This window comes from Bacillus sp. F9_6S_D1_P_5, from assembly GCF_054823925.1.
Genome location: NZ_JBTREW010000009.1, coordinates 56,861 through 172,203, shown reverse-complemented (window position 1 = coordinate 172,203; position 115,343 = coordinate 56,861). Strand labels below are relative to the sequence as shown.

Sequence of the window (115,343 nt, the reverse complement as noted above, 5' to 3'; positions counted from 1 at the left end):
CAATCCGATGTTGTGACGGCTGTCTCGCATTCATTAATTAACGAAACGCATGAGCTTGTCAAACCAAATAAAGATATTCAAACAGTATATAATTTTATAGACGAACGTGTATATTTCAAGCGTGATATGACTCAATTAAAGAAAGAATACGGTATAAGTGAGAGTGAAAAGATACTCATTCATATTTCAAATTTCCGTAAAGTGAAACGTGTCCAAGATGTAGTGCAAGCATTTGCTAAAATTGTTACAGAAGTAGATGCAAAGTTGCTTCTTGTTGGAGATGGACCAGAATTTTGCACGATTTTACAGTTAGTGAAAAATCTACATATTGAAGATCGCGTCTTATTCTTAGGGAAGCAAGATAATGTTGCAGAGCTACTTGCGATGAGTGATTTAATGTTGCTTTTATCAGAGAAGGAGAGTTTTGGTCTTGTTTTATTAGAAGCGATGGCGTGTGGTGTACCTTGTATCGGAACAAGGGTTGGGGGTATTCCAGAAGTCATTCAACATGGCGAAACAGGATATTTATGTGAAGTTGGTGATCCAACAGGAGTGGCCAATCAAGCCATTCAGCTATTAAAGGATGAAGAACTTCACCGTAATATGGGAGAGCGAGCAAGAGCAAGTGTTTACGAGCAGTTCCGCTCTGAAAAAATCGTCTCACAATATGAAACGATTTACTATGATGTACTAAGGGATGACAAAAATGGAAAGATTTAAAAAAGCTAGTTCTATTATTGAGACTTTAAAGCAACAAGGACATGATGCCTACTTTGTCGGTGGAAGCGTACGAGATCTTATTATCGATAGGCCGATTGGAGATATTGATATTGCGACATCTGCTTTACCAGAAGAGGTGATGGCTATATTTCCAAGACATGTTCCTGTTGGTCTTGAGCATGGAACTGTAATTGTAGTAGAAAATGGTGAACCTTATGAGGTAACCACTTTTCGAACAGAGAGCGAATATGAAGATTTTCGAAGACCTAGCAGTGTTCAGTTTGTTCGTTCATTAGAAGAGGATTTGAAACGTCGTGATTTCACAATGAATGCAATTGCTATGACAGAAGAAGGCGAAATGGTTGATTTATTTGCTGGACAGGAAGCGATTCAAAAGAGTGAGATTGTGACAGTTGGAAATGCTGCGGATCGTTTTCAAGAAGACGCCCTGCGAATGATGCGTGGTATTCGGTTCGTAAGTACGTTAGGGTTTTCTTTAGAAAATAACACGAAACAAGCAATTGAAACATATGGGCATTTGCTGGAACATATAGCAATTGAGAGAATTACAGTGGAGTTTGAGAAACTGTTAACTGGCACATATTGTGTGAAGGGTTTGCAAGAATTAGTAGAAACGAAGCTGTTCTCTCATCTGCCATATTTACAAATGTCAGAAGAGAGATTGGTAAAAGCTACGCAGTATAAATGGGATTCTTTTGAAACAGACATTGAGGCATGGGCATTTTTCTTATATTGTATCGGGGAAGAACATCCATCTGTCTTTTTACGTCAATGGAAGTTTTCGAATAAAAAAATAAAAGATATTGTCGCAGTTTTATTAACAATCCGTACGAGAAAGGAGAAGGATTGGGATACAGTCCTTCTTTATAAAACGGGAATTCATATCGCTGAAATGGCAGAAAGAGTATATGAGGCGATGATTGAAAGCTATGACAATACATCTGTGAAACGAGTACAAACGTTGTTTGAAGCATTACCAATCAAGAGTCGACAAGAAATGAATGTGACTGGGAATGATTTATTAAACTGGGCAAATAAAAAGCCAGGTCCGTGGGTTGCTGAAATGATTCAAAACATTGAGGAAGCAATCGTACAAGGAAACGTAGTTAATGAGAAAGAGTGTATAAGGGAGTGGCTGCAAGAATGCAATCTACTATAAGAAAGCAGTTATTACAAGTTTTTTCAGAAGCGGATGGCGAGTTTGTATCTGGCCAAACGATTAGTGATAAACTTGGTTGTTCAAGAACCGCTGTGTGGAAACATATGGAGGACCTTCGGAATGAGGGATATGAACTTGAAGCTGTGCGTCGATTAGGTTATCGAATTGCGGGTAAGCCAGACAAAGTAACTGCTAATGAAATTCAGTTAGGGTTACAAACGAAACATATTGGTAGAACGGTATATTTTGAAGAGTCTGTTGAATCTACGCAGCATATTGCAGCAAAACTTGCTTATGAAGGTGCAGAAGAAGGAACGATTGTTGTGGCAGAAGAACAAACATCGGGCAGAGGGCGTTTAAGCAGGAAATGGCATTCGCCAAAAGGAACAGGAATTTGGATGAGTATTATTTTACGTCCATCAATCCCAGTTCATCATGCACCACAACTTACTTTGTTAGCAGCTGTTAGCGTTGCACAAGCAATTGAAAAGTGTACGGGTGTAAATGTAGGAATAAAATGGCCAAATGATATTTTAATTCAAGGGAAAAAGGCTGTAGGTATATTAACAGAAATGCAGGCTGATCCTGATAAAATTAATGCTGTTATTATGGGGATTGGTATTAATGCGAATCAAAAGCAAGAACATTTTGATGAGGAAATTCAGCATATTGCTACTTCTTTAGTGATTGAATCCGGTAAGCCAATTGTTCGTGCAGAGCTTATGCAACAAATCTTTTTACAACTAGAAAAATTATATGAAGAGTATTTACAAAATGGTTTCTCTGTCATTAAAATTCTTTGGGAAAGTTACGCTGTGAGCATCGGGAAAGAAATTACCGCTCGAACGATGAGAGAGACAATTACAGGGGTAGCAAAAGGAATTACAGAGGATGGTGTATTACTTCTGAAGGACCATGAAGGGAAAGTACATCACATTCATTCTGCGGATATCGAAATTAAGTAAAAGAAGTTCCTTTTTGGAACTTCTTTTTATTTGACTATTACTTTGCCTTCCATTCCTTTAAGAAGATGGTACCGGCATATTAATTCATATGTACCAGTATTTTTAGGTTTTACGGTAATGTTTTTTTCTTTTCCTGACTCGACTACGACGTCAATGCCGAGTTTTTTTACTGTAAAGGTGTGTTCATTCTTACCTTTGTTTTTTAATAACAATGTTGTTGACTCTTCAATTGGAATCGTGATGACGTTTGGATGAAAGTAATCATCATTCAGTTCGACCTCAATTACTTTCGTTGAATCGATAGGTTGTGTTACGACGTTAACTGAGGCAAATGCATGGAAGGAGCTAAAAGTTATCATCCCTACAATTATCACAAGTAGACCGGTGAATCGAAATAACCATTTGTTCATAGACATTCGCAATTCTCCTTTTGTAAGTACTTTCCTCAATTAACCTGCATCATTAGTTCACGAGTTATACAATGCATGTAAAAAAGCTGTTTATCCTTTCTATAAGTGCGTTAGTTATAAAAATTTCACATACCGTAATGGAAATAAAAATTATTTTTTCAAAAAAATGTAGTAATTCCTTTTTGGAGTTTGCTATAATTAGTTCGAATGTGGGCAGTATCAGATCGAACTGCACCATCATTCGAAGCAATACGAAAAATAATAACTTGGATTCTGCCTTGATCCAATAACGGACTGGGACAGAGGGATGAATAATGCCGACTAACACACAACCCTTCTGCCCTTTTATGGCCAGAGGGGTTTTTTATATGATTTCGGCCATCTCCTCTCTCCTGCATAAAGGAGGAGTAGTTTTTGAAAACAAAAACAGATTTTTTGAAAATGAAAGAGCAAGGTGAGCCAATTACAATGCTAACGGCGTATGATTACCCATCTGCTAAGTTAGCAGAAGAAGCTGAAGTTGATATGATTCTAGTTGGAGATTCCCTTGGGATGGTTGTGCTAGGCTACGATTCAACAGTACCTGTAACAGTAGAGGATATGATTCATCATACGAAAGCTGTACGCCGAGGAGCGAAAGAGACTTTTATTGTAACTGATATGCCATTTATGTCGTACCATGTGTCGCTGCAAGATACGATGGTGAATGCACGCCGCATCGTTCAAGAAAGTGGTGCTCATGCACTGAAGGTAGAAGGTGCAGGGGAAGTGGTATCAACGATTCATTACTTGACAAACGCGGGAATTCCTGTCGTGGCGCACTTAGGCTTAACTCCTCAATCTGTAGGAGTACTAGGTGGGTATAAAGTACAAGGAAAAGATGCTGAAAGTGCAAAAAAATTAATAGAAGATGCGAAGAGATGTGAGGAAGCTGGTGCAATTGCGCTTGTGTTAGAATGTGTGCCAATGCAATTAGCGGAATTAATTTCGAAGCAATTAACAATTCCGACGATTGGGATTGGAGCAGGGAAGAAAGTAGATGGGCAAGTACTTGTTTATCATGATCTTATCTCATACGGCGTAAATCGTGTTCCGAAATTCGTGAAGCAATATACGTCTGTTCAAGAGGAGATTGTGCGAGGGATTTCACAATACGTTACTGAAGTAAAGACAGGGCAATTTCCAGAAGAAAAACATTCATTCACAATGAAAGAGGAAGAGTGCTTAGCGTTATACGGAGGAAAACAATAATGAAAATCGTAACTACAGTGCAAGAGATGCAGCAAATTACAAACGAACTGCGTACAAGTGGAAAAAGTATTGGTTTTGTCCCAACGATGGGTTATTTACATGAAGGTCATGCGACTTTATTACGTCAGGCAAGAAAAGAAAATGAAATTGTAGTGTTAAGCGTGTTTGTTAATCCGCTACAGTTTGGACCGAATGAAGATTTAGATCGATACCCTCGTGATATTGATAGAGATGAAAATGTAGCAAAAGAAAACGGTGTAGATTATTTATTTTATCCGAGCGTAGAAGAAATGTATCCAGTAGAACAAACGACAACAGTAGAAGTTGTGAAGCGTACCGATGTATTATGTGGCAAACAAAGACCTGGTCATTTCGCTGGTGTTGCGACTGTACTAATGAAACTATTTAATATTACATTACCAACGCGTGCTTATTTCGGTATGAAAGATGCGCAGCAAGTTGCTGTTATTGAAGGATTTGTCGCTGATTTTAATATTCCGGTTACGATCGTACCAGTAGATATTGTAAGGGAAGAAGACGGATTAGCGAAGAGTTCTCGTAACGTGTATTTATCACAAGAAGAGCGTGAAGAGGCCCCTCAATTATACCGCAGTTTATGTGTAGCGAAGGAGAGAATTGAGGCAGGCGAACGTAATGCAGAAATCATTACAACTCTTGTGAAAGAGTATATTGAGACGTATACGAAAGGTACTGTAGATTATGCTGATTTATATGCTTATCCTTCACTACAAGAAATGGATGAAATTGAAGGACGAATTATTTTAGCGATCGCAGTTAAATTTGAGAATGTACGATTAATTGACAATATAACATTAACGGTTGAATAAGGGGGAGCATCTATGTTTCGCACAATGATGAGAGCGAAGTTACACCGTGCAACAGTAACAGAAGCAAATTTAAATTATGTAGGTAGTATTACAATTGATGAAGATTTAATGGATGCAGTAAATATTGTAGAAAATGAAAAAGTACAAATTGTAAATAACAATAATGGTGCTCGCTTAGAGACATATGTTATAAAGGGAGAACGCGGTAGCGGTGTTGTTTGTTTAAATGGTGCAGCTGCAAGGCTTGTACAGCCTGGAGATAAAGTTATTATTATTTGCTACGGTTTAGTGGCAGAAGAAAATATTCATAAACAAGAGCCGAAAATTGCAGTATTAGATGACGAGAATAAAATTATTGAAATGCTAGGTGCTGAAAAAGCGGGTACGATATTATAAATAAGAAGGCTATCTCTATTACGGAGATAGCTTTTTTGTGCATCTTTTCATTAAGATGAGATAAAACGTGGTATAGTAACAATATATAATTTTGTGTTTGATAGGTAAGAAATTGAGGTGTTACATATATGAGTAAGCGTTATGTCGTTGTGGATTTAGAGACGACAGGGAACTCCTGGAAGGATGGGAAGGATAAAATTACCCAAATTGCAGCTGTTGTAGTGGAAGATGGAGAGATATTAGAGATTTTTTCATCTTTTATTAATCCGAAGAGAGAGATTCCGCCATTTATTACAGAACTAACAGGGATTGATGAAAGTATGGTTAAGCAAGCCCCGTTATTTCAAGATGTAGCCCCGATGGTTGTTGAGCTATTACAAGGTGCAGCTTTCGTTGCACATAACGTTCACTTTGATTGGAATTTTTTAACGGAAGAATTAAGGCAGGCTGGATATACAGAAGTACATTGTCCTAAAGTTGATACAGTCGAGTTGGCGCAAATTCTTTTGCCGACGGCTGATAGTTATAAATTACGTGATTTAGCTAAACAACATGAATTAGAGCACGATCAACCGCATCGTGCGGATAGCGATGCTCTTGCAACAGCGGAATTGTTTTTACAATTTTTAAATGAAATTGAAGAGTTACCACTTGTCACCTTACAATCGCTTTATGAATTGAGCGATGTTTTTCAAAGTGATATAGCGGATGTACTTTCTGAAAATATTTTAAATAAAATGATGCATGGTAAAAAAGGGGCAGAGGGGTATGAAGTGTATCGAAACATTGCGCTTCGAAAACGGAATTATTCTTTAAACCTCAGTGAAACGTGTTCATTAAAATTTGATGCTTTCTTGCATAAGACAGTTGAGAAACTTGAATTGAATATGCCAAAGTTTGAAAAAAGAGAAAGCCAACAGATTATGATGAAGGAAATATATACAGCGCTAAGAGATTCTAGATTTTCATTAATTGAAGCAGGAACAGGAACAGGGAAGACTCTTGCATATTTACTTCCGAGTATTTATTTTGCAAAGAAAAAAGAAGAACCTGTCATCATAAGTACCCAAACTGTGCAACTGCAACAACAAATACTAGAAAAAGAAATTCCATTATTACAGAAAATAATGCCATTTTCATTTGAAGCAGCTCTTTTGAAAGGAAGAAAGCATTATCTTTGTCTACATAAATTTGAATATGCTTTGCAAGAGGAAGAGAAAAATTATGATATGGCGCTCACAAAGGCAAAAATTTTAGTGTGGTTATTGCAAACGGAAACGGGCGATCGGGATGAATTAAATATTCCTGAGGGCGGAAAGTTACTTTGGAACCGTATTTGTAGTGATGTACATAGTCCGGGCGGGATGCAAAGCAACTGGTATAGCCGTTGTTTTTATCAACGAGCAAAGAATAGAGCGTTATTTGCAGATATCGTTATTACAAATCATGCGTTATTATTTCAAGATTTTTCAAGTGAAGAACCGCTATTTGCTTCATGTGAACATATTATTTTTGATGAGGCTCATCATATTGAGGAAGCGGCGAGTAGAACGTTAGGTGAACAGTTCTCCTGTATGTATTTCCAGCTAGTTTTATCTCGTCTTGGTACGCTAGAAACCGATGATGTACTTTCTAAAGTATATAAAATGATGAAAAAATCAGAGCAAGCCTCTCGTTCGACTTTCCGTATGGTGAGTCATAGTTTGAAGGAATTGAAATTTGATGCGGATGAGCTATTCCAAATGTTACGTGCTTTCATATTTAAACAAACAAAGCAGGAACAAGGGATAAGTAATATGCCACTCATTTATCGATATAACACGGAAGTAGAGAAAGGTAAGTTATGGGATAGCATTACCGAGTTAACAAATCGTTTTGTATACGATGTAAGAAAATTATTGACTACACTTGAGAAGCAAGTTGATATATTGCAAAGTAAATTAGAATGGGAGATGCATGTTGTTACAGGTGAATTTATGCATTTAATTGAGTTGTTGAGAAAGATGGCACAATCTTTGCAATTACTCATTTTAGAAAAAAATTCATATGTGACATGGATGGAGACGGAAACGAAGGGAACCATTCATTCAACCGTTTTATATGGACAGCCTGTTCATATTGGTGAAAGATTTGCGGATGAATTTTTAACAGAGAAAAAGAGTGTTATTTTCACATCAGCAACGTTAACAGTAAATGATTCGTTTGACTATATAAAAGAAGAGCTAGGTTTATATGATTTTGCTCCAAATACATTACAAGTCCCGTCACCATTCCGTTTTGAAGAACAGATGAAATTAATGGTTTCAACGGATGTGCCTTTTATTAAGCAAGCAAGTAATGAAGAATATATTGAATCTGTATCGGCACATATTGCAAAAATAGCGAAAGCTACAAAAGGGAGAATGCTCGTTTTATTCACTTCATATGAAATGTTGAAAGAAGCGTATACGAATTTGAAAAATGATGATGAATTAGAAGGGTATTTATTATTAACGCAAAGTGTGAATAATAAGAGCCGAAGTCGTCTCATTCGTAAATTTCAAGAGTTCGACAAATCAATTTTATTAGGAACAAGTAGTTTTTGGGAAGGGATAGATATACCTGGAGATGCGCTTAGTTGTCTTGTTATCGTCCGGCTGCCTTTTACGCCTCCTCATCAACCGATGATGGAAGCGAAAGGAGAGTGGTTAAAAAATCAAGGAGAGGACGTATTCGCTAAGTTAGCACTCCCGCAAGCAATACTGCGTTTCAAGCAAGGATTTGGTCGTCTTATTAGAACAAGTACAGATACCGGAACAGTATTTGTATTAGATCGTCGTTTGACGAGCGCTTCCTATGGAAAACGATTTTTACAATCAATCCCAACTGTCCCGCTCTATGAAGGCCCTCTAGAAGAATTGTTAGAACAATTAAAGGAATAGCCAACTGAATAAAATTGGAAGAAAAAATACGCCTGAAGTACGTTTAAACTTCAGGCGTAAAAAATGTGGGTAGGAGGAATTTTATTTTTCTTACTTCTTGTATACAAAATGTAATGGTTTTCGACTTGAAACCTTTTTTTGCTGTACATGTCCTGCTATAATAGATGGGTGATGAAGCAGGGGTTGTAAAGAATGTACTCTTATTGTAACCGCATTGCGTTCTTCTATAATTAGAAATTTTTGTGTAACGGAGGAGTTTTTTCATGGATAAGAAAATCGAAGTCCTATCAACGACGCGTATTAAATATTCGTCTGACTTGTATAAAATTGTTGATAGTTTGAATCGTACGTTAAAAGAGCAGGACCTCATGTTCGGATTAGCATTAGACGAAAAAGATAAAGAAACAGCTGTATTTACGATTTACAGAACGTAGTGATACAATGAAAAAGTGGATCTTTGCAATCGTTATCGTAATCGTTGCTAGCGGAATATATGGGGCGTATGTTTACAATAAAGCAATGGAAAAGAAAATCCATAAAGAGGAAAAATCTGTAGAAATTGCAAAAGAAAAGGCAAAGCTTACAAAAGTAAAATCTGTAGATTATTATAATGGAGAATCTTCATATACAGTCGTACAAGGTACAGATGAAAAAGGAGAACAACTTATCGTTTGGGTGCCTGAGAAAAAAGGGGAAACTATAGTAAGGAAAAAGAGCGAAGGTATTCCTGAAAAAGAAGCTTTACAAAGAACGATTGAACAAGTCGGAGATGACAGTAAAGGGCCCAAAAGTAAGCCTAAAGAAATTTTAAAAGTAAAATTAGGCGTTGAAAATAATATACCACTATGGGAAGTTACATATATTGATGATGACAATCGTTATAGTTACTACAATCTTGCATTTGAAGATGGTCAGTTTTTAAAACGATATAGCATTGAAAAATAGATGTAGGGGGAACTACAAATGAAATTAGCAAAGCGAGTAGCTGCTTTAACACCATCTGCAACTTTAGAAATTACAGCAAAGGCACAAGCATTAAAAGCTGAAGGTCATGATGTAATTGGATTAGGGGCAGGAGAACCTGACTTTAATACGCCAGAACATATTATGAATGCTGCACATAAAGCGATGTTAGAAGGACATACGAAGTATACACCAACAGGTGGATTACAAGCGTTAAAACAAGAAATTGTGAAGAAGTTTACTCGCGATCAAGGAATTGCGTATGATCCGTCTGAAATTATTGTATGTAACGGCGCAAAGCATGCATTATATACATTATTCCAAGTGTTACTTGATGAAGGAGATGAAGTTATCATCCCTACGCCTTACTGGGTAAGTTATCCGGAACAAGTAAAGCTTGCTGGTGGTAAGCCAGTTTATGTAGAAGGCCTTGAAGACAATGAATACAAAATTACAGCGAAGCAGCTGCGTGAGGCAATTACAGAGAAAACGAAAGCAGTTATTATTAATTCACCGAGCAATCCAACAGGAATGATTTACAGCAAAGAAGAATTACAACAGCTTGGAGAAGTATGTTTAGAACACGATATTTTAATCGTTTCAGATGAAATTTATGAAAAGTTAATTTATGGTGGCGCAGAATATACTTCGGTTGCCCAGCTTTCTAGTGCATTAAAAGAACAAACACTTATTATTAATGGTGTATCTAAATCTCATTCTATGACAGGATGGCGTATTGGATATGCAGCAGGAAATAAGCAGCTTATTAAAGCGATGACGAACTTAGCGAGTCATAGTACGTCAAACCCTACTTCAATCGCTCAATACGGCGCAATTGCGGCATATGCAGGCTCACAAGAACCTGTAGAAACAATGCGTCAAGCATTTGAAGAGAGATTAAACATTATTTATGATAAATTAATTCAAATCCCTGGCTTCACTTGCATTAAACCACAAGGCGCATTTTACTTATTCCCTAATGTAAAAGAAGCTGTAGCCTTATCAGGATACGAAAACGTTGATGATTGGGCAAAAGCTTTATTAGAAGAGGAAAAAGTGGCACTTGTACCAGGTACAGGATTTGGTGCTCCGAATAACGTTCGCTTATCATATGCGACCTCTCTTGAACAAGTAGAGAAAGCATTAGAACGCATTCATACGTTTATGAAAAGTAAAGTGCAAGCTTAATTGTATATTTTATTAATGCAATACAAAAAACCTTCCTACATAATAGGAAGGTTTTTTTGACGAATTGTGGCAAAAAGAAATAGCGAAAGGTGTGTTATACTAGAGAGCGAGGTGTTTGGTGATGAAAAAGAAAATGATGTTACAGTGGTTTGAGCAGGGAAGCATTGCAATTCCAAAATTACTTATGATGCATTATAAAAAATTAGGTTTAAATGAAACGGAATTTATGGTTGTACTTCATGTACACACATTTTTAGAATCGGGCAATTCGTTTCCGACTCCGTCAGAGATTTCAGAGCGGATGACGATTAGTGAAATGAAATGTATGGAAGTCATTCAGACATTGATTCAAAAAGGTTTTTTATCATTAGAAGGTGGACAAAGATCAGAAGCGATGATGTGTGAAAGTTATTCTTTACAACCGCTTTGGGAAAAAATATTGCATTTCTTAATGAATGAATCAATAGAGGAAGAACAAAAAGAAATAAAACAATTACAAGTAAATTTATATACAGTATTTGAAAAAGAATTTGGAAGACCACTTTCTCCATTTGAATGTGAGACGTTAGGAATGTGGGAAGATCAAGATCAACATCATCCGAATTTAATTCAAGCGGCCCTCAGGGAAGCTGTAATGAGTGGTAAGCTTAATTTCCGATATATCGACCGTATTTTATTTGAGTGGAAAAAGAATGGTATTAAAACAGTAGATCAAGCCCAAAACCAAGGACGAAAATTTAGAGCAAATCAACAACGAACGCAACAAACGACAAAACAAGAGACGAAATTTACTGGGAAAGTGCCTTTTTATAATTGGTTGGAGCAGTAATGTAGGAGGAAGTATATGTTAAATAAAACGCAAATTCGCTATTGTTTAGACACAATGGCGGATATGTATCCAGAAGCACATTGTGAATTAATTCATGATAATCCGTTTGAACTAGTAATCGCGGTAGCATTATCTGCACAATGTACAGATGCACTTGTAAATAAAGTGACGAAAAATTTATTTCAAAAATATAAAACTCCAGAAGATTATTTAAGTGTTTCTTTAGAAGAGTTACAACAAGATATACGTTCTATTGGATTGTATAGAAATAAAGCAAAAAACATTCAAAAATTGTGCCAGATGTTGCTGGATGATTATAACGGAAAAGTTCCAGAAGACCGTGACGAGCTGACGAAATTACCTGGAGTAGGGAGAAAAACAGCAAATGTAGTTGTTTCGGTAGCGTATGGTATTCCGGCAATTGCTGTTGATACGCATGTAGAGAGAGTGAGTAAACGGTTAGCGATTTGTAGATGGAAAGATTCGGTGTTAGAAGTAGAAAAGACATTAATGAAGAAAGTTCCGATGGATGAATGGAGCGTTACACATCACCGTATGATTTTCTTTGGACGTTATCACTGTAAAGCACAGCGACCACAATGTGAAGAGTGCCCTTTACTAGAAGTATGTCGTGAAGGAAAGAAGCGAATGAAGGGGAAATAAAGGATGGAGCGAGTTATAGAAATACCGAAAGAGTTTCGGTGCTTACCATTTTTTAAAGAAAGTATAAATTCGATTGCGTATTATACAGAACAGTCATTTGAAGAAACAATACAAAAGACTTATTTTATATATGATATTGAAAGACAATATGAGCCATGGAATGAAATTGAAAACAGTATTCCGGTAATGTTGAATGTATGGAAAAATAAGCATGAGGACATTGCTACTTTATTTCGAAACAGAAAGAAACAAGAAGCTGAAGGTCCGATGATTCTTTTTGCAGCACATTTATTATCAATTGTATATTGGCTAAATGAGCAACCTGTTCATAGTTTGAATAAAATAGAAGATTTTACGAGTGAATTGGAAGTGCAACCAGTTAATTTTATAGAGCGATATTCGTTCATTATAAAGAAACCGAATAATTATCATTCTTATATTCAGTTAGCGCAGTTGTATATTGAAATAGAAAAGTTATATGTAAAGAAAATGATAACAAAAAAGAAGTCCTGTTCTCGTTAAGAGAAAGGACTTCTTTTTTTGTATTAAGACTCTGTTGTAACAACATTTCCGTCTGCGTGAGGTGTATCTCCTCCGGTATTTTGTTGTTGTTCTTGCTCTTGTTTTTGCTGTTCTTCTTCAGCTTTCTTTTTGGCAGCCTCTTCTTCAGCTTTCTTTCTAGCAGCTTCTTCTTCGGCTTTCTTTTTAGCGGCTTCTTCTTCAGCAGCCTTTTTCTGAGCTTCTTCTTGTTGTTTAAGTTGTTGCTCTTGTTGCAGCTCTTGTTGTTTACGCTGTTCTTCAGCAGCCTTTTTCTGAGCCTCTTCTTGTTTTAATTTATCTTCATTAGCTTTTTTCTGAGCGTCCTCATCAGCTTTCTTTTTAGCAGCTTCTTCTTCGGCTTTCTTTTTGGCAGCCTCTTCTTCAGCTTTCTTCGGGTCTGGAGTTCCGCCAGGCGCAGTGAAGGATGCTCCAACTGCTGGGCTTGTTCCAGTACCTTTTTTCGCTACTACGGAGAAACTGTAAGTAACGCCTGGTTTAATACCACCAAGAGTAGCTGTTGTACCTTTTATTGATAAACTACCACTTGAACCGTCAGTCGCTTTATAGCTTGCTGCATATGCATCAACTGCTGCTGGTCCAGACCAGTTTAGTGTAACTGTGCTAGCGCCATCAAAAGTGACATTAAGACCACTAGGTGCATCTACTTTAATTTGTTTAATTGCATCTTTCTTCGCACCTTTTACATATAACTCTCCGTTTATTTCTTGTACAGAAGAAGGACGTTCGAAACGTGATTTATCTGTAGCGAATTTGCTCATCATTACTTGGAACATTTGTTGCGCAATTCTAGTAGAGCGATCGCCAATGTAATTTTCTGGACCATCTTTTTCGTAACCAGTCCATACTGCCATTGTATATTGCGGTGTATATCCAGCGAACCAGCTATCTCTGTTTGCGTCAGCTGGAATACCATATTTTTTAATAACGTCTGCATCAAAGTTTTGTGTTCCTGTTTTACCTGCTACGTCTATACCTGAAACGTATGCTGTTGGACCAGTACCGCCAGAACCAGGTTTGACTACGTCACGAAGAACGTCAGTCACCATGTAAGCTGTGTAGTCTTGCATTGCACGTTGTTCTTTCGGTTTAAAACTTTTCTTTTTCCCATCTGGGAAGATAACTTCTTTTACGAAGTGTGGTTTATTGTAGTTCCCACCATTACCAAAGGCTGCATATGCCCCCGCTAATTGTAATGGAGAACTATCGTTACTACCAATTGCTGTTGATTCATATGTTTTGCCATCTTTAAATGTCATGCCTAAGCCTTCAGCAAACGCTTGTGACTTAGGAAGACCAACCGCTTGAGCTGTTTTTAAAGCTGGAATGTTTAATGATTTTTTCAAAGCTTCACGTAGTGAAACGTCACCTTTGTAACTATTTGTTGCATTTCGTATTTTTTTACCATTGGAATACGTATACTCTGAGTCATTTAATTGATGGTATGTAGACCATTGTAAATTCTCAATTGCTGGACCGTAGTCGAAAACTGGTTTCATTGTTGAACCGACTTGGCGTTTTAAATCAATGGCCATATTATGACCTTTGAAAGTAGACTTACTTTCTTTACGCCCAGCTCCAATTGCTCGAACTTCTCCAGATTGTGTATCCATAAATACGAACGAACCTTGGAATTGATCGTTTGGATACTTAATAAGATTGCCATCCATAATTTTTTCAGCATAATCTTGAGCATCTTGATCAAGTGTTGTATGAATCGTTAAACCATCTGAACCGATATTTACATCCGGATATTCTTTTTCAACTTCTTTTACAACTGCATCTAAAAATGCTTGATACTTCATCTCAGTTATTTCTGAAGACGGTTGAAGACCCTCTGTTACTGGGATCTTAACTGCGTTATTCATTTCATCTTTTGTTATATAACCATGTCGATTCATTAATGATAATACGACGTTACGACGTTGTGTAGCTCGTTCAACGTTATCTGGTTTTGTTGGATCATAAATATTAGGACCTTGGGGTAAACCTGCAAGCATTGCAGCTTCATGTAACTGTAAGTCTTTTAAATCTTTGTCATAATATTTTTTGGCTGCTGTTGCAATACCGTATGAACGGTTACCTAAGTTAATCTTATTTAAGTACATTTCTAAAATCTCATGTTTAGAATATTGTTGCTCTAATTTGTAAGATAGGTACCATTCTTGCACTTTTCTCTTTGCAGTTTTGTCCATCGTTAGAAAATAGTTTTTGACTACTTGTTGCGTAATCGTACTACCACCTTGAGATCCGAATCCTCCAGTGACATTTTCCATAATTGCTTTTGTAGTGCGTTTAAAATCAATTCCATTATGATCATAGAAACGTGAGTCCTCAGTTGCAAGGAATGCATTTTCAACTACTTTTGGAATTTGATCATACGTAACGTGGGTTCGTTTTTCAGCACCGTATTCATAGAAAAAGTTCCCATTCTTATCAAGAAACTTTGTTGATAAAGGATTGACAAGTTTTGATTTGTCTAATTTTGGAGCGTCCTTCACCATAACAAAGAAAGCGGAAACGCCAGCTACAAGACCAACGATACCAAGAAGTAGACAACCTATAAGGAATTTTTTAAAAAAGGAGCCTTTTTTCTTTGGTTTTTTCTCTGTATTTGTTTCTTGCTTTTGATTTTTTACATGATTTCGTTCTGTACGAGAACGATAATTATCTGACATTATACTTTCTCCTACCTTTCATTCTCTCCCCAAAAGTCGAAAAAAGAGCCTTAGTGATGACTCTATCACGAAAAATAAACCGTGTCTAGTACACGGATATAATCAATCCGAGGTTGATAACCGCATGATAATAAAGATCCATGCTCTACTATTTCTTCTTTCGTAATCGATTTTCGTCCACCAGTATTTTGACGATTCCAAAATGCAATAATATGTTTTGCATCTAATAAATAAAGTTCATCAAAAAGTGTAAATTTAATAATAACAAATGCAATTCCATTATGAGCGATTACTTGCTTCATATGTTCAATTTGATGAAGGTGGAAGTTTTGAAGTGGAAAGCTGGTTTTATTTTTTGTTTCTTTCGCTTCAAAATCGATGTATTTCCCTTTATATACACCGTTGTAATCTGTTGTAGAAGGTTGTTTAAAATACGCTTCTTTTACCACTGCAGCACTTCGAGCGGGGTAATCTACTTTTACAATTTGAAGAGGTGTAGGTTTTTTATGTACGCATGCAATATTATGGGTTAAGTAATATTCATTCGTTTCATTCAATTCCTCTTCAAGGGACATACCTCTATTACTATAAGTATGTTTTTTTATTGGTGTTTTATGAGGTTTTGAAGCTTGATTGTACCGTTTTCCATTTGGGTAACGAATGGTCATAGTGTGTCCACTCCCAACTTGCTAAGAATTACTTACAAAGGTGATTATAACAAAAAAATGAAAAAAGATGTGACCTTTTTGAAGAAAGGTATGATGACTTGTTCATGTTTACATGGAATGATTATAGGGAAATTAAACAATATCGTAAAAATATGGAATGTACAGACGAAGAAAAAACAATCGTCTACAACATTAAGAGGGTAATAAAAATAGCGAATAGGGACAATATTTCTCGAACACAGTCTTATCAAGACTACTATGAAAGAAATAGTGAAGTTAGGTGGGCCTTTTTAGCGAGTATGGTCTCGAGAAATGCGGGATGGAATATGACTGATTTAAAAGGGAGGTATTATGCTACTATTTTACCTCAAACAGTAAAAAAGCATTTGTTTCTGACGTATGAACAAGCGAATTGGATTATTTTTTTAGATGCTTTTCCGCAGCTGTTGATATACGAAGAAAGTAAGAGGAGACAGATACCACTTTTCTATTTGTTACAATATTTCAACGTGTCAATTTTTATGGAAAAAGAATGGATATATTTTTGGAAGAAAAAAGATATAAATAGGCTCATGACAGCGCTTATTATAAATGAACAAAATAAAATTCAAAAGCCAATTATTGAGAATGCATATTTTAAAAAACATGTATTTCATACAGCGCTTTTTAAATTGCAAGAAATGCTTCATGTTAGCGCTGTTATTTTTCCAACCATTGAAGGGAAGATGTATGGTTTTTCAGTTTATCAATTTGAAACGTTACAAAAGCGTATAGAATTAGGAAAGAAATTAGCGGAGTTACTGTTTCATCCGAATTATAAAAGTTTATTCCATAGGTTTGCATTGCAAACTATACACACAGGATCAAGAGCAGATTATGAATGTTATGTAAGAGAAGCTAGAAAATCTTGTACGCCAGCCCTTAGAGAGGTCTATCCTGTCGTTGCACATAAGGAAATAGGTATGAGGGATTGGTTTTGTAGAGATACGAAAATAAATCAGTTGTTTTTACCGGAAGAGTATAAGGGGGAAGTTGATATAACAGAATGGTATAAAAGAAAGAGAGAGCAAATCTATGCTGCTTCTATCGTAAATCGTTTTGTTAAAAGGATGGATGAGTTCGTGATATAATGAAAAAGAAGTCCCGTCTTCATTTATGAAGACGGGACTTCTTAATGTGAAGTAATCCTGCCACGAGTGCTAAAAATGTAATCTCAAAACGTAATGAACATAAGAGATTAAGGATGCTTCAAAAATCAGCTTTTTGTAAAAGTGTTAAAGTTTCACTTTATGTAGCAGGGAAGTTTGGACCATCTAACTTTGGATTGCCGGTCTCGGGTTTATTTTGTTTGTTTTGTTTCTTCTTTTTTTCGGTTTTGTTCTTTGCCATTTTCATACACCTCCTTTTTGTATTGTTACCATTTCTATAAATGACATACAAAATGATTTCTTTGACGAATAACAACTAGTTTTGTCATGTGGGCAGGAGTGAGGAATCATTCGGCGAAATTACATGACAAAGGAAAAGCAAAGAAGGGGGCGTTTTATATATGGCGATGGTTCAGAAGGAAGATGTAATGAAAACAATGGATCAAATGTTAAGTTCTCTCGATTTGCTGGAAATGAATATAGGGATTAGAATGAATCATGCATTGAAGGATAAGAGTGAAAAAATATGTAATAAGATAGAAATAACAGAAATGCATATTGAGCATATGGAAAATAAATTAGTGCATCACGAAGAAAAAGGGAATTGGGTGAAGGCATTTCAAAACGTCGTAGTGAGTGCATAATAAGGTGGGAATGAAATGAAGTATGAAGCATTAATAAAGTCTTCAGAAAAACTCATGCAGTATAATAATGAAGCGAATGTGAAAAAAAGAGAGATGAACGAATACGATTTTTATAAGGATATGAAACCATTTGTAGATATGGTAGATGAGGAATTAAAGGTGTGGAAAGAATTAGCTTATAAATGGATTAAGGAAGAAAAACCGAAGTATATACATGTACAGCAAATTGATCAAGTGTACGATAATTTACAGACAAATGTGTTGCAATGTTTTGTAAATAAAGGAAAAGGTAAGCGATTCTTTGAAACACATCAAGCTATTTCGTATACTTTGCAAAATATAATTGAGCAAAGTAAGTAACAAGAGGGGAAGCCCTCTTGTTTTTTTATGCTTCTGTTATTGTTGTAGGTTTTGTTGCACCGTTTATTTCTAATTCTTTTATTAATGTACGATAATCTGAAATGCATATTTTTCCTTCGAGATACCAATGTCTCGCAAAGTCTAACAGTTCATTTACATTCTCTGTGTAATACCCCTTTTTTTGAGAAAACGCTTGTTTTAAATCCCCTAATACCATGTTGATTCCTCCCCCATGAGAATCTTCTTCTTCATTATCATAGCATGGAAGGGTTTTCTTTTTTAATTTTTTAAAAATTTAAACTTCCGACAAAAATAGACAGATACTCCGTCACACATATTATTTTGCAGGTACATATTATATATGTAGAAACTTATGTGAAGGAGGAGAGAATGCATGTTTCAACAACCTAACGCATATCAGCAAGCTAATCCATATCCCCAGCAAAATATGTACCAATATAATGCAGATACATATTTACGGTATAATATGTATCCTTTCGAGCCTTATTATGGAAATCAAAATTATTATCAGCCATTTGAAGTGTCGTTTATGAATCAACAACAACAGCAGCAACCTTATATGAACCAACAACAGCAGCCTTATATGAATTCGCAATATTATATGCCGCCATCCCCTTATGGAAATCAACAAGCAATGTTTTATCCACCAAAACAACCGTATCCGACGCAGAATAAACAAAAACAACAACAACCGAGTCAGTTTTCTAGTTTTGTTTCCCAATTTAAAACGTCAGATGGTAACTATGATGTAAATAAAATGATGAATACTGCTGGACAAATGATGAATGCAATGAATCAAGTAACAGGTATTGTAAAGCAAGTTGGAGGTTTTTTTGGTAAGTAATTTTGGAGGGTTGTCTATAAAAAAATATTTTATATGAAGTGGGGACTAGACAAATTTCATTGTAATAAATGGGTATATATAACAAACGGCTTTCCCTCTTTTCTCATACTGTAAAGTGTAATCAGATTTTCTTTAACGAGAGAGGAGAGAAAAAACTATGCATCATTGTCATCCTTGCTTTGGAGGGCATAAGCCTGTAGGACCTATTTGTACAACTGCTCCTGTCGTTCATCCGACCAAACAATGCGTAACACACTCTTTTTCAACAACGGTGGTGCCACACATCTTCCCAACACATACAACACATGTACATCATCAACAAATTAAAAACCAAAACTTCTTCCCGCAAACAAACTCGAATGTAAATGTTGTAGACCCTGTTAATCCAGGATCTGTTGGTGGATTTGGCGGTGGATTTGGCGGCGGATGTGGACCGTGTGGCCATGGTCATCATCACCACGGCCATCAAATATCTCCATTCGGACCAGGACCGAATGTATCACCATTTGGACCAGGGCCGAATGTATCACCATTTGGACCAGGACCAAATGTATCACCAGTAGGTCCAAATATCGGACCAAACGTTGGTGGAATATTTAAAAAGTAAATGATATGTTAGAACTAGCGAAATGCTAGTTCTTTTTTTGTAATTGGAGTGTTGATATGAAAGTTATTGCTGTAACGGGATATAAGCCATTTGAACTTGGTATATTTAAAAATGATCATCCAGGGGTGGAATGTATAAAAAAAGCATTGCACCGAAAGTTAACTACTTTTGTAGAAGAAGGTTTGGAATGGGTCATAATAAGTGGGCAGTTAGGAGTAGAATTATGGGCTGCTGAAGTTGTTTTTGAAATTCAAGTAGAATATCCAGATTTAAAATTAGCGGTATTTACTCCTTTTTTAGAACAAGAAGAAAGCTGGAAGGAAGATAACCGTGAATATTACGAATTTATTCTCTCTCAAGCAGACCATATTGATAGTATTACGAAACGGAAGTACGAAAGCCCGGAGCAATTTAAATTAAAAAATCAATTTTTTATTGAAAAAAGTGATGCACTTTTAGCTGTATATGATGAAGAGAAACCAGGGAGTCCTAAATATATTGTAGAAGCAGCAAAGAAAAAAGGAGAAATAGAAAATTATCACAGTTATTTCATTCTTTTTTCCGATTTACAAGATATAATAGAAGAGGAACAGTGGAATAATGCTGAGTAATATGTAATATAGTACTCGTATATATGATTGACAAAAGGCATTGTTTCTGAAAAAATTTAGGTAATGAAAGTTTTGGCAAAAATTTGAGGTGAAGAAAATGATTTCGGATAAAATTAAATTAACGGCGAAAGATATTTTAGAAAAAGAATTTAAAACAGGCATGAGAGGTTATCAACAAGAAGAAGTAGACAAGTTTCTTGATATGATCATTAAAGACTATGAAGCTTTCCACAAGGAATTTGAGCAATTAAAGCAACAAAATGCTCGTTTAAAGCGTGAATTAGAGGAACAAAAACTAGTAGCAACACAAGTGCCACAACAACCAGTTGTACAAACACCAGTTGCACAACCTGTATATAACAACACGAATACGGACATTTTAAAACGTCTATCTAATTTAGAAAAAGCTGTATTTGGAAGTAAGTTATACGAATAAATTCTAGTGGTAAAAAGGTTAAAGCATTTTACATAGAAAAAAACATTGCAAAATCTTTTTGTTTCCACTATACTAATGGATGTCATAACGTTTGGGTAATCGCTGCAACGCCAACGTTGTAGAGGAAAGTCCATGCTCGCACGGCCTGAGATGGCTGTAGTGTTCGTGCCTAGCCAATTCATAAGCTAGGGTATTCTGGCTGTAAGGCTGGTTTAACGGCAGGGAAAAAACCTAAGTCTTCGGATATGGTTTGACTACCTTTAAAGTGCCACAGTGACGAAGTCCTTGAAGAAATGATAGGAGTGGAACGAGGTAAACCCCACGAGCGAGAAACCCAAATAATGGTAGGGGAATCTTTTCCAAGGAAATGAACGATGGGAAAGGACAGGTTGTATAACCTGTAGATAGATGATTGCCACCGGAGTACGAGGCGTGGGCCGTTTGCAGTACAAAGGAACAGAACATGGCTTACAGAACGTTATGAACCAACTATGAAATAACTCAGCTCTCCTTTGTTAGAGGAGGGCTTTTTATTTGTATGAAGTTATAGTTTATGAGTTAAAATGGTTAATGAGAAAATTCTTTGTAAAATGTAATGATTAATAGGATAAATGGCTATTAATTATTGTTTGAATATACATAAGAGGTGAATGCAAATGGGAAAAGTTACTTTAATCGCAACAGCGGCAATGGGTATTGAAGCGTTAGTTGCCCGAGAAGTTCGTGATCTTGGTTATGAATGCCAAGTAGAAAACAGCAAAGTAACATTTGAAGCAGATGAAAAGGCGATTTGTCGCACGAACTTATGGTTACGTACTGCGGACCGTGTGAAAATTAAAGTTGGCGAATTCAAAGCGACAACATTTGATGAGCTGTTTGAGAAAACGAAAGCATTAAACTGGGGAGATTATATTCCAGAGAATGGGGAATTCCCTGTAATTGGTAAGTCTTTGAAATCTGAGTTGTTCAGTGTTTCAGATTGCCAACGTATCGTTAAAAAAGCTGTCGTTGAAAAATTAAAAACAACGTATAAACGTACAACTTGGTTTGAAGAAGATGGTCCGCTATTCCGCATTGAGATTGCAATGCTTAAGGATATTGCAACATTAACAATTGATGCAAGTGGTGTTGGGCTTCATAAACGTGGATACCGTATGGATCAAGGGGAAGCTCCATTAAAAGAAACATTAGCTGCGTCTTTAATTAAGTTAACAAACTGGAAGCCAGATCGTCCTTTCGTGGATCCTTTCTGTGGATCAGGTACAATTCCGATTGAAGCAGCATTAATTGGACAAAATATCGCACCAGGATTTAATCGTGGCTTTGCATCAGATGAGTGGGGCTGGGTAGGTAAACAAAACTGGCGTGAAGCTCGTCAAGAAGCTGAAGATTTGGCGAATTATGATCAACGACTGCAAATTATTGGATCAGATATCGATCATCGTATGATTCGAGTTGCTCAAGATAACGCAGAAGAAGTAGGTTTAGGTGATTTAATTACATTTAAACAAATGCAAGTAAAAGATTTCACGACAAAAGAGGATTATGGCTATGTTGTAACGAATCCTCCATACGGAGAACGTTTAAGTGAAAAAGCACTTGTTGAACAATTGTACAAAGAAATGGGACAAGTATTCCGTCCATTAGATACATGGTCAGCGTATGTATTAACAAGTTACGAAGCATTTGAGAAGTGTTACGGAAAAGATGCATCGAAGAAACGTAAACTATTTAACGGATTTATCCGTACAGATTACTACCAATACTTCGGAAAACGTCCACCGCGTAATTCATAGTATAAAACTCCTCCAGCGCGCATATACTGGCTATTATGTATTGCGTAAAGGAGGAACTGATATGGATAGTTTCCAATTATCAATGATTCAAAAAGCTATTCACCGTACGTATGATGAGCTCGGAAAAGAAGTGGATAGCCAAGGTGTGGTTGTAGATGAAATACAAAAAGCACAAGAAGAATATTTGTCAGCTCTTTCACATGAAACAGCGATTGATAAACGGTATTTAAAGTCATTAATATAGAAGAAAATTTTCCTTTTTCGAAAGGAAAATTTTTTTTCGTGTATTTCTATGTATTGCAACAGGGGAAAGTGACTGCATACATATGAGTAGCGGTTGCTATATCTTTTTATAGAAAAACTTTTTGGTTGGAGGCTAAGGATGTTTACTGAGAAGAGATTACCATTTGAAGTAGGAAAACAAGATAATTTTTATGATAAGTTGAATGAGTGGATTGGAGATGTGTTTTACGACATCCTTCCGGAAAAAGGCTTTGAAGAGCGTGATGAACAAATTTTTATGGCGTTTCAATTAGAGCGTGCTTTCCAAGAAAAGAAAGTAATGTTTGCAGAAGCGGGTGTAGGAACAGGGAAAACAATTGTATATCTTCTATATGCAATTTGCTATGCGCGTTATACTGGAAAGCCAGCTATTATCGCTTGTGCAGATGAAACGTTAATTGAGCAGCTTGTGAAAGAAGAAGGAGACATTGCGAAATTATCTGAAGCGTTAGGCTTATCAGTAGATGTAAGACTTGCGAAATCAATGGATAATTATTTATGTTTACGTAAGCTTGAAGATGTAATGAGTGGACGAGCTCCAGAAGTAATTGAAGACGTATATTATGAATTACCGCAATTCGTATTCGATCATGGTACGATGCAAAACTTTACTCACTACGGTGACCGAAAAGAATTTCCACTATTAAATGACGAAGAATGGTCAAAAGTAAATTGGGATTACTTCCAAGATTGCTTCACTTGTGATTCTCGTCATCGTTGCGGTCAAACTCTTTCACGTGAACATTATCGTAAAGCAGCAGATTTAATTATTTGTTCTCAAGATTTCTATATGGATCATATTTGGACGTACGATGCTCGTAAGCGTGAAGGACAAATTCCATTATTACCAGAAAGTAGTTGCGTTGTATTCGATGAAGGACATCTTGTAGAATATGCAGCTCAAAAAGCTTTAACATATCGTTTAAAGCAAACGATGATGGAGCAGCTTTTAACGAGATTATTACAAAATGATATTCGTGAAGAGTTTGCACATTTAGTAGAAGAAACAATTTGGCAAACAGAGCGATTCTTTGATGTGTTACAAGAAAATAAAAAGGAAATTGCCGGTTCGGACCGTTTAGAAATTACTGTGACAGAAAAAGTAACAGCTGAAGCAAAACGACTTTATGCGAAAATTGGTGAAGTCGGTGATGCATTAGTATTTGAAAGTGAAATGCATACAGTAAATACGTATGATTTAAATATCGTTGATGAACATTTAGATGTGTTAGAACATTCACTTCGTCTGTTCATGCACGAGAAAAATGTAATTACATGGGGCGAAGAAGGTGATGGAGCCTTCACGTTAGTCATTATGCCACGTGCAGTTGAAGAAGTGTTACAAGAGAAAGTATTCTCGAAGAAAATCCCGTATATCTTCTCGTCTGCTACATTATCTAATAACGATTCATTCGCGTTTACAGCAAATAGCTTAGGGGTAAAAGATTACTTATCATTCTCAGTTGCCTCACCGTTTGATTATGAGGAGCAAATGGCAGTAAACTTACTATCGCATACGAAAGAAAATGAATGGGAAAGAAAGTGTCAATATACACTTGAAAATATACAAAAAACAAATGGACGTACACTTGTATTATTCCGTACAACGCAAGAGCTTGCAGCGTTTAAAGAATATGTAAGTAAAGAACAAATGTCAGTTCCGTTCCTATATGAAGGGGATCAAGAAATTAGTCAGCTCGTTTCTCGCTTCCAAAATGAAGAAGAGACTGTACTTTGTGCCGTTCATTTATGGGAAGGTTTAGACATTCCTGGTTCATCATTATCACATGTTATCATTTGGTCATTACCATTCCCTCCAAACGATCCGGTGTTTGAAGCGAAGCGTAAACATGTTAATGATCCGTTCTGGGATGTAGATGTACCATATATGATTTTACGTCTTCGTCAAGGCATTGGTCGTTTAATTCGTACGAGTGACGATAAAGGTGCTATTTCAATCTTCTTATCTGATACAGAAGATGAGAAAGTGATAGAAGCGGTGAAAAACGTACTACCGGTAGAAGGTAAAGAATTATAAGGAGAAAGCTTGGCGCTTGCCAAGCTTTTTTTCTATTATAAAAGGAATTTAGATTTTCATGTCGAATTAAGTTTGAGGTAGAAAAGGGAGGTTTTTATACGATGACAGTAGCTACATATGAAGTAGAAAAACAATTTTTAACATATGTGAAGAAGATACAAAATTACGGAGAAGCATTAAGCTTAATGTTTTGGGACTTAAGAACAGGTGCGCCTAAAAAAGGTGTGGACCAGCGTTCAGAAGTAATTGGTATGCTTTCATCAGAAGTGTTTGCTATGTCGACTTCAGATGAGATGGGAAATTATTTAACAGAGCTTGAAGCTTTAATAAGTGAAGACAAACTTTCTGAAACTACGAAGAAAATGGTTGAAGAGTGTCGTAAAGAATATGATAGAAATAAAAAAATTCCACAAGCGGAATATGAAGCGTATGTGAAATTAGAAGCGAAAGCGGAAAGTGTGTGGGAAGAAGCCCGCGAAAAGTCTGATTTCGAAATGTTCCGTCCGTATTTAGAACAAATAGTTGAATTTAAAAAGAAATTTATTACATATTGGGGTTACGAAACATACAAATATAATACATTATTAGATATGTATGAGCCGGGTATTACAGTAGAAGTGTTAGATCACGTATTTGGTCAACTTCGTGAGCGTATCGTTCCGCTTGTAAAAGAAATATCGGAGTCACAAAAGAGATTAAAGACAAGTGCTTTATCAGAACATTTTTCAAAAGAAAAACAAAAGAACTTTACATTAGAGCTATTAAAGCAGTTGAATTATGACTTTGAAGCAGGTCGTCTTGATGAAACGGTGCATCCATTCGAGATTACATTAAATAGAGGGGATGTTCGTATTACGACACGCTATGACGAAAAGGATTTCCGTATGGCTGTGTTTGGAACAATTCATGAATGTGGTCATGCTGTATATGAACAAAATATTGCAGAAAAATTTGAAGGTACACCGCTATGTAGTGGAACATCTATGGGTATTCATGAGTCACAATCGTTATTCTTTGAGAACTTTATCGGTCGTAATAAATCATTCTGGAAGAAAAACTATGATTTATTAAAAGAGTATAGCAATGGTCAATTCAATAATATATCAGTAGATGAGTTTTATGATGCGATTAACGAATCGAAGCCATCGTTCATTCGTATAGAAGCAGATGAGCTCACATATCCGCTTCACGTTATGGTTCGTTATGAGCTTGAGAAAGAATTATTTGATGGTACATTACAAGTGAAAGATTTGCCAGCGGCTTGGAATGATAAGATGGAAGCATATTTAGGAATTCGTCCGGAAAACAATGCACAAGGTGTATTGCAAGATGTTCACTGGGCTGGTGGTTCATTTGGATACTTCCCATCTTATGCGCTTGGTTATATGTACGCAGCACAGTTTAAGCAAAGAATGTTAAAAGATATTCCGAACTTTGATGCATTATTAGAAGAAGGAAACGTAACGCCAATTCGTGAATGGCTAACTGAACATATTCACCAATATGGTAAAACGAAAAAGCCACTTGAAATTTTAGAAGATGTAACAGGCGAAGGGTTAAATGCAAATTACTTAGCAGATTATTTAGAAGTGAAGTATAAAGAAATTTATGAGTTATAAAAAAGAGCTGCTTAATTGCAGCTCTTTTTTTAGGGGGATAGAAGAATGGTTTATACATATACAGTAATGACGCAAGAAGAAGCAGAAGAAATTGCATATAACTGGCATTATGAAGGGGAATATTCCTTTTACGATATAGAGGCAGATGAAGAAGATTTAGCTGAGTTTTTACATGATGAGGGTAGAGGGGATTATACATTTTCTGTAAATGAAGATGGCATTCTCGTTGGATTTTTTACTGTTTGTAAAATAAGTGATGGAACGATTGATATAGGTCTTGGAATGAAACCTGATATAACTGGAAATGGATTTGGTTTACAGTTCGTAAATGCTGGACTAGCTTTTATTAAAGAAAAATACGGATGCAATTATATAACGTTATCAGTAGCGACATTTAATAAAAGAGCTATTAAAGTATATAAAAGGGCAGGATTTGAAGCATTTGGAACGTTTATACAGAAGACGAATGGTAGTTGTTTTGAGTTTTTGAAAATGAATTATATATGTGAAAAATAACAAAAAACAGAAGAGGGTTCTTCTGTTTTTTGCAACTTCATTAACTTTCAGTTGATAGCATGTGTACAGCTATTTCATGCATGTCTTTCAAACCTGACACTTGAGCGTATTCAGCAACAGTAATACTACTCGTTGTTAGAAGTTCGATAATATGTTCATCCATTCTTGACCAAGTTTTACCGCCAGCGTTGTCATAAGAGTGAATTAACTTTGTTAGTCCATCCTTTCCAAAGAGTAGATAATGCGATGTGAAATCTATAGATACATCACCTATCCCTACTTCTGTCCAATCGATTAAGCCAGTTACCTTATTTTTATTATCAATCAGGATATGACCTGGATGGATATCCCCATGCTTTACTCCTACGTGAGATGGCCAAAAAGAGTCTTCAGCTAGCCATGCTTGCCAACGATCCCATAAGTTTTGATTGATGTGGTATTGTTCCTTCACTCGATTCATCCTTTGTTTCATAGAAGTTCTTAATTCATTAGCAGTAAGAATTTCAACACCTATACTATTAAATTTTTGCTGAGGTAATGAGTGTAAATTCGCTAAAACTTTTCCTAAGGAAATATAGTATTCAGTTGGTACATCCTTTTCGTTAAAGGTCCATATATAACCTTGTTGTTCTATATCGATAGTAGCGGCAGGAACGCCACTTAGTTGTTTATAAGCAATTAGTTCCTCAGAAAATATAGACCAATCAGGAACTTGGAATTCTGCATGTTTTTTCATGATTTCTAATGCTTCTTTTTCACGTAGAGCATGTCTCATAGATTCTCGTCTACGAGGAATTCGTAGTATCCATTTATCCCCGTTTTGTTCTTTGACGTGTGCTACTTGAAAGTCAACGCCAGATTCATTGATTTCTATTGAATCTTCTAATATATTTAGTCCTTCCTTATTTGCTAATTGTTTCACTTTAAGTGTATTCATTTTGATTTCCTCCAAATGTTTATTTAGGTTTCAATGTTTTCATACGTTTTCTGTTACGAATTGTTTCTAACTACATCCATATGATTAAAGTAGCAAGATATAAGAAAATGTAATCATAAAAAAACCACAGACGGGCTTCTGTCTGTGGTTAAGAGTAAACGAGGATATAATGAAAAAACGTCTCTTTTTGTATCAAAAAAATATACGAAAAAAAGACAGATGTATATCTGCCTTTCTTCATATGGAAAGTGTATTCTTCCGTTGAAGATTATTAAAAATGTGCAGACTAATCCCGTTTACTCTGCTTTATGAAAACAGAGCCTTTGAACGTATTAAGTTACTTATTGTTCAAAGTTTGCTGACGTAGTCTTCCTGCATGCATCATCTTTAACAATCCTCCTTTTAATAGTATAGTGTTACTATACTTTGTTTATAAGTAAACATCAACAAAAAATACTAGATGTAATATGTAAAAATGAATTAAATAAAAATTTACATTCGGAAAATAGAAGAAATGATGTTAGCTTTTATAATTGGAAGTTTTGGAAGAGGATTTGTATTAGTAGCAAATAGTAAGTTTAGCAAGGAAGGTAGAGGTAAGCATGGTTACAATTAAAACGAAAAATGAAATAGATTTGATGCACGAATCCGGGAAGTTACTTGCTTCATGTCATAGGGAAATTGCAAAAATGATGAAACCAGGTATTACGACAAAAGAAATTAATACGTTTGTTGAAGCATATTTAGAAAAGCATGGTGCAATATCTCAGCAGAAAGGATATAACGGGTATCCATATGCGATATGTGCATCTATAAACGATGAAATGTGTCATGGGTTTCCGGTGGATGTACCTTTAACTGAGGGCGATATTGTAACAATTGACATGGTAGTAAACTTAAATGGTGGTCTTTCAGATTCTGCTTGGACGTATAGAGTTGGAAATGTTTCAGAAGAAGCAGAAAGGTTATTGTTAGTAGCTGAGAATGCATTGTATAAAGGAATTGATCAGGCGGTAATCGGTAATCATGTTGGAGATATTGGCTATGCAATTGAAAGTTACGTAGCAAATGAAGGCTTTTCTGTCGCAAGAGACTTTACGGGACATGGAATCGGTAAGGAGATTCATGAAGAACCAGCAATTTTTCATTTTGGGAAACAAGGACAAGGGCCTGAGCTGCAAGAAGGAATGGTAATTACAATTGAGCCAATTGTAAATGTAGGTATGCGATATTCGAAAGTAGATTTAAATGGATGGGCTGCAAGAACGATGGACGGGAAATTATCAGCGCAATATGAGTATACAATTGCGATTACAAAAGATGGGCCAATCGTTTTAACGGCGCTTTGAAATAATATGTAAGAGTTTACAAAACTCGAACGAAAATGATGTTTTGATAAAATTTGTACGTGTTTTGTTAATAAATACTTTTCAAAGTATAAAAAGTGCGTTATAATCCATCTATAAAATAAATAGTTAGCTACACTCATATAATCGCGGGGATATGGCCTGCAAGTTTCTACCGAAGTACCGTAAATACTTTGACTATGAGTGAGGACGAATATATTTGCTTGTTTAGCATTCTTTTTTGCGAAACTCCAAAAGCGCGTCTCTCACTTGTAACGAGTGGTGGCGGCTTTTGGAGTTTTTTTATTGCATAAGAGGGGGAACAAACATGAAAGTATTACAAGAAAAGATTTTGAACGAAGGAAAGGTTTTATCTGGTGACGTATTAAAGGTAGATGCTTTTTTAAACCATCAAATTGACCCAGTACTTATGCAAGAAATCGGAAAAGAATTTGCTAAACGTTTTAAAGAAGAGAACATTACAAAGATCGTGACGATTGAATCTTCAGGCATTGCACCAGCTGTTATGGCTGCATTAGAGCTTGGTGTAAAAGTAATTTTTGCAAGAAAACGTAAATCGTTAACGTTACAAGATAATATGTACGTTGCAAACGTATATTCATTTACGAAACAAGAAACGAATGAAATTTCATTATCTCGAAATCATATTGATAAAAGTGATCGCGTTTTAATTATCGATGACTTTTTAGCAAACGGTCAGGCTGCTTTAGGGTTAATGAGTTTAGTAGAGCAAGCAGGAGCCAGTATTGCAGGAATTGGGATTGTTATTGAAAAAGCATTTCAAGATGGAGGAAAGAAGCTTCGTGAACAAGGAGTTCGTGTTGAGTCACTAGCAGAAATTGCATCACTTGATAACGGCACAGTTACATTTGTACAGCATGAAACTGCGGAGGTGAAATAAGCGATGAAGCAACATCCATTTAAAATCGCATCGCTTGGTATGCAGCATATGCTTGCTATGTATGCTGGTGCAATTATCGTTCCGCTTATTGTGGGCGGTGGACTTGGTTTAAATCAAAAAGAATTAACATACTTAGTCTCAATTGATTTATTAATGTGCGGCGTTGCGACAATTTTACAAGCATTATCAAATCGCTTTTTCGGTATTGGACTTCCAGTTGTACTTGGTTGTACATTTACAGCGGTTGGGCCGATGATTGCAATCGGGAAACAATACGGCGTGTCTTCTATTTATGGAGCAATTATTGCCGCCGGGTTATTCGTTGTTATTTTTGCGAAATTATTTGGAAAGCTTGTAAAACTGTTTCCACCTGTTGTAACAGGATCTGTCGTTACTGTAATTGGAGTTACACTAGTTCCAGCGGCAATTAATGATATGGCTGGAGGAGTAGGAAGTAAAGATTTCGGTAGTCTTGAAAATTTAGCATTAGCATTTGGTGTGTTACTATTTATCATCATTATGTATCGTTTCTTTGACGGGTTTATTCGTTCAATCTCTATTTTACTAGGTCTATTGTTCGGTACAATCGTTGCAGCATTTATGGGAAAAGTAAGCTTGCAAGCAGTTGGAGAAGCGGATTGGTTCCATGGTATTCAGCCGTTTTACTTCGGTACACCAACATTTGAATTGACGCCAATTATTACGATGATTTTAGTTGCTTGCGTAGGCATTGTAGAAGCAACAGGTGTTTACTTTGCATTATCTGATATTTGCAATAAAAAGATCGGTGAAAAAGAATTAACAAAAGGGTATCGCGCAGAAGGATTAGCGATGGTGTTAGGCGGAATTTTCAATGCATTTCCATATACGACATATTCTCAAAACGTAGGACTTGTTCAATTAACTGGAGTAAGAAATCGCGTTATTATTTATACTTGTGGTGGTATGTTAATCGTTCTTGGGTTCATTCCTAAAATCGCAGCTATTACAACAATTATTCCGAAATCAGTACTTGGCGGTGCAATGTTAGCAATGTTCGGTATGGTAATGGCATATGGTATTAAAATGTTAAGTAGCGTTGATTTTGGTAAACAAGAAAATTTATTAATCGTTGCATGCTCTGTCGGAATTGGACTTGGAGTTACAGTTGTTCCTACTTTATTCTCACAACTTCCAGAAAGCATTCGTATTTTAACAGATAACGGAATTGTACTTGGAAGTGCGTCAGCAGTACTTTTAAATATTGTATTTAATATGGTGCCGCAGCGTAAAGTGAAAGTAAAAGAAGAGCCCGTGTCTATGCAAAGCGCGGTAAGAGAAGCGTAAAAAAAGCAAGGTCTCGTTACGAGACCTTGCTTTTCTTTTTAAGTGGCATCATTTTCCCATAAGTACCAAGACGCCAAATGTACTCAAGTGGCCCATATTGATAACGTGACAGCCACCAGCGGCTAATAAAAATTTGTAACGTGTAGAAACCGACGCAGAATAGTGGTCCTACCCATAATGGAGCAAGATAATCATTTTTGAACAATAGTCCGAATACAAGTAACGTAACAATTGTATGCGAGATGTAGTTTGTTAACGCCATTCGACCAACGTATTGGAACGGGCGTAATAATGTTTGCCATTTTTCTTTTTGTAATAAACGCATGAGCGTGAAAATGTAGAATATGAATAATGTCTTTCCGCTGAACATTGTAAAGACCTGCATATAAATCGGTTCATAAGATGGTTTTGAAAAGAAATAACGGATCATGAAGAACCACATTGGCAATGTTAAAATGAACATAATAATTTGCCATTTTTTAAGCTTTGGATCTAACTCTTTCGTGCGTCGGAAAATATCTTTTTTCCCTGCGTATAACCCAAGTAAAAATAGCCCAACTGTTTCTGGGAGCATGAATGCATTTAGTCCAATTCCGTCAGCATAAAATGCATGGAAACGATTTTGTATTTGTGACACCCAGTCTTCAAGTGGCATGATAGGTAAGGAAAATCCTAACTCTGCCTTCGGAACGAATGCAATCATAATACCAGCGAGTAGCATGAAAAACTGAAAAATACTTAATAAAACGATTGCCCATACTAAAATGGTACGAGGTTCTCTCTTATAAAATAAAAATAAGAAAAATCCAGCGATTGCATAAGTATGTAAAATGTCTCCGTCCCATAAAAGAACGTAATGTAAGAAACCGAATAATAATAAAATAAGTAGGCGACGAACAAATAAGGTATTTGGTCGATCTGTTTTCGCTTCAGCACGAGTCATAAAAATGTAAAAGCCTAGGCCGAATAAAAACGAAAAGATAGTATAAAACTTCGTTTGAATAAACATATCGTAAAATAGACGGATATAACTATCTAGCCCCTCATAAACTCCTGAAAGATCACTTGAGTCAATCCCAGCGATGACAGGCCAGTTAACGAGAAAAATACCTAGTACAGCTATTCCTCTAATAATATCGATGGAGTGTATCCTCTCGCCTTGTGAAATGTTTTGTGTCATTATTTTCCTCCTTGTTAAGTAATTCCCTTTTATTATACAAAATGTAAAGAGGAGGGTATATAAGTAATTTCCAATTTTTAAAACTGTTAAGATATGTATTATGAGATATAATAAGAGTGCACAACAAGTTTTAACTTTCTTCAAAACAGGCAGTAAAGCTCCTTTCTATAAGGGGCTTTCTTTATGAAAAGTATTGATAATGATTCTCTTTAATGATAAAATGTATTCAAAAGTGATAATCATTATCAAAAAAGGTTGGTGCATCAGTATGGTATATGCATTAGTAGCAGGTACAGTCGCTGTATATGCAGTTATTGCAAAGTATGTTTTAAATGGAGTAGGAACAGCAAAATGAGTGATATGACATAAAATCCCTTTCATTTGTAAAAAGAATGAAAGGGATTTTTTATTTTTAATGAGAATATGCTGAAAATTTAGTATGATAGTAAAGTGAAACTGTAATCAATGAGGGGGTGTATCTCCTGATGATTACGAGCTCGCAAATAGCGGGAAAAAGTATATACATCTTGGATAAAGGGGAACAAGGGGATGACAAACATAGTACAGACAAACGGTATGAAAAAACTTGTTTGTTTTTATGAAGAGTGGCAAAAACACGGCGATGCAGAGAATAGTGTAAAGTTGTTTGAGGTGATTCAAAAGTATAAACAAAATCAGCTTATGATCGCGTTCTGCGGTCACTTCTCTGCAGGGAAATCAACGATGATGAATCATCTATATAAAGCGCAGTTATTACCGACAAGTCCGATTCCGACAAGCGCTAACGTTGTCAAAATTGAAAAAGGAATGGATCGTGTTGTTGTAACAGTTAAATCTGGAGAGCAGTACGAGTATGACGGTGCATATTCAGCTGAAGAATTAAAACAAATTTGTAAAGACGGTGATGAGGTAATTGGTGTTCACATTTATCGGAATGATGCGCCAATTCCTGAAGGTGTTATGTTAGTTGATACACCAGGGATTGATTCAACAGATGATGCCCATCAACTAGCGACAGAATCAACGCTACATCTAGCAGACGTAATTTTTTATATGATGGATTATAATCACGTCCAATCGGAAGTGAATTTACAATTTGTTAAAGAATTGAAACAACGTAATAAAACGGTTTATCTCGTTGTAAATCAAATAGATAAACATAAAGAAAACGAATTATCGTTTGAAAATTATAAAGATAGTGTAAAACAATCGTTCTCTAATTGGGATATTGAAGTAGATGGAGTGTATTATACGTCATTACGAATGATGAACCATCCACATAATGAAATTGGAAGTTTAGAAACATTAATTACTTCTATTATGAAAGAAAAAGAGCAGTATGTAAGAGATGGAATGGAGAGAGAAACAGAATATTTAATGGGGGAACATTTCTCGTTTATTCTTTCCGAAAATGAAAAAGCTCTTTTGAAATATGAGGAAGAGTTAGCATCACCGCTTTCCATTTCAGAGATAGTTGAAAAGAAAGAAGAGCTAACGGAAACGAAACATCGCGAGGCTAGTAAAGAGTCTCATGTGAGAAATGAATTTATAAAAAGCTTACAAGCTATATTAGATAACGCGTATTTAATGCCATTTGAAATGAGAGAGTTGGCAAATGCGTATTTAGAAACGAAATTAACAAAGTTTAAGGTTGGTTTGCTATTTGCGAAAGGAAAGACGGAGCAAGAAAAACAGAGACGTTTAGATGCTTTTTATTCTGCTTTGCAAAAGACTGTTGAAACGCAACTTGATTTCCATGTGAAAGAGTTTATTGTTGCCTTCTTAAAAGAAGAAGGATTGTTTACAGAGGAACTTGGGAAAGACATATATGCTTTAGAGATTGCTTTTAGGCCAGAAATGTTGGCTGAAGTTATTAAACAAGGGGCAGGTTTCACAGGTGATTACTTACTTCTTTATACAGCGGATGTAGCGAATGAACTGAAGAAACGCTATTTTACAAAAGCACAGCAAATTTTTGATAAAAGTGCAGTCGTTTTAAAGAAAAAAGTGAAGGAAGCAGTTGCTCGCATTGAAGAAGAGATTGAAAAATATGCGATGTTGCAAACTGCAAAAGAAACGAAATTGCAATACAGTAACAATTTGGAGACGTATGAAAGTTATTTGCAAAATGTTTGGCATGAGCGTGTTACTACACCAGAAGGATTGCAAATAGGGGAGATATTACAAAGTAAGAAACAAATTGTTAGTGAGAAATTCACACTACAAGAGCAGGAAGTTGTAAATGATAACGTAGCGGCTCATGAGGAAGAGATAAAAGGAACGGCAGCTTTAAATATTCAGCGTATATTAGAGAAAGTGAAGAAAGCTGAAACGATATTAGAGCCATTGCCAGCGCTAAAGCACGTACAACAAGAGGTAATAGAGAAAAGGCGTCGTGTGGAAACGAAACAATTTACAGTAGCGTTATTCGGAGCTTTTAGCGCTGGTAAATCATCCTTTGCCAATGCATTGCTTGGTGAGAAGGTACTTCCTGTGTCACCAAATCCGACGACGGCAACAATTAATCAAATTTTGCCGGTTACAGAAGAAAAACCACACGGAACAGTAATAGTTCAATTTAAATCAAAGCAAGCTTTATTAGAAGATATGAAAGCTGTTTATAAGCTATTTCATTATGAGATTACTACGTTAGATGAAGCGTTAGCACAAATTGATAAAGTTATGAAATATCCTTCACCAACTGGAAAGCAAAAAACAACATTTAGCTTTTTACGAGCGGTACAAAAAGGGTATGATACGGTTTCTGCTCATTTAGGGGAGCAAGTACAAGTTACATTAGAAGAGTTTTCTGATTATGTAGCGAATGAAGAAAAATCTTGTTTTGTTGAGTACATGGAGCTTTATTATGATTGTGCATTAACAAGGCAAGGCGTAGCGCTTGTAGACACACCTGGAGCGGATTCTATTAACGCCCGCCATACAGACGTTGCGTTCCAGTATATAAAGAACGCAGATGCTATTTTATTTGTAACATATTATAATCATGTGTTTTCTCGTGCTGACCGTGAATTCTTAATCCAGCTTGGTCGTGTAAAGGATACTTTTGCTCTTGATAAAATGTTCTTCTTAATTAATGCGGCCGATTTAGCAGAGTCTGAAGAAGAACTTGAAATGGTAAAAGGATATATCGCAGACCAGCTACTGCAATACGGTATTAGAAATCCGCGTTTATTTGCAATTTCAAGTTTATGTGCGCTTGAAGAGAAACAAGGAAAACATATTGAAAAAGAGAAATACGGTATTTTACAAAACTCTGGGATTGCTAAGTTCGAGGAATCATTTACATCCTTTATGATGAGAGATTTAATGCTCGTATCTGTTCATGCTTTATATGGTGCATTGCAAGGGGCAGGTCAGCTTTTAGTAAATATGATAAATGGTGCAAAGCAAGGGAATGAAGAGAAAGAGAAGCAAACGAAAAAATATGAAGCAGAGCGTGATCAACTACTTCATATTATTTCATCATATAGTGTGCTTGCTGAAGAGCAGGCGATGCAAAACGAAGTGAAAGAATTGCTTTATTACGTACAACAGCGTCTGTTCCTACGCTATAACGATGTGTTTACTGAATTTATTAATCCAGCATCTCTTCGAACGGATGGAAATGTAAAAGTGCAGTTGCAACAATGTGTTATGGAATTAGTAGCATTTATTCAGTATGATTTATTACAAGAAATGCGTGCGACATCATTACGCCTTGAGAAATGGATAGATGAAGCGATGAAACGTGCAAAGAATGAAATTGTGGTGAACTGTAAAATAGAAAATGAATCAATTTCTATGAGTGGAACAGTAGAATATGAATATAAAGATATTACACATAAAGAACCGTTCCCTTCAGTTGAAATAAAAGATTTCAAAAAAGCATTGGCACATTTTAAAAATGAAAAAAGCTTTTTTGAAAAAAATGATAAAGCTTTCATGCAAGAAGAGGCTAAAGTTGTATTAGAGCCTTTCGTATCAAACTATGTAGCTGATGAAAAAGATTTATTTGTTCATCACTATAAGGAAGAGTGGGATATGAAATGGAACTTATTCCAAAAAGTGATGCAGCAAGATGTTATGAACTATTATGAAAGTATATTATTTGCATTGGCTGAAACGATTGATGTATCACTATATGAACAAAGTAAAGAACAATTGCAAAAGCAGTTAGTGGAGATTGAAAAAGAAATTTATGTGATCTAGTCGTTATGAGAAAAAGATTCGTTCAATTTTCTTTTGCAGTACTGTATCTAAAGATTTGACAAAACCAGCAAATTCATCGGTAGAAATCATATGAGTAAGAACGAGACGTCTGCCGTCTGGTGTTTCGCCGCATAAGACGAATGAAGAAAATTCATATATTTTGTTTTCTACTACTAATTTTGGATAGGAATACGTGTCGCTTTTCTTCTTCTTTCCATCAATAGAGATGACGTTGCATTTTTTCTCATTGTTGTCCATGATGAATCCCTCCTTTCTATTACTTATGGTAGACAAGGAGGGTTTAGAACAATAGAGAAAGGGGAATTTTTTATGAGTGTAGTAATAGAACCTATTCCGAAAGAAGCGATACCGAAGCCTTTATTATTGCTTGCTGATCCAAGTGAAGGGCAAATTGATACATATGTACAAAGAGGGAAAACATATGTAGCTAAGCAAGAGGGGAGAGTTATCGGTGTATATGTTCTTTTGGAAACAAGGCCTAAGACGATGGAAATTATGAATATTGCGGTTGTAGAGCATTTGCAAGGAAAAGGGATTGGAAAGAAGCTATTAAGTCATGCCATAGAAACTGCTAAAGGATATGGTATGTCAAAACTTGAGGTTGGTACAGGCAATTCTAGTGTTTCACAACTTGCTTTATATCAAAAATGTGGATTTCGTATTTTTTCTATTGATTTTGATTACTTTTCGAAGCATTATGAAGAAGAGATTATTGAAAATGGGATTGTATGCCGTGATATGATTCGGCTTGCAATGGAATTAAATCAGAACGTATAACTTATTTAGGGGGAAGAGAAGATGGAAGTACATAAAGCAATTACAGCACATTCTCGTAAACAAAATGAAAGTGTAAAAGCATGTTTACAATTAGATGCGCAGCGTGAAGCAGCTATTGAAGCAGCCGTATCTCTTGCGTCAAATGGGAAAGAATTTTCGGTTGATGTCATTAATGTTGTAACAAAGCAAATTAATGATCTTGCAAAAAATGGTGTTACACTAGAGCGTAAATATGTTACAGAAGAAATGGTCATGGAGTATGTAAGTCGTTTGCAAGAGAAAGAAGGTCGTTAAAGATGATAGTTACAGTCGAATGGTTACGTGAGCATATAGAAGATGAGAACGTCCGTATAATCGATTGTCGTTTTGATTTAGCGAATCCTAATTGGGGTAGAGAAAAGTATGAAGAAGAACATATTCCTCATGCGTTATATTTTGATTTGAATTTAGATTTATCAAGTCCTATAACAGAACATGGTGGTCGCCACCCGTTGCCAAATATTGAGGAGTTTGCAGACAAGCTTTCGCGAGCTGGTATTGATGAACATACGACAGTGATTGCATATGACAGTCAAGCAGGTGCAAATGCTTCTCGTCTTTGGTGGTTATTAAATTATGTAGGACATGAGAAAATATATATATTAGATGGCGGGTTCCCAGCTTGGAAAGAGAATGGCCTACCGATAACAACGGAAATTCCTGTTGCTAAACGAAAAGCATTCAAAGCAAATGTACAAGATCATATGCTTGTAACGATGGAAACGGTCAAAGAGAATATTCATGCAGGTGCAGATGTTACGTTAATTGATTCTAGAGAGCCAAAACGTTATGCTGGTGTAGAGGAACTTGTTGATCCAAAAGCAGGACATATTCCAACAGCAGTAAACTATTTTTGGAAGGATGGAATGCTGCAATCAGGACAATTTAAGAATGAAGCTCAGCAACAAGAACGATTCCAAAATCTTGCGAAAGATAAGGAAACAATTGTATATTGTGGTTCTGGTGTTACAGCATGTCCGAATATCCTTGCATTGAAATTAGCTGGATTCCAAAATGTTAAATTGTATGCAGGTAGCTGGAGTGATTGGATTTCCTATCCAGAAAATCAAATTGCAAAAGAAGAAGATTAATCACTTGCATGCAAAAATAATTTGTATTAAAATAAGGTCACAAGTAAGAGATTGCTCGAAAAAATTTGTATTTTACACATTAGAAACAATGTGATAATATAACGACAAGTAAATAATACATCCTGCGGTGTACGTAACTTATTTATGTCTAAAACCGATGTTAGTTATACGGAAGCTCAATATTTAGCGACCATCATCAAGCCTTCCTTGTGGAGGAAGATGTACGGTAACTGTGAGGGCATCCACCTGCGAGTAGCGGGTTTTTGGACATTTACGAGGAGCGGCACGTGCGGGGGTCTTATTTCAACTAACATTATATAAAATTCCTACGGTGTACGTAGCTTATGCATGTCTTAAACCAATAAGTTTAATATGGAAGTTCAATATTTAAATGTAGCTAACATGCCATCTTTTTAAGAAGGAAGTTACAAACATTTGTGAGAGCATCCACCTGTGAGAGCAGGTTTATGGACATCTAGAGAGAACGGCATATGTGGGGCTATATAAAAACCTTACGTTTTATACGTAAGGTTTTTTTGTTGCATACATATATTCATGTTATCTCGATTCACCTGTGAAGTTTCCATAATAAATATAGCATTTTCTGTCTTCATCAATCTCTCTTGAATCTAAAGTAAACTCCATATGCATGCCGTCGCGCTGAATATATATGATATCTGAATGAAGAGATGGTAAAATTTCTTCATAGTTCCATACATCTTTACTTTCAATCAAGTTTGAACTCGTATCTTTTAGCTCCCTAATTTCAAAACCGATGTGGAAGTAAGTAGGATCTGAAGGATCGTTAGAGAAAGTTTCTTGTTGAATATATATAACTGCTGTTCCGTCTGGATCTACTGAAGTTGCAGTGACAACATATGTATTTTTATCTTTTATAAAATATTCACAAGTCATGCGTGCGATGATTTCAGAATTAGAAATATTTGCATAGTTCCATAAAGCTGGATACCCTTTCGTTTCATCATTAAGTCGATATTCTAAGCGCATTTTATCCCTCTTCTTCCTTTTTCTTCTACTTTATCATGACATCCTATATAATAGGAATAGAATTTAAAAAGGGGAGTGCGAAGGTGACAAAAACGAAATGGCTAGTTGGTGGTGTGGTAACGTCTTTAATGACTGGTACCTTATTTGGCTGCGCGCAAGATCTTCCCCCAAAACCGAATGATAAAAGTTGTTCAGATTGGGATTGGGATGATGAACTTGGGGTATGGCAGTGTGATGATAGTAGTTCAGGCTATCGTGGGCATTATTTCTATGGTGGGCGATACTATCAAAATAAATCCACTTTTAAAAATTCATCGGCGTTTAAATCGTATCAATCGTCTGCCGAATTTAAAGGGGGAATTGGAAGCGGTTCAAAGGGAGGATTTGGGGGCTAACATATGTCGCAATACATAAGGGATCGAAAAGAGTTTTATTCGAAATATCCGGATTTTTGGTCGGATTTATATGAAAGTGAGTATAGTTTGTTTCATGTTTTCTCTATAACAAATGAGACTAGGAAACAATTGCAATTAGCAACTGAACGAATGGGGAAAATATTTTTTAAGACTGCTAGACTTTTGCGTAATTTACGTGACGAACAGCTTCTTGAACTTGGATTTCCCCCTGCGAGCTTATCATTCATTAGAATGAAAGGATTATATCCTGAATCTGTTATTTCACGATTTGATTTCGTCTTAACAGGTGAAAACCAAATAAAAATGCTTGAGTTTAATAGTGATACACCAACCTTTATTATGGAATGCTTTCAAATGAATGGGGAAGTTTGTAAAAAGCTAGGGTATGATGATCCAAACTTGGGTCAAGAGCGATTGCTATCTTCTGGTGTTACAAAAGCTGTAATGGAAGCGATAAAGGGAATAGACAACCCAAATGTTGTTTTTACAGCACATCATGAACATATTGAGGATTGGAATACGACGATGTATTTGAGTCATTTATGCCATGTTGAAAATAAAGTAGTACCAATGTCAGAACTTAGAATTACAAAAGATGCTTTAGTGGATAGAGATGGAGTAAAGATTGATGTTTTATATCGCCAAACATATCCAATAGAAGATTTAATTGAGGATCAAGATCCAGAAACTGGAGATTTGGTTGGTGTGGAGTTGTTGCAGCTCGTAAAAGCCGGAAAGCTTTTTATTATAAATCCTTTGTCAGCATTTTTACTTCAGCCGAAATCAATTCAGTGTCTTATTTGGGGGCTAGCAGAAGAAGATGCCTTTTATACAAATGAGGAACGAGAGTGGATTAAAGAATATATGTTACCTACATATTTAGAACCAGATTTATTTTTAGGAAAAGGTTCTTTCGTTCAAAAACCTTCATTTGGTAGAGAGGGAGATACAATTACCGTTCGCGATAAGGACGAAAATATTATGATTCAAAATGTACACCAAACGTATAAAGCGTCACTGCCGATATTTCAAAAGTATACAGAACTTCCAGTCGTATCTTTGGAAACAGAGAAAGGGATGGAGAAACTGTCGTATGTATTTGGTTCGTTTTTAATTGCGGGAAAAGCGAGTAGTATCGGTATTCGCGCTGGGGAAAAAATTACGGGTAATGAATCGTACTATTTACCGGTAGGTATAAAAAAGGAGGAAAGTACATGATTAATTTTTTATTATATTTAGCAGTCACACTTGGACTTTTATGCATTGGTCTATTCCTGATGGAAGTGACAACGAAAGTGAAAGAATTTAAGTTAATGGCCCAAGGAAATAAGGCGGTAAGCTATGTGCTTGGAGGGCGATTACTTGGGTTAGCGATTGTTTTATATTCAACCGCAGCTAATTCTATTTCACTTCTTGATATGGTTTCGTGGGGAGCAGTTGGGATTTTAGCTCAAATTATCGTCTTTTATTTAGCTGAGTGGCTTACACCGCGCTTTAATATAAACAAAAGTCTTGAAGAAGATAATCAAGCAGTCGGTCTTTTTCTTATGTTTTTATCGCTTTCCATTGGGATTGTAATTGCTGGATGTATCACTTATTAAGAACTTTACGTTTAAACGTAAAGTTTTTTATTATGTCTACGTTAGTTTGTTATACCTTTTGAAAAAATTGTAGGCTACTGTTGACATCTATTTTAAATAAGAGTAACATTTTCTATGTAATAAAAATAAGTCTCTGTTAGGTGAGGCTCCTGTATAGAGAAATGCTACTGCCCAAAAATGTCGAGAGACGCCAATGGGTCAACAGGAATGATCGAATTAAGGTTTTTCTTAACGTAGCTGGTAATGTACCTATGCTATACAGTGCTAAAACTCGGCGAGGGAGAGGTCCGTAGATTTCTAATTGTATTAGGAATCGTTTATTTGTGTATGTCATGACCTTTACTCTTTTCGGAGTAAGGGTCTTTTTGTTACAAAGCTATGAGTAACATCATAGTATAAACTATAAAATTAAACGAGGAGGTGAGGAGCATGTCAAATTCTGACTCGGTTCCGTTACCCATATACTTCAAATCAAAAATATATGATGTAGGCAGGAAACGACTTGTTCCTCCCTCTATATTTATCATCATGTAGCGTTTATATGTACGTTTAAGCGCTAGACACTTTTACAGTAAAGTGGATAAATCGAGAAACAAAGCGTTTCTTCCTATGTTATAAAGGAGGAGACGATAATATGTTATATGCAAACAAAACTGTGGGTAACACGTCATATAAATTAAGTAAAAAATCAATGAAAGAACAAACATTGCTTCAAAAAAATAAAGATTTATTAATTGAAATCGCAACGAGAGATGTAAAATCTGTATTTGCGTATTTTAAAACAACAAGAGACGGATTATCTATGAAAGAGGCGCAAAAACGTATTCAAGTATACGGCCGAAATGAATTAACTTCAAAAAGAGCGCGTATTGCGGAAGTTATGATGAAGCTAAGTGGAATGATCCCAGGTTTTTCAAAACAACATGTATGTGATAAATCACAATGTGAGAAAATTACTGTGTCTCGAGTAGAATGTTCTAGTGTATCAGGGTTAAACGGTGAATTGAAAATGATGAATTTGCCAGTACAAGAGCTTGTTCCTGGAGATATGATTTTTCTTTCAGAGGGTGATACAGTACCAGCAGATGTACGTATCATCTATGCAAATGATTTATTAGTAAATGAATCTGTGCTAACAGGAAGCGATGCAAGTGTTGAGAAATTTGAAAGCTGCTATCATCTTGAGCGCAAACGATTTATTCCTTTAAAACGAATGAAAGACTATAATCCACTTGAACTAGAAAACGTATGTTTCAAAGGGACGTATATTGTTGGTGGAAATGCAAAAGCTGTAGTTGTTTCGACTGGAAAAAATACGTATTCAGGAATTCTTCATACTTGTTGTAGTAGAACGTCTTAATGTGTAAATGATGCTAAATATACAAAAACAATGTATAATAGACAAAGTTGAAAAACGTAGAATGGTAATCTATTTATATAACCTTACGTGATGACGTGGGGTTATTATTTTTTTGGTAGGAGAGGAATTATGAAAAAAGTATTATTAGTTGATGGTATGGCACTATTATTTCGTGCTTTTTATGCAACAAGCGTCTATGGACAATTTATGAAACGACAAGATGGTACCCCTACAAACGGGATTCATGGTTATATGAAACATTTATTAACAGCTATGCAAGCAATTGAACCGACACACATCGTAACATGCTGGGATATGGGAAGTACAACATTTAGAACAGAATCGTTCTCAAATTATAAAGCGAATCGTGCAGCGCCGCCTGAAGAATTAATTCCGCAATTTGATTTAGTACAAGAAATGACTGCGAAATTGTCTATTCCAGTTATCGGTATGAAAGGGTATGAAGCGGATGATTGCATCGGTACGCTTGCAAAACAATACTGTAATGAAGCAGAAGTTTACATTTTAACAGGTGATACGGATTTACTTCAACTTGTTGATAAGAATGTTACAGTTATGCTTCTGCGCAAAGGAATTGGAAATTACGAGTACTACACACCAGAGAAAATTATGGAAGAAAAAGGTGTGGAACCGTGGCAAATCGTGCACGCAAAAGCTTTCATGGGAGATACGAGCGATAATTACCCAGGTGTAAAAGGTATCGGTGAAAAAACAGCATATAAGCTTATTCAAGAGCATGGTACAGTAGCAACTGTACTAGAAAATGTGGCATCTTTAACGAAAGCACAACGTACGAAGATTGAAAGTGATTTAGAGAATTTAAATATTTCATTACAATTAGCGCAAATTCATTGTGAAGTTCCTATTTCATGTTCACTAGAAGAAGGGTTACACACAATGGATGAAGAAAAACTAAGATTCGTTTGTGAAGAAATGAATTGGGGAAGACCTGAAATATTAATCAATATGCTGTAAATAGTTTATAAAGAAGGATGTTACATGAGTCGAACTTTGACTAGGTGGCACCTTCTTTTTTATTTTGGAAAACAGTGTGTAAGTCAGCGAAAGTATATGAAACTTGGTTAGAAATATATATAAATATTTCGACAAGGTAATTGATATAAGATGGCGTAAATGGCGATTTATGTAATGAAATGAAGCAATTACAAAACTGCTTTAGGAGGATCTCTTTTTTCGTGTTCACAAAGTTGTCAGAAAATAAACGTAATTTTCATATGAAGTTCAAATGGAATTCACAACAATCAATTATTATAAGAACAACCAGATAATTCTTTATCTTTTATCCCACTTTAATGGGCAGTAAGACCCCCACCTCAAAATTCAGCGAAAGCAAAGAAGTTAGGTGGGGGATCAACTGCCCATAAAAGTCCGATTGGTGAAGGCTAATAATCAGTGGGGGATGAAGAAACCCCCCACTGATTAAAGTTTCACTTTATATAAACCATCCCCCAAGGAGGACAATAAAAATGAGAAAAAAAGTGAGAAAATCTTTTAAACAACTATTAATTGAAAATAAACAATCACTATTAAATAATAAAGAAAATATGAAAGAAATTGAAGAGAGAATTGAGAAACGACATGTCGCATATAGTGGCTCTAGCAACTAAATAAAATAAAAAAAGATAGCCGATAAAGGCTATCTTTTTTTGTTTTATATTTAAATAACTATATTCCTCTCTTTAATTTTTGTAAATATACAAGATATTTTCATAGTGTTTTTCTACCAATTTTTTTCATTTTTCGAGGTTGAAATTGGCATATACCAATATAAAAAACTCGCTGTTCATAATATTACAAAAAATGTTACAATACATTCAAAATTACGCTATAAATCATTTTAATATGAAAAATTGGAATGAAAAGAAAGGAGAGGAATATGAATAATGGTGTCGCTTTGAAATGATTATTATCATTTCATTAGGAGTTGATATAAAGCGATGAATAGGTATGAAGAATTGGATTCAATTAGAGGGATTTCTTCATTGGTAGTAATGATTGGTCATCATTTAATGATTTTTTCAGTATTTCAAAATTACAGTTATGAAGATAATAAACCATTTGTTATGTATCTATTAAAAGAAACGCCTGCTCGCTTAATTTTTAGTAGTGGTAACGAATCTGTTATTATCTTTTTTGTTTTGAGTGGATTTGTTTTGTATAGATCCATTCAAAACAACTACGATAGTTATGGGTCGTTCCTTTTAAAACGTATATGCAGAATTTATATTCCATATATCGTAGCAATACTTATAGCTATTTTATGCCAAACTACAATGAGTGAATATGGAATTTCTCATTTAAGTGAATGGTTTAATCGCTCATGGACGATTGAAAGTTCTTTAAGCTTAATTGTGCAGCATATATTATTGGTTGGGAAATATAATACAGATGCATATAACGGCGTAATTTGGTCACTTGTTCATGAAATGCGAATATCAATGATTTTCCCGTTAGTTTTGATGGTTTGTTTACGAAAAACTTTGAGGGGTTCATTATTGTCATTGTTTAGTTTTAGTATATGTTCTGTCTTGATTTTATTATTATTTCACTCAAGTTTGACATTAACTAGTTATGCATTAACTCTACATTACACAGTGCTATTTTTACTAGGAGCACTAGTTGCGAAATATAAAGAAAATGTAATAGTTTTTTATAGTAATCGTACTAAAAATGAGAAAATTGCATGGTTTTTATTTGCGATTTTACTTTATATGTATGAAGGGCTTATTGGAGAAATTAAATTGCTCAATAATTTTATATTTCGAGACTACGTAATAGCGATAAGTGCATGTTTATTTGTCATATTAAGTTTGTCAGTATCAACTTTGTCATCCTTGCTGCGTAATAAATACTTGTTATATTTGGGGAAGATTTCTTACAGTCTTTATTTATACCATATCATATCGTTATTTTCCCTTATATACATGCTCCATGAAATATTGCCGTTGCCTATTATTTTAATTTTTTCACTCGTTTTTTCGTTTATACTTGCAATGCTTTCATATATATTTGTAGAAAAATTTGCATTCAGAGTCGGAAAGTATGTAACAAAGCAAGCGAATAGAAAGAAGAAAGGGTTATCTGTAAAGAATGATTTGCAGAATATGAATCAGACAAAGGCGGTGAAATAATTGAAGCAGGAAATGAGTATAAAAGATTTTCAACAATTATTGAAAAGAAGATTCGTAACGATCATTTTAACAATGAGTTGTTTAACAGCTTCTTTAGTTCTTATCTCTATGTACGTATTAAAGCCTTCGTATCAATATTCAACGCAAATTCTCGTTGGGAATTTAGACGGGTTTAATAAGGAGAATGCGATGAATAAAACACAGGAAAATAAGCAGCTTGTAACGTCGTATGTTGATATTTTAAAAAGCCCACTTATTATTTCAACAGTCAAAAAGACTTTAAAATTAGAGCAATCAAGTTATGAATTAGCTCAAAAGATTTCAGTGGTGAATATGGACAATTCACAAATTGTTACTGTTACAGTGAAAGGTTCGGATCCTACAATCGTAAAAGAAATTGTAAAGTCATTGGCAGAACAATCTCAAAAAAGCTTTCAACAGTATACGAATGTACAGGGGATAAAGATATTAACTGATCCTGAGTTACAGGAAAAAGCTGAAAAGTTGTTTCCGAAATTTCAACTTATCATCCCTATCTCTTTAATTGTTAGTTTTTTTGTTGGGGTAGGTTTAGCTGTATTTCGAGATTATTTTGATGAGCGTATATACGTGGAGCAAGATTTGGAGAAAATAACAACAATTCCTGTTATTGGTTACATAAATATGAAACCGAAAAGAAAAAAGAAATCTACAGAAATTGATACGAAATCATCTATATATCGAGGTGAACATGTCGATGTTTAAGACGAAGAAAAAGCTGCCATTTGATCCTCATGATGCTCTAATGAAAGAGCAGTTTTATACGGTGTATCATGAGCTGAAAAAATCGGGGAAACAAGTGTTCACAGTAAGTTCAACAAAGGATAGAGGCGTTGTTGCTTCGCTTATAGTAAATATAGGTCTAGTGTTTGCGGAAATGAAAAAAAAGGTGCTACTTATCGATGTGAATTTTTCTGATCCTAAATTACATCTACTATTACAAAGCAATTATACGAAAACAGTGAACGATATAATAAGTGATGCCCCTTGTAGTTATGAATCTTTTTCTAGTAATTTATCTAAATACTTATATTGTATTCCAGCCCAAAAAACAGTACACAGTGGTACGCCTTTAGTTACTACGGATGAATTTGATCATGTAATTGCGAAGTGGAAAGAAGATTTTGATTACATTTTCTTGTATTCCTCTGAAGTATTTGAGCTTCCTGCTACGCACATGATTGCAGGGAAGTGCGATGGAGTAATTTTAGCAGTCAAGAGGCGAAAAGATTCTCTGCGTACCGTGCAAAAAGTAATAGCGGATATAAAGCGGAAAGAATGTGAATTAATAGGTATAGTTTTATATTCTTGAATGTGGGGGTAACGATCTATGATTCGTGAAACAAATCAAGCCAAGTTGTATATGATTCCGGCCCAAGAAAAGACCAGTATTTTGAATCGAAGTATAAAGCGCTTGTTTGATATTATATTTTCACTCATATTGTTACTATTAACGCTACCAATTATGTTGTTCTTTTGTATTATGATTGTTTTTGAAACAGCAGGAGCTCCAATTTATTTTCAAGAACGTTTAGGGATGAACGGGAAGAAATTTAATGTATTTAAATTAAGGTCGATGGTAAAAGATGCTGAAATAAATGGGCCACAATGGGCAGATGAAAATGATTCAAGAATTACTAAAGTTGGAGCATTTATAAGAAAAACGAGAATTGATGAGTTGCCGCAACTTTTAAATATTTTAAAAGGTGAGATGTCTTTTGTTGGCCCTAGACCAGAGAGAGAGTATTTTTATAAACAATTTGATGCGTATATTCCAGAATTTAAAAGTCGCTTAATTGTGAAACCAGGGCTAACAGGATGGGCACAAATAAATGGAGGGTATAATCTTGATCCGAAAGAAAAGTTGAAATGGGACATGGAGTATATTGAAATGAAAACGATTAAGATGGACGTTCGTATTTTATGTAAAACCGTTTTAATAGTATTTAACGGTAATGGTGCAAGATAAATATATGTAAGTAGGTTGCTTGCAAAGGAGAACAGGTATGGGTAGATCTATTTTAAATAATATTATCCATCTATTTTATAGCACGATTTTAGCTAATCTTCTTCAGGCTGTGAGTTTAATTGCTTTAGCAAATTTTTTTAATGCACAAAATTATGGGATGTTTAGTGTTGCCATAGCAGTGACGTTTGTTATGTTATTTTTTACAGATTTAGGACTTACGAATACGTTTCTTCGAGAAGGCGCAAAAGATGGAGTAGATTTAGAGACGATTTTATCATCGTATATAAAAGTAAGGATGATTCTACTTATATGTATTTCTATAATCGGCTATATTGCTATTCATTATATGTATGCGGATAGAAATTTAATTTACATGATGATAAACGTAATGTTTTTCATGTTAATAGGATTAACTTGGCAAAATATAGGGATTGCCTACTTTCAGCTGACGGAGCGTATGAAGTATATAGCGCTTATTAAAGTGGTATCAGCGATAGTTGTCATTATCATTACATGTTTTTGTATTTTCGGAGAGTTACCAGTTTATATAACTGCTCGTTTATATGGATTTGGTTATATGATCGGTGGTGTATTCAGTATATATGTAATGAAAAGAAAGGCGAGTATGAATATGAAAGTCGTAATTCATAAAGCGTTATTTTGGCAATTGCCGCCTTTTATTATTAGTGGTTTTTTAATAATGAGTACGCCACAATTAGCACCTATCTTACTTAACTATACATTGCCATTAAGTATGGTAGGTGTTTTCGCGGTGGCGTATCGGATGCCAGCAGCTTTATATCAAGTACCAGGGGTAATTGCAGGGGCATTTTATCCAGTGCTCTTTAAGCATTATAATCAGAATAAAATAGAAGAGCACACGAAATTAAACTTACTTCAAATAAAATCAATGGCGATTGTGGGAATATGTATGACGATAGGTTTATATCATTTAGCGCCATATTTTATTTCTATATTTTTTCATGAGGAATGGAGAAATGCAGTAGAACCACTTCAAATATTATCATTTCTCATTGTGCTGCAAAGTTTAAATATTGCTATAGCTGACGGCTTAACGACGAGTGGACATCAAAATAAAAGAACGTTTGTACAATGTATAGCATTAGTGATAGGTGGGATTATGCTTTATAGCCTGAGTAGCATTGGTGGAGTGATAGGGGCGGCTTATGCTATGGTTTTATTTGAAATTGTAGCTTTAGTTGGATATATAGCAGTAAGTGCAGTGAAGGGGAAAATTGTATTTCAAATTGTTATACCTTATACAATTTATTTTGGCGTAACTTTTATTGGAGTGCAATATATATTGCATGCATATCATTTCATTGCGCTCGTTCTTAATACGTTAATCGTAATAGTTGGTATATTCCTATATGATTATGAGCTGAAAAAACTTCTTCTTTCGTTTATAAGAAAAACACGCAAAAAGGATTATATTACGAAACAGGGGATATAGCCTATGGAAAATAATATGAAAATATCGATGAAATGGATTATGCTCTTAATATTATTTGTCATGTTAAGTAAATACAACATATATATTGGGTTTTCATTGAAGATATATATGATTTTTTTAGTCATCTATTTTTGTTTAACAGTTAAAAACTTTCATATTCAGAAGCTATATTTTCATGAAATTGTATTTTTACTATTTTATTTCATCTATTGTTTCAGTGGAGTTTTTTCTATATATTTACATGCTAGTATTCGTATGATTTTTGGTGTGCTACTTGTTTTAGGGTGTTATTTTATAATGAGAAATTTAGTAGGAAATGTTGGAATAGCAACACTGGAATCATCTATTGCCTATGTAGGATTAGTATTTAATATTGTAAGCCTAATACTGTATATAGTCGGTTTACAGCACTTTGGATTATACGGTGGAGAAGAAAGGGAAATTTTTGCGGGGCTATTAGTTGATAGAGGGTATCCAAGATTAATTGGTTTGTTAGATGATCCTAACATTTTTATTTTTTATAATACAATATTTTTTATGTATTATATGACAAATCTACATAATGTGACGAACATTTTTGGATTGATTTTATGTGTTACGACAAGTTTATTAACTTTTTCAAGAGGAGGAATATTAGCACTCGTACTTGTCGTTTTTGTATATGTATGTACATCTAGTTTTGCAAAAAAAATAAAAATAATAATGAGTTTACTATTGTTTGGCGTAGTAATTTTTAGTTTATCGAATAGTGTAATGGGTGGCCAATTGGATGACATATTGAATAAGCGAATTTCTGATTTTTCACACGATAATGGAAGTGGTAGATTTATGTTATGGGAAGCTGCTTTTAAATATTATTTATCCAATCCATATATCGGAATCGGCGCGTTTAATTTTTCGAATTATTATGAGTTTCAATTTAATGAAAAATTATATGTACACAATACATTTTTAGAAATTTTGTCTGAATCAGGTACAATTGGTTTTCTTTTATATAGCGCTTTCTTATTCATATTAATGTTCAAGTTAACACAGTATACTCTGTTTCGTGAAAAACCGTATCTTTTATTGACTATGATTGCATTTTTATTTCAGATGATGTCATTGTCACTCATTATTAACGAAGCGTTCTTTTTATTTTTAGCAATTGTTGTGAAGTACATTTCAATATATGAAGGAAGGGGAAAGGTAGATGGTAAAATGTCTATCAGCACATAATAAGGCGCCTCATGTTTCTGTAATAACACCTTCTTATAATAGTATCCAATTTATAGGTGAGACGGTTTTATCTGTACAAAATCAATCATATGAAAATTGGGAAATGATTATCGTTGATGATGCTTCAACTGACCAATCTCTTGAAAAAATTAAAGAGCTAATAGAAGGGGACTCGCGTATTAGGGTATTATCATTAAAAGAAAATGTTGGTGCTGCTAAAGCTCGGAATTTAGCGATTGCAGAGGCAAGAGGAAGGTATATTGCTTTTTTAGATAGTGATGATATATGGTTGCCACATAAATTGCAGACGCAATTATTATTTATGGAAGAAACGAATGCGGCCTTTTCATATGCAGCGTATCGTTTAATCGATGAAAACGGTAATGAACTAAATCGAGAAGTGAATGTACCAAAATCTGTTGACTATCATCGTTTGGCAGGGAATACAATTATCGGTTGTTTAACGGTAATGATTGATCGTGAAAAAATTCCGCATATTGAAATGCCTAATGTGCAGCCAGAAGATACAGCGCTATGGCTGAATTTATTACATGAAGGGTATGAAGCGAAAGGAATACAGCAAGTGTTAGCGAAGTATAGAATTGTAGAAAATTCTGTTTCGAGAAATAAAATGAGAGCGGCTTTTCGGTATTGGAAATTATTAAAGGAGCAAAAAAGATTGAATGCAGTGCAAATTTTTTACTATTTTAGTAAGTATGCTTTTCATGCCTATAGAAAAAATAAAATCAATGTAGTTGGGAAGACGCAATTATGAATATATTGTTGATGACAGACAAATTGATAACTGGAGGAGCTGAAAGTTATTTCTGTAAATTGGAAAGCAATTTGCGTGATGAGAACTTTACAGTTTATACAGCTGCAGGTGATGGAGAACTATATGAATCTCTTACTAGAAAAGAAAATTTTATGTTGCTTAGTCGATGGAATCATTTAGGGAATATTTATTGCTTGCGAAGAGAAATATGTGAACGAAAGATAGAAATTATTCATGCAAATAGTTTACGAATGGTGTTATATTCATTTCTACTTCAAAAGTTTATGAAAAAAAAGATAAAAGTCGTGTATACGAAACATAATGTAACGATATTAGAAAAGAAAATGCCAATTCTTTTTCGTTATTTCATGAATAAATATGTGAACAATATTATTACAGTAAGTGAGTTTGAAAAAAATAATTTAATTTCAATGCATGTAGCTGCAGAAAAAATAAAGACGATTTATAACGGTGTGGATATTGAAAAGTTTTTATTCCGGCAGAAAAAGACAGAATCTACTTATAATGTAGGGATATTAGCTAGATTATCCAAAGAAAAAAACCATCAACTATTTGTAAAAATTGCAAATGTGTTGAAAAAGAGAGATGATTTTAAGTTTTATATTGCTGGTGATGGACCAGAGAAAGAGTCTATTATGAAAGAAATAGAAAAGTATGGATTGCAGCAAAATGTAAAGATGTTAGGTAATATTTCGGAACCACATGGATTTATAGGAAATATGGATGCCTTACTTTTATTATCTTTTCGAGAAGTGTTTCCGATGGTGGTAATTGAAGCGATGGCGACAGGGACACCAATTATTTCAATAGATGTCGGCGGAATAAATGAAGCGGTAATAGATGGAGAATCAGGTGTTTTGGTATCTGAATATTGCGAATTAATATTTGTAAGTGCGCTTGAGGAGTTAAAAGAGAATGAAGAAAAGGTGAATGGTATTAGACTGAAAGCACGAGAGAAAGCAGAGAGAGATTTCTCGTTAACTAAAATGATAGAAGAAACGAAAGATTTATATGAATTAAACAAATGACTGTAGAAGTCGTTTGTTTTTTTTATTATAGAAACTTTTAAGATAAAACTCACATATTATATGAAAAAGGTAATATGAGGAGTGAATTTGTTTTGACAGAGTATATTTCATCACAAGAAGATTGTGTACCTGAAAATAGTGTCCATATTGATTGTTTTGGTGCAGTTCCGAACTCGGGAAATGATAGTTCAATAGCGATTCAACAAGCGATTGAATATTGTGTATCGAATCGGATTTCCACTGTAAGAATTACAGGCGTAAATACGTACAAAATTGTAAAGCCGATTATTATTAAATCAAATGTAAGATTAGAGCTTGATCCTACTGTTACGTTGCAAATTGATGGAGATTTTAATGCGTTTGAACTGCAACAAAATGCGTCTATAACAGGTGGTACAGTTCAAGTTATAAATCCACTGTTTCAATCCGCAGTTATTTATGTTTCCGGTTCACAACAAATAGAAGTTCCTAATCACTCTCTTATATCAAATATAAATATAATAAATGCAACGTCGTCATATAAAGGAAAGGCTATACACTTTTATTGTCAAAAAGCATGGGATTATATTAGTTTCTTTCAAGTTAACTTTATTCAAATTAAAAACTTTCAAACTGCAATACATTTAAAGACAGAATTTATAGATGATATAAATACACCGTGCTGGATTAATGCAAATGTATTTCAATCTATATTTATTGATGGATGTCAGTATGGGATAGAAGTAGATGGAAATAGTGATTTGCCAAATGAAAGTTCAGGTAATACATTTCATGATATTCAAGTACAATGTAGACAGCAAACGAAAAAAGTAATTCGTTGTACGGGTGCCTATAATACATTTGATTGTATGATTTGGGATACGTACCGGATGAGTAGCGAACCGATTGTCATTGAATTTTCTTCTAATTCACATCGTAACTACCTTTTTTCGAATTTACTTTCCACAACTATTGTAGATAAAGGACAATACAATGTTTGTAAGTCTACCTATGAAGAATCTCTTCGGATTCAGTTGCCGATTACGTTAAATAAACCTCATTTAATAGGGAACCAAGATGATATTTTAGTAAACGCTCAGCAGAAGTATACTGTTAAGCAAGCAAGTGGGAAATTACCTTACGGGGGGAATCTCGCGAATTGCTTTAATTTAATAGATGAACAAAGTGTAAATTATATCGATGTTCTAGATAGTAATCCAGTTGTGATCGAACTAGATTTTACAAAAAATCCAATCAAAATGTTAAATTGTTTTGGCATGTATTTTGGATGGGGAGAGAGTCCAAAGAAAATTAAAATTGAATATGCATTAAGCGCAACTGGAAATTGGGTTGTTGCATTAGACGTTCCATTAAATGTAGGTGATACAATTATATCGAATATGAAGGCGAGTCAGTTATATAAAATAAGAATTACACTCAGTGGTTACGTTCAAGATCATAAGCGTTTTCGAATTAATCGTATGTTTGCAAGGTCTTCTATGGAAAATGGGAACGCTTGGTTAGCAACAACAGGCGGAAAAATGTTTGGAGATATTGAAATAGAGGCAAGTAAAGGTATCGTTATGAAGACTACTAGTGGAGTGAAATGGAAAGTGACTATTAATGAGGCCGGCCAACTTATTACAACTAAAATAACTTGAGATGATGATTGGTTGTAAATACTTGGATGAATTATTAGGTAGTACGATAAAGGGAATGAAAAAGAGATTGTAATTTGGTTTCAACCAAACTACAATCTCTTTTTGTTTACATTAACGCCACCATATCCAAGTCCAAAAGTAGTTTCGTATATTCCGAGGAGTAATGCGTATAAAACGTTCCCCGTCAAAGAAGCAATTTAAATTTGGAAGTGTTTCATCTGGATTTTCTGGAACAAAGGTGACGATGTTTTCGTTACTTGTAACCGTTACTGTAATTGGTAAGAGCTGAATTAGAAATAGGATTGTTGCTTGGTAGGGTTGAAACAGTGGCTTGGAATGTGACAATTGATGTGCTTCCACCATTAATGGAACCGATATTTACACCAGTAGATAAATCAGCATTTGGAATAGTTTGCCCATTAACTGTGAAACTGTTTGGAACGAAACTTAAATTGCTATCAAGTACATCGATAACGGTAACATCAGTTGCAGCCACATTCCCTGTATTAGGAAGGTTAAGTGTAAATGTTATTGTATTACCAACGTCCGCAAAAGCAAGATTTGCTGTTTTTGTACTAATAATAGTTGCGTTGTTTATTTGAAGAAGCGTCGTATTAGAATTAGCTGTGCTTGAAACGGGAGGATTAACAGGATCAACAGTAAACTCATACGTCGTTGATGCTGTATTGGGTGCTGGGTTACTAGGAGGGATATTGTCCACGGTAACTTGAAAAACGATACTATATATTTCATTTGGAGGAAGTGTTACAAGTAATACACCGGTATTTGGATTCGCGTCAGGTTGTAAAACACCATCAACAGTTAATGTGTTAGGAACAAATGTGAGTCCACTCGGTAATACATCCGTGAATACAATATTCGTCGCATCCGTATTTCCTATATTCGAAATAGAAGTAGTATAAAAAGCAGTTTGCCCAATATCTGCAAAGGAGACACTTTCATTTTTCGTCATGGATAATATAGCTTCGTTAATTTGCGTTGAAACAGGATTACTAATTGAAGTTTCTGCATCAGGCGGTGAGACCAATTGATACGATGTTGATGAGAAATTTACAATTGGGTTTTCGGTTGGTAATGACGCCACGTTTACTTGGAATGAAACATTTACTGTAGACCCAGCTGTTATAGGTCCAATATTTACACCGTTCGATGGATCCGCTCCACTTTGAGGAACCCCGTTAATAGAAAATGAGTTTGCAATAAATGTAGTTCCGCTCGGCAGTGTATCTGAGAAAATAACATTTTGTGCGGATGAGTTTCCATTGTTTGTTAAAGTGACAGTATAGGTGAGTGTGTCGCCAATACGACTAAAGGATTTATCGACTTGTTTTAATGAAAGAATGGTAGCTGTGTTAATTGTAGTGAACACTGTGTTTGAAGTAACATTCCTTGAAACAATAGGGGCATTAGGATCAGAGATAAATGTGTAAGAAGCACTAGCGGAATTGGCAATAGGATTTTGAACAGGAGTAGAAGTAGCGGTAACTTGAAATGCTATTGCTATTGAGCTGTTAGGAGCAATCGATCCAATTGTTATGCCTGTATTAGGATTAAGCCCAATTTGTGTGATGCCATCAATTGTAACGCTATCAGTAATAAACGTTGTACCATCTGGTATAAGGTCAGTGAACGTAATATTCGTAGCATTTGTATTACCGCTATTCGTTAAAATTGTCGTATAGGTAATGGTATCACCTAGCGTTACAAGTGTTTGATCGACTGATTTAGTCATCGTAATCATAGCATCTAATACAGGATTTGTAACAATATTCGTTGAAGTAGAAGTAGTAGCAGGAGCTCCGTTTGGATCAACAGTATAAGAGTATAAAATCGTATCGTTACCCATAATCGAGCTTGAAGGGGGAACAGAAATAACATTTACTTGGAAAGTAACAGTTACTGTTTCACCTGGAGCGATATTTGGTATAGTTACTCCAAGTGCTGGCTGTGCACCAAGCTGTTGGATTCCATTTATTGTGACCGAATCTGGTACGAAAGTAGTACTAGGAGGAATGGCACTTGTAAAAGTTATATTTGTAGCTGGTGTATTTCCTGTATTCGTAATAGTCGTTGTATACGTAAGTGTATCCCCGACGGAAATAACCGATTTATCAACAGTTTTTGTTGTAGTTAATATTGCGCTATTAATGGTCGTTGAAACCGTATTTGATATAGTTGTTTGTAATACAGAAGGTTGGCTAGGATCAACCACATGTTCAAATTGTACGGAACTAAAATTAGAAATTGGATTTATACTTGGAATATTTGTAACAAGAACATTGAGAGTAATAACGGTCGTTCCACTTGGATTTATATTTCCAATCTGTATTCCGTTCCCAGGATTTCCAATTTGCTGTGTACCAGAATCATTTGTTAAAGTTCCGGAAATAAATGTTGTTCCTTCAGGTAAAATATCCGTAAAAATTATATTTTGTGAAGTGACATTTCCAGGATTACTTAATGTAATTGTATAAGAAATTGTATCGCCAATCGTAGCGAAAGTTTTATCTACAGATTTGATTGCCACAACTTCCCCAGAATTTATTTGTGTCGAAACAGAATTAGATGTCGTACTTCGTGAAACAAGTGGTAAATTAGGTCCTGTCATAAATTGATAATCAATGAAAGCACCGTTTACAACTGGTGAATTTGGCCCTCCAGGTCCGATTGTAAAAATAGGATTTGGAATACTAACTACTTGCACGCGGAAGGTAACGTTTATAAAATCTCCTGCAATAATATCCCCAATTGGTATCCCGTTTGCTGGATTTACTCCAGGTAATAAAACCCCGCCTACTCGAACGCTATCTTCTATGAATACTGTATTATTTGGAATCGAATCTGTAAACATGATATTCGTAGCAGTCGTGTTTCCTATATTCTCTAATAAAACTGTATACGTTAAAAATGAATTTCCAGGTGCGATGTCAGAAAATAGTCGATCCACACTTTTCGTTGCTTGGATAATTGCTTCGTTAATTTGCACTAAAGTTGGATTACTAGTAGCTGTTTCTGTCACTGGTGGCTGGTTAGGATCAACAATGATAGAGTATGTCGTACTAGATTGATTTAAAGTTGGATTTGTAGCTGGTATTGAGCCGACGATCGCTTGAAAACTAACTATTGTCGTTCCTCCAACCGGAATTGCGTCTAAAGAAATCCCGCTATCTGGTCTAAATCCAAGTTGTGGGATAGTGTTAATTTGTACGCTATCAGGAACGAATGAAAGTTCAGGTGGTAATATATCGATAAAAACAGGTGTGTTTGCGGTAGTATTTCCGCTATTAATGAGCGTAGTTGTATACGTAATTGTATCTCCAACAGCAGCAAAAGCACTGCTTGCAGTTTTTGTTGCGATAACGGACGCAGTATTTACTTGTGTAAAAGTTGTATTGGATTGAACTGTTCGTGAAACAGGCGACTCATTTATATCAACAATAAAGCTATATTGAAGCGATGATTGATTCGGAATGGGATTAGGATTTGGAAGAGTTGTAATATTCACTTGAAAACTAAGTGTAACCGATGCATTTGAATTCAAATTACCAATAGTAATACCGTTTTGTGGATTTGCATTCGGGATTGTTACACCATTTATCTTAAAGCTATTTGGGACAAAGGCGGTACCATTTGGAATGGAATCTGTAAAAACAATGTTATTAGCGGTAGTATTTCCTGTATTTGTAACAACTGAGGTGAATGTAATCGTATCTCCAATTGTTGCGAAAGTTGTACTAGCATTTTTATTTATTACTAAAGTAGCGTCAATAATCGGTGTAACTGTCGTGTTTGTAACGGTACTACCAACAGCTGGTGTTTCAGTTGGATTCACTGCATATTCGTAGTTTACAAGAGCATTATTCGTTAAAGTTCCACTAGGTGGAATAGCGAGAATTTTCACTTGGAATGTAATGAAAGTAGTGCCTCCTGGTGAAATATCGTCTAAATGAATACCTAATGAAGGGTCTAATCCAGGTTGGGAAATGTTATTGATCGTAACGGAATTGGGGATGAAGGATGCACCTGGTCCAAGTCCATCCGTTAAAACTGTAGCACTAGCAGGGATATTTCCTGTGTTCGTAACTGCAATCGTATAAGTAACGATATCTCCAATTGCAGCATTCGGTATGTTCACTGATTTCGTAGCGATAATCGTAGCGTTGTTAATTTGAGTTGTTATTACATTACTTGATGCATTGGCGGATGCTAGAGGTAAGTTCGGGTCTACGACATATTGGTACGTTGTGTTACTTTGATTCGGGATTGGATTCTGATTCGGGATGGAATTTACTTGCACTTGGAACGAAATTATCGTATTTGCATTCGGGTTTATTGGATCAATTGCTATTCCATTCGCTGGATTTACATTAGGCAGTATATTCCCATTTACTGTTACACTATTTGGAATAAAAGAAGTCCCGCTTGGAATGGCATCGGTAAACACTATATTTGATGCAAGTGTGTTTCCGTTATTCGTTAAAGTAGTCGTGTACGTAATGATATCATTTACGTTCGCAAACTGTTTATCTGTAGATTTTGCAGAGGTAATCGTAGCGTTATTAATAGTTGTCTGTACAGTGTTGGAGGAAACCATCTGCATGACGGTTGGTTTGGATGCATCATATGTGTATTGGAATGTAGTGCTTGATTGATTTGTAATTGGATTTGCACTAGGAATAGTTGGTACAAAAACCTGGAATGCAACAGTACGTGATGAATTCGCTCCTATCGTACCGATAAGAATGCCATTAGCAGGATTTGCATTTGCTATAGGGACACCGTTAATCGTTACAGTATTAGGAAGGAAGATGGTCCCCGCTGGGATAATATCTGTAAAAGTTACATTAGAGGCGGGGATATTGCCGTTATTCGTTAAAATTGTTGCATAAGTTATGATATCGCCAACATCAGCGAAATTTGTACTTGTTAGTTTCGTAGCAACAAGATTTGCGGTGTTAATTTGTGTCGATACGATATTGCTAGTAGCATTTCTAACAACAGCAGGTAAATTTGGATCTGCGATAAAGCTATATTGAAGTGCAGCACTGTTTTGAACTGGATTTGGTGAAGGTAAACTATTTGCACTAATTTGGAAAACAATTGTTGTAATGCCGCCTGCTGGAATCGTACCAACTTGAAGACCAACACTTGGATCCGCACCTAGCTGTAAAGCGCCGCCTATAAAAATACTATTTGGTACGAGTGTCGTACCAGGAGGTAGTATATCGGTAACGACTAAGTTATTTGCTGGAGTATTTCCAGGGTTAGCTAGGGCAATTGTATATGTGATTGGTTGCCCAACATCGGCGATAGTTAAATCTACATCCTTGAAAATAATTACATTTGCTAAATTAATTTGTGTACTTACTGTGTTACTTAAAGAGGTTTCTATAGTTGGTGGATCTCCTGGGTTTAAAATAAAACTATACTGTGTACTAGACGAATTTATTGTTGGGTTTTGCGCTGGTAAATAGGTGACAGTTACTTGATAAGAAACAGTAATTTCACCGTTAGCAGGAATGGAAGGTAACGGAACACCGATGTTCGGATCTGCATTATTTTGTAGCACACCATTAATAAGGAAAGTGTTTGGAATAAAGGTAGTGCCATCTGGATTTGTATCTACGAAAGTTGGACTATCAGCTGTAACGCTTCCTGCATTCGTTAAAAGAATGGTATAAGTTAATACATCCCCAACAGTAGCAAATGCTCGATCCACTGTTTTTGCTGAAATGACATTTGCGTCATTTGCTTGAGTAAATGTAGTGGTTGAAGTTGTGTTCTTACTTACAGGGGGAGCATTTGGATCAACGATAAAGTTATAGGAAATAGAAGCGCTATTTGAAATAGGGTTTGGATTTGGGATGCTAGTTATTAATACTTTGAATGAAGCTGTAATTGTAGTACCGGCATTAATACTACCAATAGTAATGCTAGTTGGTGTAACGCCTGGTTGAGTAACATTGTTAATCGTAACACTGTCTGGTACAAAGGCAGTACCATTCGCGATTGAATCGGATAGTACTACATTGTTCGCCGCAACATTTCCATCGTTTGTAAGAGAAAAGGTATAAGTTAATACATCTCCAACTTCCGCAAATGTTTTATCTACAGACTTAGTAGCTTGAAGGTTTGCTAGTCTAATTGTTGATGTAACAGAATTAGAATTTGCTGTTTTTGAAGTTGGTGGCAGACTTGGGTTTACAGTATATAGATAAGAAGCGAAAGCATTATTAATGATAGGATTTTGGGCGGTAATATTGATGACTGTTACTTGGAAAGAAAGAGTAAAAGTAGCTCCGCCAGGAATTGTTCCGATAGGTAAAGCAACGAGAGAATCTACATTTTGTAAAACTCCGTTTAGTGTTACAGTACCAGGAGTCAATATCGTTCCATTTGGAAGTGGATCTGTTAGTTGCACGTTCGTAGCAGTTGTATTTCCACTGTTTGTAATAAGAATTGTATAACTGATTGTTTCGCCAATTGTAGCAAATTGTTTATTTGTTGATTTTGTTAATGTTAAATTCGCATTGTTAATTTGAGTAGAAACAAGATTAGAAGAAATGTTTTTTGTAACGGGTGATTGGCTAGGATTGACGGTATATTGATAAGAAGCGCTTGAACCATTAGATATGACATTCGACGCTGGAATTGTATTTACTACTACTTGAAATGAAACATTTTTTGTTGTGCCAGTTGGAATAGATCCTATATTCACACCAGTAGCGGGATTTGCTCCAACTTGTGTCGTGCCATCTATTGTTAAACTGTTGAGAACAAAAGTTGTTCCAGTAGGAATGACATCTGTAAAAATAACGTTATTCGCATTCGTATTACCTGTACCTGTAAAGGAAACAGTGTACGTTAGTGTGTCACCAATATCTGCAAAATTTTTGTCTACTGCTTTCGTCATTGTTACAGTAGCATTATTCACTTGAGTGGAGACGATATTCGTCGTATCAGTCCCGCTTACTGCCGGTTGATTTGGCACAGGAATGTATTGATAAGTTGTTGTACCACTATTTAATATTGGATTTGTTTGCGGGATAGAAGGAACGAATACTTGAAATGAAACCGTAGTCGTAGAATTAGCAGCAATAGATCCAATTGATATACCAGTAGCGGGATTTGCGCCAGCTTGAGTAACCCCGTTAACAGTTACACTCCCTGGAATGAAAGTAGTCCCGCTAGGAATCGGATCCGTATATATAACGTTCGTTGCCGCGATATTTCCTATATTAGCTAAGGCAATACTGTAAGTTAACGTTTCGCCAATATCGGTAAAGATTTTGTTAACTGATTTTGTACCATTAATATCTGCAAGATTAATTTGTGTTCCAGCAGAGTTGCTTGTTGCAAGACCGTTAAAAGTCGTTCCCCCAGCAATTGGTGTATATTGAAATGTAATATTCGCAGTGTTAGAAATCGGATTCTGATTTGGAAGGGAAACGACAGTTGCTTGGAAAGTTACTGTACGAGAAGCATTGTTATTAATTGTTCCAAGAGATATACCAGCAGCCGGATTTGCATTTGTTTGTGGTACGTTATCTACCGTTACAGTGCCAGGTATGAAGGAAGTGCCGTTAGGGAGTGTGTCTGTAAAAATAACGTTATTAGCAGGCAGAAGGCCGGTGTTAGGGATAGTAACGGTATAAGTGAGGACATCTCCAATTGCAGCGACGCTTTTATTCACGCTTTTCGTTGCTTGTATGTTTGGTGAGTTTATATTAATTTGTAACCCGACTGTATTTAACATATATGCATCTCCGTTAGTTGTTAAACGGATTGCAGCTGAGACTTGGGAATTTGTTAAATAAGGAGAAATATCAATAGAAGTAATGTCCCAACCTTGCCGGCCTGCGGAGATATTTGTGCTTGTAGCGGCACTTTGATTGCGCGTTCCAAATGTCCCAGTTGTATCTAAGTTTCCTGCAGCATTATTCACTTGAGAACCGAAGAAGTTATTTACAGCATTATTTGGCCCAGATAAAGCATTTAATGAACTGAAATTTGGTCCAAATAACGCTTGATCCCCTGTTATATCTGCATCTCCTTCAATAGAACTTAAAAATAATCTCCCGCTTACAGGTCCTCCTGAAGGTGTTAAGAATCCAGAAACAGCTACATCTGCACTACCAGTATCAGCAGAAACACGGTTTCCAGCTACGTAAATTGTTAAGTTCCTTGCTGGTAATGTCCCGTTTTGATAAGCAACGATAAGCGTCCATCCAGCTGAATTAATTGTTCCATTAGAAGCATCTATAGGATCTACAAGTCCAGGGACAGCTCCCGTAGTATAAGAACCAGAACCCCCAGCTTGAATAAGGGTTGTTACGTCTGCTGAACGCGTGTAAAAGCCAAATGTAATAGAATTTGAAACGAAAGTTTGATTTGAAGCTGTAACAGCTGAAGGAGTAATCGAGTATGTTGAAACAGGTGTTGTAAAAGAAACTGGGTTTCCTAAAACACTTGTAATGTTTTGGTCACGAGATAAGTAGTTGCCGCCCCAAATGAGTTCTGCGTAAAGAATCGTACTACCAGCAGGGATATTTAAAATAGCGGTAGAACTATTTTGTGTATAGTTTAACGTTGTACCGGCAGGAAAAGTGGGAACTTGTAAGGCGGTATTCGTAGTTATAAATGCGCCAATTGCCCCGATTGTACCAGCACGGTTTTGATTACTGATCTTACTTAAACCGAGAGTGTTTCCTGTAATCGCAAGTGCGCCGTTAGTGGTGGTAGAAAACCGATTCGTAATGGGCATGTTGTCACCTCATTTACAATATAGTCTTGGTCAAAATAGGATATGTGTGTGACAAATAAAGGGAAACATGTACGAGTTGATTTAGTAATAATGATTTAAATGTCTAGATAAGGGGATGGAGTATGATTGAATTAGAAATGAGGATAGAACGTCTTAGGAAAGAAAAAATAGAGGACATTGTAGCGTTATCTTCTTATATTGGTTGGGATTATAACAGAGAAGAAGTTGAAACGATTTTTAACTTAGGTATTGTATATGGCGTATGGAATGAGAGAAAAAAACTTATTGCAAGCGCTGCAATTATATTATACGGAGAGGCGTTAGCGTCAATAGGAATGGTGATTGTACATCCGGATTATAAGGGAAGAGGGATTGGAAAGGTGATAACGAATTCTTGCATGAATAGCGTATCAGCTCGAACTCCAATTATGCTTATTGCTACAGATGAGGGGAAGCCTTTATATAAAAAGATAGGATTTAGGGTAGTAAGCTATGTTTCTAAATACATATGTAACTCGTACAATGCGAATCATAAATGTGCAGAAGCTGAAGAATATATGATGGGGTATAAAGAGGTGGATTTAGAAGGGATAATAAAAATAGATGAAGGCGCATTTGGAACAAGTCGAAACGAGTTTTTAAAACAAAGAATTATGCAAAGTGATCAGTGTGTCGTTGTAAAGGATACAAAAGAAAATGTAGTAGGATACGGTATAAGTATACAAACGCCAGAAAATAAAATAATAGGACCGATCGTTGCTAAAAATGATGCAATGGCAATGAGAATAGTACATGCTTTAGCAAGAGGACATAATGGGAAATTAAGAATGGATGTACCAGAAGGAAAGGACAATTTTCTGAAAGAGTTAGAGATTGCTGGTTTTAAAAAGGCGAATACACCACCAATTATGATGAAAAATAGCGATCAATTATTAAAAAGGAATAATGAGTTATATAGCATTGCAGCGCAAATTTTTGGATAAAAAAGAATCCTTCTGAATGAAGGATTCTTTTTCGTTAATCACGATATTGATCATGAATAGGTACAAAAAGGTCTTCCTCGACATCCCTAACAACTGAAAAATGATCCACATTATAATGTCCATGTAGAATTTTATTATGATGAGCAATAATTTGCTCTGCAGATAATACGTTAGAATCAGTTGTGGAATGACCATTTTTAATTAATGTAACGTCACATCCTTGTACAGTCGCAGTTCTAACTGCGGTGTCGATACAATGCTCTGTTTTACATCCACCGATAACGATATGGCCAATCTTCTCTTCTTTTAAAAGTTCAAGTAAAGAAGTGCCATAGAATGCGTTCGTTGCTGCTTTATTAATAAGGATTGCAGACTGAGGTACTTGAATTTCATTATGTACTTCAAATCCCTCACCGCTACCAGAAGCAACATCGATATCTCTTACGAAAACAATAAGGGCATTTGCATCGATTGCTTTCTGCACAGCTGTATTTAGTGTGGATAGTAACTCGGTTTTACGAAAAACTGCATTTTCTTTTTCATTTCCATCCATTAACTCTTGTTGCGCATCAATAATTAATAGTGCTTGTTTCATTTTATATCCCTATCCCCTTTAATATAAAATAAGTTACCAGTTACATATTCTTTTATATTGTAAGGAAATCCTCTATCGTCTACTTCGGATAGATTTACAAAGTTGTCATATAAATTTCATTCTCATAGCTTGTAAAAACATGTATGATAGGAGATGGAGAATTTTTGAGTAGGTGGGAATAACATGCAAACAATAGAAGATTATCTTTCATTCTTACATACGAAAGGATTTAAATTGTCAGAGGAAGCACAAGGGTTTATTATGTTCGGACAAGGATATACTGGTGCATCTGATGGAATTGTGAACGCGGCAATAGAAGCGACAATTAAACATCAGTTTCAGTTTGATGGGAGTTATTTTGTTGCGTTATTAGAACGATTGAAAGAAGAAGAAATTACAGATAAAAAAAGCGCTAAGGCTTTTATGCGGAAGTTACAAGCGTAACTTCACGCAGCCTGCGCTTCTTTTTTTGTTTTGGAAGGTAACTCAACAAAAACCATGCCTAGGAAAATACATAGACATCCGATAATAGCAGAAATAGAAAGTTGTTCGTTTGCAACGAGAACGCCTGTTAAGGCAGCGAAAACGGGCTCCATTGCGAAAATAATGGCTACTCTCGTTGGAGATGTATGTTTTTGCGCTGATGTTTGAATGAAAAAAGCAATGGATGTTGCGAATAGAGAAGTTAGAAATAGGGCGAATAAAAAGGAAGAATTCGTCCATAGTGCTGCTGAAAGTAATTTTTCCCAATCTTCAAACAAAAAGGCGCAAATAGAAGAAAACATACCGACAGCTAACACTTGCGACGTACTTAACAATAAAGGTGATATTTTCTTAGAGAAGAAGCCATTAACAAGAATATGAGCAGCGAAAGCAACCGCGCAACCGAGAACGAGTATATCTCCAATGTTTAATTGAAATGAATCACCAGCTGTTAATAAGTATAAACCTGCTGTTGCTACAGCAATGCCTATTACGATAAAAATAGTAGCTTTTTGTTTTAAAAAGATAAAAGACAAAATAGGTACCATAACGATACTAAGCCCTGTTAAGAATCCTGCTTTTGAAGAAGTTGTATAAAGTAAGCCGAATGTTTGTAACACATAGCCAACACATAAAAAGAATCCAACGATTAATCCAGCAAGGCTACTCTGTTTTATATCTTGTTTTGAAGTTTTTTTTGCGAAAATCATTTGAACGAATAATAAAATAATTCCGGCGAATAAAAAGCGAATACCATTAAAAGTAAATGGACCAACGAAAGACATAGCATTTTGAACGACAACAAACGTAGCTCCCCAAATAAAAGAGACAAATAATAAAGCAAGAGGAGCAATCCAATCTTTTTTCACACTCATACCCCCGTTAATTTTGTAAGATAGCCTTTCTAGCTAACTCATCAGCAACTTTATTTTGACTACTTGGAATCCACTTAATAAAAAAGAGGTCGAAATTTTTTATGTACTGCAGTGCTTCTTCTAATAAAGGTGCAAACATTTTATTTTTTGCGTATTCTTTTTCGACAGCTCGCTCGACAAGTTGCGAATCTGTACGAAAAGAGACAATGTTATAATTATGCTCCGTGCAATATTTTAATGCCGCAAGTAAAGCGTGGTATTCTGCTTCATGATTGGACATTGTCCCGAGGGGTAATGATAATTGTACAGCTGGTTGAACCCCTTTAATAAATACTCCCGCACCAGAAGGACCAGGATTTCCTTTTGATGCACCATCAATATATACTTCAATCAAAATGAGAAACCTCCAAATGATAAGATGATCCCCTACTTATATGTTTCTTTGAAGTAGGGGATAGAGTAATTAGCCGATTGTAATGCTATAACGACATGTAAATGTTTCATTCGCTTGTAAAGATTGAATTCCTTTTTTTTCCTTGAAATCTTTTGCTGGAGTTACTTCATCGGCAATTCCGTACCAAGGTTCAATACATAAGAAAGGTGCATTCTCGCCTGGTGTCCATACGCCGACAAATGGGAATCCGTCAAATTCTACTTTTACAAATTTATTATGTTTATGAGAACGAATAGAGATTTCATCCGTGTTCATATTTTCAAAAATAAGTGCATCATTTTTAAATAAATCGTATGTAAGTGGTAATTCATTCGTATTTTCAGCGATTAATTGTTTTTTGCTTGAAAGGTAAGGTCCTTCTAATACGCTTGTTTCTATGCGTTCAGAACCATTAAAGGATAAATGATAATCTGTAAATGATTCACCCTCTAATAACGGGAAGTTGAAACCAGGATGTGCTCCGATTGAGAAGAACATCTCTTTTGAAGAAGGATTATTTACTTCATATGTTACATGAACGATTTGTCCGTCTAGCTCATAAGAAACGAGTAATTCGAATTCGTATGGGTATTTTTTTAATGTTTCTTCATTACTAGTAACAATATAAGTGATTTTCGTTTCACTTTGTTCTTTTACAGAGAATGTAAGATCACGAGCAAAGCCGTGTTGTGTTAAAGAATATGGTGTACCATCTACGTAGTATGTATTATCTACTAATCGGCCGACAATTGGGAATAAAATGGGTGCGCGGCGCCCCCAATAAGTAGAATCGCCTTGCCATAAGTATTCAGTGTTATCTTCTTTTAAGCGAACGCTTTGTAATTCTGCACCTTTGTCAGAAATGGAAACGATCACTCTTTCATTTTGAATTGTTGCTGTCATGAAGTGAAACCTCCTAAAACTTTCATATGTTTTATTATACGTTGTCTAAAAGAAAAAAGGTAGTTCATGATAGGAATCTATTGACGAAAGAGTGTGTATTGCGTAGAATATAATCTTGTTGCTTAAAAAACGAATAACGTGGTTCGAAACCATCCCACGTAAAAAAACTAAGGAGATTTTGTCATGAATATTAGAACTTTAGTCGGTAATGGTATTTTAGCGGCATTATATATTGCTGTTTCTATGCTTATTCAGCCATTTGGCTTTACGAATGTACAGTTTCGTATTTCAGAGATGTTTAATCATCTTGTTGTATTTAATAAGAAAGCAATTTACGGAATTGTATTAGGTGTATTTTTAACGAATCTCTTTTTCTCACCTATGATCGCTTACGATTTAGTATTTGGAGTAGGGCAATCTATTCTTGCATTAGTTGCAACGATTATTTCTATGCGATTTATTAAAGGTGTTTGGGCTCGTATGATTTTTAATACAGTTATCTTTACAATTACAATGTTTATGATTGCAATTGAACTTCATCTTGCATTGGGTTTACCATTTATGTTGTCTTGGTTGACATGTGCAGTTGGTGAATTTGTTGTCATGGCGATTGGTATGCCTGTAATGTACTGGATTAATAAACGAGTACAATTTGAAAGATTTATGTAATAGATGAAAGAGCTATTCCTAAAGGCATAGCTCTTTTTGTATGTAATCATATTGAATATAATGCTGTGACTCTTGATACAATATAATAAAATAAAGTGAGGCTTTCATTAGCTGGCTACATATAAGAAGTCTTATATAAGGGGAATCTAGTATGAAATATAAAATTCATTGGTTGTATAAAACAAAGCGCGGTTTGCAGACAGAGTTAACGACAGATTATATGAACATAGAAGAAGTACTTCAATTTGCAGAGGATTTCGAGAAAACAGGAAGAGTGAAGGAATTATTATTTTACGATGAAATGGATGCAGAATGGTCATTAAAGGAAATGAAAAAGCTGAGTAAACAAGTGGAGGAAGAGCCCCAAGAAATACTCGTTTATTTTGATGGTGGTTATGATGTACAGACGAAAGAAGCTGGAGTAGGTATATGTGTATACTATAAAAAAGGAAATGCAAAATACCGAATTCGCCGTAATGCATACATAGAAGGCATATATGATAATAATGAAGCGGAATATGCGTCATTATTATATGGTATGAATATACTCGAGGAATTAGCAATTAAGTATGAAGCAGTTACACTCCGCGGCGATTCGCAAGTTGTACTGCAGCAATTGGCTGGAGAATGGCCTTGTTATGATGAGCATTTAAATCATTACTTAGATCAAATTGAACAAAAGGCGAAGCAAATGAAATTAAAACTTGTATGTGAGCCGATATCTAGAAAACAAAACAAAGAAGCACATCAATTAGCTACACAAGCATTAGAAGGAACCGTCATTGATAGTCATAAAGAAATAACCGAATAGAGAGGTGCAAAGGTGGATAAAAAGCAACTCATTACAGAGGTAAATGACTTATTAGAAACGTATTGTGAAGGGTGTTTTTTGCGAGAACATAATCGAAAGACGAATAGTAAGTATTACGCTCATTCATTTTGTATCAGGCAATGTACAGTTGGAGAAACGTTGAAAAAGTATGGAGAACAGCTGTCATGAAAAAACATCCAGAGAAAATTCTCTGGATGTTTTTTAGTGCTTCGCTTCATTTAATTGATGCTCGCATTGACTTAATTTTTTTTCCTCATTCATCAGAAACGGCTCATCTAAATCTGTTGCAACAGACTTCATAATTTCAAGCTGGGAGCGAGCGGCTTCTACAGCAGTAGTAGCATGCTCTAATGTATCTGGATCCATTGAAATTGTCGCTGATCCTACCATTTTTTGTGCTGTTTCTACACGGAATTTTACTTCTTCAAAATCATTTACTTCTGATCCCATTGCTAATTCCTCCTTTGTATATTGCGCATTTCACATAGTTTTTGCTCTGGAAAACGGAAATATACAAAGGAATAACAAAGGAGGTTACCAAGTTAGGTAACCTCCTGTCATATGTTGGATTAAAGTTTTACTACGTTAGCAGCTTGAGGTCCGCGGTTTCCTTCAGTGATATCGAAAGATACTTCTTGACCTTCTTCTAAAGCTTTGTAGCCTTCGCCTTGAATAGCAGAGAAATGTACGAATACATCGTCAGCGCCTTCCATTTCGATAAATCCAAAACCTTTTTCGTTGTTAAACCATTTTACTTTTCCTTGCATGTTACAATTCCTCCTAAAAAACATTTACGTTTTTCATTTAGTGAAATTCATTTGAAAAGATAATATAAACTAAAAATGCTATAATCTTGAATATTCTGCTAAATGATTAATTTAAATATACACGAATTGGGAGAATTTAGTCAAGTAAGCGATTTTATTTTTTGTATTTTTAAATAATTTTTCAGTCGAATTTTTAAATAGGTATAGGACAGGCCGAGTATGTAATGGTCTTAATTGAATGCTATACATAGTGAGGTGAAAGAATGAATGAGTCTTATTTATTAGATAATGATGGGATGAGAATGAGAACGGATATACCGAATTGGGTTGCAAAAGAATTTGAAAATTTTTCAAACATCGTATTAGAACCAACTTTCCCATGTTATTTTGGTTTAACTGCTTTGAAAAAGAATGAGCTTCGTTATTCCTTTCTCTCTCATAATGATTGGAGCCATTTGTCACATACAATGTTATCTTTTTTAGAATTAATGAAAGAGCGCCCAATTGTAAGAAGGGGATTTTTTCTTTTTGTGGAACCAGAATGTGAGGAACAATCACTGGAATATTATCGTGATTACTTTTGGAAATTATTACAATATTCACATGAACAAGATGACCAAACATGGCCGAAGCAAATTCCTGAAGACCCAGACCATTACTTATGGGAATTTTCATTTGGTGGTGAACCGATATTCGCATTTGGAAATGCGCCAGCTTATAAACAACGAAAAACTAGACATTTAGGAAATTCTCTCGTTATTGGATTCCAACCACGCACCATCTTTGATGGATTAGAAGGGGATCGTCCTAAAGGAGCATATTCCAGACAAACGGTCCGAGAGCGAGTTGAAAAGTGGGATCAGCTGCCGAAGCATCCTAACATTAGTCATTATGGTGATCCGGAACATCGGGAATGGAAACAATATTTCATAGGAGACGATGTAGAACCGATAAAAGGAAAATGTCCTTTTCTTCATAAGATAGAAAAGTAAGAGCCATCATCCAGGTGGCTCTTTTGTATATTTTGGATAAAAAAGGGTGTTTTAGTAGTAAATATTTTGATGAAAGCTAGTCTATTTTTAATCATTACATCATTACTTAATAGTAAAGGAAGTAGAAAGGGTAGAGCGATTATACAACAAATTGTATTAGGTATTTCATTAGCTGCACCAGTAGGTCCGATTAATATTGAAATGTTAAAACGAGGAATTGAACGAGGTTTTTGGCATGCGTGGGTTGTTGGAATTGGTGGAATGACTGCAGATATTTTGTTTATGCTTCTCATCTATTTCGGTTTATCTTCTCTGTTTATGTATACATATGTACAAGCTTTTATGTATTGCACAGGGTTTTTCTTATTATTTTATTTAGGATTTCAAAGTGTAAAACAAGGAATTTCCCACTCGAATATGGAATATAAAAAAGAAGAGGTAGGTGGGCTGAAACAATCGTTTATGGCAGGTTTTTTAATTGCGATATCCAATCCATTAAATCTTGTTTTTTGGTTTGGTATATACGGAAGTACACTTAGCTCATTGCTTACGAAGGTAACGAAACAAGAAGCCTTTTTGTACAGCCTTTGTATTATCGTTGGCATTATTTTGTGGAATTTAAATATCGCTTTTTCTGTCCATTTTGGCAGAACATTATTAAAGCAAAAAGCATTAGGCTATATAACAGCCGGAGCCGGTATTATTTTAGTAGGATATTCTATCCATTTTGCATACAAAGCTTTACAGTTGTTCACATAAGATTGAAGGGGAGATTTTTATGTATCGAACCACTATTGACGGAAAAGAAATTATTATTACGTTAGCACCAAAAATCCGAAAAGAAATTACCGATAGAAATCCACTATATGAAGCGGTATTTCATACTGCAGCAAGATTACTACAAACAAAGCAACCAACGTTTGCGGTAAATCATGAAGTATTTGGGCTCATTATTGGAGAGGTACAAAGAGGAGAAGTAACAGTGTTTGCGGTGGAACATATTATTCCAAAACAAAATATATTTGGATCGAACAATTTTTTCTCGACAATAGAGCAGCAGGCAAATTTGTAAAGTGAATAGAATAAGAATAGAAAATAAAAGAAATAGTCGTAACGATATGTTGCGGCTGTTTTTTTGGAAAAGGGGGAAAGAAGATGAAGAGAATGGGGAAAGAGTTCTTTTTACAACATGATATCGTTATTATGTATTGTATTTTATTTGTTTTCATCATTATTTTAAAAATGCAATTATTCACATGGATCAGTATGTTAGCGTGTTTGTTTGGTATTGTTTTTTATACGCTTAACGAATATATGACACACCGGTTTTTATTTCACTTAAAACCACCTAAAAACGTATTTTTATTAAAAATGTTAAGAAGATTACATTATGATCATCACGTATATCCAGATGATTTAAAACTTTTATTTTTGCCAGTATGGTTTAGCATACCAAGCTTTACTATATATTTACTTATATCATACGCTATAACAAAAAGTGTTACTATTACACTTTCATTCGGGATTGGTATGATTATTATGCTTCTCGTTTATGAGTGGAAACATTATATTGCACATAAGCCAATCCGTCCTATCACTAAGTTTGGGCGATGGCTAAAAAAACAGCACATATTACACCATTATAAAAATGAAAAGTTTTGGTTCGGTGTTTCAAATCCAGTATTCGATTTCCTATTTGGAACGCTTAAAGATGGAAAAGATGTTGAATTAAGCGAAACAGCTCGTAATTTAGAAAAAGAGAAAAAAACAGAAGTGGTGCGCTAAGCACTACTTTTTTATTTTGTTATAACGAGTATGAAAGCTTAGCTGGAGCGAAAGTGAAGTGCACAAATTTTATGCTGAAAAAGTATATTAAAAACTTAGGGGAAATTGCCGAAAAATGTCTATCGAAACATCTTTGCAGGAATGTATGGATTGTCTAAAATGAAAATAAGTTTCTGAATATTTATAAAATTTAGTATTTAGTCATGCAAGGGGGAATTGTATTTTTAGTAAGAGAGGGGATTAGAGAATGAAACGAGATGATACGTCAGCACGTAAGTTGCAAAATGAGGTGAATTATACAGAGGTTGTTCAGTCAGAAGAATTTCAATTGCTATTAAATACGAAAAAGAAGTTCATCGTTCCAATGAGTATTTTCTTTTTAAGTTTTTTTATTGCGTTACCTATTTTAACATCGTATTCAAAGGTACTTAATACACCGGCATTCGGTGATGTTACGTGGGCATGGGTGTTTGCATTTGCTCAATTTATTATGACGTGGTCATTATGTATGATTTACAGTAAAAAAGCGGAATCCTTTGATAAAATCTCACAAAACATTCTACAAGACATGCAAAAAGGGAGGGGCTGACTTTGAATATAACCGCTTTTGCACTATTTTTAATCATCGTACTTGGTACACTCGTCATAACTTATTTTGCATCGAAGAAAACGAAAAATGCGAGTGAGTTTTATACGGCTGGAGGGGGATTAACTGGTTGGCAAAATGGTCTGGCTATTGCGGGAGATTATATGTCTGCTGCGTCCTTTCTTGGTATAGCCGGGGCGATCGCGTTAACTGGGTTTGATGGATTCTTTTATAGCATCGGTTTCTTAGTTGCTTACTTAGTTGTATTATACTTAGTTGCAGAGCCGCTTCGAAATTTAGGAAAGTACACATTAGCAGATATGATTGCGGCGCGTTTTGATGCGAAAAAAGTTCGCGGAGTTGCAGCGCTTAATACGATGACGATTTCGATTTTTTATATGATTGCACAATTAGTTGGGGCTGGTGCACTTATTAAATTATTATTAGGGATCGAATATACGACATCTGTTTTAATTGTTGGTACATTAATGACAGTGTACGTTATTTTTGGCGGAATGACTGCGACGAGCTGGGTACAAATTGTTAAGGCTGTATTACTTATGGCTGGTACATTTATTATTTCTGTTATCGTTTTCGCAAAATTTAATTTTAGTGTGACTGAAATGTTCGCACAAATGAAGACAGCTACACCGTTAAAAGATTCGTTTTTAAATCCAGGAGTAAAGTATAAAGATGGCCTTGATACGCTATCTTTAAATTTAGGACTAGTTCTTGGTACAGCTGGATTACCACATATTCTTGTACGCTTCTTTACAGTGCGTGATGCAAAAACAGCACGTCAATCTGTTGTATACGCGACGTGGTTAATTGGTGCATTTTATATTATGACAATCTTCTTAGGATTTGGAGCAGCGGCATTTGTAGGGAATGAAGCAATTATTAAAGCAAATCCTGCTGGTAATATGGCAGCACCTTTATTAGCGAAAGCGTTAGGTGGAGATTTCTTATTTGCTTTCGTATCAGCCATTGCCTTTGCAACGATTTTAGCTGTAGTGGCAGGTCTTGTATTAACAGCAGCGTCAGCCTTTGCACATGATTTTTATAATGAAATTATTCGCAAAGGAAAATCAACAGAAAAAGAGCAAGTGTCAATGGCTCGCTATGCGTCTATTGGAGTAGCGGTATTATCCATTATACTAGCGTTATTTGCTCAAACATTGAACGTAGCATTTTTAGTTTCATTAGCATTTGCAGTTGCAGCGAGTGCAAACTTACCAGTTATATTATTCACAATATATTGGAAGCGCTTTAATACAACGGGCGCCATCTCTGGTATGATTGTTGGTCTTGTATCAGCCATTGTTCTCGTAGCGTTAAGTCCAAATGTTTGGAGCCCTGTAGCTGGAAAAGCTATATTTGTTGGAGAAGCGATATTCCCATATACGACTCCTGGAATTATTTCGATCCCGCTCGGATTCCTTGCAGCGTATTTAGGGACCATTTTATCTAGTAAGAAAGAAGATGCGGCGAAGTTTGATGAAATTCTTGTGAAATCTAATACTGGTCATGGTATTAGTGATGCGTCTTCACATTAAAAAAGAGGGGCTTTTCGATATATAAGAAAAGCTCCTTTTTCTTTTGGCATTTTATTGTAAATAATACTACTTTGTAAGTAGGATTTGTCGTAATTTTGTGGAATGAAAATAAGCAGGGAGAAATTTAAATCATCATGGCACCAGCGCAGCTTTTGTGAAAAATAAGTTGTTATGGAAGGTGGAAGAAATGATGAAAACGAAACAGACTGATGAATTATTAGCAAAAGATGAGCAATATGTTTGGCACGGAATGCGTCCCTTTAGTCCAAATAGTACAATGGTAGGGGCAAAAGCAGAAGGGTGCTGGGTTGAAGATATACAAGGAAAAAGATATTTAGATGGTATGAGCGGTCTTTGGTGTGTGAATAGTGGATACGGCAGAAAAGAGCTCGCAGAGGCGGCTTATAAGCAATTACAAACATTATCATACTTTCCGATGTCACAATCGCATGAACCAGCTATAAAGCTTGCAGAAAAATTAAATGAGTGGCTTGGAGGAGAGTATGTTATTTTCTTCTCTAATAGTGGTTCGGAAGCGAACGAAACAGCTTTTAAAATAGCAAGGCAATACTATGCTCAAAAAGGTGAACCGCATCGTTATAAATTTATGTCACGTTACCGCGGGTATCATGGAAATACAATGGCAACGATGGCAGCGACGGGACAAGCACAGCGTAGATATCAATATGAGCCATTTGCTTCAGGCTTTTTACATGTAACGCCGCCAGATTGCTATCGTATGCCTGGAATAGAAAGAGAGAACATTTATGATGTAGAATGTGTGAAAGAAGTAGATCGCGTTATGACATGGGAATTAAGTGAAACGATTGCAGCTTTTATTATGGAACCAATTATTACGGGCGGAGGCATTTTAATGCCGCCACAAGACTATATGAAAGCAATTCATGAAACGTGTCAAAAACACGGTGCCTTGCTCATTAGTGATGAAGTAATTTGCGGTTTCGGGCGTACAGGAAAAGCATTTGGATTTATGAATTATGATGTGAAGCCTGATATTATTACGATGGCAAAAGGAATTACGAGCGCATATTTACCATTATCAGCAACAGCTGTGAAAAAAGAAATATATGAAGCATTTAAAGGGAAGGGTGAATACGAATTCTTCCGTCATATTAATACATTTGGTGGAAATCCTGCAGCATGTGCATTAGCGCTTAAAAACTTAGAGATTATGGAAAATGAAAATTTAATTGAGCGATCTGCACAAATGGGCTCGCTTTTATTAGAGCAATTAAAAGAAGAAATTGGAGAGCATCCACTTGTTGGGGATATTAGAGGAAAAGGTTTACTAGTTGGAATTGAACTAGTAAATGATAAAGAGACGAAAGAGCCAATTGATAACGACAAAATTGCAAGTGTTGTAAATGCTTGTAAAGAAAAAGGTTTAATTATAGGACGAAATGGTATGACAACAGCTGGATATAATAACGTCTTAACATTAGCACCACCGCTTGTTATTTCAAGTGAAGAAATTGCCTTTGTTGTTGGAACGTTGAAGACAGCGATGGAACGCATTTAATGAATCGAGCGAGCTGTAATTATAGCTCGCTTTTGTTTATTAGGTGAAATATGGTAAATTTTCGAAGGGAGGGGAATTATTATGAAGAAATATGATCCTAGTCAACATTATCATATCGGATATTATGAAGATGGGTATGATTTAGAAGTGACAGCGTATAAAAGAATAAATGAACCAGTTTGGGATGCTTATATTCCGCACTATGAGGCAGGCGATTTTTACAAAAAGGTGGAGGAAATGAAGCTAGGTGAATATGTAGATGATTACGGCATTAAGGTGTATTCATTTAGTATTGATATGGATGATGAAGAAGCACGAATTATTTTTGAAAAATGGTTAAAAACGAACGGAATTGTTTAGATATAAAATGAGAAAGAAGATTACTATCTTATAAGATAGTAATCTTCTTTTTTATTAAACTTATTTACTTGCTTTCATTGCTTTATCTTTTGCACCAAAAGTGTATTTTAACATTGGTGGTGTAATCATTGTAGTTAAAATAACGACAATAACGATAGCTGTAAAGTAATCTTGTGCTAGTAGACCTGAAGAAAGTCCTGTTCCAGCGATGATAAGTGCAACTTCACCACGAGAAACCATTCCAGAACCGATAATTGCAGAAGACTTAGCGTCAAATCCAGTCATTCGTGCACCTAATCCACAACCGATTAGTTTCGTTAATACAGCGATTACCGTTAATGCTAGGATGAACCAAATTTGATCGCCAATACCATCAAATGTAATATTCATACCGATACTTACGAAGAATACTGGAACGAACATAGCGTAAGCGATTGGTTCTACTTTCTTTTCTACTTCATGTTTGTAGTTCGTTTGAGAAATCGCAATACCAGCTGCGAAAGCACCGATAATACCAGCAATTCCTAATAATTCGCCGAAGTATGCGAATGAGAAACAGATGATAAGAGCCGCGCTGACGATAGACTCAGATACGCGTAGTGGTGATAACCAGCGCATAATCGCAGGAACACCTTTCCATCCGATTAAAATAATAGAAGCGAAGAATACAACTTTCTTCAAGATAATCATTGTTAAGTTAACATCGTCTGTACCTAAGAAGCTCATTGCAAATGCTAATAAAATAACGACAAGAATGTCATCAAATACAGCTGCACCCAGCATAGTTGTACTTTCACGTGTTTTCATCTTTCCTAAATCGCGAAGTGTTTGTACGGAAATACTAACACTTGTCGCACATAGAAGTAATCCTAAAAATACAGCATTTCCTTGTTCCATTCCGATAACAAGACCAGAAACGTAACCACCTACGAATGGAAGAATGATACCTCCAAGTGCAACAGCTAAAGAAGAATTACGATTTGCGTTTAATTCCTCTAAGTCTGTTTCAAGTCCTGCCATAAACATTAAAAGAATAACACCGACATTACTTAATTGTGTTAAAAGTTCTGAATTTTCAATCCAACCTAATATAGCTGGACCAATCACGATACCGATAATTAGTTTACCTAGTACAGAAGGTTGACCTAATCTAACACTAAGATCACCAGCAAGCTTTGTACTTAATAAAATAAGTGCAATTTGAAAGAAAAATTCGAATTCCATCGGATCCTCTCCTCATCATTTTTATTTTTATCATACGATTTCTCGGAATTTGCCTAATGAAAATATGTAAAACCCATTAAACAAAGGGTCTGACTACAAGTTCTTTTGAACTTGTAATTTGAACCTGTAATTAATATATAATAGATTTTATAAAAAATCAATGGAAAAATGGGAGCTTTTTTAGAGAGAGACTGTGTTATTGGGGATATACATATAAGAGTAGTGTGTGAATTTTTATATGTATGAAATAGTATGAAGTCCTGTTTCATTACAAATAATAAAGCCTAAATGCTATTTCACGAATTATAAATGTGAAAGGGAGGGCCTATCCTTTGAATTCATTAAAGAAAAACTTGTCTATTGTTGCTTTAGGTGGAGTAAATGAAATAGGGAAAAATATGTATGCTATTCAATATGAAAATGATATTGTCGTTATTGATTGTGGATCTAAATTTCCAGATGAAAGTTTATTAGGAATTGATTTAATAATTCCAGACATCACATACTTACAAGAAAATAAAGAAAAAATTCGCGGGTTAGTCGTGACACATGGACATGAGGACCATATTGGTGGAATACCATATTTTTTAAAACAACTAAACGTACCAATCTACGCGACGAAGTTAACGTTAGGTTTAATTGAAATTAAATTAAAAGAGCATAATCTTCAAAATGATACAGAATTAATTGTTATTCACGCTGAATCAGAAATCGATCTCGGTTCTATTAAGACGACATTTTTTAAAACGAATCATAGTATTCCAGATTGTCTCGGTATTGTGTTTCATACACGAGAAGGTACTGTAGTGCATACCGGGGATTTTAAATTTGATTTAACACCAGTAAATAACCAACATCCTGATATTCATAAAATGGCTAAAATAGGTAGTGAGGGTGTACTAGCTTTACTATCTGAAAGTACAAATGCAGAACGACCAGGTTTTACTCCATCAGAAAGATCAGTAGGAGAACGAATAGAAGAAATATTTATGAAAGCAAATAGAAAAGTAATTATTTCTACATTTGCTTCTAATGTGAATCGTGTTCAGCAAATAGTTGAAGCTTGCATAAAAACAAATCGAAAATTGGCTTTGCTCGGGAGAAGTATGGTAAATGTAGTAGAAGTTGCTCTAGAGAAAGGGTATTTACATATTCCAGACGGCATGTTAATTGAAGCGAGTGAGGTAAATCGTTTAGATCCAAAGCAGGTAGCGATACTTTGTACAGGAAGTCAAGGAGAACCGATGGCAGCTTTAGCGCGTTTAGCGAGTGGAAACTATAGACAAGTTGATGTTTTACCAGAAGATACGGTTATTATAGCTGCGACTCCGATTCCAGGAAATGAACGTAACGTTTCAAAAATTATAGATAATTTATTTGCTTTAGGAGCAAAAGTAATTTATGGATCAGGTAGTTCTACTGGAGTTCATGTATCTGGTCATGCGTATCAAGAAGAATTGAAATTAATGCTCACTTTAATGAAACCTAAATATTTTATCCCAATTCATGGAGAGTTTAGAATGCTACATCACCATAGTTTGTTAGCAGAATCAATTGGTGTCGAAAAAGAAAATATCTTTATCGTTCGTAATGGAGATGTTGTAGATATAAGTAATGAAGAGGCCATTCAATCTAGAAAAATACAGGCTGGAAATATATATGTAGATGGATTAGGAATTGGTGATGTTGGAAATGCCTTATTACGTGATCGAAAACAACTTTCAGAAGATGGAATGCTCGTAATAGTTATTACCTTTAATAAAGTGGATGGAGAAATTATTTCAGGTCCTGATATTATCTCTCGTGGATTTGTCTATGTTCGTGATTCAGAAGAATTTTTGAAGGAATTAAATAAATTAGCTGTTATTACGATTAATAATTTAAAGAAAGAGAATGTGAATAGCTGGGGGATTTTGAAAAGAGAAGTAAGAGAGGCTTTAGGTAAGTTTATATATACTAACACGAAAAGAAAACCGATGATCCTTCCTATAATAATAGAGGTTTAAGAGTTAATAAAAAGAATTCTCGTAGGGGAATTCTTTTTTGTTTTGAAGACAGAATGAACATATAATGAAATAAATAGAAATGGAAGGAAATAAAAGATGTTATTAAACAAACGCTTTACAATTGGAGAAATGGCAAAAATGCATAATATAGCGGAATCTACTTTACGTTATTATGATGAGAAGGGAATTTTTCATCCGTCCACTGTGGACCCGCAAACAAATTATCGTTATTACACAATCGATCAATTTTCACTATTAGATACGATTAAATTTTTACGTCAATTAAATATCCCACTAAAGGAAATTAAAAAATATATTGATGAAAGAAATCCAGCATACGCACTCAATTTACTGGAGAAACAACAAGAAATGATGTTGAAAAAACAAAGAGAAATTGAATATGCTTTGGCGAAAATGGAGCATAGAATTCATTTAATTAAGGAAGCAACAAAAGCAAAAGCTGAACAAATGGTAATGAAAGAAATCCCGCAGCGAAAAATAACAGCTATTGCGGTTGCTCCGAATACGACGGATGATATGTTTGAGTACTACATTCATTCGTTGCAAAAAAATATGAGGCAAATGGATGATAGCTTATTTTCTGGAGATATCGGTGTAACAGTCGCGAAAAAAGGATTAATGCAAAATGAGTTTCAAGCATATAGCAGTGTTTTTATTCTTTTGGATTACATGCCTTTCCAAGTACAGAGTTCAGATGAGATTAAGGAAGGTTTATATGCTTGTTCTTATCATCATGGACCGTATGAAGAAACAGGTGCAACGTATAAGGAATTACTTGCATACATTGATAAAGAAGGATATGAAGTAAGTGGAGATGCGATTGAGATTGGATTAATCGATTGGTCTGTAACAGAAAATCCAGAGGAGCAAGTAACTGAAATTCAAATTCCTATCATGAAAAAATAAAGCAATAAGTTATAGGAAGTGTATCATTACAAATTGGCATGAAACACGATAAGGAAGTTGCCTATTTTTTAAATTCTCTATTGACCTTCAAGTTACTTGAAGGTTTAAACTAAGAAAAGAGAGTTGAAAAAAAGGAGCAAAATAGTATGGAAGCAACAGAAAAATTAAGAGAAAAACCGATAAAGAGCTTATTTATTTCGTATTTAATACCAGCCGTTCTAGGAATGGTATTAATGTCGGTTAATATTGTAATTGATGCGGTTATGATTAGTAGGGGAGTTGGAGCGAACGGATTAGCAGGAGTAAACGTGGCTATTCCAGCATTTTCAATTTTCTTTTCAATTTCATTATGGATTGGAATGGGCGGGGCAACGTTATATTCCATTGCATTAGGTGAAAATAAAATAGAAAGAGCAAGGTCTATTTTTACGCAATCTATGACTGTAGCAGTAATTATCGTAGGCGTTTTAGCAACGATTTGCTTATGGAGAATAGAAGATTTAGCATACTTATTCGGTGCAAACGAAGTGATTTTACCGTATGCGTTAGATTATTTACACGTGTTATTAACATTTGGAATGATATACGTTTTAGAAAATATTTTAAGTACATTTATACGAAATGATGGAAATCCTAATTTAGCAATGGCAGGTTTAGTTGTAACGGCTGTATTAAATATAGTGTTTGACTATATCTTTATTTTCATTTTTGAATGGGGCGTAACAGGAGCTGCTTCAGCAACTATTCTTTCAGCAGCAATTGGTTTCCTTGTATTATTAACTCATTTTTTTAGAAAAAGTAGTATTTTAAAATGGACGAAATTTCATTTTGAGTGGGATACAGTGAAACAAATTATGATAATCGGTTTCCCGAGCTTTACAGCAGAAAGTACAGTTGCAATTGTAACGATTGGTTTTAACATTGCATTCGTTCAATATGCAGGAGAAGTAGGTGTCGCTTCCTATGCGATGGTGAATAGTATTCACGCGATGACATTACTACTATTCTTCGGCGTTGGAGCAGCGTTACAACCAATTGCGAGTTTCCACTACGGTGCAAATTTATCAGAAAGATTGCGTGAAGGATTGCAGTTTGCTGTAAAAATTGCAGTTGTACTTGGAGGCGTTGCAATAATTGTCGGATTATTCTTCGGGAAATATATTATTGGTTTATTTGATGTTCAATCTCCAGAGTTATTGGAATTAACATTAACGGGTATGAGCTTGTTCTTTATCCAATATGTATTTTTAGGCTATAACATTGTGTATGGAGAGTACTTCCAATCAGTGCGACAAACGACGAAATCAGTACTTATTATAATGAGCCGAGGGTTGCTATTTATTATTCCATTATTATGGATTATGCCGAAATTATTTGGGATAAACGGAATTTGGCTCGTTATGCCAGTAGCGGAAGTATTGACAGCGATTATCGTATTTACGATGAATCGTATGAAACATCCTGTTCCATTAAATATGGCGGGAAAGAAAGAAGCAATATAATGAAGAAAATCCCATTAAGCAATTAATGGGATTTTTTTATTCCTTTAAACTAATTGCAAAAGATCCATCTGTTTCTTGAACAGACGCGAAAGCAACGGTCTTTATATTTGTAATGCCTTTTTCTTTTAATTCTTTATATAGCCATTTTTCGTCCTTATGAATTAACTTTAAGTTATCGTATTGAATTTGTGAATCAACGATAAGGGCAATTGGTAATCCGGCATATGAAACATCTATGTTCAAATCTTTCGGAGTTAATGGTACAAGCTCACGCTTTGGTAAAATACTAATGGCTCCATTCGCTTCTAAAATAGCGTATTCGATTTCGTGAACACTTGGATATCCTGCGACGCGAAGGTTAGAAAGAAGTTCAGCGATTGGATATCTACTTTTTTGTAAGTTCTCAAAAATAATGTCACCATGTTTAATTAAAATGATAGGGTGCCCAAGAATAAAACGATTTAGTTTGTTTAGTAAGCTTAATTTTGTAAGAAGCAAATGCAAACATGTAATAACGACCATACCGAGAAAAGCTTGCAAAGCACCAGAGACAGGTATGGCCTGAAAAGCTAAATAAGATAAAAAGATAATAGCACCAAAATCATGAGGAGTTAGTTGTGCTAAAGCTGATTTTCCTAACATTTTAAGTGATAGTAAAAATAAGATGAAAAAGAACGATACATTACATAAAAAGAGAAGCAATAGAGACACTCCTTCGTGCAAAGTTGTACTTACTGTTCCCGAAAGAAATATAAATATTACATTCCAGAGGATAAATTAGGATGAATTGGAATTTGTATGTATACAAACAAATAAATGGATATTATCATGAAAGAAGCAAAGAACATAGGAGTATATGGATATGAGAAAGAAGAAAATAATGAAGTATATGATAGGAATTATAATGGTTTGCGCCGTTTATGCGGGATTTTTACAATATAACATTTATAAGCAGGGGCAAATGAATGCTACCTACGACGCAGATTATATAATTGTACTAGGATCGAAAGTAAATGGGACGGAACCATCGTACTCATTGCAATATCGTATTGATAAAGCAGCTGAGTATTTACAATCACATGAGAAAACAATTGCTATCGTGTCTGGAGGGAAAGGAAAAGGAGAAGATATTTCAGAAGCATTAGCGATGAAAAATGGATTAATGAAACTAAAAATTGCAGAAGACCGCATTATAATGGAAGATAAGTCAACGAGTACAGATGAGAATATTAAATTCTCAAAACCTTTAATTCCGGACAATATGAAAAAAGGAATGATCGTAACAAACGATTTCCATATGTTTAGAGCGAAAAAAATAGCAGCAAAACAAGGTTTACAATTAGAAGGTCTTCCGGCCGAAACACCGAAGCGAATTGTGATTCCATCGAATATACGAGAGTATTTAGCCATTACGCAATATTGGTTTATGAATCGAATATAGAGAAAATAATCCCACCTGAAATTTCAGGCGGGATTATTTTAGAGGGGAATCTTACAAATATGTCATGTTCATGAAAGGTAAAGCGATAGTTTCTAGAATGCATTCCTGACATAATGAAGATAACAAAAACTACTTAGAGGTGAATCGGATGAAAGGAAATAATATATTATCTTCATTATGTTACTTTAGTATCTTTTTTGCACCATTTTTACTGCCAATTATCGTGTACTTCGTTGCAGAGGATGAAGTGAAATACCACGCGAAAAAAGCATTTGGGTCACATATTTTCCCATATGCAATTTTATTCGGAGGATTAGCGATATCAGGAATATACGGTTTAGGATTCAATCAATCTGACGGTGCTGGAATTGGAATGATGATCACATATGCAGTGTTCATTCTTGTAGGAATTTACTACTTCATTTGGAATATCGTAAAAGGTATTAAAGTTTTGAAAACGGCGTAATAAGATAAGGAATAATTTGGTATGAGTGTGTCGTTATTTGTCGGTAAGTCGATATCCTTTGTCGAATCGTCGATATATTCGAAAAATCGTTGATATATTGAAATTATCGTCGATATAATTTCATTTACCGTACTAATAGATGTTTTAAAAAAGAGCAATTTAAAAAGAATTGCTCTTTTTGTGCTTATAAGTTGTGAATATTGAAAAAGATATGTTAATTTTTCATTATGAAGAGAAAAAAGGAGTGTTTTTCATGAATGATATTATACATAAAATGGAGCAACACGTGTCAGTTCGTAAATATAAAGAAGAATCGATTCCGAAAGATGTAGTAGAAAGAATGGTGCAAGCTGCGCAGCATGCTGCTTCCTCGCATTTTGTACAGGCGTATTCTGTTATATATGTAACCGATCAAGATCTAAAGGCTAAACTAGCAGAGTTATCCGGAAATCGTCACGTGAAAGACTGCGCAGCATTCTTTGTTTGTTGTGCGGATTTAAAACGACTTGAAATGGCATGTGAACAGCATGGTACAGAAATAAAGCATGAAGGAGTAGAAGACTTTATCGTTGCGACGGTAGATGCTTCACTTTTCGCGCAAAACTTAGCACTAGCAGCAGAATCGTTAGGATACGGTATTTGTTACATTGGTGGTATTCGTAATAATCCGAGAGAAGTGAGCGAATTGCTTCATTTACCGGATAAAGTATACCCTGTATTCGGAATGACGGTTGGTGTACCAGATGAAGATCATGGAGTGAAACCACGTTTACCAGTAGCAGCAATCCTTCATGAAAATGGGTATGATGAAAAGAAATATGATGAATTATTAAACGAATACGATGAAACGATGAGCTCGTATTACAAAGAAAGATCATCAAACAAGAAAAACGTAACATGGACAGAATCAATGAGTTCGTTTATGTCTAAAGAAAAAAGAATGCATATGAAAGAGTTTTTAAGTGAAAAAGGATTTAATAAGAAATGAATAAAAAGGCAGACCTGTATGCAGGTCTGCCTTTTTGGGAGGAGAAAGATGATTGTCTTAGAATAAGTATAGGGGGAGGAGATAATATGAAAAAAGCTTTAATCTTTTTATTTGATGGATTTGCAGAATTTGAAGTGAATATAGCGAGTTTATTTTTGATAAGTAAGAAATTTGAAATAATAACAGCAACTGTAGACGGAAAAACCGTTACAGGAGAAGGTGGGTTTTTGTGTCAACCACATGTTGCTATCGAGCGTATTGAAGTAGCAGACTATGAAGTGCTTATCGTACCAGGAGGACATATTTTTGAGCATTTAGAAAATAAAAAGTTGTTATCTATCGTGAACGAATTACATAAGCAAAATAAATGGATAGCAGGTATTTGTGCAGGGACGTCTTTACTACATGCAGCAGGAGTACTTAATAAGAAGAAATTCTCAACATCATTAACACCAGATGAAAAACAGTTAGCACATTTACATGAATGGAATTATAAACAAAATAAAGATGTAACCGTTGATGGGAAAATAATAACAGCCGTAGGGTCTGCATACGTTGAATTTGCTGCTGAAATAATGAAGCAGCTCAATTTATTTAATGAAGCTGAAGCGAAGGAGAACTTGCAGTACTTTAAAAATGTAACAGAGCTGTGTGATGAAACGTTAGTATAAGTGAATAGTTTGAGTGTTAATACCTAAGTTCAGAATGTAGATAATCCTTTCTGAACTTAGGTATTTTATTTGCTAATATATACATAGAAATAAAAATTAAGAAATTTTTACAAAAGTGATAGAAAATGAGAATGAAATACCAATAGTAAGTAAAGGCAGCTGCTTATGATTTTCGATTCTGAAGAGGATTTAATTATAGCTATGAAAAAACATGATCAAGATGCTTTAAAAGAAGTGATTGATCAATATGGAAAATTAATTTTGTACATTATTCATAAATCATTAAGTACCCCTATTGAAAAACAATATGTGGATGATTGTTATAACGATGTATTTACTGTCATTTGGTTTAATATCGACCAATTTGATACAGAAAAGGGAAACTTAAAATCTTGGATGATCGGTATTACTAAATTAAAGGCATTGGAATATAAAAAGAAAGTATATAAAGAGAATAAAATCGATAAAGATGTAGAAATAGATACAAGTGTCCATGATAGGTATGAAATAGAACAAGAAGAAGAAATTATGGAACTAGTTCAAGATTTAAATAAGAAATATCGGTATATCTTTTTAAAGAGGTATATTGATGGATATTCCATTGACGATATTGCGAAAGAATTAAAAGTAACGGCGGATTATATATACAATCGAATTTCTCGTGGGAAGAAAAAACTCCAAAAACTGTGGAAAGGGAGTGTGTAATATGGATAAAAGATTATTATCTATGTTAAATGAACTCCAATATTCAGAGGAAGAAATTGCACGCTTAGAGAAAGAAGCGAATGAGTCTATAAATATAGATAAGTATTATGTAAGAAATGGGGAATTACTAAAAAAATTAACTTTACAAATACTAGAAGAATCCATTCGCAACGAATTACAAACAGGTGAAAAAATTGAGAAAGAACTGTTAGTAGATGAAGGGTATATGGCAAATAATAAAGTCATACCAAATATATATCACGTCGGAGCTACTTTTTATTATTATATCGTGTTAACAAATAAGAGAGTAATCATGAAAGAATTAGATTGCTATTTTAAAAAAACAAATGAACACAGCATACCAATAGAAGATATACAATCCATTTCACAACATAAAAAAATGAAAAATGTCTTTGAGATTAAATATAATAACACTCATATACAATTTGGAAGTATGGAGTATGCACGTGAAGTTGCAATGATAGTTATGGAGTTAAAAAACGCGGAGTAAAAGTGAAAAAGTATAAAGATTTTGAAAAAGGGTTTTCCATATTCTTTAATATATTCGTGTTAGTAACTGCAGGTCCTTGCTTTATAAAATATTTAATGTAAAAAGCGGCTAAATAGCCGCTTTTTATCGTTTTATTTAGTATCCGATTTTATAATATTTGTCTTATGAAAGAACGATTATTGCTAATTGTAAACTGGTAATAAAGTCATGTGAGTTTTGATATGGAATGAATGCCCCGTCGCACTTGAAAATGCAGTAATGATTTCGTTTGAACCTATCTATTATTGCACTATCTAAAGCACCTTTTATAATAAATGCAAACTTTCAATAAGAAGATACATACCTGTACAACTCAAAAGGATGTACGTAAATATTTTAAAAATCCGTTGATTAAGCCATTTGAAAATAATTTGACCTATATACAAACCTAGAAATACGATTGGAATAGCATAAAAACTGGATTCCCAAATTGTTTTGTTTGTCCCAGTAAAGAGTATTTGAGTTAGTAGACTAATGAAATATATAAATAGATAAAAAGCCAATGTAGTTGCTCGTAACTTCTCTTTTTTCGTATCAGTTCCTGTAAAATAAAGTAACAGGGGAGGACCTGGCATACCTATACTTGTCGTTAAAAGACCAGATAATCCACCCACTAAGAAATCTCTAGATTTTGTTGATTGAATCTTAAAGTTGCATATTAGCATTAACGTTAATAGTAAGAGCAGGATGCTAATTGCTAATTTAAACGTGTTGATGTTAATGGAAGTGAAAATGATAATACCAAAAGGAACACCAACTATGCTTCCGAAAATTAATCTTTTCAGTAGAATAAAATCAATGTCTGTTCTTATTTTCCAAATGAGTGATATGGAAATAATTAATGATAAAATGATATTTATTTGTATAGCTTCTTGTGGTAGAAATAACATGAGTAAGAAAGGTGTTGCCATAATAGAAAAGCCAAAACCTGTGCTTGTTTGTAAAATTGAAGCTACTAATATAATACATATGAAAGTGAATATAATCTCCAAAATAGCCCTCCTACATAATCAGATCCAATACATATTTTAACATAAAGTGAAACTTTAATCAGTGGGGGCTTACTGCCCTTTAATACAGGAAAAAAGCGGCTAAATAGCCGCTTTTTATGTTGTATTTAATATTCCAATGATGACCCTGTAGCCTTAAAATATTTTTCTTGTGAAGGCGTCATTACCCGTATTGCTAATAAACAGGAAAGGAGAAGAATGAGTAATGAGCTAATGATTACAGTAATTTGAACGGAAAGAAATTGTGCGGATGCCCCAATTGCTAAAATGAAAAAGATTTGGATGAAATTTTTTATGGAATCAAATACGCTATCAATACGACCTATCATATGTACAGGGATGTTATTTTGATAAAATGTGATAAAGCCAGTACCAGCAAATGATGAAGAAATGCCCAGTAAAATGAAACCGCCTGCCGCAATTATAAATGAATTTGAAAAGGCGAAAATTACATAACCTATTGCTGTGAATATCATACCGAATCCGATACAATGTTGAATCGGTAATCGTTTAGCAAAGAGGGAAACAAGAAATGAACCGAAAACGTAAGCAGCACCAGTTATACTAACGAGCATGCTATATTCTATATCCGATAAAAACAGTACTTGATTTATGAAAACAACTTCTTGTGAATCGAGTGCCATAGAAACAAGCATAGTAGTTTGAAATAAAACGAATATGAGAATGATGTAAGTTTCCGTTCGAGCGAATGAAAAAACTTGTTTCAAATCACTTCGTAATGTTTGTACGAAAGTATTTGAAACCTCTTCGTTTTGCTTTGTTTGTAATGTAATGTTTGGTAAAAAATAAATAAGAATAGTAGAAAGTAGAAAGGAAAGTGAGTTGCAGTAAATAACAAAGGATGCTGAGTGCGTGGTGAGAAGTATTCCAGCAAGGGCTGGACCGATAATAAAAGCCCCGCTTGTACAAAAGTTATTCCAAGCGTTGAATTGAGCGCGTTCTTCAGCTTGTATGAGCATTGTTCTATAAGAAAATGAAGCTGGATCGAAAAATGATGTGGCAATACGAGTCAAAAAGATAAAAATATAAATGGCCCAAATAGAATCAAATAGTGGAATACAGCCAATGAGAGCTGCTCGAATTATATCTGTGATGAGCATAATGGATCGTTTGTTTAATCGATCTACTATACTGCCAGACCATATTTTTGTAACAACGGTCGCAATTGGACCTACAATCCATAATCCTGCTACAGCAGCAGGGGAGTTTGTGCTATTTAACACCATTAAGTTTAGAGCGATGAGATACATAAAATCACCTAAACGAGAAATTCCTGTTCCCGACAATAATAATAATTTATTTTTCATGAGCAGCTGGACCTTTCTTTCATTGTTTTTTAATCTTGCAGGAAATAGCGTATTCCTCTTCGGAGTTTGATTGACGAGCGGTTTTGTTTTCCCAGCGTAATAAAACTTGTGTAACTTCCCAAGTAAGCTGTTGTAATTCCTCTGGAGTTAAAAATAAATGAGATACAATATGACTACCTGTATTCGTTCCTTCTGTGCCGCTTTCTTCAATATAGAAGTGAGCAGCTTTTGCTTTATAATATTTTTCAATAATTCCCCGTTTTTCTTTCGTGTCTACTAATTCAAGTAACCCTCCATCATATAAAATTTGAACGTGATAATGTACGCTACCAGTAGATTTATTTAGTTTAGTAGCTACTTGCTTTGCAGTGAGTGCTTCGTCTTTTAAAAGGTGAAGAATTTGAATGCGAGTTGCATTGGAAATGAGCTTCTGCTGCTCAGCTGAAATAGTAAGTCTATCGTCAAACATTATGACATCTCCTTTCTTGTAATCTAAATTTATTGTACATTCTAAAAAATTAGAACGTAAGGGAAATAAATCGCCTTTTTCCTCTATATTTCGACATAAATAAAAATAGCATGTACATAAACATGCTATTAAGTAATAGTAGATTCTTCATTAAGTTTCCCGCGATAATACAAGAACAGCCATATAAAACTAACAAAAATACAGCATATAGCTAGCAAGGTACCAATAACTTGCGGAGAAAGAATTTCTAAAAGCGCTCCTGTAAAAAACATGGATAACTGAATAAGAGATCCGTAAATGGAATAATGGAATGAAAAAACTTTACCCATCATATTGTCCTTCGTGTAAGTTTGAAGTAATGTCGTATCAAGTGGAACGATGATTCCTCCTGCTATACGCATACAGATTAATGTAATAATACCGATAATAAGTTGATCGGATAAAATGAATCCGAGAAAGAAAACTCCTTGTAGGAAGTAGGCCCAACCGAATACTTTTTTCATTTTTGCTTCATTTTTAGATATATAAAGATTAACGAGGAGGCTCCCAATCATAAGCCCAGCCCCTTGAACTGTATATAAAATTCCGATATTCGTGTGGAAAATTCTTTCGGCATAGATCGTTAGAAGTAGCTGATAAGCGCCGCCAATCATGCCCCATGAAATGCCGACAAGAATTAACATTAAAATGATTTTTGTTTGTAATATGTATGTATAACCATCTTTTATATCAGTAAAAAATGCTTTCTTTTCGTTACAAGTATCATGAGTAGGGACACTCATATTATAAATAAAATAGGCTGAAATAAAGTATGAAAGGCTATTTACTAAAAAAGCGAACTCAATATGTAAAGATTGTGCAATAATCCCGCCTAAAGAAGCCCCCATAATAGACATAAAGCCATTAATTGTACTAGAAAGAGAGTTAGCGGTTACGAAATGATTTTGGTGTACGATATTTTTTAAGGTTGCTTGTTTAGCCGGCTCAAATAAACAAGAAAGTACGGATAAACATATGTTAGAAATGAAAATAATCTCAATTTTATAGCTTGCGAATACATATGTAAGGACTAGAATTCCCCGTGTAATATCGGTAAAAATCATAATGTTCTTTTTAGAAAAACGATCTACAACTCCGCCTATGAAAGGGCTAAGAAGAAGTTGGGGCAAACTTTTACTTATAAAGGTGAGTGCAATCATAAATGGAGATTCCGTTATGCTATAGACGAATGTTACTAAAGCTACTGTATGAAACCAATCTCCAAGTACACTTAACGTTTGCCCATAAAATAGTTTTTTAAAGTTATTATTTGTTTTAAGAAGTGCAGAATAAGAAACTGACATAAAAAGATTAACCCTTATGTAATGATGATGCTTGAACTTGTTTTTTCCATTCGCTTAAATACACTTTCTCCGCTGTAGGGAGTCCAACAGGTAATTGTGCAATCAATTCTAAACTATTTCCATCAGGGTCGTTAAAGTATACAGCGGCATGTGCTAATTCTGGAAAAACAATTGGCTCAATTGGTTCCATTCCAAAGTCTTTTCGTGCTGAAATTCCTTTTTGATGTAGCCATTGTATCGCATGTTCTAAATCATGTAAGCTTACTTGAAAGGCGATGTGTCGTAAAGAGGGGTGGTAATTAACTTTGTATTCTGTTCCTTCCCAAAGACCTAGCCAACTTTCCTTTTCTTTAATCCAAAAGAAAGCAATATCATCTCCTCTTTTATATAATTTTAGCCCCAGCGATTCGTAAAAGGGTATAGACACTTCTAAGTTACGGACAGGTAAATGTGCTTCGTAAAGACCTTTAATCATTGTACTCCTCCTTAAAAAATGTTTCTTATTTCATAGTAAACGTTTTTTTATTGGTTGAAATCAGAAAAAAGAGGGATAACACTTCATACGAAAGTATGAAAAAACAGCTCAAATATGAGCTGTTTTCGTATAGTTTTTCGTTCATTTGTTAAGGATAGGATATATTAGTATCCGTATCCGCCGCCACCCCAACAGCTACATCCGATGATGATTAGAAGGATGAATAGTACGATAAGCAAAGCAAATCCACCGCCGAAACCAGCGCAACTTCCACCATAACTCATATGTGTTCCTCCTTTTGAGTAAGTTAATCTATATATTTCATGGACTACTGTATACAGTATGTTTTTTGTATGGAAATGGAGCCAGTCTCTTGAGTAATTAGACAAACGCCTGTATGGTCATTTTGATTGTATATTTAGCTAGGGATATGTGAATGAATTGTTATATATTTTGCGATTTGTTCAAAAAAAAATAAAAATTGTAAAAAAAACCATTTTTATATTTTTTTATGAGTGGATTTGTACTATAATTTTACAAGTAATATTATGGGAAAAGGGAGTTTTAGTAAAGAGATGGAGATGGGAAAACTACACAATAAAATAGAAAACAAAAAGAAAGAGCTAATTCAACTTGTTGCTAGACATGGATTGGATCATGATAAAGTTTTGTTATTTAGCCGAGATTTAGATATACTTATTAATAAGTTTATGAATGTAAAAGATAAAGTACATAAATAAATAATTTGTAGTTTTTTATATTAAGATATTACATAAAAAAGGAGAGAAAAGTATTTGGAACATTTACAAGAAGAGCTATATAAACAAATAAAAGAAGAAAAAGGTATTGTTACAATTTTTTTAAAGAGTGGCGTTAGAATAGTAGGAGAAGTTGTTGCAATAGACAAATTTACCGTTTTAATGTTAGTTGATGGAAAACAACAACTTATTTACAAGCAAGCTATATCAACAATAATGAAATAAGACACTCAATATGAGTGTCTTATTTCATTATTGTTTGCAAGCTTCCACGTCAATGCCGGCATCTAATAATTTCTTTTCTCCGTCTTGCTCGATGATTTTTTGTAATTTAGATAGGAAAGAATCAAAGTTTGTATGCTTTGCTACTTGGAATGTCATTTTATGCTCAATTGGTAGCCACGTATCAATATCAGCTTCGTTATGCTGAATTTTTACCTCAAGCTTATCAAGTGCGTTAGCAACTTTTGCTTCGTACGTTTCTTTCGCTTCAAACTCCATCCATAAATCATATAATTCCGCGCCGAGAGAACCTTTTAATGTGCGTTTAATATTTAAAATTGCTTCTTGCTCATTTTTTTGTTTTTGTAATTGCAATTCATGACTATTCATCGTATCAAAAGCAGGAATATCACCAGCTTCAGCTTCTACTAGGTCGTGAATAATAACCATTTTAAGTAATTTTTCGATGTTTACTTTTTGATCTAAATAAGGCTCAACTAAAATGGCCATTAGAGACATGCGCCACGTATGTTCAGCGACGCTTTCTTGACGCCCATTAGAAAGCCAGCTATGTCGCATTTCATATTTTAGTTTTTCTGCTAGTGCAATGACTTGTAAAATGTTATGTTCCATCGTGATCCTCCTCATATTTCCATACTATAATTCTAATATGGAAATGAAATGTGTCAATTTTATGAGTATATTGCGATAAATAGATGATAAGCGTATAATAAACATTATATGCGAAAACGCATTATTAAAATAAAAAAATGTTTTATAAAAATGAAAAGGAAAGGGCAGGAATATGGGAGACGAAAATCAAGGATTTGCTAGACCACAAAGAAAAAAAAGAAAGTTTGACATTTCTAGCCCAGTTGGCATTATAGTAGGTTTTGCCATAGTGATGGCGGCAATTATGCTTGGAGGCGGCGGAATAAAAGCTTTTAAAAACTTTTTAGATGTTTCATCTATTTTAATTGTCATAGGGGGAACTACAGCGACAATTGTTGTGGCATATCGATTTGGAGAATTAAAAAAATATACGAAAAGTATTTTTACTGTTTTACATAGAAGAGAAGAAGATTTAGAGCAGTTAACGGATTTGTTTGTGGATTTTTCGAAAAAGTCTAAAAAGCATGGGTTGCTTTCTTTAGAAGTTGATGGAGAGCAAGTAGACAATCCCTTTATTCAAAAAGGGATTCAACTCATGTTAAGTGGTTATGATGAAGAGGAATTAAAAGAAGTGTTAATGAAAGATGTTGAAACGGAAGTGTATGAGTTAAGAAAGGGAGCGACATTATTAGATAAAATTGGTGATTTCGCTCCAGCTTGGGGCATGATAGGGACTTTAATCGGTCTTATCATTATGCTTCAAAACTTGCAAGACACATCGCAAATTGGTACAGGGATGGCAGTTGCGATGTTGACGACATTGTATGGATCAGTACTTGCAAATATGATTGCAATCCCTCTTGCTGAAAAAGTGTATCGTGGTATTGACGATTTATATACAGAGAAGAAGTTTATTATTGAAGCAATTTCAGAATTGTATCGTGGACAAATCCCTTCTAAATTAAAGTTGAAACTCGATACATACGTATATGAAACAAAGATAAAAAAAGTAAAACGAGCAGCCTAATATTGCAAGGAGTGGTATGGTGATGATAAAACGACCGCAAAAGGGATCGCCTCGTTGGATGACGACTTTTACAGATTTAACGATGTTATTATTAACTTTCTTTGTATTACTAGTTGCTACATCAAAGCAAGATACAGTAAAATTATCAAAGATGCTTGAAAAGTTTAGTGACGCGGAGCAAGTAGATGCAAAAGTAATGGAAAATACAATACCAGATATTTCACATGAAAAAAATGATGAAAAAATGATCTCAAAAAAGCGAATGGATGACTTGTACAAAAAGTTAAAAGCATATGTAGACAATAATGGTATTAGTCAAGTGAATGTATATCGAGAGGATACAGGGGTAAGCGTCGTTATAGTAGATAATTTAATATTTGATACGGGTGATGCGAACGTTAAACCGGAAGCAAAAGAGATTATTAGTCAATTGGTCGGATTTTTTCAATCCGTACCAAACCCAATTGTTGTGGAAGGGCATACAGATAGTAGACCGATCCATAACGAGAAGTTCCCTTCTAATTGGGAATTATCTTCAGCGAGGGCAGCTAATATGATCCACCATTTAATTGAAGTGTATAATGTGGAGGATAAAAGGTTAGCTGCGGTGGGATATGCAGACACAAAACCAGTCGTACCAAATGATTCACCGCAAAATTGGGAGAAAAACCGTCGCGTTGTCATTTATATTAAAGAATAGTATATTTTTATTTTAGTAATAAAATAATAAAAATACAGAAATTCTTTTAAAAAAATATTAAATTTTATCGTTTTATTTTGTATAATGAGTGAGAATGATAAGGTGAAATATTAAGATATATTTATACATAGAAGGAGAGAACCAAATAGAATGGCACATAAAATTTTAGTTGTAGACGATGCAATGTTTATGCGAACGATGATTAAAAACTTATTAAAAAGTAATTCTGAATTTGAGGTTATCGGAGAAGCAGAGAATGGGGTAGAAGCGATTCAAAAATATAAAGAACTTCAGCCTGATATTGTAACATTAGATATTACTATGCCGGAAATGGATGGACTTGAAGCATTAAAAGAAATTATGAAAATTGATTCAAGTGCAAAGGTTGTTATTTGTTCAGCAATGGGACAACAAGGTATGGTATTAGATGCAATTAAGGGCGGAGCAAAAGACTTTATTGTAAAGCCATTCCAAGCAGATCGTGTAATCGAAGCTTTAACAAAAGTAGCAAACAGCTAATATAAAAGGGGCGCCACAAGGAATCAAAACATTGATAACGGAAAGATGTGTGGCCCCTTTTTTCTCGTTTTAAAACACTAAATTGTTATACATAAATGAAATGTTTGTTAGACAGGTAGGGGATGAAAATGCAAACAGATCTGTTAAATATATTTTTGGAAGAATCGGAAGAACATTTGCAGTCGCTAAATGAAAATGTGCTAATTTTAGAACAGAATCCTGCTGACATGGGTGTAGTAGGAGAAATATTTCGCTCAGCCCATACATTCAAAGGTATGTCTGCGAGTATGGAATTTACGGAAATGGCGGATTTAACGCATAAAATGGAAAACGTTTTAGATGAAATTCGTCATGGGAATATAGTTGTACATGCGAATATTATTGATGTGATTTTTGAGTGCATTGATAATTTAGAGAAAATGGTTGCAGATGTGCAACAAGGCGGAATGGGTAATATTGATGTAGTCTCAACGAAAAATAAATTAGAAGCTTTATTGAACGGAAATGTAGAAACCAGTGCGGGACATGTAGAACAAGAGTCTATAAACAAAGATGATGCAGTTTCGCATGAAGTGCATATAACCGTTGAACAGCAAGCTATTTTAAAAGCAGTACGTGCCATTATGTGTATTGAAGCACTGCAAAATATAGGTGATATACAAAAAACGGTTCCTAGTATTGAAGAAATCGAAGCGGATGCTTTCGGATTTGAGTTCACAGTATTTATGAATACGGATAGTAGTGTAGAAGAATTGAAACAGGTAGTGCTTCACGTTTCTGAAATTGAGAAAGTAGTAGTGAAACAAGGAGAATCTTCACAGGAAGTAGATTCGAAGTTTGCTACAGAAGAAGCTGTGCAAGTAGAAGAAATGATTCAACCGGATGTAGTTACTACGCAGGTCGAAGCACCTATTGAGGCGGCGAAGCAACCAGCAAGTGCGACAACAACGAAAAGCGCTGCAAAAACGAAAAATGCTAAAGGTGAGAATCGTTCCATTCGTGTTCAATTAGAGAAAATTGAACGATTAATGAATATGTTTGAAGAAAGTGTAATTGAACGTGGGCGTATTGATGAATTGGCACAAACGATTCAAAACAAGGAGTTAATTGAGCACTTAAATCGATTAGGCGATATTTCAAAAGATATTCAAAATGTACTATTAAATATGCGTATGGTACCGATAGAAACTGTTTTCAATCGCTTCCCGCGTATGGTACGTATGTTAGCGAAAGATTTAGGGAAAAAAATCGACTTACAAATTACAGGTGAAGATACTGAAGTTGATAAAATTGTTATTGATGAAATTGGTGATCCACTCGTTCATTTAATTCGTAATGCGATTGATCATGGGGTTGAAACTGTTGAACAGCGTCGTGATGCAGGGAAAAATGAGACAGGTACGATTAAATTAGAAGCGTTTCATAGTGGAAATCATGTCGTTATTCAAATTACGGATGACGGAAATGGTATTCATAAAGGAAAAGTATTAGAAAAAGCGATTAAAAATGGTGTTGTAACAGAATCTGAAGCAAATAAATTAACGGATCGTGAAGTGTATGATCTCATTTTCCAACCAGGATTTAGTACAGCTGAAGTAGTATCGGATCTTTCAGGGCGCGGGGTTGGATTAGATGTTGTAAAACATACAATTCATAGTCTAGGTGGACATTTAATTATTGATTCAGAGGAAGGAAAAGGAAGTACATTTAGAATTGAACTTCCGTTAACATTATCTATTATTCAATCGATGCTTGTTCAAACAAATGACACGCGCTATGCTCTACCTCTTGGTAATATTGTCGAAGCGATTCGAATTAAGAGAGAAGACATCCAATCCGTACAAGGAAAAGACGTGTTAAACTATCGTGATCAAATTATTGAAGTGAAGCATTTAAGTACGGTATTTGGTGAAAAAACAGTAGATGAGGCGTTTGGGTCATATGATAGTCAAATGGTTCCTGTGTTAATTGTTCGTAATACACATCGTAGCTATGGACTTATTGTAAACACAATTATCGGTCAAAGAGAAATAGTGTTAAAGTCATTAGGCGACTTCTTTGCAGATAGTTCGAACTATTTCTCTGGCGCGACGATTCTCGGCGATGGACGAGTGGTCCTCATTTTAAACCCAGAAGGTTTATAATAGGAATGAAGGAAAGCTCCCCACTTGTATACAATTGGGGAGCTTTTTGTTAACTATGCGAATATGAGAAAATTAATATATAAATGGAAGTAAATTCATGTTCACGATTAGTGTAAGAAGTTTGTTAAAATATAATGAGCGTAATAAATAGAGAGTGTATTCATTTGATAGAAAAACAAAAATGAGGAGGCAGGGAAAATGCCTGAGCAACACACAAAAGGGGATACGAGCACAATTGTGCTAGATAAAGAAAAGGAGCTTTTAACGCCTCAAGAATGTGATATTCTTGGCGAAATCGCAAATATATCATTTGGCTCAGCTTCGACAGTATTATCAACAATTTTAAATAGGCAAGTAAGTATAACTGCTCCTCATGTAGAGTTAGTGGACTTATATGATACAAGTGATGTTGAGGTTCCTCATGTCGTATTAAACATTCATTTTACAAAAGGGTTAGATATGGAAAACCTACTTGTCCTTCAGCAAGATGTTGCTTTATCGATTGCTGATTTAATGATGATGGGGACAGGTGAAGTGGAAGAAGGGAAAGAGCTTGGTGAATTAGAGCTAAGTGCTGTACAAGAAGCGATGAACCAAATGATGGGATTCGCAGCGACGTCTATGTCGGAATTCTTCCAAGATAAAGTAGACATGTCTCCTCCGACAATTAAAGTTGTAAAGTTATCAGAAGAGATGGAGAAAATCTCTGGAATAACTGGAAATAATATGATTGTTAAAGTGTCGTTCGACCTTAAAATAGATAATCTTGTAAACTCTAAACTTGTACAAATTGTTTCAGTTGAACATACGAAACAGATGATAAACAAATTACTACAATTGTCTGGTGAAGTGGAAGAGCCAGAGTCAGCAGAAGTAGTGGAAGCTGAGATTGTAGGAAAACATGCCGAAAAAGAGCAGCTAACGCAAGAAGAGAAAGATGTACTTGGGGAAATTGCAAACATTTCAATCGGTTCAGCCTCAACGGTATTATCAACGCTTTTAAATCAACCGGTTTCGATTAGTACACCAAATGTAGAAGCAATTAATGTGCGTCATTATGACGGAGTACCGGTTCCTTTTGTTATTTTAAATGTTGATTTTGTTGAAGGTTTAAAGAATGAGAACGTATTCGTATTTACGAAAGATGTTGCTTTGACAATGGTAGATTTAATGATGATGGGAACAGGAGAGATTGACCCAGAGAAAGAGCTTAGTGAATTAGAGCTGAGCGGTATTAAAGAAATCATGAACCAAATGATGGGGCATGCTGCAACAGCGATGTCAGAAATGTTCAAAGAGAAGATGGATATGACGCCGCCAGACGTTAAATTTGTTACATTAAAAGAAGAAATGGAATATTTGGGAGAAGCGATGGAAGTGGACGAGCTTGTTCAAATTACGTTCAATCTTGAAATTGGCGATCTGCTTCAATCGAAAATGTATCAAATTTTACCGATTTCTGAAGCGAAAGAAATGGTAAGACGACTGTTATATCCAATGGTGGAAGCGGAAGAAGAGATTGCTGAGGAAGAAATAGAAGAAGAGGTTGTAGAACCTGTTGTACAACCTATTGAATTTAAAGAAGTGAAACAAATTGAACCAGTGTACATGGATACATCCATCTTAAAAAATGTAGAAATGAATGTGAAATTTGTATTTGGAAGTACAGTGAAAACGATTCAAGATATATTAAGTTTACAAGAAAATGAAGCCGTTGTATTGGATGAAGATATTGATGAACCAATTCGAATTTATGTAAATGATGTATTGGTGGCGTATGGTGAACTTGTAAATGTAGATGGATTTTTCGGAGTAAAAGTGACGAAATCACTATAAGGCGTTGAAATAGTAGATGAAAAGCATAAAGTTTTTTCTAATTTGCTGGCTATGCATACATGTGTGTTTGCTCTTCCCATTGCAAAGTCAGGCGGAAGAGCAAACTTTGCCAGATCAAAATATAAATGAAGTGAATGTGCAAGAAGAAATTAAAGAAGCTCAAGAACAGCCAGAACAAGTGGAAATGAAGCAAGATAAAGAGGAACAACAAGAAGCGAAAAGTGAACAAGAAACTGAAAAAAAGATAGAGACCGATCAAGGGATTATTACAATAAATAAGCCAGAATTACAAGTTGGCGAAGAAGTGCGGATTAGTGTAGAGCCAAAAGAGAAGAATATTCAAAGTATAAAAGGTATGCTGCAGTTACCAAAAAACAGCAATCTGTATGAGCAAGAAAGAATGATATCTTTTGACTATGAAGAAGAAACGAAGCGATGGATTGCTAACTACAAGGTCGAGACTTTTGATTTGCAAGGTGATTGGAACCTGCAGCTCATTCAAAGTTATAAACAAAATGAGAAAGAAGAGCTTATAGAAAATGAAGTGAAAATCCCGCTTATTCGTATTAATAATGATACGCCAGTAATAGATAAAGAGTTGCCAAAGTTGCATAAAGTTACTGTTGACGAGGCAAAGGAGAACGTAATTGAACGAAAACAAGGCGATTCTATACGTGTACGAGTGAAAACGACAGATGCAGAATCGGTTGTGAAAGAAGTTCGTGTTACATTAAAAGGGAAAGATAATAAAGAGAGTACAATTGTATTAGATTACAATAAACGCGATATGGATTGGCAAAACGTATTTGAAATAACGGATGCGCTGCCAAGTGGCACATACGAACTACTTGTAGAGATATTGGATGCGGCCGGCAATAAACTCGTTGAGGAAAGTGAGTATATCGTTTCTGTTTTGGAGCAAAAAACAGAAGAGGATAAAAAGGTAGAAGAACGAGAGAATGAAGATAAATTAGAAGATAAGAAAGAACCTGAGAAGCAGGAAGACTCAAAAGAAGAGATTCCGCTACAGGAAGAAAAACCTTCAGTTCTTCAAATTACGAAGCAAGACGAGAAAATAAACAATTTTATAAAAGAACCTTTAAAAGAGAAAGAAGAAATGATTTACTCTATAAAAGAGCCATTGGGAGATCATAAGGAAGTAAGTGATGGAAAGGCTCAAAAAGAGAAAAAAAGTAGAAATGACAATGGAGTCGTTTCGAAAAAGAAAGAACAAATAGAAGAACCGCAAAAGAAAAAAGAAGACAATAGCGAACAAGGAGTACAAGCTTCTAATGTGTTTGCTATTATGTCAGGTTTATTCGTACTGTTTTTAGTTTTAAAAAGTAATAAAGAATGGGGCTAATAATGTCATAGTAGTGGAGGCGCTTAGATGGAGATTAAACGTACGACAATTGAAAATAAGACGCTACAACCATTAAAACAGCCTGCAGCAATTTCAGAACATGAAATCCAGAAAGAACGAAAGCATAGTAATCTAGTGTTTACTGGACAGTCTAAGATTATTTCTAAAAATAATGAAATAGGGATTTTACTTGCGAGTTTAGGTGATGGAAAGGTTATGAAGGAAATGCTTTCTAAAGAGATGGATACAGTATTACAACTCTTTAAAAAGTTACATACGTTATCTGGAGAAGGAAAGCAAACTGAAAAAATATATGAACAAATCATTAGAAGCTTGCAAGGACTTGTTAAGCAGGCGCATATAAAAGAGCTTCCTTTGTTAGATGGGACATATGATTTTGCTGAAGTACAACTATCATTTGGTAGAAAGGTACATATTCCGTTACTAGATGTAAGTGCACTCCTTTCTAGTGTGGAGAGTGATTCATCAGAAGGAAATATAAATTTAATGGTAACAGTTATTACTGCTTATATAACGAAATTGTCTAACGAAACCATTTTAATTAGCGTTACAGATCGCACGGCTAAAGAGCGGGATGCAAGTGTATGGAGAGCACTTGCAGAAATGAATATGACGCAATTATCGCAGGCGTTGAAACAAACGATGCAAGAACATAAATGGTCGATGACGTTTCTTTTTCTCTTTATATGGGTTGCTTGTATTATTTTAATCCGAGTTATATAAAAAGGTCGTCACATTACATTGTGACGACCTCTTTTATATTTTTTCATAAAAGAATGTATCAAAGCGCTGAAGATTGAATCGCTCAGGTGTTAAAATTTGTTCTGTGCTACCAACAAATAGTACACCGCCTTTTCGTAAAGAACGGCTAAACTTTTCATATAGTTTAACTCTTGCTTCTTCTGTGAAGTAAATCATTACGTTACGGCAAATAATTAAATCGTAATTTGTATCAAACGACTGCATTAACAGGTCATGTTGTTTGAACGTGACGTTTTGCTTAATGTTTTGATGCAATGAATATATATCATCCTCTTTTGTGAAATGACGCTCTTTCAAATCGCTAGGTAATTCTTTTAAAGATCGCTCCGTATATTGGCCACGTTTTGCAGTCTCTAAAATATGAAAATCAAGATCCGTTGCTAATATTTCATAGCGAAATGGAGATAAATGTTTCGATAAAATTAAAGAAAGTGTATATGGTTCTTCACCAGCAGCGCAAGCGGCACTCCATACTTTTAAGTTTCCGTTATTTTGTGCTAGTAATTTTGGCAATGCTTTCGTTTCTAGCGTTTGCCAACGTTCTTTATTTCTAAAAAACTCTGAAACGTTAATTGTAATATAGTCAATAAAACTTAAAAATAAGTTTTGATCGACACGTAAAGTATTTAAAAAAGTAGTGTAGTTTTCAAAACCTTTTCTTGAAATAAAAGCATCGATTCTACGTCGCATTCTATCTTGTTTATACGAAGCGATGTCCATATTGAATTGTTGTTTAAAACTCGCGACAAAGTGATCATAATCTTGTCCAATTATCATATTTACAATGGGCACAATAACAATATTGTGCCGCCCCCTTTACATCATACGAATTTTTTGTTCAAAGCTTTTTTTCATTTGCTTTTCATGTAAACCTGGTAGGTCATAAATGACAGCATCAATCCCGGCTTCTTTTGCAATATCAATGGGAATGACAGATGTATGTTTGTCTCCGTTATAAAAACAGAGAACTAAATCGGTATCTTCAATAATTTGTTTCACAAAAAACATATAATCTAATCGGTAAATAGAGTCGGAAGGATGATCAAAAGCAACATACTCGGCTCCGTGTGTTTTTAAATAATCAACGATTTCTTGAAATTCATCTGTTACTGCTTGTAACGGTTGTAGTGTGTAAAGGCATAAATTTTGAGCAAGTCGTTCGTTCTCGACGAAAAAACGAAGTACCTCATTTTCAATAGATTTATAACATAATATGTAAATTTTATGTTTGTGAGCATAGTCAGTTAAAAATTTTTTTATTTCCTCTTGATCTAATGCTGTTAGTTGATTTGAACCACAAAGAAAAATATTCATAGAATTGTGCCACCTCATGCTAAATTGTAACATATCTTCTATAAAAAATAACTGCAAAATATTAGTGTTCAGAGTATAATTATAAATAACTAGATTTTACGATTAACTTTAGAAAGAAATAAAAAAATAAATAGGTGATATATATGCTACGTTCTATCTCGCATAATCCAATTTTATCGCATATACCGCCTGCTACTCAAATGCCGAAAGAAGCAAATGTCAGGACAGGACTTGCATTTTCGGATAATTTGCATGCAGATCCGAAAAAAGATAAATTGTTAGAACAAATGGAAGCGTTTGTTGATAATATTGGAGAAATTAAAGAAAAAATTGAAATGGAATTAACACTCGATAACGTAATGGAATACAAAAATACGGTAAAATCATTTTTGAATTTTTACGTTGATAATGTATTACAATATAAAGATGTCATGTCTCGTCATCCACGTTATGGATATTCCCAGAAAATGACGATTGTTAAACAGGCAGAAATGGGACTGAATGAGTTAGAAGATGTTATGAATTTAATTAATACAAAAACGGGACATTTAGAAATGTTAAATCAAATTGGAGAAATCCACGGTTTAATTGTAAATTTAGTCTTGTAAAAGGGAAGGAAGCTATATGTATATACAATTATATGAAAAGCTCGTTATTATTCAAAAAGCATATGAAAACATTCAAACGCTTGGTGAACAAATATATGAGAATTTAAAAAATAAAAATGTAAATGCAGTTCAAAAGTTACAAGTTGAGCAATTGCAGTACATTGATGGCTTAAAAAAGTTATCAAGTTCATTTGAAGAAATGGTTGTTCAGTTTTGTAAAGAACAGGGAGTAGAATCATTTCGCGTAAGTGCGTTATTTTCGCATTTTTCTCAAGAGGAAATTGAAAAAATAGAAAAATTACAAAAAAATCTAACAGAATTAGAAGAGAATGTAAAAATGATTCTTTTGAAAAATCAATATTACTTAAACGTACTATTAAAAACTACAGAAAGTATTGTGGATTCTGTTTCTGAATATAACTTAGAACGAAACAATAATTCGCAAATCTTTATGAATGAACTATTGTAAAGGGGAAGTGAAGCGTTATGAGATTATCTGATTATAATACCCCGTTATCGGGTATGTTAGCGGCACAAATGGGATTACAAACGACGAAACAAAACTTATCAAACATTCATACACCGGGCTATGTGCGTCAAATGGTGAATTACGGATCTGTTGGAGCGAGCAATGGTCATACGCCAGAACAGAGAATTGGTTATGGTGTACAAACGTTAGGTGTGGATCGCATTACAGATGAAGTGAAGACGAGACAGTTTAACGACCAATTATCTCAGGTTGCTTACTATAATTATAAGAATTCGGTTTTATCGCGAGTAGAGTCTATGGTAGGAACGACAGGCAAAAACTCACTATCTAGTTTAATGGATGGATTCTTTAATGCTTTTCGAGAAGTGGCGAAAAATCCAGATCAATCAAACTACTACGATACGCTAATTTCTGAAACTGGGAAGTTTACAAGTCAGGTAAATAAACTTGCGAAAAATTTAGATTCAGTAGAAGCGCAGACGACAGAAGATATTGAAGCGCATGTCAATGAATTTAATCGTCTTGCTGCTAGTTTAGCAGAAGCAAATAAAAAAATTGGACAAGCTGGTACACAAGTACCGAATCAACTTTTAGACGAACGTGACCGTATCGTTACCGAAATGTCAAAATACGCTAATATAGAAGTATCTTATGAATCTATGAATCCTAATATCGCAAGTGTTAGAATGAATAGCGTGTTAACAGTAAATGGACAAGATACATATCCGCTCCAATTAAATAAAACGAAAGAACCAATGTCTGTTGAAATTTACGGTTCGGAAATTCCTTTAACTAGTGGTGCAATAAAATCAGCAATCGATACGAAAGGGCAGATTGCTAGTTATAAGAAAAATCTTGAAGACTTAATGAGTTCAGTAAAAAATCAAGTCAATACAGTGATGGGAAAAGATTTCTTCGTGGGAGATTATGCGAAAGAGTTGAAGTTAAATCCAGAATTCGCGAATGATTTTTCGAAAATGAAAATATCTGCTGAAACTGCAAATAAATTGGCAGGAATTACAGATGTTGATTATAAAGATGGTCTTTCATATAAAAAAGCATTAGACCAATTCATAGTTAAAGTAGCATCTGATAAAAGTGAAGTGAATGGTTATCAAAAAATTCATGGGGACTTATTAGAAGGTATTCAGCAAGAAAAAATGAGTATTGAAGGCGTGAATATGGAAGAGGAAATGGTTAACTTAATGGCCTTCCAAAAATACTTTGTAGCGAATTCTAAAGCTATTACTACAATGAATGAAGTGTTTGATAGTCTGTTTTCGATTATCCGATAGGAAATAGAAATTGATTGAAAATAAGTAAGGAGGAGATAGAAATGAGAGTATCTACATTTCAAAATGCAAATTGGGCAAAGAATCAGCTAATGGATTTGAATGTACAACAGCAATATCATCGAAATCAAGTAACTTCAGGCAAGAAAAATCTTCTTATGAGTGAAGATCCACTTGCAGCAAGTAAATCATTCGCAATTCAACATTCATTGGCGAATATTGAACAAATGCAAAAAGATATAGCGGATTCTAAAAATGTACTAAGTCAGACAGAAACTACATTGTCAGGTATTGTGAAATCTTTAACGAGAGCAGATCAATTAACAATACAAGCGTTAAATGGACCAAATGGTGAAAAAGAATTAAAGGCAATCGGTGCCGAAATCGATCAAATTTTAAAACAAGTTGTATATTTAGCGAATACGAAAGAGCAAGGTCGCTATCTGTTTGGTGGAGATAGTGTAGAGAAGCCTCCATTTGCGGAAGATGGGACATACCAAGGTGGCGAAAAAGATGTAATGTGGAAGCTAAATGATGGTTATGAAATTAAAGCGTTTCGTAATGGCGAGAACTTACTAACCCCTGTTATTCAAACGTTAGTAAAGATGAAAGACGCGATGCAAAGTGGTGATCAAAAGGCGTTACAACCGTTTTTAGCGGAAAATAAGAAAAACTTGGATAGTGTTATTAATCGTACAACAGAAGTAGGTGCAACGATGAACACTGTAGATACGTTTAAGACCATTTTAAGTGAGCAAAATTTAGCACTTCAAGAAAATCGTAAAGAAATTGAAGATGTTGATTTAGCAGTAGCAATTTCCGACTTAGCTTATATTAATGCGACGTATGAAGCAACGCTTAAAGCGGTTAGCACGATGAGTAAAACGAGTATTTTAGACTACATGTAAAAAATAAGGAGTGAGAAATATGGCAGGAACGTTAACGGGTATTGGCGGTAGACAACAGATTTGGAACCTCGGTAATAACATGATCGATACTTCTAATTTCGTTGAATTAGAAATGAATGCGCTAGATATGAGAAAAACGCCGTATACAAATGAAAAGAATAGCCTTTCACAAGATAAACTTTTATATACAAGTTTAAAATCAGAATTTAGTTCTTTCACGCAAACATTTAAAAATTTAGCGGCTTTTAAAGGAAATGAGAAAAAGGTAACAACATCACAAGACGGTTATATTAATGTCAAAGCAGATGGCGGTGCGATTGCTGGAACTTTTAATATAAAAATTAATCAGCTTGCGCAGCGTCATCAAATTGCATCTAATGAAATTACGGATATAAATGCGAAGCTTCCAAGAAATGAAACAATAAAACTGGGTGAAAAAGAACTAAAAGTAACATCTGATATGACATATAAAGATTTAATTAATAAAATTAATGATGGAGATTATGGTGTATCAGCATATACACTTGGTAATAAAATTTTTATGTCCTCTACGAAAGAAGGGGCAGCGAATAATATTAAATTAGAAAAAACACCGCCAAATGTGCTTACAGATTTGTTTTATTCGAAAGTGGAAGGTTCTACTACGGAAGTGAAATTAAATACGATTAATGAAGCTTTAGATGCAATATATAGTATCAATGGTGTCGAAGAAAAAAGCGCAAGCAACACAATTGAAACACTTCCTGGTGTGAAGGTTGAGCTTTTAAAAGTAACAGATCCGATAGTTGAAAATAAGCCTAGTGGTGAAGCGGGTTCAGATGTAAAAGCTGCAGATCAAAAAGGAATAGATTTGAAGTTTACAGTAAGTGACTCAAATGTAACGGATGCAGCAAATGTTATTAAAAAGATGGTTGCGGATTATAATAAAGCTGTTTCTACAGTAGATATCTTTGCTGGAAAAGGCGGAGCTTTCCAAGGGCAAACGATTATGCAAAGTGTACGCCAAGCGATGAATAACGTCGTAACATTTTCTCAAGATGGTAATTATTTATTCTCGTTTGGTATTCAATTAAAACAAGATGGAACGATGGAAGTTAATGACGAAGCATTAACGAAAGCGTTAAAAGAGAAGCCAGATGCAGCGAAGCAATTTTTCTTTAGTTCTAACGGTTTAGGGAAAATGATGGAAGAACCACTTGATAAATTATTCGGTGATAAAGGTATAGTTGGAGAACGCGTGAAAAACATCGACTCACGTGTAAGTGATTTAGATAAGAAGATAAAAGACATTGAGTCACAAAACTTACAAAAGCAAGATGAAATTGTGAAGAAGTATCAAAAGTTAGAAAGTACATTAGCGGCGCTAGATAGCCAGCTAAAAACAATTAAAGCAATGACAAAACAAAAAAGTGATGATTAATGAAAGTTGAGGAAGTGATCGTATGCAAGCATGGCAACGTTATATGCAAAATGATATTATGACGAGTAATCCGATTAAAAATACAATTTTTATTTATGAAAGATGCATTGTAGAGTTTCGTAATTTAGAAGAGCTTTTACATACTTTTAAACTACAAGAAGGGGATGCACTTCTTGAAAAGTTGGAACGTATTTTTGAAGAATTAAAGCTTCAATTAAATCCTGAGATTACGAAAGATTTATATGATAGTCTTTATGGTTTATATGATTGGATTAGCGTTCAAATTCAAACGATGAAAGTAACGCGTGAAGCGAAAGATATTGATGCGATTGTGAAAGTATTACAAGATTTAATAGATGGTTACCGCGGAGCGCTTGAAAATGAACAATGATATTTATCGAGCATTTGTCGGCTGTTTTAATGAAATCGGTGAATTGCAAGTGTCAGATGGAGAGTTTGCTGAGAAGAGTGCGATGTTAAATCGCTGGATGATGACATTGGATGAAGAAACGCGCACGCAAGTTGCGACAGAAGTAAGCCCATTTATTATTAAGGCAGCACAACATATTCGAGATAAGCAAAAGATTTTGGAAGAAATGATTATGACAAATGATGGGCGAATGAAAGCAAATTCATTTTACGGTAAATATTAATAATAAATTGTGGAAACGGGTCTCCTTTTTTAAAGGGGATCCATTCCCTCATGTAAATAAAAAGTTCCGCTGGTTGAGGTTTCATTTTATGACTGTAACAAATAGGAGTAGTCTAAATAATATAAAAATAAAGTTTGGCTAGTCGTAAACATATTGAAATGTTATATAGATTACTACGCGTGTACAGTTTTTTTTATATTCTTTTTATATTTTTGTATTTTTCTAAAGACAACAATGTAAAAATGGAATAAAATATGTAAGGGTACATAATAGTTAATATTTTAATAAATACATATAAGAAATTAAATAATGAAGTGAAACTTCCATCAGTGGATTATGATGTTCAAAATGGTAAGTTAAAAAGGAAGGGTGTGGAGTATGCCAGATTTAGTGAGTGATGTAAGCCATTATATGAATTATTTAGTGACGAAACGAAATACTGTTTCTAGTAATATTGCAAATGCGAATACACCTGGCTATAAAGCACAAGACGTTACATTTGCTGAGCAAATGAATAAGAGTAGTGCATTATATAAGAGTAATGCTGCGGATTTAAAAAGCAATCCAGATTTATATCAAACGAATGAAATGCACTTACCGACAGTAAATACGAAAAATACTTATGCAAAGATTCAAACGAAATCAATGCAAACGAATAAAGATGGAAATAGTGTGGATGTAACGACAGAAATGCTAGATTTAATGAAAGCGAACCAATTATATGGTATTTCAATTAACGCGATTAATACACAATACGCAATTAACCAAGCAGCGCGTGGACGTTAATAGTAGAAGGAGAGACAACGATGTTTCAGGCAATTAATGCAAGTGGATCAGGGCTGACGACAGCGAGAAAGTGGATGGAAGTTACTTCAAATAATATTGTAAATGCAAATACAACGGCAGCTCCGGGGGCAGATTTGTATGAGCGCCGTAGTGTAGTGCTTGAATCAAATAATAGTTTTGCGAATATGTTAGACGGTACACCTACTAACGGAGTGAAAATAAAAAGTATTGAAGCAGACAAAACTGAGAACTTAGTGTATGATCCGACACATCCGCATGCAAATGAAGAAGGATATGTACGTTATCCGAATGTAGATGTGACTGCTGAAATGACGAATGTAATGGTTGCTCAAAAAATGTACGAAGCAAATACAAGTGTGTTAAATGCGAATAAAAAAATGCTTGATAAAGATTTAGAAATCGGGCGAGGATAAAGGGGGAATAGGGGAAGATGAAAATCCAACCAATGTTACATACACAGCCATTTGGCGCAATTCAGTCAATTGGTGCACCGAAAACTTCAGAAACACCTGTAGTCGAAGGGAAGAAGTTTATCGATTTATTGGAAGATATGAATCAAACACAAAACAATGCGCAAACAGCGGTTTATGATTTACTAACAAAAGGGGTAGGAGAAACACATGACGTTTTAATTCAGCAAAAGAAAGCTGAGTCTCAAATGAAAACGGCTGCTCTTGTACGTGATAATCTTATTGAAAATTATAAGTCACTAATTAATATGCAAATTTAGGAAAATGGACGGGTGTGTTTAAATGGAAAAGTTAAAAAATGTTTTCCAATCGTTAAAAACGTGGCATAAGTTAGTCATTGGTGCTGCGCTTTTAGCAATTGTAACAGGAGCACTTTTATACTTCACCTTGCCAGATAAATATGTTGTTGTATATCAAAATTTAAATGATGCAGACAAGCAAGAGATTACAGCAGAATTATCGAAGCTAGGTGTCGATTACCAATTAGCAGCCGATGGTTCGATTCGTGTGCAGAAGAATGATGCTCCATGGGTTCGAAAAGAAATGAATGGAATGGGCTTACCGTTTAATTCAAAAAGCGGTGAGGAAATTTTATTAGAAAGCTCGCTCGGTTCAAGTGAGCAAGATAAAAAAATGAAGCAAATTGTCGGTACGAAAAAGCAATTAGAGCAAGATATTGTAAGAAACTTTGCGGCGATAGAAACGGCAAATGTTCAAATTACATTACCTGAAAAAGAGACAATTTTTGATGAAGAGAAAGCAAAGGGGACAGCGGCGATTACGGTTGGTGTGAAACGTGGTCAACTATTAACGGCTGATCAAGTTGCAGGTGTACAGCAAATGATTAGTGCGGCAGTTCCTGGCGTAAAAGCCGAAGAAGTGAGTGTTATAGATAGCAAAAAAGGTGTTATCTCAAAAGGAGCAGATGAAGCACATTCTAGTAGTTCCTCTTCTTATGAGAAAGAAGTAGAGATGCAACACCAAATTGAAGGTAAATTAAAGCAAGATATTGATGCAACGTTAATGACGATGTTTAAGCCGAATGAATATAAAGTGAATACGAAAGTATCTGTAAACTACGACGAAGTTACACGTCAGTCAGAAAAGTATGGTGATAAAGGTGTCCTTCGTAGTAAACAAGAGCAAGAGGAAAGCTCTACTGCGCAAGAAGGAGCAGATACGAAGCAAGGTGCTGGTATTACAGCAAACGGTGAAGTGCCAAACTACGGTACGAACAATAATCAAAATGGCAAAATCGTCTACGATAATAAAAATGGTAACAAAATCGAAAACTATGAAATAGATAAAACAGTTGAAACGATTAAAAAACATCCAGAGTTAACGAAAACAAATGTTGTTGTATGGGTAGATAATGATACGTTAGTAAAACGAAGAATTGATATGACAACTTTCAAAGAAGCAATTGGTACAGCAGCTGGACTTCAAGCTGATCCAAATGGAAACTTTACAAATGGACAAGTTAATGTGGTAACGGTTCAGTTTGATCAACCGAAAGAAGAGAAGCCGAAAGAACGAGAAGAAAGTGGTATGAACTGGTGGTTAATCGGTGGAATTACAGGAGGCTTATTAGCGCTCGTTGGTCTATTATGGTTCTTCTTAGCAAGACGTAAGAGAAAGAAAGAAGAAGAGGAATATGAAGAATACTTAGCAGAAGAGGAAGTTGCTGCAAGTAGTGAAAGTATTATGGAAATTCCGGAAGAGAAAATAGTACCAGAGCCAAAACCTGAACCAGAACAACCGAAAGAACCGACGTTAGATGAACAAGTGCAGGATGCTACGAAAGAACATGTAGAAGGTACTGCAAAAGTAATTAAAAAATGGTTAAACGGACAGTAAGGGAGGAACAACGATGTTAGATGAAATCTCCTCCAAAGAAAAAGCTGCCATCCTCATTCGTACATTAAATGAAGAGGTGGCAGCAAAAGTCATTGAATATATGACGGCTGAGGAAAAAGAAGTATTACTTCGTGAAATCGCGAAGTTTCGTGTATATAAACAAGAAACGTTAGAGAATGTACTAGGGGAATTCTTATATGAACTAAATGTAAAAGAATTGAACTTAGTCACTCCAGATAAAGAGTACATTCGTCGCATATTTAAAAATATGCCAGAAGACGAGCTGGAAAAATTATTGGAAGACCTTTGGTATAACAAAGATAATCCATTTGAATTCTTAAATTCACTTACAGATTTAGAGCCACTTCTTACAGTACTTAATGATGAATCACCACAAACAATTGCAATTATCGCTTCTTACATTAAACCGCAGCTTGCTTCTCAATTAATTGAGAGATTGCCAGATCATAAGCGAGTAGAAACGGTAATGGGTATTGCGAAATTAGAACAAGTTGACGGTGAACTCATTAACCAAATTGGTGAGTTATTAAAAGCGAAATTAAATAATATGGCATTTAGTGCAATTAATAAAACAGATGGCTTAAAAACAATCGTGAACATTTTAAATAACGTTTCACGAGGCGTTGAAAAAACAGTCTTTCAAAAGCTGGATGAAGTCGATTATGAGTTATCTGAGAAAATTAAAGAGAATATGTTTGTCTTTGAAGACTTACTCGGTCTTGAAGATCTTGCGCTTCGCCGTGTGTTAGAGGAAATTACAGATAACGGTGTCATTGCAAAAGCGCTTAAAATTGCAAAAGAAGAAATTAAAGAGAAATTATTTACATGTATGTCTTCAAACCGTAAAGAGATGATTCTGGAAGAATTAGATGGCTTAGGGCCGCTTAAGATGACGGATGCTGAGAAAGCACAGCAAACAATTACAGGTACGGTGAAAAAGCTAGAGAAAGAAGGAAGAATTATCGTTCAAAGAGGTGAAGATGATGTCCTTATTTAAGAACAGAATTCCGAAGAATTCTGTTTCTTTTTCTGAAGAAACGTATGAATTACAATTTCCAAAACCAATATCAGTTCACGTAGAAGAAGAAATACAAGTAGATCATGAAGAACTTCTTGCGCAGCAACAATCGTTACATGTTGAGTTAGCTCAGCTAAGTCAAGAGCAGCAAATATTAGAACGAGAGCGTCAGCAGTTAGTACATGATCAAGAACAATTTCAAATGCATGTTCAGCAGCAGATGAAAGAGATAGAATCGGCACGTCAGCAGTTTCAAAAAGAGCAACAAGAAACAGCATACGAATGGACAGAATTATTATGGGATCAATCTTTTCAACTAGCAGAAAAAATTGTGAATCAAGCAGTAGATGCTAGATTGCTTGATGTATTACCTATTTTAACTGGCATCGTGCAAACATTGCCTACTTCGTTTGAAAAACTAGTCATTACCGTACATCCAGAAACATTTGAACGTATTCAAGAAGAGAAGGAAAATACGAAAGAGTATTGGTTACTACAATTAGTAGAATGGAAATATGATTTCTCTTTACAGTTCGGTGAATTTGTTCTAGAAGAAGAGAAAGAGTTCTTTGAATTTAAATTTGCACCTATATTTGCGAAACTTCGCCAGAAATGGGAAGAAGAGAAGTTATTCGAGGAACAAAACGTATGAATCGACTGTTAATGAATGAAAATCAAAAATGGAATACGTTTATTGAAACGCCGTTTTATACGAAAGTCGGTAAAGTTCATAGTGTGCAAGAGCAGTTTTTCGTAGCGAAAGGACCAAAGGCAAAAATCGGTGATGTTTGTCTCGTTGGAGAACATAGCGTTCTATGTGAAGTAATTGCAATTGAAAAAGAAAACAATATGTTACTCCCGTTCGAACAGACAGAAAAAGTATGTTACGGAGATGCAGTGACATTAATTGCTGAAGATGTTGTTATACCTCGTGGTAATCATTTACTCGGAAAAGTGTTAAGTGCAAATGGTGATGTGTTAAATGAAAACGCTGAAAACATTCCGCTGCAAAAAATAAAGTTAGATGCTCCGCCTATTCATGCATTTGAGCGTGAAGAGATTACTGATGTATTTGAAACGGGAATTAAATCTATTGATTCTATGCTAACGATTGGTATCGGTCAAAAGATTGGTATTTTCGCTGGGTCAGGTGTTGGTAAATCTACTTTACTCGGAATGATTGCGAAAAACGCAAAAGCTGATATAAACGTTATTAGTTTAGTCGGAGAACGTGGCCGGGAAGTAAAAGACTTTATTCGAAAAGAATTAGGCGAGGAAGGTATGAAGAAAAGCGTCGTTGTCGTAGCGACGTCAGATGAAAGTCACCTTATGCAACTTCGCGCAGCTAAACTTGCAACATCTATCGCTGAATACTTCCGAGACCAAGGTAATAACGTACTACTTATGATGGACTCTGTTACTCGTTTTGCTGATGCGCGTAGAAGTGTTGATATTGCTGTTAAAGAATTACCGATTGGTGGTAAAACACTTTTAATGGAAAGTTATATGAAGAAGCTGTTAGAGCGCTCTGGGAAAACAAAGAAGGGATCTATAACAGGCATTTATACTGTACTTGTTGATGGAGACGATTTAAACGGTCCTGTACCAGATTTAGCACGCGGTATTTTAGATGGACATATTGTATTAAAACGTGAACTTGCAACGCTCAGCCATTACCCTGCTATTTCAGTACTAGATTCAGTAAGTAGGATTATGGAAGAAATCGTATCACCAACTCATTGGCAATTGGCAAATGAAATGAGGAAAATATTATCTATTTATAAAGAAAATGAATTGTATTTCAAATTAGGAACGATTCAAGAAAATGAAGAAAATGCTTATATTTTTGAATGTAAAAATAAAGTAGAAGGTATAAATACATTTTTAAAACAAGGTCGATCAGATCGTTTCCAATTTGATGATATTGTTCAAGCGATCCACCATATAGTATAAGACCTCACGCTTTTGAGGTCTTATTTTTTTGTTTTTTAATATTTCACAGATTTTTTTGGAAAAAAACTATATAATAGAAAAAGAGAGCGTTATAATAGGAAGGGGCTATGAAAACAGGTGGATAAGCAGCAGTACGACACGATAAAATTGCAAATAAATCAAGAAAAAGAACAGATTTTGAAAGAAGTGTATGAATTAACAGCTGAAAAAAGAAAAATAGAACAAAAAAAAGAATATGATTTATATGTTGTGAAATCGCGTAGTAAAGTCGTACAAACTGGGCAACGTATTATGGCTGGTATGCTTTCCTCACATACGTTTTCACCTGAAAGAATAGAAGAATGGAATCGAAAAATTAAAAAAACAGAAGATTTTATTCAAAAAAATGAAAGCCTTTTAGAACAAGTAAAAGAAAAAGAACGTGTCATTGATGAGATGTATCAAGAAGATTGTAGAAAGCTTGCGAAAGTACGAGAAAAGCAGGAAGAAAAAATGCTTCTTGATTTGAAAATGTGTATGAATGGATGAGGTGAATGTAGTGATACAGTCTGTATTACCGGTGCAACAAAGTTTACCTCCGCAAAAAGAA

At 35.0% G+C, this 115,343-nt stretch carries 120 protein-coding genes, 3 other RNA genes, 2 pseudogenes and 3 riboswitches (2 of these 128 running past the window's edge); of the genes and pseudogenes, 98 read left to right on the top strand and 27 right to left on the bottom strand.

The genetic code is table 11. From position 1 onward, the window contains the following. The 3 genes in view from bshA to ACUXEY_RS13515 are tightly spaced (each overlapping or abutting the next) and all read left to right on the top strand, a layout consistent with a single transcriptional unit that may run on beyond the window. On the top strand, window positions 1-720 hold the 3' portion of the coding sequence (bshA, locus tag ACUXEY_RS13525) for an N-acetyl-alpha-D-glucosaminyl L-malate synthase BshA (RefSeq protein WP_166702173.1). Its footprint begins 426 nt before the window's first position; only the last 720 of its 1,146 coding nucleotides appear in the window; the start codon falls outside the window, past its left edge; the stop codon is at window positions 718-720. Next, window positions 707-1,900 carry a CCA tRNA nucleotidyltransferase gene (locus tag ACUXEY_RS13520; RefSeq protein ID WP_166702174.1) on the top strand — a complete coding sequence of 398 codons (1,194 nt, stop codon included), beginning with the start codon at window positions 707-709 and terminating at the stop codon, window positions 1,898-1,900. Before bshA ends, ACUXEY_RS13520 begins: the two co-directional genes overlap by 14 nt. Beyond that, complete coding sequence (locus ACUXEY_RS13515) at window positions 1,885-2,865, top strand: biotin--[acetyl-CoA-carboxylase] ligase (protein WP_461300923.1); 981 nt, start codon at window positions 1,885-1,887, stop codon at window positions 2,863-2,865. Before ACUXEY_RS13520 ends, ACUXEY_RS13515 begins: the two co-directional genes overlap by 16 nt. Before the next feature lie 26 nt (window positions 2,866-2,891). Here the strand turns inward: ACUXEY_RS13515 and ACUXEY_RS13510 are convergent, their stop codons facing one another. Continuing rightward, entirely contained in the window at window positions 2,892-3,281 is a 390-nt protein-coding gene (locus tag ACUXEY_RS13510) for a cupredoxin domain-containing protein (RefSeq protein WP_166702176.1), read from the bottom strand. A gap of 408 nt (window positions 3,282-3,689) precedes the next feature. Here ACUXEY_RS13510 and panB point away from each other — a divergent pair, with 408 nt between their 5' ends. The 10 genes from panB to ACUXEY_RS13460 all read left to right on the top strand — a co-directional run bounded on the left by panB (window position 3,690) and on the right by ACUXEY_RS13460 (window position 12,856). Continuing rightward, the gene (gene panB / locus ACUXEY_RS13505; RefSeq protein WP_166702177.1) at window positions 3,690-4,526 is read left to right on the top strand and encodes a 3-methyl-2-oxobutanoate hydroxymethyltransferase; all 837 of its coding nucleotides are present in this window, start codon (window positions 3,690-3,692) and stop codon (window positions 4,524-4,526) included. Further along, window positions 4,526-5,374 carry a pantoate--beta-alanine ligase gene (gene panC, locus ACUXEY_RS13500; protein ID WP_166702178.1) on the top strand — a complete coding sequence of 283 codons (849 nt, stop codon included), beginning with the start codon at window positions 4,526-4,528 and terminating at the stop codon, window positions 5,372-5,374. Before panB ends, panC begins: the two co-directional genes overlap by 1 nt. Window positions 5,375-5,386: 12 nt before the next feature. Further along, window positions 5,387-5,770, top strand: coding sequence for an aspartate 1-decarboxylase (gene panD / locus ACUXEY_RS13495; protein WP_048527069.1), 384 nt, complete (start codon window positions 5,387-5,389; stop codon window positions 5,768-5,770). A 128-nt stretch (window positions 5,771-5,898) separates the two neighbouring features. Continuing rightward, window positions 5,899-8,691: an ATP-dependent DNA helicase DinG gene (dinG, locus tag ACUXEY_RS13490; RefSeq protein WP_461300922.1), complete on the top strand. Its 2,793-nt coding sequence runs from the start codon at window positions 5,899-5,901 to the stop codon at window positions 8,689-8,691. A 263-nt stretch (window positions 8,692-8,954) separates the two neighbouring features. Further along, a complete protein-coding gene (locus ACUXEY_RS13485) occupies window positions 8,955-9,125 on the top strand; it encodes a YpmA family protein (protein ID WP_000358352.1) in 171 nt (56 codons plus the stop codon). 7 nt (window positions 9,126-9,132) lie between these two features. Then, on the top strand, window positions 9,133-9,636 hold the full coding sequence (locus tag ACUXEY_RS13480) for a cell wall elongation regulator TseB-like domain-containing protein (protein WP_429602184.1): 504 nt from the start codon (window positions 9,133-9,135) through the stop codon (window positions 9,634-9,636). Window positions 9,637-9,654: 18 nt separating this feature from the next. Further along, entirely contained in the window at window positions 9,655-10,842 is a 1,188-nt protein-coding gene (aspB, locus tag ACUXEY_RS13475; protein WP_461300921.1) for an aspartate transaminase AspB, read from the top strand. A 121-nt stretch (window positions 10,843-10,963) separates the two neighbouring features. Further along, window positions 10,964-11,671, top strand: coding sequence for a DNA replication protein DnaD (dnaD, locus tag ACUXEY_RS13470; RefSeq protein ID WP_071757493.1), 708 nt, complete (start codon window positions 10,964-10,966; stop codon window positions 11,669-11,671). A gap of 15 nt (window positions 11,672-11,686) precedes the next feature. Continuing rightward, window positions 11,687-12,334 carry an endonuclease III gene (nth, locus tag ACUXEY_RS13465; protein WP_166702182.1) on the top strand — a complete coding sequence of 216 codons (648 nt, stop codon included), beginning with the start codon at window positions 11,687-11,689 and terminating at the stop codon, window positions 12,332-12,334. Between the two features lie 3 nt (window positions 12,335-12,337). Then, the gene (locus tag ACUXEY_RS13460; RefSeq protein WP_461300920.1) at window positions 12,338-12,856 is read left to right on the top strand and encodes a YpoC family protein; all 519 of its coding nucleotides are present in this window, start codon (window positions 12,338-12,340) and stop codon (window positions 12,854-12,856) included. A gap of 23 nt (window positions 12,857-12,879) precedes the next feature. Here the strand turns inward: ACUXEY_RS13460 and ACUXEY_RS13455 are convergent, their stop codons facing one another. Both ACUXEY_RS13455 and recU read right to left on the bottom strand, forming a co-directional pair. Further along, window positions 12,880-15,570, bottom strand: a complete 2,691-nt coding sequence (locus ACUXEY_RS13455) for a PBP1A family penicillin-binding protein (RefSeq protein ID WP_461300919.1) — start codon at window positions 15,568-15,570, stop codon at window positions 12,880-12,882. A 65-nt stretch (window positions 15,571-15,635) separates the two neighbouring features. After that, window positions 15,636-16,238 (bottom strand): Holliday junction resolvase RecU, encoded by a 603-nt coding sequence (gene recU / locus ACUXEY_RS13450; protein ID WP_461300918.1) that lies wholly within the window; start codon window positions 16,236-16,238, stop codon window positions 15,636-15,638. A 104-nt stretch (window positions 16,239-16,342) separates the two neighbouring features. Here recU and ACUXEY_RS13445 point away from each other — a divergent pair, with 104 nt between their 5' ends. Beyond that, entirely contained in the window at window positions 16,343-17,368 is a 1,026-nt protein-coding gene (locus ACUXEY_RS13445) for a DUF2515 domain-containing protein (protein ID WP_461300917.1), read from the top strand. Window positions 17,369-17,525: 157 nt separating this feature from the next. Here the strand turns inward: ACUXEY_RS13445 and ACUXEY_RS13440 are convergent, their stop codons facing one another. Next, window positions 17,526-17,702, bottom strand: a complete 177-nt coding sequence (locus ACUXEY_RS13440) for a phage portal protein (RefSeq protein ID WP_208326574.1) — start codon at window positions 17,700-17,702, stop codon at window positions 17,526-17,528. 85 nt (window positions 17,703-17,787) lie between these two features. On the opposite strand from ACUXEY_RS13440, the gene ACUXEY_RS13435 reads away from it, so the two are divergent. Both ACUXEY_RS13435 and ACUXEY_RS13430 read left to right on the top strand, forming a co-directional pair. Then, window positions 17,788-18,030: a hypothetical protein gene (locus ACUXEY_RS13435; protein ID WP_001252039.1), complete on the top strand. Its 243-nt coding sequence runs from the start codon at window positions 17,788-17,790 to the stop codon at window positions 18,028-18,030. Between the two features lie 15 nt (window positions 18,031-18,045). Then, the gene (locus ACUXEY_RS13430) at window positions 18,046-18,390 is read left to right on the top strand and encodes a YppE family protein (protein ID WP_429602188.1); all 345 of its coding nucleotides are present in this window, start codon (window positions 18,046-18,048) and stop codon (window positions 18,388-18,390) included. A gap of 25 nt (window positions 18,391-18,415) precedes the next feature. Here ACUXEY_RS13430 and ACUXEY_RS13425 read toward each other — a convergent pair whose 3' ends face one another. Beyond that, a complete protein-coding gene (locus ACUXEY_RS13425; protein WP_166702192.1) occupies window positions 18,416-18,607 on the bottom strand; it encodes a YppF family protein in 192 nt (63 codons plus the stop codon). Window positions 18,608-18,784: 177 nt separating this feature from the next. Between ACUXEY_RS13425 and ACUXEY_RS13420 the strand changes: the two genes are divergently transcribed. From ACUXEY_RS13420 to ACUXEY_RS13375, 10 genes are all read left to right on the top strand, one after another. Continuing rightward, window positions 18,785-19,255 carry a YppG family protein gene (locus tag ACUXEY_RS13420; protein WP_429602189.1) on the top strand — a complete coding sequence of 157 codons (471 nt, stop codon included), beginning with the start codon at window positions 18,785-18,787 and terminating at the stop codon, window positions 19,253-19,255. A gap of 157 nt (window positions 19,256-19,412) precedes the next feature. Further along, window positions 19,413-19,862: a CotD family spore coat protein gene (locus tag ACUXEY_RS13415; protein ID WP_461300916.1), complete on the top strand. Its 450-nt coding sequence runs from the start codon at window positions 19,413-19,415 to the stop codon at window positions 19,860-19,862. Window positions 19,863-19,918: 56 nt separating this feature from the next. After that, complete coding sequence (locus ACUXEY_RS13410; protein ID WP_048527093.1) at window positions 19,919-20,473, top strand: SLOG family protein; 555 nt, start codon at window positions 19,919-19,921, stop codon at window positions 20,471-20,473. Window positions 20,474-20,570: 97 nt separating this feature from the next. After that, window positions 20,571-20,909: a cell division regulator GpsB gene (gene gpsB, locus ACUXEY_RS13405; RefSeq protein ID WP_000622433.1), complete on the top strand. Its 339-nt coding sequence runs from the start codon at window positions 20,571-20,573 to the stop codon at window positions 20,907-20,909. A gap of 87 nt (window positions 20,910-20,996) precedes the next feature. Then, window positions 20,997-21,385: RNase P RNA component class B (rnpB, locus tag ACUXEY_RS13400), an RNA gene on the top strand. 180 nt (window positions 21,386-21,565) lie between these two features. Then, entirely contained in the window at window positions 21,566-22,705 is a 1,140-nt protein-coding gene (locus tag ACUXEY_RS13395; protein WP_000521224.1) for a THUMP domain-containing class I SAM-dependent RNA methyltransferase, read from the top strand. A gap of 61 nt (window positions 22,706-22,766) precedes the next feature. Then, window positions 22,767-22,949 carry a DUF3921 domain-containing protein gene (locus ACUXEY_RS13390; RefSeq protein WP_166702199.1) on the top strand — a complete coding sequence of 61 codons (183 nt, stop codon included), beginning with the start codon at window positions 22,767-22,769 and terminating at the stop codon, window positions 22,947-22,949. Window positions 22,950-23,087: 138 nt separating this feature from the next. After that, window positions 23,088-25,025 carry an ATP-dependent DNA helicase gene (locus ACUXEY_RS13385; protein ID WP_000493698.1) on the top strand — a complete coding sequence of 646 codons (1,938 nt, stop codon included), beginning with the start codon at window positions 23,088-23,090 and terminating at the stop codon, window positions 25,023-25,025. Window positions 25,026-25,126: 101 nt separating this feature from the next. Next, entirely contained in the window at window positions 25,127-26,644 is a 1,518-nt protein-coding gene (ypwA, locus tag ACUXEY_RS13380) for a carboxypeptidase (protein ID WP_461300915.1), read from the top strand. 45 nt (window positions 26,645-26,689) lie between these two features. After that, entirely contained in the window at window positions 26,690-27,160 is a 471-nt protein-coding gene (locus tag ACUXEY_RS13375) for a GNAT family N-acetyltransferase (protein ID WP_461300914.1), read from the top strand. Between the two features lie 40 nt (window positions 27,161-27,200). Here the strand turns inward: ACUXEY_RS13375 and mphL are convergent, their stop codons facing one another. Then, window positions 27,201-28,097 (bottom strand): macrolide 2'-phosphotransferase MphL, encoded by an 897-nt coding sequence (gene mphL, locus ACUXEY_RS13370; RefSeq protein WP_001094257.1) that lies wholly within the window; start codon window positions 28,095-28,097, stop codon window positions 27,201-27,203. Between the two features lie 602 nt (window positions 28,098-28,699). Here mphL and ACUXEY_RS13365 point away from each other — a divergent pair. From ACUXEY_RS13365 to pbuX, 3 genes are all read left to right on the top strand, one after another. After that, the gene (locus ACUXEY_RS13365; protein ID WP_461300913.1) at window positions 28,700-29,446 is read left to right on the top strand and encodes a type I methionyl aminopeptidase; all 747 of its coding nucleotides are present in this window, start codon (window positions 28,700-28,702) and stop codon (window positions 29,444-29,446) included. Window positions 29,447-29,562: 116 nt separating this feature from the next. Then, a riboswitch (purine riboswitch) is annotated at window positions 29,563-29,664 on the top strand. 107 nt (window positions 29,665-29,771) lie between these two features. Beyond that, window positions 29,772-30,365 carry a xanthine phosphoribosyltransferase gene (locus tag ACUXEY_RS13360; protein WP_461300912.1) on the top strand — a complete coding sequence of 198 codons (594 nt, stop codon included), beginning with the start codon at window positions 29,772-29,774 and terminating at the stop codon, window positions 30,363-30,365. Window positions 30,366-30,368: 3 nt separating this feature from the next. Further along, window positions 30,369-31,691 (top strand): xanthine permease PbuX, encoded by a 1,323-nt coding sequence (gene pbuX, locus ACUXEY_RS13355; RefSeq protein WP_046958940.1) that lies wholly within the window; start codon window positions 30,369-30,371, stop codon window positions 31,689-31,691. 16 nt (window positions 31,692-31,707) lie between these two features. Here the strand turns inward: pbuX and ACUXEY_RS13350 are convergent, their stop codons facing one another. After that, window positions 31,708-32,871, bottom strand: coding sequence for a DUF418 domain-containing protein (locus tag ACUXEY_RS13350; RefSeq protein ID WP_461300911.1), 1,164 nt, complete (start codon window positions 32,869-32,871; stop codon window positions 31,708-31,710). A 199-nt stretch (window positions 32,872-33,070) separates the two neighbouring features. On the opposite strand from ACUXEY_RS13350, the gene ACUXEY_RS13345 reads away from it, so the two are divergent. Together ACUXEY_RS13345 and ACUXEY_RS13340 are read left to right on the top strand one after the other, a co-directional pair. Beyond that, the gene (locus ACUXEY_RS13345) at window positions 33,071-33,226 is read left to right on the top strand and encodes a hypothetical protein (protein ID WP_166702210.1); all 156 of its coding nucleotides are present in this window, start codon (window positions 33,071-33,073) and stop codon (window positions 33,224-33,226) included. A 194-nt stretch (window positions 33,227-33,420) separates the two neighbouring features. Beyond that, window positions 33,421-37,080, top strand: coding sequence for a dynamin family protein (locus ACUXEY_RS13340; RefSeq protein WP_461300910.1), 3,660 nt, complete (start codon window positions 33,421-33,423; stop codon window positions 37,078-37,080). 3 nt (window positions 37,081-37,083) lie between these two features. Here the strand turns inward: ACUXEY_RS13340 and ACUXEY_RS13335 are convergent, their stop codons facing one another. Further along, on the bottom strand, window positions 37,084-37,338 hold the full coding sequence (locus ACUXEY_RS13335) for a DUF3931 domain-containing protein (protein WP_061666875.1): 255 nt from the start codon (window positions 37,336-37,338) through the stop codon (window positions 37,084-37,086). 72 nt (window positions 37,339-37,410) lie between these two features. On the opposite strand from ACUXEY_RS13335, the gene ACUXEY_RS13330 reads away from it, so the two are divergent. The 5 genes from ACUXEY_RS13330 to ssrS (ACUXEY_RS13310) all read left to right on the top strand — a co-directional run bounded on the left by ACUXEY_RS13330 (window position 37,411) and on the right by ssrS (ACUXEY_RS13310) (window position 39,512). Continuing rightward, window positions 37,411-37,878: a GNAT family N-acetyltransferase gene (locus ACUXEY_RS13330; protein ID WP_461300909.1), complete on the top strand. Its 468-nt coding sequence runs from the start codon at window positions 37,411-37,413 to the stop codon at window positions 37,876-37,878. A gap of 21 nt (window positions 37,879-37,899) precedes the next feature. Continuing rightward, window positions 37,900-38,172, top strand: coding sequence for a YpbS family protein (locus ACUXEY_RS13325; protein WP_000451816.1), 273 nt, complete (start codon window positions 37,900-37,902; stop codon window positions 38,170-38,172). A gap of 2 nt (window positions 38,173-38,174) precedes the next feature. Then, entirely contained in the window at window positions 38,175-39,008 is an 834-nt protein-coding gene (locus ACUXEY_RS13320; protein WP_429602198.1) for a sulfurtransferase, read from the top strand. A gap of 116 nt (window positions 39,009-39,124) precedes the next feature. Then, window positions 39,125-39,307: non-coding RNA, 6S RNA (ssrS, locus tag ACUXEY_RS13315), on the top strand. A gap of 21 nt (window positions 39,308-39,328) precedes the next feature. Further along, window positions 39,329-39,512, top strand: a non-coding RNA gene (gene ssrS, locus ACUXEY_RS13310) — 6S RNA. A gap of 54 nt (window positions 39,513-39,566) precedes the next feature. Here the strand turns inward: ssrS (ACUXEY_RS13310) and ACUXEY_RS13305 are convergent. Continuing rightward, the gene (locus ACUXEY_RS13305) at window positions 39,567-40,016 is read right to left on the bottom strand and encodes a hypothetical protein (RefSeq protein WP_001235514.1); all 450 of its coding nucleotides are present in this window, start codon (window positions 40,014-40,016) and stop codon (window positions 39,567-39,569) included. Between the two features lie 83 nt (window positions 40,017-40,099). Here ACUXEY_RS13305 and ACUXEY_RS13300 point away from each other — a divergent pair, with 83 nt between their 5' ends. From ACUXEY_RS13300 to ACUXEY_RS13230, 15 genes are all read left to right on the top strand, one after another. Beyond that, the gene (locus ACUXEY_RS13300; protein WP_000169021.1) at window positions 40,100-40,411 is read left to right on the top strand and encodes a hypothetical protein; all 312 of its coding nucleotides are present in this window, start codon (window positions 40,100-40,102) and stop codon (window positions 40,409-40,411) included. 3 nt (window positions 40,412-40,414) lie between these two features. Beyond that, on the top strand, window positions 40,415-41,650 hold the full coding sequence (locus tag ACUXEY_RS13295; RefSeq protein WP_461300908.1) for a glutathionylspermidine synthase family protein: 1,236 nt from the start codon (window positions 40,415-40,417) through the stop codon (window positions 41,648-41,650). After that, entirely contained in the window at window positions 41,647-42,033 is a 387-nt protein-coding gene (locus ACUXEY_RS13290) for a DUF350 domain-containing protein (protein WP_000606860.1), read from the top strand. The genes ACUXEY_RS13295 and ACUXEY_RS13290 overlap by 4 nt, the downstream gene beginning before the upstream one ends. A gap of 125 nt (window positions 42,034-42,158) precedes the next feature. After that, window positions 42,159-42,324, top strand: a riboswitch (M-box (ykoK) riboswitch). A gap of 343 nt (window positions 42,325-42,667) precedes the next feature. Beyond that, on the top strand, window positions 42,668-43,393 hold the full coding sequence (locus ACUXEY_RS13285; RefSeq protein ID WP_088315193.1) for a P-type ATPase: 726 nt from the start codon (window positions 42,668-42,670) through the stop codon (window positions 43,391-43,393). Between the two features lie 129 nt (window positions 43,394-43,522). Next, the gene (locus ACUXEY_RS13280; RefSeq protein ID WP_048527107.1) at window positions 43,523-44,389 is read left to right on the top strand and encodes a 5'-3' exonuclease; all 867 of its coding nucleotides are present in this window, start codon (window positions 43,523-43,525) and stop codon (window positions 44,387-44,389) included. Window positions 44,390-44,901: 512 nt separating this feature from the next. Then, window positions 44,902-45,042 (top strand): FbpB family small basic protein, encoded by a 141-nt coding sequence (locus ACUXEY_RS13275; protein ID WP_048527108.1) that lies wholly within the window; start codon window positions 44,902-44,904, stop codon window positions 45,040-45,042. Window positions 45,043-45,372: 330 nt separating this feature from the next. Then, window positions 45,373-46,566: an acyltransferase family protein gene (locus tag ACUXEY_RS13270; RefSeq protein ID WP_166688507.1), complete on the top strand. Its 1,194-nt coding sequence runs from the start codon at window positions 45,373-45,375 to the stop codon at window positions 46,564-46,566. Further along, window positions 46,567-47,310, top strand: a complete 744-nt coding sequence (locus ACUXEY_RS13265; protein WP_461300907.1) for a YveK family protein — start codon at window positions 46,567-46,569, stop codon at window positions 47,308-47,310. Then, window positions 47,297-47,917, top strand: a complete 621-nt coding sequence (locus tag ACUXEY_RS13260; protein WP_048527111.1) for a CpsD/CapB family tyrosine-protein kinase — start codon at window positions 47,297-47,299, stop codon at window positions 47,915-47,917. Before ACUXEY_RS13265 ends, ACUXEY_RS13260 begins: the two co-directional genes overlap by 14 nt. Before the next feature lie 18 nt (window positions 47,918-47,935). Next, the gene (locus ACUXEY_RS13255) at window positions 47,936-48,574 is read left to right on the top strand and encodes a sugar transferase (protein ID WP_341013716.1); all 639 of its coding nucleotides are present in this window, start codon (window positions 47,936-47,938) and stop codon (window positions 48,572-48,574) included. A gap of 37 nt (window positions 48,575-48,611) precedes the next feature. Beyond that, window positions 48,612-50,048, top strand: a complete 1,437-nt coding sequence (locus ACUXEY_RS13250) for an oligosaccharide flippase family protein (RefSeq protein ID WP_461300906.1) — start codon at window positions 48,612-48,614, stop codon at window positions 50,046-50,048. A 3-nt stretch (window positions 50,049-50,051) separates the two neighbouring features. After that, the gene (locus ACUXEY_RS13245; RefSeq protein WP_461300905.1) at window positions 50,052-51,266 is read left to right on the top strand and encodes an O-antigen ligase family protein; all 1,215 of its coding nucleotides are present in this window, start codon (window positions 50,052-50,054) and stop codon (window positions 51,264-51,266) included. Then, complete coding sequence (locus tag ACUXEY_RS13240; RefSeq protein ID WP_461300904.1) at window positions 51,241-52,041, top strand: glycosyltransferase family 2 protein; 801 nt, start codon at window positions 51,241-51,243, stop codon at window positions 52,039-52,041. Before ACUXEY_RS13245 ends, ACUXEY_RS13240 begins: the two co-directional genes overlap by 26 nt. Then, a complete protein-coding gene (locus tag ACUXEY_RS13235) occupies window positions 52,038-53,090 on the top strand; it encodes a glycosyltransferase family 4 protein (protein ID WP_461300903.1) in 1,053 nt (350 codons plus the stop codon). The genes ACUXEY_RS13240 and ACUXEY_RS13235 overlap by 4 nt, the downstream gene beginning before the upstream one ends. Before the next feature lie 92 nt (window positions 53,091-53,182). After that, the gene (locus ACUXEY_RS13230; protein ID WP_461300902.1) at window positions 53,183-54,730 is read left to right on the top strand and encodes a hypothetical protein; all 1,548 of its coding nucleotides are present in this window, start codon (window positions 53,183-53,185) and stop codon (window positions 54,728-54,730) included. 271 nt (window positions 54,731-55,001) lie between these two features. Here the strand turns inward: ACUXEY_RS13230 and ACUXEY_RS13225 are convergent. After that, window positions 55,002-63,515: pseudogene (locus ACUXEY_RS13225) on the bottom strand (DUF7507 domain-containing protein); the annotation flags it as partial. Window positions 63,516-63,637: 122 nt separating this feature from the next. On the opposite strand from ACUXEY_RS13225, the gene ACUXEY_RS13220 reads away from it, so the two are divergent. Beyond that, entirely contained in the window at window positions 63,638-64,498 is an 861-nt protein-coding gene (locus ACUXEY_RS13220; RefSeq protein ID WP_461300901.1) for a GNAT family N-acetyltransferase, read from the top strand. Window positions 64,499-64,532: 34 nt separating this feature from the next. Here ACUXEY_RS13220 and ACUXEY_RS13215 read toward each other — a convergent pair whose 3' ends face one another. After that, window positions 64,533-65,093: a cysteine hydrolase family protein gene (locus ACUXEY_RS13215; protein ID WP_000806331.1), complete on the bottom strand. Its 561-nt coding sequence runs from the start codon at window positions 65,091-65,093 to the stop codon at window positions 64,533-64,535. 183 nt (window positions 65,094-65,276) lie between these two features. Between ACUXEY_RS13215 and ACUXEY_RS13210 the strand changes: the two genes are divergently transcribed. Next, window positions 65,277-65,537, top strand: coding sequence for a DUF6123 family protein (locus ACUXEY_RS13210; RefSeq protein WP_210626837.1), 261 nt, complete (start codon window positions 65,277-65,279; stop codon window positions 65,535-65,537). Window positions 65,538-65,539: 2 nt separating this feature from the next. On the opposite strand, the gene ACUXEY_RS13205 is transcribed toward ACUXEY_RS13210, so the two are convergent. From ACUXEY_RS13205 to ACUXEY_RS13195, 3 genes are all read right to left on the bottom strand, one after another. Next, window positions 65,540-66,445, bottom strand: coding sequence for a DMT family transporter (locus ACUXEY_RS13205; RefSeq protein WP_461300900.1), 906 nt, complete (start codon window positions 66,443-66,445; stop codon window positions 65,540-65,542). Window positions 66,446-66,458: 13 nt separating this feature from the next. Further along, the gene (locus tag ACUXEY_RS13200) at window positions 66,459-66,845 is read right to left on the bottom strand and encodes a reverse transcriptase-like protein (protein WP_000573872.1); all 387 of its coding nucleotides are present in this window, start codon (window positions 66,843-66,845) and stop codon (window positions 66,459-66,461) included. Window positions 66,846-66,914: 69 nt separating this feature from the next. Then, window positions 66,915-67,787, bottom strand: coding sequence for an aldose 1-epimerase family protein (locus ACUXEY_RS13195; protein WP_461300899.1), 873 nt, complete (start codon window positions 67,785-67,787; stop codon window positions 66,915-66,917). 132 nt (window positions 67,788-67,919) lie between these two features. Beyond that, a riboswitch (PreQ1 riboswitch) is annotated at window positions 67,920-67,964 on the top strand. Window positions 67,965-67,970: 6 nt separating this feature from the next. Between ACUXEY_RS13195 and ACUXEY_RS13190 the strand changes: the two genes are divergently transcribed. From ACUXEY_RS13190 to ACUXEY_RS13180, 3 genes are all read left to right on the top strand, one after another. Continuing rightward, complete coding sequence (locus ACUXEY_RS13190) at window positions 67,971-68,456, top strand: QueT transporter family protein (protein WP_001026475.1); 486 nt, start codon at window positions 67,971-67,973, stop codon at window positions 68,454-68,456. Window positions 68,457-68,607: 151 nt separating this feature from the next. Continuing rightward, window positions 68,608-69,267, top strand: coding sequence for a ribonuclease H family protein (locus ACUXEY_RS13185; protein WP_461300898.1), 660 nt, complete (start codon window positions 68,608-68,610; stop codon window positions 69,265-69,267). Window positions 69,268-69,279: 12 nt separating this feature from the next. Next, a complete protein-coding gene (locus ACUXEY_RS13180; protein WP_000358801.1) occupies window positions 69,280-69,456 on the top strand; it encodes a zinc-finger domain-containing protein in 177 nt (58 codons plus the stop codon). A 33-nt stretch (window positions 69,457-69,489) separates the two neighbouring features. On the opposite strand, the gene ACUXEY_RS13175 is transcribed toward ACUXEY_RS13180, so the two are convergent. Continuing rightward, window positions 69,490-69,738 (bottom strand): DUF2564 family protein, encoded by a 249-nt coding sequence (locus ACUXEY_RS13175; protein ID WP_000534396.1) that lies wholly within the window; start codon window positions 69,736-69,738, stop codon window positions 69,490-69,492. A 119-nt stretch (window positions 69,739-69,857) separates the two neighbouring features. Next, a complete protein-coding gene (gene cspB, locus ACUXEY_RS13170) occupies window positions 69,858-70,055 on the bottom strand; it encodes a cold shock-like protein CspB (protein ID WP_001161732.1) in 198 nt (65 codons plus the stop codon). Between the two features lie 263 nt (window positions 70,056-70,318). Here cspB and ACUXEY_RS13165 point away from each other — a divergent pair, with 263 nt between their 5' ends. The 8 genes from ACUXEY_RS13165 to ACUXEY_RS13130 all read left to right on the top strand — a co-directional run bounded on the left by ACUXEY_RS13165 (window position 70,319) and on the right by ACUXEY_RS13130 (window position 76,874). Beyond that, a complete protein-coding gene (locus ACUXEY_RS13165) occupies window positions 70,319-71,047 on the top strand; it encodes a YqcI/YcgG family protein (RefSeq protein WP_461300897.1) in 729 nt (242 codons plus the stop codon). 69 nt (window positions 71,048-71,116) lie between these two features. Further along, complete coding sequence (locus ACUXEY_RS13160; protein ID WP_461300932.1) at window positions 71,117-71,806, top strand: LysE family transporter; 690 nt, start codon at window positions 71,117-71,119, stop codon at window positions 71,804-71,806. Window positions 71,807-71,825: 19 nt separating this feature from the next. Further along, complete coding sequence (locus ACUXEY_RS13155; protein WP_144610696.1) at window positions 71,826-72,119, top strand: cytoplasmic protein; 294 nt, start codon at window positions 71,826-71,828, stop codon at window positions 72,117-72,119. An 83-nt stretch (window positions 72,120-72,202) separates the two neighbouring features. Then, on the top strand, window positions 72,203-72,832 hold the full coding sequence (locus tag ACUXEY_RS13150; RefSeq protein ID WP_461300896.1) for a sterol desaturase family protein: 630 nt from the start codon (window positions 72,203-72,205) through the stop codon (window positions 72,830-72,832). A 247-nt stretch (window positions 72,833-73,079) separates the two neighbouring features. Beyond that, on the top strand, window positions 73,080-73,421 hold the full coding sequence (locus ACUXEY_RS13145) for a DUF485 domain-containing protein (RefSeq protein WP_000817376.1): 342 nt from the start codon (window positions 73,080-73,082) through the stop codon (window positions 73,419-73,421). Window positions 73,422-73,423: 2 nt separating this feature from the next. Next, a complete protein-coding gene (locus ACUXEY_RS13140; RefSeq protein WP_461300895.1) occupies window positions 73,424-74,974 on the top strand; it encodes a solute symporter family protein in 1,551 nt (516 codons plus the stop codon). A 190-nt stretch (window positions 74,975-75,164) separates the two neighbouring features. Next, a complete protein-coding gene (locus ACUXEY_RS13135; protein WP_166702644.1) occupies window positions 75,165-76,514 on the top strand; it encodes an aspartate aminotransferase family protein in 1,350 nt (449 codons plus the stop codon). A gap of 81 nt (window positions 76,515-76,595) precedes the next feature. Next, window positions 76,596-76,874 (top strand): DUF3986 family protein, encoded by a 279-nt coding sequence (locus tag ACUXEY_RS13130; RefSeq protein WP_461300894.1) that lies wholly within the window; start codon window positions 76,596-76,598, stop codon window positions 76,872-76,874. A gap of 60 nt (window positions 76,875-76,934) precedes the next feature. Here ACUXEY_RS13130 and ACUXEY_RS13125 read toward each other — a convergent pair whose 3' ends face one another. After that, window positions 76,935-78,098 carry a cation:proton antiporter gene (locus tag ACUXEY_RS13125; RefSeq protein WP_461300893.1) on the bottom strand — a complete coding sequence of 388 codons (1,164 nt, stop codon included), beginning with the start codon at window positions 78,096-78,098 and terminating at the stop codon, window positions 76,935-76,937. 332 nt (window positions 78,099-78,430) lie between these two features. On the opposite strand from ACUXEY_RS13125, the gene ACUXEY_RS13120 reads away from it, so the two are divergent. From ACUXEY_RS13120 to ACUXEY_RS13110, 3 genes are all read left to right on the top strand, one after another. Continuing rightward, on the top strand, window positions 78,431-80,104 hold the full coding sequence (locus tag ACUXEY_RS13120; protein WP_461300892.1) for a ribonuclease J: 1,674 nt from the start codon (window positions 78,431-78,433) through the stop codon (window positions 80,102-80,104). 96 nt (window positions 80,105-80,200) lie between these two features. Next, window positions 80,201-81,031 (top strand): MerR family transcriptional regulator, encoded by an 831-nt coding sequence (locus ACUXEY_RS13115; protein WP_376905198.1) that lies wholly within the window; start codon window positions 80,201-80,203, stop codon window positions 81,029-81,031. A gap of 146 nt (window positions 81,032-81,177) precedes the next feature. Then, a complete protein-coding gene (locus ACUXEY_RS13110; protein ID WP_166702248.1) occupies window positions 81,178-82,533 on the top strand; it encodes an MATE family efflux transporter in 1,356 nt (451 codons plus the stop codon). A 36-nt stretch (window positions 82,534-82,569) separates the two neighbouring features. On the opposite strand, the gene ACUXEY_RS13105 is transcribed toward ACUXEY_RS13110, so the two are convergent. After that, on the bottom strand, window positions 82,570-83,235 hold the full coding sequence (locus tag ACUXEY_RS13105) for a DUF421 domain-containing protein (RefSeq protein ID WP_166702249.1): 666 nt from the start codon (window positions 83,233-83,235) through the stop codon (window positions 82,570-82,572). 187 nt (window positions 83,236-83,422) lie between these two features. Here ACUXEY_RS13105 and ACUXEY_RS13100 point away from each other — a divergent pair, with 187 nt between their 5' ends. The 6 genes and pseudogenes from ACUXEY_RS13100 (at window position 83,423) to ACUXEY_RS13075 (ending at window position 87,416) form a co-directional block, all read left to right on the top strand. Beyond that, window positions 83,423-83,974 (top strand): YdcF family protein, encoded by a 552-nt coding sequence (locus ACUXEY_RS13100; RefSeq protein WP_461300931.1) that lies wholly within the window; start codon window positions 83,423-83,425, stop codon window positions 83,972-83,974. A gap of 148 nt (window positions 83,975-84,122) precedes the next feature. After that, complete coding sequence (locus tag ACUXEY_RS13095; protein ID WP_461300891.1) at window positions 84,123-84,440, top strand: DUF4870 domain-containing protein; 318 nt, start codon at window positions 84,123-84,125, stop codon at window positions 84,438-84,440. A gap of 253 nt (window positions 84,441-84,693) precedes the next feature. Then, complete coding sequence (nfsA, locus tag ACUXEY_RS13090; RefSeq protein WP_461300890.1) at window positions 84,694-85,428, top strand: oxygen-insensitive NADPH nitroreductase; 735 nt, start codon at window positions 84,694-84,696, stop codon at window positions 85,426-85,428. An 86-nt stretch (window positions 85,429-85,514) separates the two neighbouring features. Continuing rightward, window positions 85,515-86,099: a type 1 glutamine amidotransferase family protein gene (locus tag ACUXEY_RS13085; protein WP_461300889.1), complete on the top strand. Its 585-nt coding sequence runs from the start codon at window positions 85,515-85,517 to the stop codon at window positions 86,097-86,099. Between the two features lie 159 nt (window positions 86,100-86,258). Next, entirely contained in the window at window positions 86,259-86,804 is a 546-nt protein-coding gene (locus tag ACUXEY_RS13080; protein ID WP_461300930.1) for a sigma-70 family RNA polymerase sigma factor, read from the top strand. Between the two features lies 1 nt (window position 86,805). Further along, window positions 86,806-87,416 (top strand): annotated as a pseudogene (locus tag ACUXEY_RS13075) (PH domain-containing protein). 204 nt (window positions 87,417-87,620) lie between these two features. On the opposite strand, the gene ACUXEY_RS13070 reads toward ACUXEY_RS13075, so the two are convergent. The 6 genes from ACUXEY_RS13070 to ACUXEY_RS13045 form a co-directional block, all read right to left on the bottom strand. Further along, window positions 87,621-88,346, bottom strand: coding sequence for a sulfite exporter TauE/SafE family protein (locus tag ACUXEY_RS13070; RefSeq protein WP_461300888.1), 726 nt, complete (start codon window positions 88,344-88,346; stop codon window positions 87,621-87,623). A gap of 125 nt (window positions 88,347-88,471) precedes the next feature. Further along, window positions 88,472-89,692 (bottom strand): MFS transporter, encoded by a 1,221-nt coding sequence (locus ACUXEY_RS13065; RefSeq protein WP_461300887.1) that lies wholly within the window; start codon window positions 89,690-89,692, stop codon window positions 88,472-88,474. Window positions 89,693-89,711: 19 nt separating this feature from the next. Beyond that, the gene (locus ACUXEY_RS13060) at window positions 89,712-90,161 is read right to left on the bottom strand and encodes an ArsR/SmtB family transcription factor (RefSeq protein ID WP_429603038.1); all 450 of its coding nucleotides are present in this window, start codon (window positions 90,159-90,161) and stop codon (window positions 89,712-89,714) included. 128 nt (window positions 90,162-90,289) lie between these two features. Further along, on the bottom strand, window positions 90,290-91,504 hold the full coding sequence (locus ACUXEY_RS13055) for an MFS transporter (protein ID WP_461300886.1): 1,215 nt from the start codon (window positions 91,502-91,504) through the stop codon (window positions 90,290-90,292). 7 nt (window positions 91,505-91,511) lie between these two features. Then, a complete protein-coding gene (locus ACUXEY_RS13050; protein ID WP_429603035.1) occupies window positions 91,512-91,979 on the bottom strand; it encodes a VOC family protein in 468 nt (155 codons plus the stop codon). 164 nt (window positions 91,980-92,143) lie between these two features. Beyond that, on the bottom strand, window positions 92,144-92,263 hold the full coding sequence (locus tag ACUXEY_RS13045) for a YjcZ family sporulation protein (RefSeq protein WP_000120179.1): 120 nt from the start codon (window positions 92,261-92,263) through the stop codon (window positions 92,144-92,146). A 237-nt stretch (window positions 92,264-92,500) separates the two neighbouring features. On the opposite strand from ACUXEY_RS13045, the gene ACUXEY_RS13040 reads away from it, so the two are divergent. Next, window positions 92,501-92,719, top strand: coding sequence for an aspartyl-phosphate phosphatase Spo0E family protein (locus ACUXEY_RS13040; RefSeq protein ID WP_002096752.1), 219 nt, complete (start codon window positions 92,501-92,503; stop codon window positions 92,717-92,719). A 54-nt stretch (window positions 92,720-92,773) separates the two neighbouring features. Continuing rightward, entirely contained in the window at window positions 92,774-92,962 is a 189-nt protein-coding gene (gene hfq / locus ACUXEY_RS13035) for an RNA chaperone Hfq (protein ID WP_000400660.1), read from the top strand. A 27-nt stretch (window positions 92,963-92,989) separates the two neighbouring features. Here the strand turns inward: hfq and ACUXEY_RS13030 are convergent, their stop codons facing one another. After that, a complete protein-coding gene (locus ACUXEY_RS13030; RefSeq protein WP_166702274.1) occupies window positions 92,990-93,592 on the bottom strand; it encodes an HD domain-containing protein in 603 nt (200 codons plus the stop codon). A gap of 172 nt (window positions 93,593-93,764) precedes the next feature. On the opposite strand from ACUXEY_RS13030, the gene ACUXEY_RS13025 reads away from it, so the two are divergent. The 7 genes from ACUXEY_RS13025 to ACUXEY_RS12995 all read left to right on the top strand — a co-directional run bounded on the left by ACUXEY_RS13025 (window position 93,765) and on the right by ACUXEY_RS12995 (window position 101,904). Then, window positions 93,765-94,598 carry a flagellar motor protein MotP gene (locus ACUXEY_RS13025; protein ID WP_461300885.1) on the top strand — a complete coding sequence of 278 codons (834 nt, stop codon included), beginning with the start codon at window positions 93,765-93,767 and terminating at the stop codon, window positions 94,596-94,598. Between the two features lie 22 nt (window positions 94,599-94,620). Next, window positions 94,621-95,298: an OmpA family protein gene (locus ACUXEY_RS13020; protein WP_166702278.1), complete on the top strand. Its 678-nt coding sequence runs from the start codon at window positions 94,621-94,623 to the stop codon at window positions 95,296-95,298. 150 nt (window positions 95,299-95,448) lie between these two features. Continuing rightward, window positions 95,449-95,817: a response regulator gene (locus ACUXEY_RS13015; protein ID WP_000940577.1), complete on the top strand. Its 369-nt coding sequence runs from the start codon at window positions 95,449-95,451 to the stop codon at window positions 95,815-95,817. 128 nt (window positions 95,818-95,945) lie between these two features. After that, complete coding sequence (locus tag ACUXEY_RS13010) at window positions 95,946-97,961, top strand: chemotaxis protein CheW (RefSeq protein WP_461300884.1); 2,016 nt, start codon at window positions 95,946-95,948, stop codon at window positions 97,959-97,961. Window positions 97,962-98,159: 198 nt separating this feature from the next. Further along, a complete protein-coding gene (locus tag ACUXEY_RS13005) occupies window positions 98,160-99,797 on the top strand; it encodes a flagellar motor switch protein (protein WP_429603033.1) in 1,638 nt (545 codons plus the stop codon). 16 nt (window positions 99,798-99,813) lie between these two features. Then, the gene (locus tag ACUXEY_RS13000; RefSeq protein ID WP_461300883.1) at window positions 99,814-101,160 is read left to right on the top strand and encodes a transglycosylase; all 1,347 of its coding nucleotides are present in this window, start codon (window positions 99,814-99,816) and stop codon (window positions 101,158-101,160) included. Between the two features lie 27 nt (window positions 101,161-101,187). Further along, window positions 101,188-101,904 carry a hypothetical protein gene (locus ACUXEY_RS12995; protein WP_429603030.1) on the top strand — a complete coding sequence of 239 codons (717 nt, stop codon included), beginning with the start codon at window positions 101,188-101,190 and terminating at the stop codon, window positions 101,902-101,904. 33 nt (window positions 101,905-101,937) lie between these two features. On the opposite strand, the gene ACUXEY_RS12990 is transcribed toward ACUXEY_RS12995, so the two are convergent. Then, complete coding sequence (locus ACUXEY_RS12990) at window positions 101,938-102,720, bottom strand: CheR family methyltransferase (protein ID WP_461300882.1); 783 nt, start codon at window positions 102,718-102,720, stop codon at window positions 101,938-101,940. Window positions 102,721-102,759: 39 nt separating this feature from the next. Continuing rightward, window positions 102,760-103,257: a flagellar motor switch protein FliG gene (locus tag ACUXEY_RS12985; protein WP_461300881.1), complete on the bottom strand. Its 498-nt coding sequence runs from the start codon at window positions 103,255-103,257 to the stop codon at window positions 102,760-102,762. Between the two features lie 143 nt (window positions 103,258-103,400). Between ACUXEY_RS12985 and ACUXEY_RS12980 the strand changes: the two genes are divergently transcribed. From ACUXEY_RS12980 to ACUXEY_RS12905, 16 genes are all read left to right on the top strand, one after another. Beyond that, complete coding sequence (locus ACUXEY_RS12980) at window positions 103,401-103,865, top strand: YaaR family protein (RefSeq protein WP_000946323.1); 465 nt, start codon at window positions 103,401-103,403, stop codon at window positions 103,863-103,865. 16 nt (window positions 103,866-103,881) lie between these two features. After that, the gene (locus tag ACUXEY_RS12975) at window positions 103,882-104,334 is read left to right on the top strand and encodes a hypothetical protein (protein WP_461300880.1); all 453 of its coding nucleotides are present in this window, start codon (window positions 103,882-103,884) and stop codon (window positions 104,332-104,334) included. Window positions 104,335-104,351: 17 nt separating this feature from the next. Continuing rightward, window positions 104,352-105,650: a flagellar hook-associated protein FlgK gene (gene flgK / locus ACUXEY_RS12970; protein WP_461300879.1), complete on the top strand. Its 1,299-nt coding sequence runs from the start codon at window positions 104,352-104,354 to the stop codon at window positions 105,648-105,650. A gap of 41 nt (window positions 105,651-105,691) precedes the next feature. After that, complete coding sequence (locus tag ACUXEY_RS12965; protein WP_461300878.1) at window positions 105,692-106,555, top strand: flagellar hook-associated protein 3; 864 nt, start codon at window positions 105,692-105,694, stop codon at window positions 106,553-106,555. A gap of 19 nt (window positions 106,556-106,574) precedes the next feature. Continuing rightward, window positions 106,575-107,975 (top strand): flagellar hook-associated protein 2, encoded by a 1,401-nt coding sequence (locus ACUXEY_RS12960; RefSeq protein ID WP_461300877.1) that lies wholly within the window; start codon window positions 106,575-106,577, stop codon window positions 107,973-107,975. A gap of 22 nt (window positions 107,976-107,997) precedes the next feature. Next, window positions 107,998-108,366: a flagellar export chaperone FliS gene (locus ACUXEY_RS12955; protein WP_001149522.1), complete on the top strand. Its 369-nt coding sequence runs from the start codon at window positions 107,998-108,000 to the stop codon at window positions 108,364-108,366. Next, a complete protein-coding gene (locus tag ACUXEY_RS12950; RefSeq protein ID WP_461300876.1) occupies window positions 108,356-108,628 on the top strand; it encodes a flagellar biosynthesis protein FlgG in 273 nt (90 codons plus the stop codon). Before ACUXEY_RS12955 ends, ACUXEY_RS12950 begins: the two co-directional genes overlap by 11 nt. A gap of 369 nt (window positions 108,629-108,997) precedes the next feature. Next, window positions 108,998-109,414: a flagellar basal body rod protein FlgB gene (gene flgB, locus ACUXEY_RS12945; protein WP_443111946.1), complete on the top strand. Its 417-nt coding sequence runs from the start codon at window positions 108,998-109,000 to the stop codon at window positions 109,412-109,414. 20 nt (window positions 109,415-109,434) lie between these two features. Further along, window positions 109,435-109,848 (top strand): flagellar basal body rod protein FlgC, encoded by a 414-nt coding sequence (flgC, locus tag ACUXEY_RS12940; protein WP_000484674.1) that lies wholly within the window; start codon window positions 109,435-109,437, stop codon window positions 109,846-109,848. A gap of 17 nt (window positions 109,849-109,865) precedes the next feature. Continuing rightward, window positions 109,866-110,165, top strand: a complete 300-nt coding sequence (fliE, locus tag ACUXEY_RS12935) for a flagellar hook-basal body complex protein FliE (protein WP_063263686.1) — start codon at window positions 109,866-109,868, stop codon at window positions 110,163-110,165. A 22-nt stretch (window positions 110,166-110,187) separates the two neighbouring features. Beyond that, on the top strand, window positions 110,188-111,762 hold the full coding sequence (locus ACUXEY_RS12930) for a flagellar M-ring protein FliF C-terminal domain-containing protein (RefSeq protein WP_461300875.1): 1,575 nt from the start codon (window positions 110,188-110,190) through the stop codon (window positions 111,760-111,762). A gap of 13 nt (window positions 111,763-111,775) precedes the next feature. Then, window positions 111,776-112,780: a flagellar motor switch protein FliG gene (gene fliG / locus ACUXEY_RS12925; RefSeq protein WP_461300874.1), complete on the top strand. Its 1,005-nt coding sequence runs from the start codon at window positions 111,776-111,778 to the stop codon at window positions 112,778-112,780. Beyond that, window positions 112,767-113,453, top strand: coding sequence for a FliH/SctL family protein (locus tag ACUXEY_RS12920; protein ID WP_461300873.1), 687 nt, complete (start codon window positions 112,767-112,769; stop codon window positions 113,451-113,453). Before fliG ends, ACUXEY_RS12920 begins: the two co-directional genes overlap by 14 nt. Continuing rightward, a complete protein-coding gene (locus ACUXEY_RS12915; RefSeq protein ID WP_461300872.1) occupies window positions 113,450-114,754 on the top strand; it encodes a flagellar protein export ATPase FliI in 1,305 nt (434 codons plus the stop codon). Before ACUXEY_RS12920 ends, ACUXEY_RS12915 begins: the two co-directional genes overlap by 4 nt. A 117-nt stretch (window positions 114,755-114,871) precedes the next feature. Beyond that, on the top strand, window positions 114,872-115,282 hold the full coding sequence (locus tag ACUXEY_RS12910) for a hypothetical protein (protein WP_014893159.1): 411 nt from the start codon (window positions 114,872-114,874) through the stop codon (window positions 115,280-115,282). A gap of 10 nt (window positions 115,283-115,292) precedes the next feature. After that, window positions 115,293-115,343 carry the 5' end (the start) of a flagellar hook-length control protein FliK gene (locus tag ACUXEY_RS12905; protein ID WP_461300871.1) on the top strand. It continues 1,056 nt past the right edge of the window, so only the first 51 of its 1,107 coding nucleotides appear in the window; the start codon lies at window positions 115,293-115,295; its stop codon lies off the right edge, out of view.

Excerpts from the sequence above, each read along its gene's own strand:
- fliE (WP_063263686.1), top strand. The coding sequence starts at position 109,866 with ATGAAAATCCAACCAATGTTACATACACAGCCATTTGGCGCAATTCAG.
- ACUXEY_RS13395 (WP_000521224.1), top strand. The coding sequence starts at position 21,566 with ATGGGAAAAGTTACTTTAATCGCAACAGCGGCAATGGGTATTGAAGCG.
- fliG (WP_461300874.1), top strand. The coding sequence starts at position 111,776 with ATGTTAGATGAAATCTCCTCCAAAGAAAAAGCTGCCATCCTCATTCGT.
- ACUXEY_RS13060 (WP_429603038.1), bottom strand. The coding sequence starts at position 90,161 with ATGTTTGACGATAGACTTACTATTTCAGCTGAGCAGCAGAAGCTCATT.
- ACUXEY_RS13175 (WP_000534396.1), bottom strand. The coding sequence starts at position 69,738 with ATGGGATCAGAAGTAAATGATTTTGAAGAAGTAAAATTCCGTGTAGAA.
- ACUXEY_RS13000 (WP_461300883.1), top strand. The coding sequence starts at position 99,814 with ATGAAAAGCATAAAGTTTTTTCTAATTTGCTGGCTATGCATACATGTG.
- nth (WP_166702182.1), top strand. The coding sequence starts at position 11,687 with ATGTTAAATAAAACGCAAATTCGCTATTGTTTAGACACAATGGCGGAT.
- ACUXEY_RS13415 (WP_461300916.1), top strand. The coding sequence starts at position 19,413 with ATGCATCATTGTCATCCTTGCTTTGGAGGGCATAAGCCTGTAGGACCT.
- ACUXEY_RS13150 (WP_461300896.1), top strand. The coding sequence starts at position 72,203 with ATGAAGAGAATGGGGAAAGAGTTCTTTTTACAACATGATATCGTTATT.
- ACUXEY_RS13420 (WP_429602189.1), top strand. The coding sequence starts at position 18,785 with ATGTTTCAACAACCTAACGCATATCAGCAAGCTAATCCATATCCCCAG.
- ACUXEY_RS13115 (WP_376905198.1), top strand. The coding sequence starts at position 80,201 with ATGTTATTAAACAAACGCTTTACAATTGGAGAAATGGCAAAAATGCAT.
- ACUXEY_RS13365 (WP_461300913.1), top strand. The coding sequence starts at position 28,700 with ATGGTTACAATTAAAACGAAAAATGAAATAGATTTGATGCACGAATCC.
- ACUXEY_RS12975 (WP_461300880.1), top strand. The coding sequence starts at position 103,882 with ATGTATATACAATTATATGAAAAGCTCGTTATTATTCAAAAAGCATAT.
- ACUXEY_RS13050 (WP_429603035.1), bottom strand. The coding sequence starts at position 91,979 with ATGATTAAAGGTCTTTACGAAGCACATTTACCTGTCCGTAACTTAGAA.
- ACUXEY_RS13010 (WP_461300884.1), top strand. The coding sequence starts at position 95,946 with ATGCAAACAGATCTGTTAAATATATTTTTGGAAGAATCGGAAGAACAT.
- nfsA (WP_461300890.1), top strand. The coding sequence starts at position 84,694 with ATGAATGATATTATACATAAAATGGAGCAACACGTGTCAGTTCGTAAA.
- ACUXEY_RS13065 (WP_461300887.1), bottom strand. The coding sequence starts at position 89,692 with ATGAAAAATAAATTATTATTATTGTCGGGAACAGGAATTTCTCGTTTA.
- ACUXEY_RS13145 (WP_000817376.1), top strand. The coding sequence starts at position 73,080 with ATGAAACGAGATGATACGTCAGCACGTAAGTTGCAAAATGAGGTGAAT.
- aspB (WP_461300921.1), top strand. The coding sequence starts at position 9,655 with ATGAAATTAGCAAAGCGAGTAGCTGCTTTAACACCATCTGCAACTTTA.
- ACUXEY_RS13190 (WP_001026475.1), top strand. The coding sequence starts at position 67,971 with ATGAATATTAGAACTTTAGTCGGTAATGGTATTTTAGCGGCATTATAT.
- ACUXEY_RS13195 (WP_461300899.1), bottom strand. The coding sequence starts at position 67,787 with ATGACAGCAACAATTCAAAATGAAAGAGTGATCGTTTCCATTTCTGAC.
- ACUXEY_RS13445 (WP_461300917.1), top strand. The coding sequence starts at position 16,343 with ATGTTTACATGGAATGATTATAGGGAAATTAAACAATATCGTAAAAAT.
- ACUXEY_RS12950 (WP_461300876.1), top strand. The coding sequence starts at position 108,356 with ATGAACAATGATATTTATCGAGCATTTGTCGGCTGTTTTAATGAAATC.
- ACUXEY_RS13125 (WP_461300893.1), bottom strand. The coding sequence starts at position 78,098 with ATGGAATTCGAATTTTTCTTTCAAATTGCACTTATTTTATTAAGTACA.
- ACUXEY_RS12995 (WP_429603030.1), top strand. The coding sequence starts at position 101,188 with ATGGAGATTAAACGTACGACAATTGAAAATAAGACGCTACAACCATTA.
- ACUXEY_RS13360 (WP_461300912.1), top strand. The coding sequence starts at position 29,772 with ATGAAAGTATTACAAGAAAAGATTTTGAACGAAGGAAAGGTTTTATCT.
- panC (WP_166702178.1), top strand. The coding sequence starts at position 4,526 with ATGAAAATCGTAACTACAGTGCAAGAGATGCAGCAAATTACAAACGAA.
- ACUXEY_RS13025 (WP_461300885.1), top strand. The coding sequence starts at position 93,765 with ATGGGAGACGAAAATCAAGGATTTGCTAGACCACAAAGAAAAAAAAGA.
- ACUXEY_RS13015 (WP_000940577.1), top strand. The coding sequence starts at position 95,449 with ATGGCACATAAAATTTTAGTTGTAGACGATGCAATGTTTATGCGAACG.
- ACUXEY_RS13130 (WP_461300894.1), top strand. The coding sequence starts at position 76,596 with ATGAAGAAATATGATCCTAGTCAACATTATCATATCGGATATTATGAA.
- ACUXEY_RS13410 (WP_048527093.1), top strand. The coding sequence starts at position 19,919 with ATGAAAGTTATTGCTGTAACGGGATATAAGCCATTTGAACTTGGTATA.
- ACUXEY_RS13255 (WP_341013716.1), top strand. The coding sequence starts at position 47,936 with ATGATTCGTGAAACAAATCAAGCCAAGTTGTATATGATTCCGGCCCAA.
- ACUXEY_RS13110 (WP_166702248.1), top strand. The coding sequence starts at position 81,178 with ATGGAAGCAACAGAAAAATTAAGAGAAAAACCGATAAAGAGCTTATTT.
- ACUXEY_RS12990 (WP_461300882.1), bottom strand. The coding sequence starts at position 102,720 with ATGATAATTGGACAAGATTATGATCACTTTGTCGCGAGTTTTAAACAA.
- ACUXEY_RS12930 (WP_461300875.1), top strand. The coding sequence starts at position 110,188 with ATGGAAAAGTTAAAAAATGTTTTCCAATCGTTAAAAACGTGGCATAAG.
- ACUXEY_RS13280 (WP_048527107.1), top strand. The coding sequence starts at position 43,523 with ATGAAAAAAGTATTATTAGTTGATGGTATGGCACTATTATTTCGTGCT.
- ACUXEY_RS13480 (WP_429602184.1), top strand. The coding sequence starts at position 9,133 with ATGAAAAAGTGGATCTTTGCAATCGTTATCGTAATCGTTGCTAGCGGA.
- ACUXEY_RS13425 (WP_166702192.1), bottom strand. The coding sequence starts at position 18,607 with ATGGTATTAGGGGATTTAAAACAAGCGTTTTCTCAAAAAAAGGGGTAT.
- cspB (WP_001161732.1), bottom strand. The coding sequence starts at position 70,055 with ATGCAAGGAAAAGTAAAATGGTTTAACAACGAAAAAGGTTTTGGATTT.
- ACUXEY_RS13325 (WP_000451816.1), top strand. The coding sequence starts at position 37,900 with ATGGAAGTACATAAAGCAATTACAGCACATTCTCGTAAACAAAATGAA.
- ACUXEY_RS13165 (WP_461300897.1), top strand. The coding sequence starts at position 70,319 with ATGAATGAGTCTTATTTATTAGATAATGATGGGATGAGAATGAGAACG.
- ACUXEY_RS13030 (WP_166702274.1), bottom strand. The coding sequence starts at position 93,592 with ATGGAACATAACATTTTACAAGTCATTGCACTAGCAGAAAAACTAAAA.
- ACUXEY_RS13045 (WP_000120179.1), bottom strand. The coding sequence starts at position 92,263 with ATGAGTTATGGTGGAAGTTGCGCTGGTTTCGGCGGTGGATTTGCTTTG.
- ACUXEY_RS12980 (WP_000946323.1), top strand. The coding sequence starts at position 103,401 with ATGCTACGTTCTATCTCGCATAATCCAATTTTATCGCATATACCGCCT.
- mphL (WP_001094257.1), bottom strand. The coding sequence starts at position 28,097 with ATGAATACACTTAAAGTGAAACAATTAGCAAATAAGGAAGGACTAAAT.
- ACUXEY_RS13055 (WP_461300886.1), bottom strand. The coding sequence starts at position 91,504 with ATGTCAGTTTCTTATTCTGCACTTCTTAAAACAAATAATAACTTTAAA.
- pbuX (WP_046958940.1), top strand. The coding sequence starts at position 30,369 with ATGAAGCAACATCCATTTAAAATCGCATCGCTTGGTATGCAGCATATG.
- dinG (WP_461300922.1), top strand. The coding sequence starts at position 5,899 with ATGAGTAAGCGTTATGTCGTTGTGGATTTAGAGACGACAGGGAACTCC.
- ACUXEY_RS13350 (WP_461300911.1), bottom strand. The coding sequence starts at position 32,871 with ATGACACAAAACATTTCACAAGGCGAGAGGATACACTCCATCGATATT.
- ACUXEY_RS12920 (WP_461300873.1), top strand. The coding sequence starts at position 112,767 with ATGTCCTTATTTAAGAACAGAATTCCGAAGAATTCTGTTTCTTTTTCT.
- ACUXEY_RS13345 (WP_166702210.1), top strand. The coding sequence starts at position 33,071 with ATGATTCTCTTTAATGATAAAATGTATTCAAAAGTGATAATCATTATC.
- ACUXEY_RS12965 (WP_461300878.1), top strand. The coding sequence starts at position 105,692 with ATGAGAGTATCTACATTTCAAAATGCAAATTGGGCAAAGAATCAGCTA.
- ACUXEY_RS13455 (WP_461300919.1), bottom strand. The coding sequence starts at position 15,570 with ATGTCAGATAATTATCGTTCTCGTACAGAACGAAATCATGTAAAAAAT.
- ACUXEY_RS13385 (WP_000493698.1), top strand. The coding sequence starts at position 23,088 with ATGTTTACTGAGAAGAGATTACCATTTGAAGTAGGAAAACAAGATAAT.
- ypwA (WP_461300915.1), top strand. The coding sequence starts at position 25,127 with ATGACAGTAGCTACATATGAAGTAGAAAAACAATTTTTAACATATGTG.
- ACUXEY_RS13240 (WP_461300904.1), top strand. The coding sequence starts at position 51,241 with ATGGTAAAATGTCTATCAGCACATAATAAGGCGCCTCATGTTTCTGTA.
- ACUXEY_RS13430 (WP_429602188.1), top strand. The coding sequence starts at position 18,046 with ATGAAGTATGAAGCATTAATAAAGTCTTCAGAAAAACTCATGCAGTAT.
- ACUXEY_RS13320 (WP_429602198.1), top strand. The coding sequence starts at position 38,175 with ATGATAGTTACAGTCGAATGGTTACGTGAGCATATAGAAGATGAGAAC.
- ACUXEY_RS13270 (WP_166688507.1), top strand. The coding sequence starts at position 45,373 with ATGAATAGGTATGAAGAATTGGATTCAATTAGAGGGATTTCTTCATTG.
- ACUXEY_RS13295 (WP_461300908.1), top strand. The coding sequence starts at position 40,415 with ATGTCGCAATACATAAGGGATCGAAAAGAGTTTTATTCGAAATATCCG.
- ACUXEY_RS13330 (WP_461300909.1), top strand. The coding sequence starts at position 37,411 with ATGAGTGTAGTAATAGAACCTATTCCGAAAGAAGCGATACCGAAGCCT.
- ACUXEY_RS13215 (WP_000806331.1), bottom strand. The coding sequence starts at position 65,093 with ATGAAACAAGCACTATTAATTATTGATGCGCAACAAGAGTTAATGGAT.
- ACUXEY_RS12915 (WP_461300872.1), top strand. The coding sequence starts at position 113,450 with ATGAATCGACTGTTAATGAATGAAAATCAAAAATGGAATACGTTTATT.
- ACUXEY_RS13340 (WP_461300910.1), top strand. The coding sequence starts at position 33,421 with ATGACAAACATAGTACAGACAAACGGTATGAAAAAACTTGTTTGTTTT.
- ACUXEY_RS13210 (WP_210626837.1), top strand. The coding sequence starts at position 65,277 with ATGCAAACAATAGAAGATTATCTTTCATTCTTACATACGAAAGGATTT.
- ACUXEY_RS13235 (WP_461300903.1), top strand. The coding sequence starts at position 52,038 with ATGAATATATTGTTGATGACAGACAAATTGATAACTGGAGGAGCTGAA.
- ACUXEY_RS13250 (WP_461300906.1), top strand. The coding sequence starts at position 48,612 with ATGGGTAGATCTATTTTAAATAATATTATCCATCTATTTTATAGCACG.
- ACUXEY_RS13160 (WP_461300932.1), top strand. The coding sequence starts at position 71,117 with ATGAAAGCTAGTCTATTTTTAATCATTACATCATTACTTAATAGTAAA.
- ACUXEY_RS13245 (WP_461300905.1), top strand. The coding sequence starts at position 50,052 with ATGGAAAATAATATGAAAATATCGATGAAATGGATTATGCTCTTAATA.
- ACUXEY_RS13485 (WP_000358352.1), top strand. The coding sequence starts at position 8,955 with ATGGATAAGAAAATCGAAGTCCTATCAACGACGCGTATTAAATATTCG.
- ACUXEY_RS13220 (WP_461300901.1), top strand. The coding sequence starts at position 63,638 with ATGATTGAATTAGAAATGAGGATAGAACGTCTTAGGAAAGAAAAAATA.
- ACUXEY_RS13135 (WP_166702644.1), top strand. The coding sequence starts at position 75,165 with ATGAAAACGAAACAGACTGATGAATTATTAGCAAAAGATGAGCAATAT.
- ACUXEY_RS13305 (WP_001235514.1), bottom strand. The coding sequence starts at position 40,016 with ATGCGCTTAGAATATCGACTTAATGATGAAACGAAAGGGTATCCAGCT.
- ACUXEY_RS13510 (WP_166702176.1), bottom strand. The coding sequence starts at position 3,281 with ATGTCTATGAACAAATGGTTATTTCGATTCACCGGTCTACTTGTGATA.
- ACUXEY_RS13515 (WP_461300923.1), top strand. The coding sequence starts at position 1,885 with ATGCAATCTACTATAAGAAAGCAGTTATTACAAGTTTTTTCAGAAGCG.
- dnaD (WP_071757493.1), top strand. The coding sequence starts at position 10,964 with ATGAAAAAGAAAATGATGTTACAGTGGTTTGAGCAGGGAAGCATTGCA.
- ACUXEY_RS12955 (WP_001149522.1), top strand. The coding sequence starts at position 107,998 with ATGCAAGCATGGCAACGTTATATGCAAAATGATATTATGACGAGTAAT.
- ACUXEY_RS13335 (WP_061666875.1), bottom strand. The coding sequence starts at position 37,338 with ATGGACAACAATGAGAAAAAATGCAACGTCATCTCTATTGATGGAAAG.
- ACUXEY_RS12960 (WP_461300877.1), top strand. The coding sequence starts at position 106,575 with ATGGCAGGAACGTTAACGGGTATTGGCGGTAGACAACAGATTTGGAAC.
- ACUXEY_RS13290 (WP_000606860.1), top strand. The coding sequence starts at position 41,647 with ATGATTAATTTTTTATTATATTTAGCAGTCACACTTGGACTTTTATGC.
- ACUXEY_RS13185 (WP_461300898.1), top strand. The coding sequence starts at position 68,608 with ATGAAATATAAAATTCATTGGTTGTATAAAACAAAGCGCGGTTTGCAG.
- ACUXEY_RS13275 (WP_048527108.1), top strand. The coding sequence starts at position 44,902 with ATGAGAAAAAAAGTGAGAAAATCTTTTAAACAACTATTAATTGAAAAT.
- ACUXEY_RS13260 (WP_048527111.1), top strand. The coding sequence starts at position 47,297 with ATGTCGATGTTTAAGACGAAGAAAAAGCTGCCATTTGATCCTCATGAT.
- recU (WP_461300918.1), bottom strand. The coding sequence starts at position 16,238 with ATGACCATTCGTTACCCAAATGGAAAACGGTACAATCAAGCTTCAAAA.
- ACUXEY_RS13155 (WP_144610696.1), top strand. The coding sequence starts at position 71,826 with ATGTATCGAACCACTATTGACGGAAAAGAAATTATTATTACGTTAGCA.
- ACUXEY_RS13375 (WP_461300914.1), top strand. The coding sequence starts at position 26,690 with ATGGTTTATACATATACAGTAATGACGCAAGAAGAAGCAGAAGAAATT.
- panD (WP_048527069.1), top strand. The coding sequence starts at position 5,387 with ATGTTTCGCACAATGATGAGAGCGAAGTTACACCGTGCAACAGTAACA.
- ACUXEY_RS12985 (WP_461300881.1), bottom strand. The coding sequence starts at position 103,257 with ATGAATATTTTTCTTTGTGGTTCAAATCAACTAACAGCATTAGATCAA.
- ACUXEY_RS13095 (WP_461300891.1), top strand. The coding sequence starts at position 84,123 with ATGAAAGGAAATAATATATTATCTTCATTATGTTACTTTAGTATCTTT.
- flgK (WP_461300879.1), top strand. The coding sequence starts at position 104,352 with ATGAGATTATCTGATTATAATACCCCGTTATCGGGTATGTTAGCGGCA.
- flgC (WP_000484674.1), top strand. The coding sequence starts at position 109,435 with ATGTTTCAGGCAATTAATGCAAGTGGATCAGGGCTGACGACAGCGAGA.
- ACUXEY_RS13435 (WP_001252039.1), top strand. The coding sequence starts at position 17,788 with ATGGCGATGGTTCAGAAGGAAGATGTAATGAAAACAATGGATCAAATG.
- ACUXEY_RS13085 (WP_461300889.1), top strand. The coding sequence starts at position 85,515 with ATGAAAAAAGCTTTAATCTTTTTATTTGATGGATTTGCAGAATTTGAA.
- ACUXEY_RS13460 (WP_461300920.1), top strand. The coding sequence starts at position 12,338 with ATGGAGCGAGTTATAGAAATACCGAAAGAGTTTCGGTGCTTACCATTT.
- ACUXEY_RS13020 (WP_166702278.1), top strand. The coding sequence starts at position 94,621 with ATGATAAAACGACCGCAAAAGGGATCGCCTCGTTGGATGACGACTTTT.
- ACUXEY_RS13100 (WP_461300931.1), top strand. The coding sequence starts at position 83,423 with ATGATAGGAATTATAATGGTTTGCGCCGTTTATGCGGGATTTTTACAA.
- ACUXEY_RS13285 (WP_088315193.1), top strand. The coding sequence starts at position 42,668 with ATGTTATATGCAAACAAAACTGTGGGTAACACGTCATATAAATTAAGT.
- ACUXEY_RS13520 (WP_166702174.1), top strand. The coding sequence starts at position 707 with ATGGAAAGATTTAAAAAAGCTAGTTCTATTATTGAGACTTTAAAGCAA.
- ACUXEY_RS13390 (WP_166702199.1), top strand. The coding sequence starts at position 22,767 with ATGGATAGTTTCCAATTATCAATGATTCAAAAAGCTATTCACCGTACG.
- gpsB (WP_000622433.1), top strand. The coding sequence starts at position 20,571 with ATGATTTCGGATAAAATTAAATTAACGGCGAAAGATATTTTAGAAAAA.
- ACUXEY_RS13005 (WP_429603033.1), top strand. The coding sequence starts at position 98,160 with ATGCCTGAGCAACACACAAAAGGGGATACGAGCACAATTGTGCTAGAT.